The organism is Serratia sp. UGAL515B_01 (genome assembly GCF_033095805.1).
Classification (GTDB): Bacteria; Pseudomonadota; Gammaproteobacteria; order Enterobacterales; family Enterobacteriaceae; genus Chania.
In genome coordinates this window covers 1,091,858-1,207,200 of the sequence record NZ_CP109901.1, presented here as the reverse complement: position 1 = coordinate 1,207,200, position 115,343 = coordinate 1,091,858, and the positions used below count along the sequence as shown (strand labels likewise).

Here is a 115,343-nt window from a genome sequence, read left to right as displayed (position 1 = left end):
TGCATCCAGTATCCCCCACAAAAAACCGTTCCTTTACCAGTAAATAAAATGTTTATATTGTTATATGAAAAAATATAAATCAACACCTAAAATTAACAATAAAATTCATCGCGAATAAAAAATCAAACAAAAAATTAACAATAATATAAAATATTATTATAAGATAATAATTAGGAATAAAAAATAATTTTATAGCGAGATTACGGTTTTTTATTCTTTCAATCGTTACATTTTTAACAGCAGAGGTTGTAGCGTATAAATCGATAAAATAACCAATAAATTTAATCCACTTAACAGCAGTAAATCATTTATTCAATTAATCAACAGTTATCCTTGAAGGTAATTAACATAATAAAAAAGTCAGAGACATCCCTCATTAGCAACACCTAATTTTGTCATTACCGTCATGACCATTATTCCGACGAAAAGTTTTAATCTTCAGCTTTGTCTTTAAATTAACGTGTTCACCTCGGAGATATTTTATGGACACTACACATACAGGCACCATTGCCTCAGAGGAATCAGGTTCAAGCACTACCTGGCGGAAATCAGATACTATGTGGATGCTGGGTCTTTACGGTACCGCAATCGGCGCAGGCGTCCTCTTCTTACCAATCAACGCAGGTATCGGTGGTTTGATCCCATTGATCATCATGGCCATTATCGCCTTTCCGATGACCTATTTTGCCCACCGCGGCCTGTGCCGCTTCGTTTTGTCTGGTAAAAACCCAGGGGAAGATATCACTGTGGTGGTAGAGGAACATTTTGGCAATGGTGCAGGTAAGTTGATTACCCTCCTATATTTCTTCGCCATCTACCCTATCCTACTGGTCTATAGCGTCGCTATCACTAATACCGTAGACAGTTTTATTACCCACCAGCTTGGTTTTGCTTCGCCCCCACGGGCCATTTTGGCTTTGATTCTGATAGTTTGCCTAATGTGTATCGTGCGTTTCGGTGAACAAGCCATTGTGAAAAAAATGAGTATTCTGGTTTTTCCGTTTGTTGCAGTACTGATGTTATTAGCACTGTACCTGATCCCTAACTGGACCGGTGCCATTTTCGAAAACGTCTCTCTCGCGAGTTCTGGCAATGGTGTGGGCCACGGTCTGATAGTCACCCTATGGCTAGCTATTCCCGTCATGGTGTTCTCTTTCAACCATTCACCGATCATTTCAGCTTTTGCGGTGGCAAAACGTGAAGAATATGGTGATGATGCTGAAAGCAAGTGTTCACGTATTCTGGCCTATGCACACACTATGATGGTAGTAACCGTCATGTTCTTTGTCTTTAGTTGCGTGCTAAGCCTGTCTCCAGTGGATCTGGCCGAAGCCAAAGCACAGAACATCTCAATTCTGTCTTACCTAGCCAACCATTTTAATAATCCGATGATCGAGTATATTGCCCCGTTCATCGCGTTTATCGCCATCACCAAATCATTTCTGGGTCACTATCTGGGCGCACGTGAGGGTTTTAATGGCTTGATTTCAAAAACGATGAAAAGTCATGGTAAAACCATCAGTACCAACAAATTGAACCGTATCACCGCGATCTTCATGTTAATAACAACCTGGATTGTTGCAACCTTGAACCCAAGCATTTTGGGTATGATCGAGAGTCTAGGTGGGCCAATCATCGCGGTACTGCTATTCCTGATGCCGATGTACGCCATCCATAAAGTTCCAGCAATGCGCAAATACAGCGGTCGCATCAGCAACATCTTCGTTGTCGTGATGGGGTTGATTGCCATTTCTGCCATTCTGTACACTTTGTTCGGTTAATCACTTTAGGCCGGTGCTTAACTTAAGTGCCGGCTTATCCTCTTGCACCGTTTTAAAGCCAGAGCGCGGGAGCGAACCTAGGCTGTATCCCTCAATTACACGCGAGTACCGCTCTTGCGGTCATTTGCGCGCAAAGCAAGACCGGGGTCGTTCATGTTTGGTAATGACAAACAAAGTAGCCAAGAAAAAGTAGATAAATAGCAACTACGGTAAACTACTCGGAGAAATCTAGGTATAAAGGTCATGTCACGTCATTGATACTCTTAAAGGGCCACTCGCGGCCCCTTAGAAAAGTGTCACTGCGAGCACATTAGCCACCAAACCACTGGCTCAGTTTCATCATGATAAAATCCCATATACGGCTGAAGATGTTCCCCTTTTTAACCTCTTGCATCACCACTAATGGATGCTGCTCAATGAGTTTGCCATCAAGCTGAAACTCGATGGTACCCACCGCCTGACCTTTTGCCAGTGGTGCTTCCAGAGTAGGCTGATTAAGTTTATAGGACGCTTTCAGGTTTTTCATCTGCCCTTTGGGAATAGTCACCGCCGCATCTTCTGCAACACCCAACGGAACTTCACCAACGTCACCAAACCACACTTTTTGGGTAACAAACGCTTTGTCGGCTTTGATCGGCGTTACTGTTTCGTAGAAACGAAACCCCCAGTTCAACAGCTTCTCACTCTCACTGAAACGGATCCGGTCGCTCGGAGCACCCAGCACTACCGAAATCAGACGCATCGGTCCTTCGGTAGCCGAAGCGACAAGATTATGTCCCGCACCACTGGTATAACCGGTTTTAATACCATCCACGTTCAAGTTGCTATTCCAGAGCAACCGATTACGGTTTATCTGGTGGATCTTGTTGAAAGTATATTCTTTCTCTTTATGAATAGCATATTCGTCTGGCACGTCGCGGATCAGTGCCTTGCTCAGTAACGCCATATCACGAGCAGTACTGTATTGACCTTGCGCATCCAGGCCATGTACGGTCAGGAAATGCGTATTTTGCAAATCAAGTGCTTTTGCATAATTATTCATCAAACCAACAAAAGAGTCTTGGCTACCCGCCACAAAATCTGCCAGAGCGATGCTGGCATCATTACCTGATTGAATAACAATGCCTTTATTCAGTTCCGATACCGGCACTCTATCGCCTGGTTTGATAAACATCAGCGAAGAACCGCGCAAAGTCGGGTTACCGGTTGCCCAAGCATCTTTACCAACAGTGACCAGATCGTCAGGTTTAATTTTACCCGCTTTTATAGCTTGGCCAATCACATAGCTTGACATGATTTTAGTCAAGCTTGCAGGGTCTAGGCGAGTATCCGCATTACCTTCTGCCAGAATTTTGCCGCTGTTGTAATCCATCAGCACATAGGCTTTAGCATCAACCTGAGGCACAGTAGGGGCATCGGCTGCACGCAAGCTAGGAACAATCAATAACATGACGCTTACGCTGAGGGCCAGTTTACAAAGGGGGGTAGAAAAGTTTTTTTTCATCATTACGTCGCCAGAATGTCCATTTAAACCATTGAAATAGCGTTAACTTTCAAACATGTTCACGTTTTAAGCCAACTAGCGAGAGTGGCTAGAAAGGATGCAGCCAACAGCAAAACATAACGTGTTATCCATTGTGGCCAGCACAACCTGAAACAGCCTTAGCTAAGAGCTTATTAAATTACACCTATTTTTACAGGGATTAGCCTGATCTTTCTCCATTTTTACATAACTCTACGTTTTCATCGGAGAAGAGTGTCAGGCAAACCTTCAACACCATGACTGATATACAGGGTAAAGTCACCCACCTTACGCCATCAACAACCAAAGCGGAAAATGTGAGTCCCGATCGCTGTTATGAGTCCAGTGGTGACAAAAGTCATTTTGTAGAGTAGGAATATGACTACTTTACTCTAACGCGCGAAGAAACTGTTTATGCTGACTATTTGGGGCCGTGAAAACTCGAACAATGTAAAAAAAGTACTCTGGTGTGCCGCAGAGTTAAGGCTAAATTTTACTCATATTAACGCGGGGGGCACTTACGGCAAAACTGATGAAGAGACTTTTCGCTCACTCAATCCCAACGGATTAGTGCCTCTGTTGCAAGATAATGATCTTGCACTGTGGGAATCCAATACCATTGTACGCTACCTAGCGGCAAAGTTCGGTCAGCATCCCTTTTATGCAAATGATCCTCTAGTGCGAGCCCAAGCAGAAAAATGGATGGATTGGCAGATTTCAACCATTGTTGTCCCCTTTCGCACCGTCTTCGTAGGAATAGTACGCACCCAACCAGAACAGCGCGATATGGGCAAAATTGAAGCAGCTATCACCGAACTAGAGCAACATTTCACTATTTTAGAACAAACGTTGGCAGGTCAACCCTATCTCTCTGGGGATGTATTCGGTATTGGGGATATTCCACTCGGCAGCTTTATTTATGCCTGGTTTGAAATGCCGATCAAACGTCAGCCACGTCCGCACATGGAACGTTGGTACCAAAGACTTTGCGCACGTCCCGCTTACCAGAGCACGGTAATGACCCCACTGACCTAATTAGCACGAGTCTCTTGCCTGCAACGGCTTTCGTTGCAGGGTTCCGTCGCCGCCTCCCTTTTTTATCCCATAATTCCATCCTGAATTCATCGAAGCCACCAAGTTAGAGACATTGGTAATCAACCTTGCTTTAATTGAAATTTCAATATGTTGCATTTTACTTAAACTGTGCTTAAGTTAATTAACTGGACGAGGGAGGACGATATGAATATCACAGTAACAGACACCTTGCAGATAGAGGATGCCGAAGAAATTCGCAACCATTTGAAAGCTTATAACAGCAGATTTGTTGGCGAAATTCTTAATAAAAACGTTGGAGTATTCTTCCTAGATGATAACGGCCACAAGTTGGCCGGGTTGACCGGTAGTACACTAGGTCAGTGGTTGAATATCGATCTCTTATGGGTTTCTGAGACACTACGTGGCAGAGGTGTGGGGAGTAAGCTAATAAAAGCGGCAGAGCAACATGCATATGCCAATGGCTGTCGTTTCTCTCGGGTAGATACCTTCAGCTTCCAAGCTCGGCCATTCTACGAAAAACTCGGATATCAATTACAGATGATATTGCATAATTGCCCAGTCGAGCATGAACGCTACTTCTTCACCAAAAATCTCACCGATCACAGGTAGTGCTATGGAAGCCCAAACAATGGTCGTCAATTGTGTTGCCTACAAAGCAGGCAAACGGCTGAACGACGTCACGATTGATGAAATCAGTGAAGTGGTCAAAGAACCGGGTACCTTTATCTGGCTCGGCTTGTGGCAGCCTGAAGACACGTTTATGCGTAAGATCCAGCAAGAGTTTGGCCTTCACGATCTCGCCATTGAAGATGCACTTTGCGCCCACCAGCGTCCGAAAATCGAAACCTATGGTGACTCACTGTTTATCGTAGTTAAAACAGCGCAGTGGGTGAATAATGAGGTAGAATACGGTGAAACTCACTTTTTCGTTGGTAAAAACTTCCTGATTACCGTGCGTCACGGTGCTTCCTCCAGCTATGTTCCTATCCGCGCCAAAGTGGAGGAAAACCCAAAGCAATTATGCCACGGACCAGGATTTGCAATGTACTCAGTGCTGGATTTCATCGTCGATAATTACCGTCACATCGTCGGCAAATTCGAAGGGATGATCGAAAGCATTGAATCCAGTATGTTCAGATCAGAGTTTGACGCATCCGCTATCGAAAACGTCTACAACCTGCGCCGTCATCTGCTAGGGCTGCGTAATGCCGCGCTACCTATGGATGAGATCTGTAATCAGCTTATCCATTTGCATGAAGACGTGATCCATAAAGAGTTGCGAGCCTATGTGCGCGATGTGCAAGATCATGCCAGGCAGGTAGCCACAACGTTAGACGATATGCGGGAAATGTTGACCAACGCTATGCACGTGAATCTGGCACTGGTCACAGTCAAACAAAACGAGGTGGTAAAGCGCTTGGCTGGATGGGGGGCGATCCTAGCCATACCTACGGTTATCTTCAGCCTGTACGGGATGAACTTCGCCGATATGCCGGAGCTAAAGTTCCCTTGGGCCTATCACGCCACGTTAGGCGTTACGGTTGCCGGCTGTATTTTTCTATACAAAAAACTCAAACGTTCCAGCTGGTTGTAGCAACAACTTCTGTCCGCAAAATGCGGCCTGTATCCCTGGTCGCTTAAGCTCCTCATGCTTTCATAAAGAATATAAACGCTAAATAATTCGAGTTGCATGACAAACACGCGGCTGCTTGTCGCAGCCCCCGTGCAGCTTAAAGTGTGACGAGTACATACCCTTTTATTTATGCCTGTGCACATTAACGGTGTAATTTCGCGTTGCTCAAGTGTAAAATCCGTCCGTTTCTTCTTTGGATTGAGCTATGTCACAGAATATGTCCCCTAAAGCCCCCCGTATAGGCTTTGTTTCACTCGGTTGTCCAAAAAACCTTGTTGATTCTGAACGGATCCTGACTGAATTGCGTAATGAAGGTTATCAGGTGGTACCACGTTATGATGATGCCGAACTGGTGATCGTCAACACATGCGGTTTCATCGATAGTGCCGTACAAGAATCGCTAGAAGCGATCGGTGAAGCATTGACCGAGAACGGTAAGGTGATTGTGACCGGTTGTCTGGGCGCCAAAGAAAACCAGATCCGTGAAGTGCACCCCAAGGTATTGGAAATTACCGGGCCGCACAGCTATGAACAGGTTTTATCCCATGTTCACCAATATGTTCCGAAACCGGAGCATAACCCTTTTACCAGCCTGGTACCGGCGCAGGGTGTGAAGCTGACACCAAAGCACTACGCCTACCTGAAGATTTCTGAAGGCTGTAACCACCGCTGTACGTTCTGCATCATCCCTTCAATGCGCGGTGATTTAGACAGTCGCCCAATTGGCTCCGTGTTGGATGAAGCCAAACGTCTGGTCGACGCTGGAGTAAAAGAACTCTTGGTGATTTCGCAAGATACTTCAGCCTATGGGGTAGATATTAAGCATCGTACCGGTTTTTGGAATGGTCAGCCGGTAAAAACCAGCATGGTAAGCCTATGTGAGCAGCTTTCCAGCTTGGGTGTCTGGGTCCGCCTACACTACGTTTATCCTTACCCACACGTAGATGAAGTGATCCCATTAATGGCCGCAGGCAAAATTCTGCCTTATCTGGATATCCCACTGCAGCATGCCAGCCCGAAAATCCTCAAGCTCATGAAGCGCCCTGGTTCTGTGGAGCGTACGTTGGAACGCATCAAACGCTGGCGTGAAATCTGCCCGGAGTTGACGCTACGCTCTACTTTCATCGTTGGTTTCCCTGGTGAAACTGAAGAAGATTTCCAGATGCTGCTGGATTTCCTCAAAGAAGCAAAACTGGATCGCGTTGGCTGTTTCAAGTACAGCCCGGTAGAGGGCGCTGCCGCTAACGAACTGGCGTATCAAGTCCCGGAAGAGATAAAGGAAAAACGCTATCACCGCTTTATGCAGTTGCAGCAACAAATCTCTGCTCAGCGTCTGCAGGATAAGATTGGCCACGAAGTGTTGGTGTTGATCGACGAAGTCGATCAAGAAGGCGCAATTGGCCGGAGCATGGCTGATGCACCAGAAATTGATGGGGCAGTCTATCTGAACGGTGAAACGGCTGTGAAGGTTGGCGATATTGTCAAAGTAAAAATCGAAAATGCCGACGAGTACGATCTTTGGGGTTCTCGGGTCTAACCTGTCACAGGGCCGCTATCGCAGCCCTGTGATCGGCATCAGCTTACCGGCATACGTGCTGGGTCTGGATGTTGATATTCAAATCCCAGCTCTCTGCAAATGCGGCTACCATCCACCAGCCGCCCTTCTTCTTCACCACCTTCAGCAAACTGCGGCGGTTGCAAATGCAACAGCTCAGCCAGCCCCGGGTAAAACTCACGTTTGGTCGGATGGCGTGGAGCACAAAGATTATAGATGTGGCCCCCTTTTGGCAGTTTCAGCAACAGTTGGATGGCCGCAATCACGTCATCCTGATGCACTAGGTTAACCCCTTGCCCTCCCCCTTTTACATCCACTTTACCCGCCAGAAAACGCCCAGGATGGCGATCCGCCCCCACCAACCCGGCAAGTCGCAAAATATCGACCGAAGTATTGGGTAATTTATGTAGCCACATTTCCAGTTCAGCCAACACTCGCCCTGAAGGCGTTACCGGATTGAGCGGTGAATCTTCGCGTACCGTACCTGTTGTTTCACCATAAACCGACGTCGAGCTGGTAAAAATAATATGCGGAACACCAAAAGCTATCGCACTATCTACCAGCATGCGTACCGCATGAAAGTAACCCTCGCTACCTTCAACAGTTCGCCGAGCAGGTAGGGTAACTACTAACACATCTGCGTACAGTAGTCGTTCCAGGTCCCCTGCATCGCAAATCAATTCTGGCGTCAGCTCAAGCTGATAGCATTCAATACCACTCATGCGCGCTGCTTCTACGCCGTCTGGTGTCGTTTTACTGCCAACCACTTCAAACCCGCGGTTCATTAACGATAAAGCCAACGGCATCCCCAACCACCCCAGGCCAATAATGGCAACTTTTTTCATTGGTTTCCTCTCATGAAGACCGCAACGCTCAGCAGCTTAAGGCTACGCCACTGCGCAAGGTGATACAATCAGTTCACATTAAGGTTAGGTAAAAACGAGACTGTGTTCCTGAATTTCACGTTAACGCCGCTGTCAATTAAGTAATACAGCCTACATCCAGTTAATAATTTAAATTTTTCAATGCGTTAAAATTAAATCTTCAAAAAAGAGTTGCAAGTGATACCAAGGATAGTTTAGCTTAATCACCAACTCAGCATTGGCTGGCTTAATTTAAAGAGAAACATCATGATTCGCGTCCAGTTCAACCACCATCATCACCATCACCCTGACTAGTCTTTCGGGCGATGTGTGCTGGAAGACAGTTATTGAATCTTCCAGTGGCGCGTAGAACGTAAAAACGCAAGAGAGAAAGCCCTCGGAAGATATCTTCCGAGGGCTTTTTTTTGGGGTTCCAGACAGGCAAAGAGTTAGTTTTTTATAATAAATTCATAAAATTACAGATTAAACCGAGGTTACCATGTTGGATAAAACACGTTTACGGATAGCAATGCAGAAATCAGGACGCTTGAGTGAAAACTCTCAAGAACTGCTGGCCCGCTGCGGTATTAAAATCAACCTGCAACAGCAACGTCTGATCGCCTTCGCAGAGAATATGCCGATCGATATCCTGCGCGTACGCGACGACGATATCCCAGGCCTAGTGATGGATGGCGTGGTCGATCTCGGCATCATTGGCGAGAACGTGCTGGAAGAAGAACTCCTCAATCGCCGCGCCCAAGGTGAAGATCCACGCTACTACATGTTACGCCGTCTGGACTTTGGTGGTTGTCGTCTTTCACTGGCCGCCCCGCTGGACAGTGAATATTCCGGTCCACAGAGCCTACAAAACGCACGTATTGCAACCTCTTACCCGCACCTGCTCAAGCAGTACCTTGATAAGCAAGGTGTTCGTTTTAAATCCTGCTTGCTGAACGGTTCAGTGGAAGTGGCACCTCGTGCGGGTTTGGCTGATGCCATCTGCGATCTGGTCTCTACCGGCGCAACCTTGGAAGCCAACGGCCTGCGGGAAGTCGAAGTGATTTACCGCTCCAAAGCCTGCCTGATCCAACGCGACGGTGAAATGCCGGAAGCTAAGCAGCAACTGATAGACCGCTTGATGACCCGTATCCAAGGGGTGATCCAGGCCCGTGAGTCCAAGTACATCATGCTGCACGCACCCAGCGAACGTCTGGACGAGATTATCGGGCTACTGCCAGGAGCGGAACGCCCAACTATTCTGCCACTGGCTGGTTCGCAGAATCGCGTCGCCATGCACATGGTCAGTAGTGAAACCCTGTTCTGGGAAACCATGGAAAAACTGAAGGCTCTGGGTGCCAGTTCTATCCTGGTTCTGCCAATCGAGAAGATGATGGAGTAACGCCATGCCTAGCTTCAATACCGTCGTCAATTGGGCCAGTTGCAGCGCCGAACAGCGTGCTGAACTGCTCATGCGTCCGGCAATCTCCGCTTCGGACAATATTACCCGCACGGTGCGCGAGATCCTCGACAACGTGAAAACCCAGGGTGACAGTGCCCTGCGTGAATACAGCGCCAAATTTGACAAGGCCGAGGTTGCCGCATTGCGCGTCACGGCCGAACAGATTGAACAGGCCTGCGCACGTTTAGGCGAAGAGATTAAGCAAGCCATGGCCGTTGCCGTTGCCAACGTGGAAACCTTCCACAATGCGCAAAAGTTACCACCCGTGGATGTGGAGACAATGCCAGGTGTGCGCTGCCAACAAGTCACGCGCCCGATTGATTCGGTTGGCCTGTATATCCCGGGTGGATCTGCGCCACTGTTCTCAACCGTATTGATGTTGGCTACGCCTGCACGCATTGCCGGTTGTCGCCGTGTGGTGCTGTGCTCTCCGCCACCCATCGCCGATGAAATTCTTTATGCCGCCAAGCTCTGTGGCGTAGAAGAAGTCTTTCAGGTTGGCGGCGCACAGGCGATTGCCGCCATGGCATTCGGTACAGACTCGGTGCCAAGAGTGGACAAAATTTTCGGGCCAGGCAACGCATTCGTTACCGAAGCCAAACGCCAAATCAGCCAACGACTTGATGGTGCAGCGATCGACATGCCCGCCGGCCCTTCCGAAGTATTGGTCATTGCCGATAGTGGTGCAAACCCGGCGTTTGTGGCGTCCGATCTGCTCTCTCAGGCCGAACATGGCCCAGACTCGCAGGTCATTCTGTTAACACCCGATGCCGTCATGGCAGAAGCAGTAGCGGTAGCGGTCGAACGGCAGTTGGCACAGTTACCTCGTGCAGAAACCGCTCGCCAAGCTCTGGCAAGCAGCCGATTGATCGTCGCGCAAGATTTGGCAGAGTGTGTAGCCATCAGCAACCAGTATGGTCCGGAACACCTGATCATCCAGACCCGCAATGCACGCCAACTGGTCGAGAGCGTCACCAGTGCTGGTTCAGTGTTCCTTGGCGACTGGTCACCTGAATCTGCCGGAGATTATGCCTCAGGCACCAACCACGTGCTTCCGACCTATGGCTATACTGCCACCTGTTCCAGCCTGGGTTTGGCGGATTTCCAAAAGCGTATGACAGTGCAGGAACTGACTCCACAAGGGTTTATGACTCTGGCACCCACCATTGAAATTCTGGCGGCCGCCGAACAGCTGATCGCCCACAAGAACGCCGTAACCTTACGTGTTGCCGCGCTGAAGGAGCAAGCATGAGCATTGAAGAATTAGCACGTAAAAACGTGCGCGAGCTGACGCCGTATCAGTCGGCACGGCGTTTAGGTGGCAAGGGTGACGTATGGTTGAATGCCAACGAATACCCGGTTGCCCCGGCGTTCCAACTGACCTCCCAGACTTTCAACCGCTATCCGGAGTGTCAGCCTGCACTGGTGATTGAGCGCTACGCCGCTTACGCCGGTGTCAATAAGGAGCAGGTACTCGTCAGCCGTGGTGCAGATGAGGGCATCGAATTACTGATCCGTGCCTTCTGTGAACCCGGCAAGGACGCCATTCTGTTCTGCCCGCCGACCTATGGCATGTACGCCGTCAGCGCCGAAACGTTCGGTGTGGAGCGCCGTACCGTTGCCGCCAAGCAGGATTGGCAGCTCGATTTACCGGCCATTGCCGCCAGCCTGGACAATGTAAAACTGATCTACGCCTGCAGCCCGAATAACCCAACGGGTAATCTGCTGGATCCTAATGACCTGCGTGCGCTGTTGGACATGGCCAAGGGTAAAGCGATCGTTGCCATTGACGAAGCCTATATCGAATTCTGCCCGCAAGCGTCGGTGGCTGGCTGGTTGAAAGATTATCCGCATCTGGTGGTATTGCGCACATTGTCGAAAGCCTTTGCGCTGGCGGGTCTGCGTTGCGGCTTTACGCTGGCTAATGAGGAAGTGATCACCCTGCTGCTGAAAGTGATCGCTCCTTATCCACTCTCTACCCCGGTTGCCGATATCGCCGCCCAAGCATTGAGCGATGAGGGGATCCGCGTTATGCGCCAGCGAGTAGCAGAGATCGCGGCAAATCGCAGTTGGCTGCAGCAGGCGTTACAGGGGTGTGCCTGTGTGGAAAAGGTCTTCAGCAGCGAAAGCAACTACCTGCTGGTACGCTTTTTCGCCTCGAGTACGGTATTTAAAACCCTATGGGACCAGGGAATTATCCTGAGAGACCAAAATAAACAGCCTAGCCTTTCCGGTTGCCTGCGTATCACCATAGGCACCCGTAATGAATGCCAGCGCGTCGTCGATGCCCTCAATACTTTACCCGGTGCATAGGAGCCCATGTGAGCCAGAAATTTCTTTTTATTGACCGTGACGGCACACTGATTGCTGAACCACCAGAAGATTTTCAAGTAGATCGCCTGGACAAACTGGCACTGGAGCCGGATGTGATCCCTGCCCTGCTGGCTTTACAGCAGGCGGGTTTCACTCTGGTGATGATCACCAATCAGGATGGCCTCGGCACCGCCAGCTTCCCGCAGGAAACTTTCGATCCTCCGCACAATCTGATGATGCAGATCCTCAGTTCGCAAGGGGTCAAATTCGAAGATATTCTGATCTGCCCGCACAAGCCGGAAGATAACTGCGAATGCCGTAAGCCGAAAATCGCGATGGTCAAAGGTTACTTGGCACCGGGCGTAATGGATGTTGCCAATTGCTATGTGATTGGCGATCGCCAGACCGATATTCAGCTAGCCAACAATATGGGCATCCAGGGTTTGCTCTATCAGCGCCAAACGCTAGGTTGGAAAACAATTACCGATCAGTTGACCAAACGCGATCGTCACGCGCACGTAAACCGCGTCACCAAAGAGACACAGATTGACGTGAATGTCTGGCTAGATCGCGAAGGCGGCAGCAAGATCAAAACCGGCGTCGGTTTCTTCGATCATATGCTGGATCAGATCGCCACTCATGGCGGCTTTCGCATGGATATTCAGGTGAATGGGGATTTGTACATCGACGATCACCACACGGTGGAAGACACCGGGCTAGCACTGGGTGAAGCACTCAGCAAAGCGTTGGGTGACAAACGCGGTATTGCACGCTTCGGCTTCGTATTACCGATGGATGAATGCCTGGCGCGTTGTGCTCTGGACATCTCTGGACGCCCACACTTGGAATACAAGGCGGAATTCAACTATCAGCGCGTGGGCGACCTCAGCACTGAAATGGTCGAGCACTTCTTCCGCTCGCTCTCTTACTCAATGGCCTGCACCCTGCACCTGAAAACCAAAGGCAGAAACGATCATCACCGCGTCGAAAGCCTGTTCAAGGTGTTTGGTCGCACATTGCGCCAAGCCATCCGGGTCGAAGGCAACACACTGCCAAGCTCGAAAGGAGTGTTGTAATGAATGTGGTGATCCTGGATACCGGATGTGCCAACCTCGCTTCCGTTACCTATGCGGTTCAACGCTTAGGCTACCGGCCAGAAGTGAGCCGTGCCCCGGAGATCGTGCTGCGTGCCGATAAACTGTTTTTGCCCGGTGTCGGCACCGCGCAGGCGGCTATGGCGCAGTTGGAGCAGCGTGAACTGATCGACTTGATTAAAGCCTGTACCCAACCCGTGTTGGGCATTTGCCTAGGTATGCAATTACTGGCTGAAAGCAGCGAAGAAAGTGGCGGGATCAAAACGCTGGGGATGATTAATACGCCGGTAAAACAGATGACCAATTTGGGCCTGCCTTTGCCACACATGGGTTGGAACCAGATAACGTCTCATGCGGGTAACCACCTGTTCCGTGGCATCGAGGACGGTGCTTACTTCTACTTCGTTCATAGCTATGCAATGCCGATATGCACAAGCACCATCGCCCAGGCAGACTACGGCGAACCCTTCACCGCCGCCGTGCAAAAAGACAACTTCTTTGGCGTGCAGTTTCATCCCGAGCGTTCTGGCAGGGCTGGAGCTCAACTGTTGAAAAACTTTCTGGAGATGTAGGCAGCATGATTATTCCCGCTTTGGACTTGATTGACGGTAACGTTGTGCGCCTGCATCAGGGCGACTACGAACAAAAACGCGACTACGGTAACGATCCATTGCCGCGTTTGCAGGATTACCAGCAACAAGGCGCACAAGTCTTGCATCTAGTCGATCTTACCGGTGCCAAGGATCCGGCCGCACGACAGATCCCCTTGCTGCGCAAGTTATTGGCAGGCGTGAACGTCCCTGTTCAGGTTGGCGGCGGCATCCGCAATGAACAAGACGTTTCTGCTCTGTTGGAAGCCGGAGCAACCCGCGTGGTGATTGGTTCCACCGCCGTGAAACAGCCGGAAATAGTGCAAGAATGGTTTAAGCGCTACGGTGCCGATGCCATGGTGTTGGCACTGGATGTTCGTATAGATGCGGCTGGCAACAAGCACGTTGCCATCAGCGGCTGGCAAGAAAACTCGAATACCACGCTAGAACAGGTGGTTGAACAGCATCTACCTTTCGGCCTGAAACATGTCCTGTGCACCGATATTTCGCGTGATGGCACATTGTCTGGCTCCAACGTGGCATTGTATCGGGAAGTATGCCAGCGTTACCCACAGATCGCCTTCCAGGCGTCTGGCGGTATCGGTAATCTGGACGACATTGCCCAACTTCGCGGCAGTGGCGTTAACGGTGTGATCGTGGGACGTGCCCTGCTGGAGAATAAGTTCAGCGTCGAGGAGGCTATTGCATGCTGGCAAAACGGATAATTCCCTGTCTGGACGTAAAAGACGGGCAAGTGGTTAAAGGCGTGCAATTCCGCAACCATGAAATTATTGGCGATATCGTGCCATTGGCCCAGCGCTATGCACAGGAAGGTGCCGACGAGCTAGTGTTTTATGATATCACCGCATCTAGCGATGGCCGCGTGGTGGATAAAAGCTGGGTATCACGTGTAGCGGAGGTTATTGATATTCCGTTTTGTGTTGCTGGAGGGATTAAAAGTGCCGAAGACGCCAGCCAGATTCTCTCTTTCGGCGCAGACAAAATCTCTATCAATTCCCCGGCGCTGGCTGACCCGACGCTGATCAGCCGTTTGGCAGATCGTTTTGGTGTGCAGTGTATCGTGGTCGGGATTGACACCTGGTATGAAGAGGCAACGGGCAAATATCATGTCAACCAGTACACCGGGGATGAGAGCCGTACTCGGGTAACAGAATGGCAAACTCTCGATTGGGTACAGGAAGTGCAGAAGCGTGGTGCCGGTGAAATCGTGCTTAATATGATGAACCAAGACGGCGTACGCAATGGCTATGACTTGGAACAGCTCAAGCTGGTACGTGAAGTGTGCCAAGTGCCACTGATCGCCTCCGGCGGTGCTGGCACCATGGAGCACTTCCTGGACGCCTTCCGCGAAGCCAACGTAGACGGTGCACTGGCGGCTTCGGTATTCCATAAGCAAGTCATTAATATTGGTGAACTGAAAAGGTTCCTGACGGAGTTAGGTGTGGAGATTCGCGTGTGTTAACAGAAGAACAGAAAAACAAGCTGGACTGGGAAAAAACCGGCAATCTGCTGCCGGTAATCGTTCAACACGCCGTCTCTGGTGAAGTACTCATGCTGGGTTATATGGATCGCGAAGCCCTAGCCGTGACAGAACAGAGCGGCAAGGTGACGTTTTTCTCACGTACTAAGCAACGCCTGTGGACCAAAGGTGAAAGCTCGGGCAATGTCCTTAACGTGGTCAGCATTACGCCAGACTGTGATAACGATACCCTGCTGATCCTGGCCAAACCTGTCGGCCCTACCTGCCATTTGGGCAATAACAGTTGCTTCCACCCGGCAGCCAGCGATTGGGGCTTCCTGTATCAGCTAGAGCAATTACTGGCCGAGCGTAAAACCGCCAGCCCGGATAGCTCTTACACCGCCAAGCTGTATGCCAGCGGCACCAAGCGTATTGCGCAGAAGGTGGGTGAAGAAGGGGTTGAAACCGCCTTGGCCGCCACGGTAAACGACCGTGAAGAGTTGACCAACGAGGCTTCGGACCTGATTTACCACCTGTTGGTACTGCTACAGGATCAGGATCTAGACTTGAGCAAGGTGATTAGTCGCCTGCGCGAAAGGCATCAGAAGTAACTCTGCTTTTCAGGCAATAAAAAACCGCCGGGCGTTAACCTCGGCGGTTTTTTTATACCCTAGTGCTTATTCCATCCATTCAGTATGGAACACGCCTTCTTTATCGGTACGCTTGTAAGTGTGCGCACCGAAGTAGTCACGCTGAGCCTGGATCAGGTTGGCTGGCAGCACTGCCGAGCGGTAGCTGTCGTAGTAGGCAATCGCCGCAGAGAAGGTTGGCGTTGGAATACCGTTCTGCACCGCATAAGACACTACATCACGCAGGGCTTGCTGGTATTCATCGGCAATCTGCTTGAAGTAAGGTGCCAGCAGCAGGTTAGCAATATCGGCATTCTCAGCATAAGCATCGGTGATCTTCTGCAAGAACTGGGCACGGATAATACAACCAGCACGGAAAATCTTGGCAATTTCACCATAGTTCAGATCCCAGTTGTTCTCCTTAGAAGCAGCTTTTAACTGAGAGAACCCCTGCGCATAAGAAACGATTTTGCCCAGATACAGTGCGCGGCGCACTTTTTCCACAAACTCGGCTTTGTCACCGCTGAACGCAGCAACTTTAGGCCCGGTCAAAACTTTAGAAGCGGCAACACGCTGCTGTTTCAGAGAAGACAGATAACGCGCGAACACCGATTCGGTGATCAGCGAAAGGGGTTCACCCAGATCTAACGAACTCTGGCTGGTCCATTTGCCGGTGCCTTTATTAGCGGCTTCGTCCAGGATCACATCAACCAGATATTTACCCTCTTCGTCTTTCTTGGTGAAGATGTCTTTAGTGATGTCGATCAGGTAGCTATTCAGCTCACCCTTGTTCCATTCGGCAAAGGTTTCCGCCAACTGCTCGTTGCTGAGATTCAGCGCTTGCTTCAGCAAGGAGTAAGCTTCTGCGATCAGCTGCATGTCGCCGTATTCAATACCGTTGTGCACCATCTTCACATAGTGGCCAGCACCATCAGCACCGATATAGGCTACGCAAGGCTCACCTTCTGCCACTGCCGCAATTTTTTTCAGGATTGGGGCTACCAGCTCGTACGCTTCTTTCTGGCCGCCGGGCATGATAGAAGGCCCTTTCAGTGCCCCTTCTTCGCCACCGGAAACGCCGGTACCAATAAAGTTGAAGCCCTGAGCAGACAGTTCGCGGTTACGGCGAATGGTGTCCTGATAGTAAGTATTTCCCCCGTCGATCAGGATGTCGCCTTTTTCCAGATGCGGAGTCAAAGAGGCTATCGTCTTGTCTGTGGCTTCACCTGCTTTCACCATCAGCAAGATACGGCGCGGCTTTTCCAGTGATTCGACAAACTCTTCGACGGTATAATACGGAACCAGGTTTTTACCCGGATTTTCAGCAATAACCTCGTCAGTTTTGTCACCTGAACGGTTAAAGATGGAAACAGTATAACCACGACTTTCGATGTTCAATGCCAGATTGCGGCCCATCACCGCCATGCCGACAACGCCGATCTGTTGTTTGGACATTAGGAACTCCTGTCTGAGGATAACACCTGTATCACGGCTCACGGCCTACAGGTTTTTTTGATGTGGTGCACATGTTAACTCAGGATAGAGGCCACTGGATAGTGATTGGTGCGATAGAACAGGTTATGTCAAAATTTCATACACAACTGAGAAATCTTGTTCACACATAGTTAGACCATGGGCTGATAAACCTATTTCAGAATCCCCAGGAGCTTACTCAAGTAAGTGACTGGGGGGGAACGAGGGAAGCCAATACACATGCAACTTGAAGAATGAAGGGCATATAAAAATAAACACCTAGGATATTTATTAAGATACAGCCTAAAACAACAGTATTCGTAAAATACCTGAATGATTTTCAGTGGTTAACTCTGTTTATGAGGCTTTTTTAAAATATAGGGCATCTTTCCCAGCTCGCTTCTGTATTGAAGTAGCTCGCCTGCCTAAAGATGCCAGAATTGAGATTGAAGCTTCCTGGACACCGAACAGTACCAATGCTTCTGTGCGGCTATCTCATAATACCTCTTTTACCCTGGCTTAAAGGAAAAATGGTTCCAACCTCCTAACCATCAAGGCAGAGAGTCATGAATATGGCATGCCTATGTTCAAAATTTCTACCTTGATAACGGTTTCTGGGGACGTTGGAAGCATAACGGTTCATTAAGCAACATGACCTGTGCATCAGTTATCGGCTATATCCTCGTGGATTATTTTTCTGCCAATTCCAAGTATCACGCATCATCACGTCTAGATCGCGTTTTGCACGCCAGCCTAACTTTTCTGCAGCCAATGCAGGGTTTGACCAGTACTCAGCAATATCACCAGCGCGACGGGGAACTATCTGATAAGCAACTTGGCACCCAGATACTTTCTCGAATGCGTGCAAAATATCCAACACCGAGTATCCCTTCCCTGTTCCAAGGTTATAAACCACAAAGCCTTTTTGGTCGTTAATGTGATCAATGGCTTTCAAGTGCCCTTCGGCCAGATCCATCACGTGGATATAGTCTCGAATACCGGTGCCATCGGGAGTTGGGTAGTCATTACCAAAAACCGATAACTTATCTAACTTACCAATCGCAACTTGCGAGATGTATGGTACTAGGTTGTTTGGAATACCATTGGGGTCTTCGCCAATCCGGCCGGACTCATGTGCCCCTACCGGATTAAAATAGCGTAGTGCGGTGATAGAAAATGCAGGTTCGGCCTTGGCGAAATCTTGCAGTATCTGTTCAACCATTAATTTGGAAGTACCGTAAGGGCTTGTCGTTCCACCAAGACGAGAAGTTTCAACCAGAGGGATCTGTTCTGGCGTGCCGTATACCGTTGCGGAAGAACTGAAGATAAACTGATGTACCCCAGCTCGGCGCATTTCCTCCAACAGTACCAACGTGCCGGTAACATTATTCTGGTAATACTCAAGCGGTTTACGGGTTGACTCCCCTACAGCTTTCAATCCGGCAAAGTGGATCACTGCGGTGATCTTGTGGCCTTGAAAAATACGGTTCAAGCATTCAGCATCTTGGACATCTCCTTGGTAGAAGATGGAAGTCTTATTCGTCAGCTGTTCCACTCGGTGCAGTGACTCCTCAGAAGAGTTCGAGAGGTTATCTAACACCACCACATCATCTCCCCGTTCGAGCAGGGCCAAAACCGTATGAGAACCAATATAACCGGCGCCACCGGTGACTAAAATTGCCATTATTACTCCTCAAAATGTCCTTGAACGTCGAAACTAATAAAACAGCAGTGACCTACACTATACCCAAAATAATTCGAGTTGCTTGTAGGCGGCAAGACCGCGAGTCGCCAAGAGCATAGCCCACTATGTGACGGGTGCGAACGGACGTCGCCAACACCCAAGCAACTTGAAGTATGACGGGTATATCTTTAAATTTTTTGCTGAGTAGCTTGTTTTGTCAGATAAAAGTCAGGTATTCAAGGGAAGTTATTTTGCTCTCGACAAAAATAGTGTTGATTTGCGCAAAACCCAAAACAGCGTTGAGTGCTATGTTCATGCTCTTCAGTTTCTGACCTGTCATTGTACCTCTACAAATGTAACCCCTCTGCCCACTCACGAAATACTTTTCCCTGGGTTGGGTGCCGCAAAGCATAGGTCACAAAGGCTCGTAAGTAGCCCAACTTTTCGCCGCAGTTAAACGATTCGCCAACCAACTCCATCGCCTCTACCGATGTCTGTTTTAGCAGTTCGGCAATCGCATCAGTTAATTGAATCCGTCCCCACGCGCCTGGTTCAGTTTTTTCCAGAATTGGCCAAATATCTCTAGAAAGCACATAACGACCAACCGCAGAATAATTTGATTTAAGTTGCACTTCTCTGCTCGGCTTCTCAATTATTGATGTCATACGCGAACTTTCCCCTGGTTGCAGGGTATTAGTTTCACACTCTACCACCGAGTAGTCATATAACACCTTATCATCAGCAGGTTGCACCAATACCTGGCTTACACCGTTTTCTTCAAAACGGGCTATCATATGTGCCAGGTTATCCTTCTTAAGATCCGCTTTGGCATCATCCAGCAACACATCCGGCAACACCACCACAAAAGGTGATTCCCCCACCAAAGGTTTGGCACAGAGTACTGCATGCCCTAATCCTTTAGGTTGCCCCTGGCGAATGTGCATCAGGGTGACACCTTTAGGCGTAATGGTCTGCACTTCATCTAGTAGCTGGCGTTTAACGCGTGCTTCGAGCATCGCCTCAAGCTCATAGGAAGTGTCAAAATGGTTTTCGATTGCATTCTTGGAAGAATGGGTAACGAGAATAATTTCTTTAATCCCAGCAGCGACACACTCATTTACAATGTATTGGATCAGCGGCTTATCGACGATCGGCAGCATTTCTTTTGGGATCGCCTTAGTGGCTGGCAGCATACGCATACCCAAACCTGCAACGGGGATAACCGCCTTCAACGTCTTCATCATGATAATCCTCTTAAATATTGTGCTCGTATCTGGGGCTTTATCTCCAGAAAGGGACTGGATAGCGCCGAGAGTACATGACATCTCGCCGTAACTGTAGAGAAAGAGTCTCTTCCCCTGTGGGTTTCCATGCCAGTATAAGAATTTGATTTATAATATATTCCAAAGCTACTTTCAGCGAGCCTGAAGGATGAACCCCATCGATAATGAGGGTGATACATCAATTTTAACGGCACCTAAGTGCCAAAATATGAGCATGCAAACCCAAAAATAAAGGGCGTATAAATGAAAGTATCTACTCTTATTATCAACTTGGCAAAAAACACCGCTTGCTTGATGGCGTTGATCGTAACCGCAATCGTGCCTTGAACCTATGCCTGCCACCATGAAGCTGCAGCGAATATATGTTATCCCACTTGCTCATGCTAATTTGGAGTTGAATTCCCCTCTATCAGACTCCATCATTCTCACTGCGGCATAAGCCGCAAAACTTAAAGGTGAAATTGGGCATATGGAATGGATCGCAGATCCGACAATTTGGGCCGGCTTGGCCACCCTGGTTGTACTGGAAATAGTTCTGGGGATAGACAATCTTATTTTTATCGCCATTCTAGCGGAAAAATTACCAAAAAAACAAAGAGATAAAGCAAGAATTATTGGTCTACTGCTGGCACTGTTGATGCGCTTGGCATTACTAGCATCAATATCTTGGCTTGCTACGCTAACCACACCATTATTTACCGCTGTTGGTCGCTCTTTTAGTGTTCGTGATCTGATCATGTTAGTCGGCGGTACCTTCCTGCTGCTTAAAGCAACCATGGAGTTGAATGAACGGCTGGAAGGCAAAGATGAAGAGCTGCATGGCTCACGCAAAGGCGCTCGCTTCTGGCCCGTTGTTGCGCAAATCGTGGTGTTGGATGCCGTGTTCTCACTGGATTCAGTGATCACTGCGGTAGGTATGGTTGATCATCTTGCGGTGATGATGATTGCGGTCTGTATTGCTATCGGCCTGATGCTACTTGCCAGCAAACCACTCACACGCTTTGTCAATGCCCACCCGACTATTGTCATCCTTTGTCTAAGTTTCTTGCTGATGATAGGTTTCAGCCTTGTGGCAGAAGGTTTTGGTTACTCTATTCCGAAGGGCTATCTCTATGCAGCAATTGGTTTCTCGGTAATGATCGAGTCCTTAAACCAACTTGCGCAATTCAATCGCCGCCGTTTCCTTTCAAAAATGCGACCACTGCGTGAGCGTACGGCAGAAGCCGTATTACGTATGTTAAGTGGCAAACATGAAGAGGCGGAAATAGACAGCCATTCTGCGCAACAGCTGGTCGATAGCCACAATGAGAATGGCGAAATATTTAACCAGCAGGAACGCCACATGATTGAGCGTGTTCTGGGGATGGCACAGCGAACTGTCAGCAGTATCATGACCTCACGCCATGACGTTGAGTACCTTGAGCTTAACGATCCGCAAGAAAAACTGACCCAGTTATTAGAGAAAAACCAGCATACACGCATTGTCGTCACGGAAGATGACGCCAGTAACGAACCACTAGGAGTGATCCACACGATTGATGTTCTGAAACAACAGCTGCAGCAATCGCAGCTGGATTTACGTGCTCTGGTGCGTCAACCGCTGATCTTCCCAGAACAGTTGACGCTGCTATCAGCACTGGAACAGTTCCGCCAGGCGAAGACTCATTTTGCTTTCGTGGTTGATGAATTCGGTTCAGTAGAAGGCGTAGTGACTTTAACTGACGTGATGGAAACTATCGCTGGCAACCTGCCAGAGGCTGAAGAAGAGATCGATGCTCGCCACGATATTCAACAAACCACAGACGGTTGCTGGATCGCCAACGGCCACATGCCGCTAGAAGATCTGGTGCTGTATGTACCGATGCAGATTGAGGAAAAACGTGAGTATCATACGCTGGCAGGCTTGTTAATGGAGCACTGCCAACGTATTCCACGTGAAGGTGAGCAACTGAAGATTGGTGACTACCTATTCGAACCATTGGAAATCAGCAGCCACCGAATAGTGAAAGTGAAAATCACACTGTTAGTGGTGCCGGACGAAGACGAAGAGGTTTAAGTTAGCATCGGGCATCCAAGAAGGATGCCCGATGTTGTTCATCGATGTATTGGCACTAGCAATTCGGTGGCAACGATCACCACAATCAAACCAACAAGAACCGGCACAGATGTGCGTTTCACCACTTCGAATGGAGAGATTTTCGCCATACCGGAAACCGCCACCACTACGCCAGAAACAGGAGAAAGCGTTCGGCCCAGGTTAGAAGCTTGCAGCATTGGAATAGCCAGGTAAGCGGGGTTAATCCCCATCTGTGCCGCAAGTTTCGGGATCAGTTCAACAAACGCATAAAACGGTGCGTTACCTGAGCCGGTTGTCATCGCTGCCAGCATAGTGATCACTACCAGCACCAGCATCATCACAATACCGCCAGTACCAAAGGACTGCGCCAAGCCGATCAGGCCGCTTATAAAGCCAACGGTACTCAGCCCTTGGGCAAAAACACCCGCAGCAACCAACAGCATGACTACGCTGGCAAAGGCATCAGCCATACCACGGTAAGCCACTTCCAGGCCACTAAACACCGTTTTCGCATTGAAACTGCGGATAAACTCTATAACCGCAGTGAAGAACATGCAAATCACCAGCACGGTAATAATGTGCAACTCAGGGCCCCATTTGCCATCAAATACCAACACCCCCAGAATGGGGGTAAAAGGCAGGATCGCGTAGAAACCGGGAGCATGGGTGGTGATTTCGCTGACATCCATAATATGATGCTGTTCGTTGTTTTTTCTGTCGAGATAGCGTTGCCAGAAGAAGTGTGCGATCGCCATGCAGATAATGGCAGCGATTGAAATAGGTAACGATGTTTTGAAAGCAAAATCAACCAACGGCATTTCAGACGCCTTCGCCGCCAACACCACATCGCCCGAAGTTGGCGAAAGGATGACTGCCGCCGGTGAAGCACAGATAGCTGCGGCGGCTCCACGGCTGATACCCACATTGACCATCAGCGGGAATAGGGTCGCCATCAGTAACACACCCAGTCCCGTTGCAGAAGACACGGCCAATGACATCAGGCAGGCGACGAAATAGGCCGCTATCATCAGTAAATAAGGGGAGTTGATCATTTGCAACGGGCGGGAAGCCAACTTCACCACCACATCATTGGCACCGATGTGCGTCATATAAGCAGCAAAACCGCACAGCATCATAATCATCATGCCAAGATCGCCGCCGCGGCTCATCAGCAGAATTTTGACATACTCGACGATATCAGTCGCTCGCCACCCGGTCGAAGTCGCGCTGGCAGGCAACACATTTTTGCCCATTAATGCGCTGATTGCCAACAGGAGAAGGCCACCAACCATCAGTACTCCTATCGCGGAGTAACCTTTAATAATATAGCGGCCTACACCAACAGCCACTACAGCACCAATCAGGAGTTCTAGCATAATACCTCGGCTTAGAGCCTACCACATCAGGGTTATTTCACCTGCCATTTTGGTCTAGAACAACAGCGTATGTGCTGAAGTGTCCAAACTGGCCATAAGGGAAGGCTAGTAATTATATTATTTCTGCACAGCGCTTGTAGCCACTGAATAACGCCACACTCTGCCGAAAATCATTATAGGATAGTATGACATTCATCAAGAATGCGGGAGGAAAACATCAAGAAATACACCAGTGGAACAGACTTGCTGGTTTTGTATACTTTATCTTTTATGAAGTATATCGCAAAGGTTGATGTTACCTGTTTCTTAATTGTACGCTCACACCACTTATGGCCATGTGAGCGCAGAGAAAAAACGTGAATCACACGACTTGGCATGCCCAACAGTGACGAACGAGGCGGTAAAACACTCAACATTTGCCCTAAGAGTCGAGCCCAAAAACAGCTACCTCGCCAAGCTTGAGCAAAGGGCACTTCCCGCAAGTGCTGTCCACCTTAGAGCATAAGACGTTGACTTAACAATACTATCAAACAAGGATTACAACCTGTCGAGAAATTTCTTCAAACCCCGCTCTTCACTGGAGGATTTATTTTTCTCAACCCAATTATTCAACGCCGCTTTGGCCCTATCTTCCAGTGCTTTACGCAATAGCTGTTCGACTTGCAGCTGATAATTGAGTTGTTTCCAAGGCCCATAAACACGTAGTGGGATCGGCATTTTACTCAACTGTGCAATCAGCTCATTGTTACCCTGCCAGCCACCGGTAACTAATACATTCAGTGTCACGTCACACTGTCTGCCTAATAAATCCACTGTACCGCCACCGGCCAAGCTCAAAAATGGCGATTCAGCAGCCAAGTCGCTAAGGGTGAGCGTTCCATTATGCAACCTGGCTTTGGCACTCATCTTTTTCACTTCGGTATAGCGCTGGTAGTTATCCTGGCCACTCACGCCACTGGTCGTTCGAGCCACTGCACGCTGAATGAGCTGCTGAATATTCAAACCATGAAGTTGAGCATTTTGCATGGTCAACTGTGCCATACCATGCCAATTTTTTTCAAAAGAAGACGCGGTAAACTGTTCCCCAATAAGGTCTCCCTGCATGCTGAAGGTACCGGTCATCGCCGTTGGGATATTGAAAGCTTTGAGCACATCCCCCAGTTCAATCTGCTGCAATACGGGTTGTAGCTTGATCACAGGTTTGTCAGCTCGTGTGTCCAACGAGCCTGGCAGAGCAAAATCACCACCAGCCAACTTTCCTGCTAGCGTGTTCACTGCCAATAATCCTTGCTGGTTTTTCGCTTTTAGCCGTAGTTGGCTAATGTTCATTGCCCGGTATGTAACCTGATCCGCCTTTAGGTTTATCTGCGCATCAAACTCACGCAATGCCTTAAGACTCTTCTGACTGTCTCCGTCCTGGTTAGCGATGACTGGCGCGGCTGCAACAGGCGATGATTGTGTTTTTTCATCTGAAGTGTCGGTATGCCAACCAGAGAGCAAATCCAGATTGAGTTGGGTAGCGGTCAAATCCAGCGTATAGAAAGGAATAGAACCAAATTGTGCATCGATGCTTCCTGTAAATTGGCTGCCATTGGCGCTGAACATCAGTGGGTTAAAAACGATTTTATTCGGCGACTGTTGATAAACAACCTGCATACTCCCCTCACCTTTGATCCCCCCTGCGATGATATCCGCCCCTTCCAATTGGTAGTCGAACTGGGTCACTTTTGCGTTGATTTGACGCGGATACTGCAGCAAATCAAGATCGGCTGCCAGAGTGATCGTTAGGTCGCGCTGATCGCGATTAACTCGGCTCGAAAACTCCATCTTCGCCTGGTGGTTGCCGTTACTCTGCAAGGTAAAGTTGATATCACGAACGTTAATCTGCTCGTTGTTCGCCCGCTGCCAAATCAGCAAGCTGTCCGCTACTTGCAGATTATCAATATCAAACTTCCATAGTGATTCCGAATTATCATCAACCTGGTGACCACCAGGGGCAATAGGGGCCTCTGGTTGACTTTGTTGTTCGCTATCGGCGGTCAGGCGGATCACGGCATTTTTCAGCATGACCTGCTTCACAAAGAGTTGATGAGAGAGTAGTGGTAACAATTTGACATCAAGGCGCATATTATCAGCACTGATCACCGGGGCCTTTGCCCCTGGCGCAGTCAGTGTCACCCGCCCAGCCAAAACGCTAAGCTGCGGCCAGACATGCCAACGAAGGTCGTCTTCCAGCGTCAGTTGATAACCGCTACGCTGCTCAACCTTCTTGACCATGTAAGCGCGGAAATCGTTCGGATTGACCAACAGCACCAACGCAGCCATACCCGCCACCAGTACCACCAGCAAAATTGCCAAAGTCGTCAGTAGTCTTCTCATGCCATCCTCTTATCAGCACCCGTGGGTTTACTTCCTTCTTGCCTGATACGCTTTTGCCTGTGTGGTCGCCACCTAGCAAAGTCAGTAGCTGCGGCCGAACTGCATGTTGAAGCAATTCGGGTAGCAATCCGGTGCTGTTAATCCTTATCTATACGGCTGGCCACTGCCCCTTGCTGATCTTTATACTTTGCGTCCTGACGGCTGTTGTAAGGCCGTGCAGCTGGCCCTGAAAGGGGTTCAAAACTCAAGGCACCAATCAGCATACCCGGGCGCAACGCCAATGGCAGTTTACCTGAATTATAAAACTCCAACACAATTCTGCCTTTCCAACCGGGATCAATACGATGCGCAGTAACATGCACCATCAGCCCTAAACGCGCCAAAGAAGAACGGCCATCAAGCCAACCGACCAGATCGTTTGGCAGTGTTACCGACTCTAGCGTCACTGCCAACGCCAACTCTCCCGGATGCAGGAAAAAAGCTTCGCCTTCTGGTAACACAATCTCATCACTCATCACACGGTCAAGAGCCGCCCCTACTTCATCTTTTGGGCCACTCAAGTCGATATAAGCAGCCGTGTGGCCACGAAAAACTCGAAACTGGTTGCCTAAACGAACATCTACTGTGGCCCCGCTTATGCGTTCAATAGGCGGACGAGGCGAAATTACCAGTTTTTCGTTGTCCAACCAGGCTTCAATATCACGATCACACAGTCTCATTAGGTTATCTCCATTACTTCAAAACGCATATACCTGTCGCCTTTTAAGTTGCAGCGTGTTAGCTACGTTACTCAGCTTAGTCACTTGATTTACCAAGTCTTGTGGCATCGCTCAATCGCTGCCTACCTGCAACTAGGTGTCACCCGGATATACAGTCATACGAAAATTGCACACAATAGGCAAAAGATCCATATCAGGACGAAAATCGTTCGCCAAAGCTAAAAAAATCACAGTATCCAACACTTTGGTTTTTTTATTCAAAGAATTGACTGATCTTCGCTTTCAAAATATCAATCGCAATACGGTTTTTGCCACCGCGTGGAACGATAATATCGGCATACTGTTTGGAAGGCTCAATAAACTGAAGGAACATGGGACGAACGGTTTTCTGGTACTGCGCCATCACCGAGTCCATTGAACGGCCGCGCTCATTTACATCGCGTTTCATACGGCGCATCAGACAAATATCAAGCGGTGTATCGACAAAGATCGAGAAATTCATCTCCTGACGCAAGTGGATATCGGTCAATAACAAGATCCCTTCCAAAATAATGACCTTCTTGGGTTCCAGATGAATGGTCTCTTTTTTGCGCGTGTGTTCAGTGTAACTGTATTGTGGCAGTTCAATCGAATCGCCTGCTTTCAACATTTTCAGGTGCTGGATCAGCAGATCGTGATCCATGGCGCTCGGGTGGTCATAATTAGTTTTGACCCGTTCTTCCATAGTCAGATGAGTCTGGTCTTTGTAGTAACAGTCTTCCGGGATCACTCCAATATGTTGATCACCAACCTGATCTCGAAGTTCGCGGTATAAAGTACTGGCAATAAGGCTTTTTCCGGAGGCTGATGCGCCAGCTATACCAATGATGACGCACTGATGCGACTTGTCAGTCATAAAATTAAAGACCTGGTTTCAAAATGGGGAAAGGGGGAACTGTACCCGATGAGTTTCTTGCTGTTCCAGAGGCCAATGCATTAACTCCCCAGGAACTGACTTAGGTAATGAATCGGACCCTACTTGTAGGTAACAACATTACAGCTTGAAAAACGAAGGGTACACAACGTGATAATTATAGGGATTTACCCCCCCGGACGCCAGTTTTTAAGCGGGTGACAGGGCGATAATACGCTTAAAAACAACCGATTTTGCCAACAACGTCTGCCAGGCAGAGTTTTCAAAATTGTTATATTATTTCAAATTTGTCACAGCAACAGTATATTCCCTTCATTCTTCAAGTTTCATGGGTGGTGGCTTCGTCCGCTCGCACCCGTCACATAGTGAGCTATGCTCTTGGTGACTTTCAGACTTGCCGCCTACATGCGACTCGAATTATTTTGGGTATAAGCATTCACCCATTCGGTTTATAACCAGCTAGGGCGTAAACAAAACCGTTTTCCTCTCCCACAAGGGAGAGGAGTCTACTTCAGACATTGAAGGACAATTACAGCGCTCGGAAAGCGATCTCAGTTGGGATTGACTCACCTTGCCAATACATCTGTGCAGCGACACGGCCAGCTAATTGCCGGTAAATCTCTGCAAACTCACTATCTGGTCGGCTAACCACGGTCGGTTGCCCGCGATCCAGATCTTCACGCAGCGTAATATGTAATGGCATCTGTCCCAGCAAGCGGCTGTTATACTTATTCACCAGTTTTTCTGCACCGCCGGTGCCAAAAATAGGTTCATGATGTCCACAATTACTGCAAATATGCACACTCATGTTCTCAACGATGCCTAGAACCGGCACATGTACTTTTTCGAACATGACGATACCTTTCGCCGCATCCAGCAGAGCAATATCTTGTGGTGTTGTCACCACCAAGGCCCCCGTTACTGGAATGTTTTGCGACAACGTTAATTGAATGTCACCCGTTCCCGGTGGCATATCCAACACCAGATAATCCAGGTCCGGCCACAACGTGTCCTGAAGCAATTGCAATAATGCCTTGCTGGCCATCGGGCCACGCCAAACCATCGCGTTGTCATCGGTGACCAAATAACCGATAGAGTTTGAGGCCAAACCATGGGTTATTATGGGCGCCATGTGCTTGCCATCCGGTGAGGTTGGGCGTTGATTCTCGGTACCAAGCATATTAGGAATCGACGGACCGTAGATGTCAGCATCGAGTATCCCAACTTTGGCACCCTCAGCAATCAGTGCCAGTGCCAAATTGACAGCAGTACTGGACTTCCCCACTCCGCCTTTACCGGAACTGACAGCGATGATGTTTCGCACTCCTTTTACACCAGGCTGGTCATTGGCACGTTTCATCGTGTTGATGTCGTGTTTCAGCTTCCAATCGATAGCCTGCGCGCCAGTTAGACGCAGCAATTCGCTGCTCACGGTCTCTTTGAGTACCTTAAAACCGCTTTTCCATGGGAAAGGCATATTCAGTTCAATATGTAATACATTGTCTAAAAGCGCACAATGGTGGATAGCTTTCAGCGTCGTCAGGTTACTTTTTAATGTCGGGTGTTCAAAGGTGGCCAATACACCGGTCACCAGGGCACGCAGTACTTCAGGGTTGGTCTGCTCAGGGGATTTGGCGTTCATCCCGGCTCCTTGATTTTTGTATGAGTTGCATCCCCTTAAGCATATCAGAACTGCGCGGTGACTCACTCATCTAACCCGAAAGAAACCGCCCTAGCGGCAAAGAGCGCGATCGGTTAACATCAATGCTCCTTTTATTCATAACAGAAATCAAATTCTCACTATGGCTCAAGTCGCGAAAAAATTATTGGTGACGTGCGCGCTACCGTACGCAAATGGTTCCATCCATCTCGGCCACATGCTTGAGCACATCCAGGCAGACATATGGGTTCGTTACCAACGAATGCGCGGCAACGAAGTCCATTTTATCTGTGCAGATGACGCACACGGCACGCCTATCATGCTGAAAGCACAACAGATGGGCATAGAGCCAGAAGAGATGATTGCGGAAATGAGCCGCGAGCACCAACAGGACTTCGCCGGTTTTGGCATCAGCTATGATAACTATCACTCGACACATAGCGAGGAAAACCGTGAACTATCGAGTCTGATTTATAGCCGTCTAAAAGAGAACGGTTATATCAAGAAACGCACCATTTCCCAGCTTTACGATCCCGAAAAAGGGATGTTTCTGCCAGACCGTTTTGTTAAAGGTACCTGTCCAAAGTGTAAAGCACCTGACCAGTACGGCGATAACTGCGAAGTCTGTGGTGCCACCTACAGCCCGACAGAGCTTATTGAACCGAAATCTGTCGTTTCTGGTGCTACACCTGAAATGCGCGACTCAGAGCACTATTTCTTCGATCTGCCAGCATTCAGCGACATGCTGCAAGCATGGACCCGCTCTGGTGCACTGCAAGAGCAAGTGGCCAACAAAATGCAGGAGTGGTTTGAATCTGGTCTGCAGCAGTGGGATATCTCCCGCGATGCGCCTTATTTCGGTTTTGAAATCCCGGATGCCACTGGCAAATATTTCTACGTCTGGCTGGATGCGCCAATCGGTTATATGGGATCGTTCAAAAACCTGTGTAACAAACGCAATGACCTGGATTTCGACGAGTTCTGGCGCAAAGATTCCACCACCGAGCTGTATCATTTTATTGGCAAAGACATCGTCTACTTCCATAGCCTATTCTGGCCAGCCATGTTGGAAGGCAGCAACTTCCGTAAGCCGACCAACCTGTTTGTACATGGTTATGTCACGGTGAATGGTGCGAAGATGTCCAAATCGCGCGGCACTTTTATCAAGGCAAGTACTTATCTACAACACCTTGACGCAGATTGCCTAAGGTATTACTACGCCGCCAAACTTTCTTCACGTATAGACGACATCGATCTGAATTTGGAAGACTTTGTACAGCGTGTTAATGCCGACATCGTCAACAAAGTAGTGAACCTGGCTTCCCGCAACGCGGGCTTTATCAACAAACGCTTTGCCGGGAAACTGGCCGATCGCCTGGCTGACCCTGCGTTGTACCAGACATTTACCGATGCTGCTGTCAGTATTACCGAGGCCTATGCCAACCGTGAAACCAGCCGTGCAATCCGTGAAATCATGACGCTGGCGGACCTGGCCAACCGTTACGTGGATGAGCAAGCTCCATGGGTGGTAGCAAAAGAAGAAGGCCGTGATGCAGATCTGCAGGCAATTTGTTCCATGGGTATTAACCTGTTCCGCGTGTTGATGACTTATCTGAAACCTGTGTTGCCTTCGTTGACTGAACGTGCCGAAGCATTCCTAAACTGTGAGTTGAACTGGGATGGTATCCAGCAACCATTGTTGGGCCATCAGGTTAGCGCCTTCAAAGCGCTATTCAACCGTATCGATCTCGATAAGGTGAATGATATGGTTAACGCATCAAAAGAGGATATGACGGCCAGCAAAGCAGTCAGTGGCCCGCTGGCAGACACACCGATACAGGAAACCATTGCCTACGATGATTTTGCCAAGGTAGACATGCGTATTGCGTTGATCAAAAGTGCTGAATTCGTGGAAGGTTCAGATAAGCTGCTGAAACTTCAGTTGGATCTGGGTGGCGAAACACGACAGATCTTCTCAGGTATCCGCTCTGCCTATCCGGAGCCTTCACTGCTGGAAGGTCGCTTGACGATCATGGTGGCCAATCTGGCACCACGCAAAATGCGCTTTGGCGTTTCTGAAGGAATGGTGATGGCTGCTGGTCCGGGAGGAAAGGAGATCTTCTTACTGAGCCCAGACAGCGGTGCACAGCCAGGGATGCAGGTCAAATAAACGCTTCAGTTAGCACCTGCCTACAACTTGAATGAACTTGGGTATATATCTCACTAGTAACGGGCCTCGCAATGAGGCCTATTTCCTTTATGGCAACCCGTTAAGCGCAGAATAACAACGTTTTTGCCTACACAAAATGTAAAATAATAAGCAACAAAATCCACTCTTTCAAAACATGCCTATAATGGATGTACTTTAAGCCAGTCTGTTTTCTTACAGAGATGTTTATCATTTTATACTCCAAATCATTCGAGTTGCATGACAAAAGCGCAATACATTTTTGAACAGCACCTATGTTGGCTGCGAAGGAATGAAACCCAAACGTGGGCAGCGTCACGCAGTAAACTCCAGAGTCACCAGGAACATAACTATGTGACTGAGCTTGCTGAGTGCAGCCAATACGCTGGCAACTTGAAGTATGGGGAGTATATCCACATAAGGTAAAAGCTATGGCATATTTCTATAAAACTCTGGGTTCGCTGTTATTTTCCTTTTTCTTGTTGTTTTCTATATCGCCATCTAAGGCAGAAGAAACAACACCGACAGAAGTCGTCTCAGGTGTAAAATTCGAATTGATAGATCGTTGGGATCAAGCAAAACTCAACCAGATCCTGCAAAAAGAGATCCCACAGTTTGCTGGCGTCTCGGTAGAATATTCGCCAGCGACCAATGGAGTTCGGCTTTATCGGATAACCTATCCCTCGGTAATACCTGAACGCGGTAATAAACCCACCATTGCTACAGGTTTGCTGGCAATCCCCGATGTCGACGAAAAAACCTTTCCCATGGTCTCCTACCAACATGGTACGGTCTATGGCAAACAGCAAGTTCCCTCTTTCCCTGAACAATCACCAGAAACAGCGTTGATGATTGCCCAATTTGCCGGACAGGGTTATATCGTTATCGGGGCAGACTATTTCGGCATGGGGGAGTCAACCGAACCTGAAGGCTATATGGTAAAAGGCAGTCATCAACAGGCCAGCTACGATATGCTGGTAGCCAGTAAGGCTGTGCTTAGCCATATGCAAATTACCGCGCCAAAATTATTTCTGGCGGGATGGTCGCAAGGAGGATTTGTCACTATGGCTTTTCTAGAAAAACTGGAAAAGAGTCATGTCACGGTAGATGCGGCAGTGACGGCCAGTGCACCAGCCGATGTTTTCATGGCGTTAAACGGTTTCCTCAACTTCCCACGCGCCAATGATGCAGACTGGGTTCCAACGCTATTTATCCTCTCCGCGTTTTCTTTCGAGCACTATTACGGCATTCCTGGTTTGGCACGTTCGGTAATTAACGATGAGTATTACGATGTTTCGCGCAAGGCCTATGAAAAACAGCCTTTCAACATAGCGGATATTCCTACCGACCTCCATAAGCTGGTACGAAAAGATTATTTTGATCCTCAGTTTTTTGCCGCTTCCGCCTACGGTAGATTGATTGCCGACACACAGGCTTATCGCTGGGTGATCAAAAGCCCTGTGGTCAATTACTACGGTGAAGACGATGAAGCGATCAGTGTAGGCTTGGGCAAATTACCGATGACCTATCAACAGGCAATGGGTAATGGCAACACAGAGGTAAAGGCGGTGTCTACGGGCAAGACCACGCATCGTGGCACGTTTGCCACTGCCGTACCACAGTGGAAGAGACTGTTTGACGCCGACAGCAAATAACGCTTTCGACGCGAGATTGCCAGCTTGCAGGCAAAACGGATAAATAATTCTGTTTTACTCAGAGGCTATAGCCATAGCCTCTGACTGCTGACAAAGTCTTTTTCAACTTTCGGTGTATCAATCACCAGCAAGATAGCGGCATTATCTGAAACCACAATGGATGGCATTGGCAGGGCTCAAGGCAGAGCCCTACATCCTCACCTACGCTTAAACATACCCTGTCCGCAGCGTAGATACCCGCGCGGCATCAACGTTGTTGGGCGTTCCGGCTACGACAGACTTCCCTGTTAGTCTAGCTTCAACCAACCTTTCTTGGTCGGTTACTCCTAGCAACGCTGTCGTGCTCGACAGCCCATGACGCGCTAAACGTCAACACCATCGGTGAGCGACGGTGTTGACACAATTGAAGCCACCAAACGCAGACACAATGCATAGGCAAAAAAACATGGTTGGCATGCCCCTAATTCATGATGCGTTTTGTGGCATAGATCACAATTTAATTGTATGATGAATGTGTCAAGCTGAACAGGAAATGATCATGGGTAAGCTATTTACAGTGTGCTGGAAATATATCAGAGCGATTGCGCTGATCTACCTCAGTCTGTTTATTGGCAATACTGTTGCAGCACTGCTGCCGATTGCTATCCCTGGCAGTATTATCGGCATGATAGTGCTGTTTGCACTGCTCTCTTCACAACTCCTGCCCGCCAAATGGGTCAAACCCGGATGCCAATTGTTTATCCGCTACATGGTTTTGCTGTTTGTGCCGATTGGCGTAGGTGTGATGAAGTATTACGATCAGATTGTTGATGACCTGGCACCGTTAGTCGTGTCTTGCCTGATCAGTACGTTGATGGTGTTTGTAGTCGTTGGTTACTCCTCACATTATTTTCACCGTGAGCGTCCTGTTGTCGACAAAACCAACAGTCCGGAGGAAAAATAATGATCCAGACTATCTGGTGGTCACTCCCACTAACATTGTTGGTTTTCTTCGCAGCACAAAAGCTGGCTCAACGGTTGAATACGCCATTACTAAACCCTTTATTAGTTTCAATGGCGGTGATTATCCCTCTCCTATTACTGACCGGTACACCTTACGAGAACTACTTTCAGGGCAGCAAAATCCTGAACCAGCTACTACAACCCGCGGTTGTCGCCCTCGCTTTTCCGCTTTATGAGCAGATGCATCAGATACGTGCACGCTGGAAGTCTATCATTACCGTCTGTTTTATTGGCAGCATGACCGCCATGATCAGTGGGGGAGCTTTGGCACTGTTAATGGGAGCAAAACCTGATATTGCAGCATCAATTATGCCTAAATCTGTGACAACACCGATCGCGATGGCGGTAGCAGAATCGATCGGAGGCATTCCGGCAATTAGCGCAGTTTGCGTCATTTTTGTCGGTATTCTGGGCGCAGCTTTCGGCCATTCGCTACTCAACCTACTGAAGGTCAATACCAAATCTTCACGAGGTTTGGCAATAGGAACTGCATCCCACGCGCTCGGAACCGCAAGAAGTGCAGAGATAGATTATCAGGAGGGAGCGTTTAGCTCACTGGCTCTGGTTATCTGCGGGATCATGACATCGCTGATCGCTCCCTTCCTGTTCCCAATATTGCTGCTATTGTTTGGCTGATAACATTCGGTTCAAATCTGTCTTACTTCGCTAAACGTTAATTTTTATTGCATGTATTTCATCAATAAATAGATATAAATCACACTTTATTATCAGCAGGCTGCCTAGAATGCTGAGCTGTGTCCCGCCGTTGCCCATACTGCCATCGCAGACACACAGGACTGGGACGATTCAGAAGCACAGCCTAACCTGTTAACTTGTGGAGAGACTTTTTATGCACCCGCGCTTTCACGCTGCCTATAGCGAATTGCCAGCAACCTTGCAATCTGTCCTGAAACCTTATCTGGATGCACCTGATTTCCAGGCTGTGCTTGAGGCCAAGCAGGTGGAAACGATCAAACAATGCTGTGGGTTGGATAACGATACTCTGGCCTTTTCCCTGTTACCTTTGGCGGCAGCCTGCTCATCAACACCTATTTCTCATTTCCATGTCGGTGCCATTGCCCATGGTATCAGCGGCAATCTCTATTTTGGCGCCAATATGGAATTCAGCGGCGCGCCACTGCAGCAAACGGTGCATGCTGAACAGTGTGCAGTTACCCATGCCTGGTTGCGCGGCGAGGCTAAATTAGTTTCTGTCACCGTCAACTACACACCCTGTGGCCACTGCCGCCAGTTTATGAACGAACTTAACAGTGGTACAGAACTGCTGATCAACATGCCGACAAGAACACAAGCCAAGCTTGGGGATTACCTCCCCTACTCCTTCGGACCGAAAGATCTAAAAATCAACCAACTGCTGATGGATCCGGTCGATCATGGTTTCGAAATGATACTGGAAGATGAATTAGCCAAAGCAGCCCTAGAGGCTGCAAACCACTGCCATGCTCCCTATAGCAATGCCCATAGCGGCGTGGCATTGGAAGGCGAAGATGGAAAGGTTTACGCTGGTCGCTATGCAGAGAACGCCGCGTTCAACCCGAGCCTTCCCCCACTGCAGGCTGCACTGGTTCTGATGAATATCTCTGGTGGTGATTGTCAAAAAATCCGCCGTGCTGTGCTGGTTGAAGCTCAGGATGCTATTCTGACCCAGTGGGATGCCACGCAGGCTACGCTTAACGCCTTGGGCTGTAAGAATATTCAACGGATCACGTTCTGACCCTTAAAGCGGAGCCGCAGTGCTCCTCTATCTCGATACTTACTCGCAAATACTTTCCTGTGTGCCAGACCTCCTAACTTTCATCTCATGATTGGCAAACAATTGCTGTATATATTCTCTTAATGTTTTAGGATCTGCCGTTCTGCCTGTCTTTATAAAAATTAGCCGATAAGTTTAAGAGTAAAATTGATGGAACTTGAATACGAAAGCAAACGCCCGCTGTACATTCCTTATGCAGGCCCGATTCTGCTGGAATTCCCGCTTTTGAACAAAGGCAGCGCCTTCACAGAAGAAGAACGCAGCCAATTCAACCTGCACGGACTGCTGCCTGAGGCCGTGGAAACGATTGAAGAACAGGTAGAACGCGCATACCGCCAATATCAGGATTTCAAGAACGACAATGACAAGCACATCTACCTGCGTAATATTCAGGACACCAACGAAACCCTGTTCTATCGCATGCTGGAGTCACACCTGAGTGAGATGATGCCCATCATCTACACACCAACTGTTGGCGAAGCCTGCGAGCATTTTTCTGATATTTATCGCCGGGCACGCGGATTATTCATCTCCTACCCGAACCGCGATCACATCGACGATATGCTGCAGAATGCGACAAAGCAGAACGTTAAGGTGATTGTAGTAACAGACGGCGAACGTATTCTTGGCCTGGGTGACCAAGGTATCGGTGGTATGGGGATCCCTATTGGCAAGCTCTCACTTTATACCGCTTGTGGCGGCATCAGCCCAGCCTACACATTGCCGGTGGTTCTGGATGTTGGAACCAACAACCCACAACGCCTGAACGATCCGCTCTACATGGGCTGGCGTCATGCACGTATTTCAGGCGATGAATACCACGCCTTTGTGGATGAATTTATTCAGGCTGTAAAACGCCGCTGGCCAAATGTTTTGCTGCAATTCGAAGATTTTGCTCAAAGCAATGCCACCCCATTGCTGAATCGCTATCGTGATGAACTGTGCTGTTTCAACGATGACATTCAAGGCACTGCAGCCGTTACGCTCGGGAGTCTGATTGCAGCCAGTCGCGCTGCAGGCAGTCAACTGCGTGAGCAGACTGTCACATTCCTGGGCGCAGGTTCAGCCGGTTGCGGTATCGCTGAGCAAATCATTGCACAGATGAAATCTGAAGGCCTGAGCGAAGAAGAAGCACGTGCCAGAGTCTTTATGGTCGATCGCTTTGGTCTGCTGACGGACAAACTACCAAACCTGCTTGATTTCCAGAGCAAGCTCGTACAAAAAAGTGACAACCTCGAGGGATGGCAGGTTGAAAGTGATGCAATCTCACTTTTAGAAGTGGTGCGCAACGCCAAACCGACCATTTTGATCGGGGTATCAGGTCAACCGGGTCTGTTTACTGAAGAACTAATCAGTGAAATGCACAAGCATTGCCCGCGTCCCATCGTAATGCCACTCTCCAACCCGACCTCACGCGTGGAAGCACGTCCAGAAGATATCATCAACTGGACAGGCGGTAACGCACTGGTAGCAACCGGCAGCCCATTCCCACCGGTAACCTATAAAGACCAACTGTTCCCAATTGCCCAGTGCAATAACTCCTATATTTTCCCTGGAATTGGGCTGGGCGTTCTAGCTTCAGGCGCAACGCGTATCACCGATTCCATGTTGATGGCTGCCAGCCGAGCCTTGGCAGACTGCTCGCCTTTAGCTACCGATGGTCATGGCGCACTGTTACCAAACATTGACGATATTCAGAGCGTGTCCAAATGTATCGCTTTGGAAGTCGGTAAAGCTGCTCAACTGCAGGGCGTTGCAATGGTCACTGCTGAAGAGGCGCTATCAAAAGCCATCGAACACAACTTCTGGCGTCCTCAATATCGCTGTTACAAACGCACCTCTTTTTAAACTCGATATCGGGGTCTGTATCCAGACCCCGATGTTTTACCCCCTCCGCACACTAAATAAATGCGTTCAGTGCCCGATTAACCTGCATCAATTCCGCTTTTAGCACTATTATGCCCAGCTTTTTAGCTGTAAATTTTCCTATATACCCTAGGCTGTTGCCATTAAGTAGACGCAAGCGCCAGTCAGACTTGAAAGAGACTCACCCTCTGCCTTGGTAACGTCCTTTGGGGTCTGCGACAGCACCACGGGCAATTGAGGGACACAGAGCCAATCGAAGTATCACGAGTATAAGGCTCACCGCTTGCGTCTTCCTAGCAGGTAACGTAGCCTTGGATCTCACTTTTGCAACTGTACGCATAAGGCAATGACATGTGGAAACGCTTGATAATTAGCCTGATCATTATCGTTTTGGTGCTGTTGGGCTCGGCTATTGCGCTCGACCGCTGGATAAGCTGGAAAACGGCCCCTTACGTCTATGATGAACTGCGAGAGTTGCCCCAACGCCAAGTAGGAGTGGTACTCGGTACAGCCAAGTACTATCGCACTGGTGTTATCAATCAATACTATCGCTACCGTATTCAAGGGGCGCTCAACGCTTATAACAGCGGAAAGGTAAAGTACCTGCTGCTGAGCGGTGACAATTCACAGCAAAGTTACAATGAGCCAATGACCATGCGCCGCGACTTGATCGCCGCAGGCGTGGCACCAAGTGATATTGTGCTCGACTATGCCGGTTTCCGCACCCTCGACTCCATTGTACGCACGCGCAAGGTGTTCGACGCCAATGACTTTATTATCATTACTCAACGTTTCCATTGTGAACGTGCGCTGTTTATTGCATTACATATGGGTATCCAAGCACAGTGCTATGCCGTACCTTCACCAAAGGACATGATGAACATTCGGGCACGTGAGATTTTTGCCCGCCTGGGAGCATTGACCGATTTATATATCTTAAAGCGTGAACCACGTTTTCTGGGCCCGTTGATCCCTATTTCTGCCATTCACGACGTACCGGAAGATGCGCAAGGCTATCCGGCAGTATCACCAGAACAATTGATAGAGTTAGAGCACAAATTGGCAACAGAAAAACTGAAGGCTCAACAGAAAAAGATCTGAAGAGTCAGCTGGCATTACCACGTTTAATTGAATTCGGCATTGCTTAGTCTTGCTGTTGGCTAAGAACAAAGAACAGGTCAGCTCTAGGGTAAGTCATGGATAGGAGTTTAAATTAAACCTGCACTATCAGTAAGTTATGTTAATTAACCGGTACAGGTCAAAGATGGATACATACATACTTATAATCTGGGAAAGTACTTAAGTAGTGATTTGAGGGAAGTCCAAAATGACAATACGGGTTACAGCTCAAGCTCAACTCATTGTAGGTGAAGCGCAAGTGATAGAAAGCCTGACTCCGGAAGGTCCATTTGCTGCGGTGTTTGAAGATAATGGTGAAACTGGATATTTCTATGCTCTTGATGGAGATATTGATGGTAATGCCATCCAGGATGCACTGCATATTTATAATGCAGCAGATGTTTCAGACAGGCATATGCCATCTGACGTAAAGGTTGGCTGGTCAGAAGACGGTAAGAAATGCGTTCTTTTGATTAATGGTTATCCCCACGGTGTGTTTGACTTCGAAACTAAAAATGGATACTGCCGAAGTGCTTTTCCTCCCCCAATAAGTCGGGAGTGGTCTATCTCGGGACATGACTGGAATGATTCCGTTGATGACTTATTCGGATAAATTATCAATAGGTTATTGCTTAAATCTCGATTAATTAGCGAGCAGCTTTAGCTGCTTTGTTTGATACGCCGCTATTGGCAACTATCCAGCATAACCTTACGTTTCTCGCTCAACGGGCTGAAGAGAACATTTTGATGAAAAGTCCTGAGGGACTTTTCATACATAAACCTCTGTAAAACGTTAATTACCACATCAAATCATCGGGAACTTTAAAATCAGCGTACGGATCGTCTTCATCCTGCTCTTCCTGACTAAGCGCACTATTCAATACAATGCTGTTTGCATCTCGCTGCGCAATTTTATCGGCCACACTCGCTGGAATAATAGCGTACTCACTCTCACCACTCTTATCCACAACCAAACGAGCAATGGCGAGACGACCACTAATCAGCTGAGCTTGAGTAAGCTTATCAACAACTATTTTTTTTATTAACTTATTGTCTGTAAAGTTAAAAGCAATATCACCTTTTGAAATTTCTATTCTGTTCATCTCAATGAGCTGCTTCACCTGGGCTTTATATTCTTTAGATAAAGCAGCTTGTTTTTGTTGTTCGCTTAGCTGTTTATCTCGCTCAAGTTGTGCTTTTTTATTTTCTTCCACGGCTTCTCTTGCCTCACGCGCCTGAACTCGTGATTTTTTGGCCGTTCTTTGAACTTTGGCCATTTTTTTGCTGGTCACTAATCCAGCTTTTAGCATCTGTTCTTGTAAAGTGAGTTTTGTCATCTTCGCTTTTAAACCCGTAGAAAAATTTGTCAGATTATACCCGTAATTTTTGAGGTAGTTCCAGATGGTAGGAGCTTATCGTTACGTTGCTTGAGCTTCAAGGAGCGATCAGAGGCTAATAGGGTCTACTCTCAGGATTAGACATCTCTGTTAATAATGTCCACGTTTGGCACATAGCCTTAGCCTAATCAAGCTCCAGGGGACTCTCTCAGTTGACGCTTAACGGCAATGTTAAGTCACTTAGGTAAAGCGTTATTTTTTCTTGGCATACTTCAGTGAGTCGAGTGCCACAGCAAAGATAATAATGCTGCCTTTGATAATATATTGCCAATAAGGGTTAACGCCAATGTAGGTCAAACCGTAGTTAATGACGGTAAAAATAATGACACCGGTCACTACCCCCAGCACTGTCCCTACTCCACCAGCAAACGATACTCCCCCTACCACGCAGGCAGCGATAGCATCCAGCTCATACATAAAGCCGAGATTATTGGTAGCGCTACCAATACGGCCTGCCTCTAACAAACCGCCAAAAGCATAAAACACGCCAGAAAGCGCATAGATCATGATCAGGTTTAAGGGTACATTTACGCCAGAAACTTTCGCGGCTTCTGGATTACCGCCAATCGCGAAAATATTCTTGCCGAACCGCGTTTTATTCCACAGAACCCAGACAAAGATAATCGCAATAATGGCATAAAAGGTAATATAAGAGAGCTTAAAGTCACCAAACCGCAAGAAACCTTGGGCAAAACTTGAAAATTTAGGGTCGAAGCCCGCTACGGGGGAAGCACCGACAAAATCGTAGTATAGAGAGTTGACACCATAGACGATAATCATCGTGCCCAACGTAGTGATAAACGGTGTAACGTTGAGATAAGCGATAATCAGGCCGTTGACCAACCCAATCACCGCGCCTACCGCACAAACCAGCAGGATGACCATTGGGATCGACCAGGTTTCCATATGTGGAAACACTTTGTTGACGTTTTCCATCGATTGCAGCAGCGTTGCAGCGATTACTGCCGCCAGCCCCACCTGCCTTCCAGCTGAAAGATCTGTACCTTGCGTTACGATCAGCCCGGCAACCCCCAGTGCGATAATAATACGCACTGAAGATTGAGTCAGGATATTACTCAGATTTATCAGGCTTAAAAAGGTAGGATCCTGAATAATAATAATTGCCAACAGCACCAGTAAGACCACATAAATTCCACCCTCTTTAAAATAGGTGAAAAAATTTTTTTTATTCAGCGCGCTCATAATTAAAATCCTTAAAGATGCAAGGAGGCTAATCGCAATATTTCATTTTGCGAAGTTTGTTTGGTATTCACAATGTCCGCAACCTGACCATTACTCATCACCAGTATCCTGTCGGTAATTCCCAAAAGCTCCGGCATTTCAGAAGAGATAATAATGATCCCCTTGCCTTTCTTCGCCAATTCAGTCATTAACTGATAAATTTCAAATTTGGCCCCTACGTCAATACCCCGTGTCGGCTCATCCATCATCAAAATTTCTGGCTGTGTCAGCAACCAACGGCCAATAATCACTTTTTGCTGATTACCGCCAGAAAGCGAACCGATATGTGTTCGATGCCCAGGTGTTTTTACCCGCATGGCATCAATCACCCATTGGGTATCGCTTTTCATCCGCGTATTATCCAGCAGCCCGAGCTTATTTTTATAATGCCGAATATTAGAAATCAGTGAGTTAAAACCAATATCCAAATAGGCATAAATTCCCGTTGAGCGTCGCTCTTCGGTCACTAGTGCAAAACCGTGGTTAATGGCTTCGTTGGCGCTGTTATTGTTGATGCTCTTACCGTGTAATTTAATCGTGCCAGACACCTTTTCACGAATGCCGAACAGGGTTTCCACTATATCGGTACGCTTGGCACCTACCAACCCGGCAATGCCCAGTATTTCCCCTTTATGCAAGTCAAAGGAGATATCGCGGATTGAGGGTTGGCGTAAAGAGGTGAGGTTTTTCACTTCTAAAATCACTTCTTCCGGTGTGTTCTGGCGATCGGGGAAACGCTGGCTCAGCGAACGTCCTACCATCATCGAAATAATCTTGTCCATATCCAGCTCTGCCAGCGGTTGGGTAACAATCCACTGTCCATCGCGCAGAATGGTGATTTCATCACATAATTTGAAAATCTCTTCCATCTTATGCGAGATATAAACAATGCCACAGCCACGATCTTTCAGCTTGCGGATAATCGTGAACAGATGATTAACCTCTTTCTCAGTCAGTGAAGACGTTGGCTCATCCATAATCACAATCTTGGCATTATAAGAAAACGCTTTGGCAATTTCGATCATCTGCATTTGTGATACCGACAGCGTACCTACTTTGGCATGGGGATCGATATCAATATCCAGCTCGTCGAATATTTCCTTGGTGTCGTGATACATTTTTTTTTGATCGACAAACAGGCCTTTTGTGGGATAACGCCCAAGCCACATATTGTCCATCACGGTGCGCTGCAGAACCAGGTTCAATTCCTGATGCACCATTGAAACACCTTTTTCCAGCGCCTCTTTGGAACTTTTGAAATCAATTTCCTGTCCTTGAAAAATAATACTTCCTGAGTCCTTTTTATAAATACCAAACAGACATTTTAATAATGTCGACTTTCCAGCACCGTTTTCCCCCATCAACGCGTGAATGGAAGATGGACGGACGCGCAAATTCACATTATCTAATGCCTTTACGCCAGGAAACGACTTACTTATATTGGTCATTTCCAGCAGCCACTCTCGAGAGCTTTCGGCCATAACTAGTCCTGGCTAAATTAGAAACCCGTTCCCCCTCTTCCTTTCGCCGAATGCGAGAAAGGATGTTCGGATAAAACGGATTTTATTATTATTTGCCCCCGCAGGTTCACTTTTTAACCCTTAACCGCGGGGGAAGTTCAATTTATACCCTAAATAACTCGAATTGCATAAACGCTGGTAGCAGCGACCCTGGACAGTCCGAAAGCAAAGCCAACCAACATTTAACGTGAAGTACGACAGGTATAACTCAGTACTTACTTAATAAACTGAGACAGGTTGTCTTGATCAACCCCAACGTAAGGCACACGAACGATTTTGTTGACAATCTTGTAAGGGGTACCCTCAGCCGCAGGCTTGCCAACTGCCAAATTTTTTGCAAGGTCAAAAGTTGCTTTAGCCTGATTATCAGCGTCATTGAGCACCGTTCCCGCTATCGCACCGGATTTCACTAACGCCAGCGCTTCTGGCAGAGCATCGACACCAAAAACAGGAATGCTGGCTTTGTTGTGCGCTTTTAAGGCTTCTACTGCCCCCATTGCCATCGCGTCGTTATTGGCGATAACAACCTCAATCTTGTCGGAATTTGGGCCAGATAACCAGGCATCCATCTTATCTTTTGCCTGAGCGGTATCCCACATTGCGGTATCCATCTGCAATTGTTGCGTTTTATACCCATTATCGTTCAGCGTTTTAATCACGTAAGAGGTACGCGCTTCAGCATCAGGATGGCCTGGTTCACCTTTTAGTAAGACGTATTGAATCTGGCCGTCTTTGTTCATATCCCAGTTTGGATTGGCTTTCCAGTGCTTAGCAATCAACTCGCCCTGGATCACTCCAGACTCTTTAGAGTCAGTTCCGACGTAATAAGCTTTGTCGTAACTATCCAGGGCCTGTCGGGAAGGTTCTTTGTTATAAAATACCACAGGAATATCGTTGCCACGCGCCTTGTCAATCACCACAGGGGCAGCGGCAGGGTCTACCAGGTTAATCGCCAGCGCTTTCACCCCCTTGGCAATCAACACGTCAATCTGGTCATTCTGTTTGGACTGATCATTCTGCGAGTCATTCATAAGCAGGGTGACATCTGGAGAGGCTTTAGCATCTTTCTCGATCGCTTTGCGCACCACTGACATAAAGTTATCGTCATATTTATAGATTGTGACGCCAATACGGGTCTCTGCATGAGCGACACTACCGAACATCATGCTTGCGGCCAATGCAGCCAGGGTGAAAACCTTCTTATTCATTGTCTGTCTCCGGTTTTATGTAGGGTCGTACTCGGTAACAAGCCATGCTGTATAACCTATCGTTGCATAGGCTACTCACGTAGCACACCAAGCTTCTGCGAGTTAATCTCATATTGCGCGCAACGCCAGTGCCGTTCAAATCGCTTCCTGAGCGATTTGTTGTTCAGTTGCCGTCTGCCCATAGTAAATAGCTTGGGTAGCAATACAGTGTCCCGTAAACAATGAGACTTATCATGCCTAGAGGAATAAGCAACTATAGTGATCGGGGCCAGTTGGCCTCATCAACAAACACGCAACTTCAAGTATGAGAAGTATAGCCGCAGCAAAAAAATGTCAGGCTCATACCCACAATGAAAGCACCGCTTGGATCCGGCGGTTTCAAATGAATGCTTGTTATCAGTAGAACTCACTATTTTTTCGTGCTTGGTGGGAGCAGATTTATAACCTGAACCCGCTTTTTATCACACCAGCAAGCGATTCAAGCATAAAGGGCGCAATGTTAATATTCTGTGAAATTTCTCACAAATTGAAAACGGTTACACGGCAATAAATACCACAAAGTGACATGAGCCTCACTTTGCAATTGAGGGACACAGCCTAGCCCCCAGGGAGGAGTTTACGGCATGTCGGCGTTCCTCATTATTTCCGCGTGATGTGTCGCGGTATTAAGAACACCGATTCAAGGTAGCCGTGAAAATGGTAGGGTAACGAACTACCGTCAACTTCGGACGTTTGGTCGTTTTGATTAATGACGTTATTCTACTCTGAAATTCATCTTCATCAGCGTAGTGTTACCTCACAGGAAAGAAAACGGTTACATATCATTTTCAACCTGTTGCGTAAGATTTCACTTTGTCATCTTAGACGCTTTCTCACCAACCGCTAACAGGGTCAACCTACGCCATAGCCACTCTGCGGGGCCTTGCGCAAAGTAGTGAAGCCACAGGTTGGAAAATAATAGGTTAGCCAACCAAACCAGAGGAACAATGGCCAGCAGTTGCAAACGATCAAATTGTTGATAAAGACCTAAGTGATAAAAAAGCGTGGTACAAATGAGCGTTTGCAGTAGGTAATTACTGAGGGCCATTCGCCCAACCTGAGTTAACCAATAGCTGATACGCAAACGTGAAAGAAACGGCCAAAGGCCATAAACCAACGCCAGATAACCTATTGTTTGCAACGGTGCCCCCAATTCACGCGGCACCTGCAACAGAAAACCGCTCCAGCGATATTCCCAATTCAGTTGCCATTGTAAGAGGACACCAGGTAACTGAATCAGCAATGAAAGCGGAATTAACCAAGCGGCTAACTGTAAATAGTAACGGGATGAATACCCGTTTTGTAGCCAACCGCTACGCATCAAACCGGCACCAAACAACATCAGTCCGGCTAATTGCCAACCATACTGCGCACCAATCGCTAACAGGTTGGAAGAAAGCAATTCAAGACGATTACGCCAAGCTTCTTCTCCCCCTTGCAACTTCCAGAATTTTTCATAGTGCAGTTCAGTCATACTCGGTTGCCAAAAATTACTTGGCTCGCTTTGAGAGATAAAACCCAGTAATAACAGTATCGTGACACCGATCAAATACAATACCACGCCTGTTTTCAGTAGTGAGTAAGTATTAGACGCATCGTGGATCATCCGCCAGCACACCAGGCCAATCAAACCGTAAGCTAACAGAATATCGCCATCCCACATGAAGATCCCATGCATAGCGCCAAATAGCACCAACCACGATAACCGGGCACGGATCCATCCTTTACCGCGCCTTAACAGGAGTTGTAACCCCGCACCGAACAACAAAGCGAACATGACTAAAAATTTGGCCTGTGCGAACACGTCCAGTACCGCCCAGGTCAGGGCATCGCGCACAGAAGACATCCCCAAATACGCGGGGTTAAGATAGGCCGCTTTGGGCAAGCCAAACGCGCTGATATTCAGCAGCAGGATACCGAGAATGGCGATGCCTCGCGCACAATCAAGCGTAGTAATTCGTGACATGGGTGGGGTTTCATTAGCGTTCATTTTATGTTGTTGTATTTAAATCAGCAAAAAGGCGCCTACTGGCGCCTGGTTTTCTTCGTTAGCAAAGTATCGTCTTTTACCCTTGATGATGACGCACTGCGCGCAGGAATTCCTGACGTGTACTTTGATTGGATTTGAACAACCCACCCAGCGAAGTGGTGGTGGTTGCACTGGTTGCATCACGAATACCACGAGCCTTTACACAATAATGGACTGCATCAATCGATACCGCCACGTTACTAGTACCCAACAGGGTTTGCAATGCAATCAAGATCTGCTGAGTCAGTCGTTCTTGCACTTGAGGTCGTCGGGCAAAAAATTGCACAATGCGGTTGATTTTTGACAACCCAATCACCGAGTCCTTAGGGATATAGGCCACGGTAGCTTTACCATCAATGGTGACAAAATGATGCTCGCAGGTGCTGGTCAGGGTGATATCCCGCACCGTCACCATTTCATCGACCTTCATCTTGTTCTCGATAACGGTTATTTTCGGGAAGTTGGCGTAATCTAGGCCGGAGAAAATCTCATCGACATACATTTTCGCAATGCGGCGCGGCGTTTCTACCAGGCTGTCGTCCGATAAATCGAGATTCAACAGCTGCATAATTTCCTTCATATGCTCTTCAATACGGCATTTACGCGTTTCGCTATCTAACACTTCCCCACACAGTGGGGTCTCAAGACCACGCGCTTCAAGCGCCGCGTGAACCAGTGCAGCTTCAGTACTTAACGATGTCATGGTTATTTGTCTCCAGCAGGCGGTCCGTCAATACCTGCTAAGTCGATGACTAGCAGATTGACGGTCTCTCAATTCTTTTATACCCGTGATCTATCAGGCACCCCGCTTAGCGGTTGCTTGAAACCCACAGGCTATACTCGCGGGTCCTGTAATTAATAACGTGAACCCGATCAATATTTTCATTCACTCTAGATGAGAGTGAGACGTTAATCCAGTGATTGTGTTTCATCCTTGCATGAATTAACTGCATCTGGGCTAACTTCAGTTATCCCCTGTTATTCGTATGGTTTTCATTCAGAGTGAAGATAATCTGCGCGCCGGGGTATTGAACACTAATAAACCGGCTATCACCAAACCGACAGCCGCCACATACAATGCAGGTTCAAGACGATGAGTCACTGCCGTTGATAGAGCTGAAAGCATCGGCCCCACCAATTGACCAACAGCATACCCCGTGGTCAACAGCCCCGCCATATAGCGAGCATGATTTGGTGCCAGTTCCCGCCCATGCTGTATAGCGAGTTGCACAACACTGAGGAACCCTCCGCCAGTAAACAACGCACCCAATATCAAACCAGTGATCCCAGGAACCACTTCGGCGCAAAGCACACCCAATGCCTGCACCCAAAGCGTGAGCGCTAAGCGGGTTGGCGTAGTGAGTTGATGCCGGGTCAGGATACCAATAACAATACCCAGCACTGCCGCACCACCAAAAACCGGCCAAACGAATTGGGCAAACAGACTTTCAGGAAAACGCGCAGCTGCCATCTGTGAAAGAAAGGTCGCAGGCAGAATATAGCCAAAGCCTGCCAGACTGTAGCTCCACAGCAAGCGTTTCAATGCCGGCGTCAACACCAACGGTTCTGGCGGCACCTCAGGACGATGCAACTCCCCTACCTGTGGTAGATGAATACTGATAGCGGCTATCAATATCAATGCCAACAGCCCATATACAAGCCAAGCCTGAGAGGCACTCAATGCCAGATTATTGATCGCGACCGCCAGCATACCGCTAATAAAAATCCCAGCACCTGGCCCGGCGAATACTGCAGCGCTTAATGCCGGGCGACCATAATGCATCAAACGTTCGTTGGTCCAGGCTGCTACTAGGACCATCGCCCAACCGCTGGCCCAACCAATAGCGAAGCGTAACGCCCCTTGCCACACAATGCCTTCCACCATTGCAGACAACAGCGTCAATGCAACTCCGCCCCAGACGCCAAGCCACAAACGGCGTTCTACGTGACGGTTGGCACGCATCGCATCATAAGCACCACACAAATATCCCAAATAGTTGAGTGCGGCCACTAATCCCGCTCCGGTCAGAGTGAACTGATGCTCAGCAAGCATCAATGGCACCTGTGGAGTAAATGCAAAGCGACCGATTCCCATCGCTACAATTAAAGCGATAAAGCCACTTAAGGCGATTTTTAACGCCATTAAACATATCCAACTTGTTATAAAAAAGTTGCACTCATCATGCCTTAGCATTTCACTCACGAAAACTGAATATTAATCACAGCCACATGTTTCACCTTCACGGACTACCGAAACGTGCTGGGAAAGAACCTCGAGTCGGTGCTCATTATCATTCCTACCAACCAGAAGCCTGATGTATAGCGGTATTAAGAACATCTATTTGGGTGGATGAATCCACTGCAATATGATGAACTCACACATCCCATCGTTTTCTTTGAATGTATGGTGATAATCCCTTGCTCAAACTATAGAGCTATTGAAAATACGCTTGATGCTAAATGTTCGCCTTACGTGCCAGTTGCTCTTATTGCCCACAGCTGGGATCATGGTTCAAGAATGGTAGTAAGCCACTAGGCTGTGTCCCTCAATTGCACGCGAGCGCCGCTGACGGTCATTTGCATGCAGAGCAAAGCGTGAGCCAAGTTGTAACCCATCAACCCGTTTGAGAAACAGGGTATACCACTGAGGAATAAATAATGAACATGATCAAAACCCGTGCAGCCGTAGCCTGGGGACCTAACCAACCACTGAGGATCGAAGAAGTCGACCTAATGCCTCCACAGAAAGGCGAAGTGCTGGTACGGATTGTCGCCACCGGCGTTTGCCATACCGATGCCTACACCCTGTCAGGACAGGACCCGGAAGGCGTATTCCCGGCAATTCTCGGCCACGAAGGCGGCGGTATTGTAGAAGCCATTGGTGAAGGAGTGACCAGCGTTGCCGTCGGCGACCATGTGATCCCACTGTACACCCCTGAATGCGGCGAGTGTAAGTTCTGTAAATCAGGGAAAACCAATCTGTGTCAGGCTATACGCGCCACGCAAGGTAAAGGCCTGATGCCAGACGGTACGACCCGTTTCTTTAAAGACGGCAAGCCGATTTTCCATTATATGGGCACCTCAACTTTTGCTGAACGTACCGTGGTACCGGAAATTTCCCTGGCAAAAATCAGTAAAGAAGCCCCGCTGGAAGAAGTCTGCCTGCTCGGCTGTGGCGTCACTACCGGTATGGGGGCTGTCATCAATACTGCCAAAGTCAAAGTAGGCGATACCGTGGCCATTTTCGGCCTGGGTGGGATCGGACTTTCGGCGATTATCGGCGCTCAAATGGCGGGTGCTGGTCGCATCATTGGTATTGATATCAACACCAGCAAGTTCGAACTGGCACGCAAACTGGGTGCTACCGATCTGATTAATCCGAAAGATTACGCCAAACCGATTCAAGACGTGATTGTTGAACTGACCGACGGCGGGGTCGATTTCTCCTTTGAATGCATCGGCAACGTTAATGTGATGCGTTCTGCGTTGGAATGCTGCCATAAGGGTTGGGGTGAGTCGGTGATTATTGGTGTTGCCGGTGCGGGTGAAGAGATCTCAACCCGTCCTTTCCAGTTGGTAACCGGTCGTGTCTGGCGTGGTTCAGCCTTTGGTGGTGTGAAAGGCCGTAGCCAGTTGCCGGGTATCGTGCAACGTTATCTGGATGGTGAATTCGCATTGAATGACTTCATCACCCACACCATGGGATTGGAGCAGATTAACGACGCGTTTGATCTGATGCACCAGGGCAAGTCAATCCGTTCCGTGATCCACTTTGACCGATAAAGCCAGGAGGCAGAAGATGAATAAGTCATTAGAACTTCTCGAAGAGCACCGCATGTTCGGCGGTTGGCAACAACGTTACCGGCATGAGGCGCAAAGCCTGAATTGCAGTATGACCTTCAGCATCTATCTGCCGCCAACGCGTGATGATAACCCGCCACCGGTGCTGTACTGGCTGTCAGGGTTGACCTGCAACGATGAAAACTTCACATTGAAGGCGGGTGCGCAACGTACCGCTGCCGAACTGGGTCTGGTACTGGTGATGCCGGATACCAGTCCACGTGGTGAAGATGTCCCCAACGACGAAGGCTACGACCTGGGGCAAGGGGCGGGATTCTATCTCAATGCCACACAGGCCCCTTGGGATAGGCATTTTCGTATGTATGATTACATCTGCGATGAATTGCCCGCACTGATTAAGCAACATTTCAGCGTCAGCGAGCGCCAGTCCATTTCAGGGCATTCGATGGGAGGCCACGGGGCATTGATCCTGGCTTTGCGCAATCCACAACGTTTCAGTTCGGTATCCGCTTTTGCCCCCATCGTTGACCCTTGCCAGGTTCCCTGGGGCCGTAAGGCCTTTGCGGCCTATCTAGGTAGTGACGAAACACAGTGGTTGCAGTACGACAGCTGTCACCTGCTGGCCAATAGTGAGCAACAAATCGCGGTAATGATCGATCAGGGAGATAAGGACCAGTTTCTAGCCGATCAACTACAACCAGCAAAACTGGAAGAATTGGCGAAACAGCGCGGTTGGCCTTTCACGCTACGTACCCAACCTGGATACGACCATAGCTATTTCACCATCGCTACTTTTATCGAAGATCACCTGCGTTTTCATGCAGCGCATCTGTTCAAGTGATGTAGAGGTTACGCTGAGTTAAGTGCAGAATCACTCACCTAAGAGAGCGGGCCCTTGAAAAGGCCCGCGTACTTTTTAGCGATAAACCGAGTATTTCGGCATGGTATTATTTTCAACTAGGCTCTAAACGGGGTCTGAAGCACAATGGAACGAAAATATACGCTATTTAATTAACTATTTGATATATATGAATATAATTGACATGGGGGGAATATCATCGAAATAGTATCGTTTTAATCCCAAAATGGCATTTAACGGACCTCTTTTTTATCTAATAATCGATTGTTCAAACGATTATTTTTCTCTTACCGCACATTTTCGTACGGTTGGCGCTCCCCTCTTAAACGATAAGGAAATTCTCATGTCTTCAGCAGAAAGAATATCTAAACAGATTATTGCGTCCTTAAAAAAGGATGAGAAATTGCCAGTATATTGGAGGTATACAATACACAACGATTATAGGTAAAACAGTAATTGACTTTACAAAGAATACAGGTTGTTCGGTTTATGAATATTTAGATACAGCTAAGGTACTTAAAATCGACAGAAATGCATGACAAGATCATTGATACGTTTATCGAGCGTGAACATCATGTATTGTAATGCCATTCACCATATTGAATACACGACCCGTGGGTACGAAATAGCTCTCACAAGCTGCGCCATTTTTATGCTGTATGACTTCGCCATTCATATTCATAGGTAATATGGCATTACCCTTTCAGTTTGGGATCAAGCGCATCACGCAGTCCATCCCCCAGCAGATTGAAAGCCAGCACGGTAAGGAAAATCGCCAGGCTGGGAAAGAACGCCACATGGGGAGCAATCACCATGTCTGCACGCGCCTCGTTCAACATGGCGCCCCATTCCGGCGTTGGGGGTTGTGCCCCTAAACCAAGAAATGACAGGCTGGCGGCAGTGATAATCGAAGTCCCGATGCGCATGGTGAAATAGACCACAATTGAAGAGAGCGTTCCCGGCAAAATATGCCGCAGAATAATGGTCAAGTTTGAAGCACCGATGCTACGCGCAGATTCAATATACGTCAGATGTTTCAACATCAAAGTATTACCACGGACCAAACGTGCAAACGCCGGAATACTGAAGATTGCGACTGCGACGATCACATTGGACATCCCGCTGCCCATGATCGCCACCACCCCCATCGCCAGTAAAATACCCGGAAAGGCAAACAACACGTCACTAATACGCATCACGGCACGATCCCACCAGCCTTCGTAATATCCGGCCAGCAACCCGAAAAACGTACCGATAGCACCGCCGACCAATACTGATAAGACCCCTGCGGCCAGCGATATACGTGCTCCCATCAGTATACGGCTGAAAATATCACGCCCAAGCGAATCGACACCGAGCCAATGTACCAGTGAAGGACCCTCGTTCAACCGGTCATAGTCAAAGAAGTTTTCCGCATCATAAGGAACAATATAAGGAGCCAATAACGCTGCGGCTACCATCAGTAACACAAACAAACCGGCGATCATAGCAACACGTTGGCGACGAAAGCGCCGCCAGAATTCGTGCCAAGGAGTACGAACCTTATTGGGGTCAATAAACGGTATTGCTTTGAATGCAGCATTACGCCGCCAGTACTTTATCATGCGGCCTGCCTATTGATAGCGAATCGAAGGGTTGATGGCTGCATACAGCATATCGACCAACAGATTAATAAGAATAAACTCCAACGAGAACAGCAGGACTTCCGCCTGAATCACCGGGTAATCGCGCATTTCAACCGAATCCACTAGCAAGCGCCCCAGTCCTGGCCAGTTGAATACCTTTTCAACTACAATCGAGCCACCGAGCAAAAAGCCGAATTGCAGCCCCATCATAGTGAGCACCGGGATCATCGCATTACGTAACCCATGTTTGACGACCACCACTGACTCGCGCACACCTTTAGCTCGTGCGGTACGTATGTAATCTTCCTGCATCACCTCTACAAACGAGGCTCGGGTAAATCGGGCCATGACTGCTGCCACCGCAGCCCCCAGTGTCAGGGAAGGCAAAATGTAATGCTGCCAAGAGTCAGCCCCTACCGTCGGTAACCAGCCAAGATTGACCGAGAAAACCTGCATCAGCAGCATTCCCAGCGCAAAAGCCGGAAAGGAGATACCTGATACGGCTAACGTCATGCCTAAACGGTCTGGCCAGCGATTACGCCACACAGCAGATATCATACCAATCGCCATCCCGATTATCACCGCCCACACCATACTGGTGATGGTCAGCCAAAAGGTTGGCATAAAGCGTGTGGCAATCTCTTCGCTCACTGGACGTTTCGACACTATTGAGATCCCGAAATCTCCACGCAGTATATTGATAAAAAAATGCACAAACTGCTGCGGTAGCGGTTTATCCAGCCCTAAATCCTGACGAACCAGTTCGATAACTGCATCATCCGCTTCCGGCCCAGCCACTAAGCGAGCGGGATCGCCGGGCAACATGTGCACGAACAAAAATACCAGCACAGCCACAATGAGCAACGTCGGGATCAAGCCCAGCAGGCGTTTCAGGAAATAATTAAGCATTGCGCATAAATCCCCTCACGCCATCCTCTTCCTAACTGAGGGGGATGGCGATCTGTATCTTAGTGCAGATCCGCGTTATCAAAATTAAACGAGGTATCTGGCATCACGTAAAAACCGCTTAGTTGTTTATTACTGGCAGAGAGTAGACGTTCAGTCGCCAAGAAAATCCAAGGAGCATCCGCCCAAATGCGATCCTGAGCATCTTTATATAATGCCTGTTTTTTCTCACGGTCGGTGGTTGCCAGTGCATCCGTTAAATCCTTATCCACCTGTGAGTTGCTGTAAAATGCCGTGTTGAACTGTTTTGGCGGTGCTGCCTGGGTAGAGAATAACGGTGAAAGTGCCCAATCGGCTTCACCGGTCGAAGCCGACCAACCGGTGTAAAACAAACGTACACCGGTATCTTTCACTCCTACACTTTCTACCTGCGCCGCACGCTGACCAGCATCCATAGCCGTCACCGTCACTTTTACTCCAACCTGCGCCAGCTGCTGCTGGGCGAACTGCAGAACTTTCTGCGCAGTGCTGTGGTTATGGGAAGACCACAACGTAGTCGTAAAGCCGTTCGGGTAACCCGCTTCTTTGAGTAATTCACGGGCCTTGGCAGGATCGTATGGCCATGGGTGATAACGAGTAGCAAAGTCAATTGCCGGAGGTACCGGGCCCTCCGCCGGCACAGCGAAACCAGAGAATGCCACCTTGATCAGTGCATCTTTGTTAATCGCATAGTTCAGCGCCTGCCGTACTTTTGGGTCATCAAACGGTTTCTGCGTTACGTTTATACTGATATATCGCTGCAGGATCGACGGTGCAGCCACGAGGTCCAGCTTGCTATTTTTTCCTAATACGCTGGCCTGCTCATAGGGGATCGGAAAAGCAAAAGTCGCCTCGCCCGTTTGTAGCATTGCAGCACGCGTGTTGTTATCCACCACTGGGCGCCAAGTAATGCTATCCAACTTCGGTAAGCCCGCTTTCCAGTAACCGTCAAACTTCTTCACCTTAACAAAGTCAGTCTGCTTCCAGATTTCAAACTGATAAGGGCCAGTGCCCACCGGATGAAAACCGATCTCTTTACCATATTGTTTAAGTGCTGCCGGGGATATCATCACCGCAGCAGGGTGCGCAAGATTGTTGATAAATGCTGAAAACGGCGCTTTTAATACAACTTTTACCGTTCTCGGATCAACAACTTCAGTTTTATCGATCATTCTGAACAGATTATACCGCTTGAGGTGATTGTCCGGATTACTGGCACGATCAAGATTAACTTTCACCGCTTTGGCATCGAACGCAGTACCGTCGTGGAACCTCACTCCCGGATGAAGTTCGATAGTATAAGTCAGCCCATCCTGACTCACTTTGTACCCATCCGCCAACACGTTAATCAGCTTCATATCTTTATCAAAACCAAACAATCCTTGATAGAAGGATTTTGCCACTGCCTGCGATAGAGTGTCGTTAGCATCATAAGGGTCTAACGTGGTGAAATTGGAGGCAACGGCGATCACCGCATCTTTGGCTGCCCAAGTGGGGCCAGCGGTAGCTATCAACAAAACAGCAGCCAAAACATTACGCTTTAATGTGTGCTTGGTCATATTGTTTTTCTCTCCTGAGACAAGGCTAAAAGGCACCGGCGATCGAGTGGTAGGCCACAAAATGTCCCGGTCCAACCTGTACTAAAGGTGCGATAAAAGGTTCGTCACCCAGCATGCGTATCGGGCTGGGAATTTCATCAGCCAGCAGTGGCTGACGCTTGTAAACATGGATAGGATTGACCACAGGTACTGCCGCCATCAGCTTACGGGTATAGGGATGCTGTGGTCTTTCGAACACCGCACGGCGTGGACCAATCTCAACGATCTGACCAAGATACATCACTGCCACACGGTGGCTGATTCGCTCTACCACTGCCATGTCATGAGAAATAAATAGAAAGGCGATACCCAACTCACGCTGTAAATCAAGCAGCAGGTTAACTATTTGCGCCTGTATAGAGACATCCAGTGCCGAAACGGCTTCATCAGCAATCACCACTTTGGGATTGAGTGCCAGCGCACGGGCAATACAGATACGCTGGCGCTGACCACCTGAAAATTCGTGCGGATAACGCCGCGCATGTTCCGGCTTCAACCCGACTCGTTCCAAGAGCCAAGCGACTCGTTTTTCAGCTTGCTCACCCCGGGCAATATTGTGCACCAGCAGCGGCTCCATAATGGAAAAGCCAACGGTCAGACGAGGGTCAAGAGAAGCATAGGGGTCTTGAAAGATGAATTGAATATCACGCCGTATACGCTGTAAGGCTGAACCTTCTAACGTATTGATTTGCTCACCATCGAAAGTGATAGTACCGCGTTGGCTATCTACCAGCTTTAATAATGATCGGCCTGTGGTGGATTTACCGCAGCCTGACTCCCCTACCAAACCAAGCGTTTCACCAGGATAGAGTTCAAAGCTGACATTTTCTACCGCATGAACGCGGCGTGTGACACGATTAAAGATACCGCTTCGCAGGTCAAAACGAGTCACCAGACCTTCTACCTGCAAAATTGGGGCAGCTCTGGCAGGGATTGTATCTTGTGGATATTCCTGATCATTGCCCCCAGACAAAGGGAATTTAGCAGGGAAGTCTTTTTCAGCCATTGCCCCCAACTGCGGTACCGCAGCCAATAGAGCCTTCGTATAAGCCTGCTGTGGTGCAGCGAATAGCGAGCGTACGCTCCCCTGCTCGACCTTTTTACCTTGGTGCATAACCAGCACCCGATCGGCAATCTCTGAGACAACCCCCATATCGTGGGTAATGAAAATCACCGCCATCTGCATTTCTTGCTGTAATACGCGGATCAACTGCAAGATTTGTGCCTGAATAGTCACATCAAGCGCTGTTGTAGGCTCATCAGCAATCAATAGCGCTGGCTTGCATGACAGTGCCATAGCGATCATTACCCTCTGGCGCATCCCCCCAGAAAGCTGGTGTGGATAACGTTGCAGCACCTCCTTTGCTTCAGGAATTCGAACCAGATCAAGCATATTCAACGCTTCGCGTTTGGCGTGCCGATGATCCATCCCCTGGTGCAACCGTAACGATTCGGCGATTTGCTCACCCACGGGAAAAACCGGGTTCAGCGAAGTCATCGGTTCCTGAAAGATCATCGCCATATCGGCACCACGTAAAGTACGCAGAGTATTCTGTTTGGCCTTAGCCAGATCAAGGATCTGACCATTGCGACGGCGAAAAAGCATTGTGCCGTTGGTTAGTTCACCGCCACCTTGCTCCACCAAACGCATCAGGGCCAGAGAGGTCACCGATTTTCCTGAGCCAGACTCCCCAACAATCGCCAAAGTTTCACCACGATCAACCTCAAAGGTCAACTGACGAACCGCTTCAACAATGTCTCCTTCCTGACGGAATTGTACACTCAAGTTTCTCACCGCCAATACACGCTGTGGCGGTAACAACAATTCGCTCCGTGCCTGTGACAACATGACGGTATCGGTCATAACAGCTCCAGTTAAACATTTAGCGATAGATACCGATGGAAGGGAATACCGGAGTGACCAATAAAGGGGCACGGTGCATCCCTGCATAGCGATGGCTGATTGCCAAAATGATTTCGACTATATTTAGCCCAGCAGTTGATGTAAAGCATAAACTAACCGACTTACTGGCATTAAGCATAACCTACTTAGAATATTTTATGCCTTGTAAAGGCTTAAGTTATATCTTAATGCCATGCAAACACCACTGGCAGTGACTTCAATATCATGTAAGGCATGAGGTCAAAGGTTCGAAGCACGCTCACAGAGCACTAGCCAGCCTAAAGGGTAAAAAAGCATTGCACATTCTCCCCTCTGGCGTTATCTGCCATAATAGCCGCACTTTGCCGAACAATTCGCGCACGCTGATTACGGAGTTTTCCCTATGGACCATTGCCATACTTCTGACCTTATCTCCCTTGAGCAGGCACTAGAGAAAATGATTTCGCAGATATCGCCCTTGCAGCAGAGCGAATCCATAGCGCTGTCCCTTGCTGCCGGACGTATTACCGCCGAACCTGTCATTTCCCCCATCAATGTACCTCCCTTTGCTAACTCAGCAATGGATGGCTATGCGGTTCGCATTGCCGAATTGAATGCCAATGTGCCCATGCCCGTGGCGGGGAAAGCCTTTGCCGGAGCCCCATTTACCGATATTTGGCCACCCCATAGCTGCATACGCATTATGACCGGTGCCCCCATTCCGTTTGGTGCCGACGCGGTGATTATGCAAGAACAGGCAGAAGTAGGCGAAGCCGGTGTGCGGTTTAATAGCCCCGTGCACTCTGGGCAAAATATCCGTTTACCCGGTGAAGACATTCTCAAAGGAAGCAACGTGCTCACAGCCGGCGTAAAACTCGGTGCAGCACAGCTCCCTTTGCTGGCATCACTGGGCGTTGCTGATGTTCAAGTGATACGTAAACTGAAAGTTGCGCTGTTTTCTACCGGAGATGAACTTCAACCGATCGGGAAACCATTGCAAGATGGGCAGATTTACGACACCAACCGCTTTGCGGTGCGACTGATGTTGGAACAATTGGGTTGTAACATCATCGATCTGGGCATTATCCCCGACGATCAAGCCGCCTTGCGCGCTGCCTTTCTCAAAGCGGACAGCGAAGCTGACGTGGTTATCAGCAGCGGCGGCGTCTCTGTAGGCGAAGCAGACTATACCAAGCAGATGCTCGATGAACTTGGTAACGTTAGCTTCTGGAAGCTGGCAATCAAACCCGGTAAACCCTTTGCTTTCGGTAAACTTCAACATGCCTGGTTCTGTGGTCTGCCCGGTAACCCAGTTTCTGCAGCACTGACTTTTTACCAATTGGTGCAGCCACTGCTCGCCAAGCTCGCAGGGCATTCAGAGTGGCATCTGCCAGCACGTCTTAAAGCTCGTGCACTGACACCATTGAAAAAATCACCAGGCCGCCTCGATTTCCAACGCGGCATCTTCAGCCGAAACGCTGAAGGCGAGCTGGTGGTGAGTACTACCGGTCATCAAGGTTCACACGTGTTCAGTTCTTATAGCCAGGGCAATTGTTTTATTGTGCTGGAACGGGAACGTGCCTCGGTGACTACGGGGGAGATGGTAGAGATCGAACCTTTCAATTCGCTGCTGAGGAGCTGAATATGCTGCCGGAATTAACCGATGCGGAGATGCTGCGTTATAACCGCCAGATCGTGTTGCGCGGCTTTGATTTTGAGGGTCAGGAAAAGCTCAAAGCGTCGCACGTGCTGATTGTCGGGCTTGGTGGCTTAGGTTGCGCTGCAGCCCCTTACTTGGCGACGGCTGGCGTCGGCCATCTGACATTGGTTGATTTCGACACGGTTTCACTCTCCAATCTGCAACGGCAGATCCTACACCGGGATGCACGTCTTGGTATGTCGAAAGTGGAATCATCACGCATTGAGCTTAACGCGATCAATCCGCATATCCAAATCGATACCGTTGATGGTCAATTGGATGATGAGCAACTGGCAGCACAGATTGCAACCTGTGACGTCATATTGGACTGCACCGATAATGTTATTACACGCGAGAGGCTAAACCGCCTCTGCCATGCACAACCTAAACCACTGGTTTCAGGGGCCGCTATTCGCATGGAAGGCCAATTAAGTGTGTTTACCTATCAGCCAGAGGAACCCTGTTATCGATGTTTGAGCAGGCTGTTCGGTGAGAATACGCTTACCTGTGTCGAAGCTGGCGTAATGGCACCGTTGGTCGGTACTATTGGCAGTCTGCAGGCAATCGAAGCCATTAAATTACTGACCGATTATGGCCAACCGCTGGTGGGTAAACTGCTGATGTTTGATGCCATGAGCATGCAGTTTCGCGAAATGAAACTGCCGAAAGATGCACACTGTGAAGTGTGTAGCAAACCTGCCCTCTCTCACCAAGGCCCATTCCCGAAGGACATTGATACGCTAACGCGATGAGATACCGGCCCTCCCCACATGGGAGAGGGCCTGAGGATCATTGAATACCCTGGCTACGCAGGTAGTCTTCGTAGTTGCCAGTAAAGTCGATCACTTTGTTCGGGGTGATCTCCAAAATGCGAGTCGCCAATGAACTGACAAATTCACGGTCATGAGAAACAAAGATCAGCGTCCCTTCGTACATTTCCAATGCCATGTTCAACGACTCGATGGATTCCATATCCATGTGGTTGGTTGGCTCATCCATAATCAGAATATTTGGACGCTGCATCATCAGTTTACCGAACAGCATACGGCCTTTCTCACCACCAGAGAGCACTTTAACGCGTTTTTTAATATCGTCTTGGCTGAATAACAAACGCCCTAAGACGCTGCGAACTGCCTGCTCATCGTCTTTTTCCTGCTTCCACTGGCTCATCCAGTCGAAAACGGTCAGCGTATCATCGAACTCATATTCGTGATCTTGTGCGTAATAGCCGATCTTGGCGTTTTCAGACCATTTGACGCTGCCGTTATCTGGCTCCAGGTCACCCACCAATGTTTTCAGTAACGTTGATTTACCGATACCGTTGGCACCCAAAATAGCGATTTTTTCGCCAACTTCAACCATCAGGTTGAGCTTGCTGAACAGTGGACCACTATCGAAACCTTTGGTAAGCGCTTCAACTTCAAGAGCGTTGCGGAACAGTTTCTTGTCCTGTTCAAAACGGATGAACGGGTTCTGACGGCTAGAGGCTTTCACCTCTTCCAATTGGATCTTGTCGATCTGACGGGCGCGTGAAGTCGCCTGCTTGGATTTAGACGCGTTGGCGCTAAAACGGCTGACGAAGGACTGGAGTTCGTTGATCTGAGCTTTCTTCTTGGCGTTATCAGCCATCAGACGCTCACGCGCCTGGGTTGCAGCCGTCATATACTCGTCATAGTTACCCGGATACACTCGCAGTTCGCCGTAGTCCAGATCCGCCATATGAGTACAGACCATATTGAGGAAGTGACGGTCGTGCGAAATGATAATCATAGTACTGTTACGTTCGTTCAGTACCTGTTCCAACCAGCGGATGGTATCGATGTCCAGGTTGTTAGTCGGTTCGTCGAGCAGCAGAATTTCAGGATCGGAGAACAGCGCCTGTGCCAACAGAACACGCAGTTTGAAGCCGGGTGCGATCTCGCTCATCGGGCCATAGTGCTGTTCTACCGGGATGCCAACACCAAGCAGCAGTTCACCGGCACGAGCTTCTGCGGTATAACCGTCCATCTCGCCATAAGCAACCTCAAGATCGGCCACTTTATAGCCGTCCTCTTCGCTCATCTCTGCCAAAGCATAGATGCGATCGCGCTCTTCCTTCACCGCCCATAGCTCGGTATGGCCCATGATCACCGTGTCGAGCACGCTGAACTGTTCAAAGGCAAACTGATCCTGACGCAATTTACCCAAACGCTCGTTAGGATCCAGGAAGACGTTACCGGCACTCGGTACCAGATCGCCACCCAGAATTTTCATAAAGGTAGATTTACCGCAGCCGTTAGCGCCGATCAAACCATAGCGGTTACCGCCACCAAACTTGACTGAGATGTTTTCAAACAGCGGCTTACTGCCGAACTGCATAGTAATGTTGTTAGTGCTTAACACAGCGCTCGCTCTTAATTTCGTTAGGAATGTGATTTGGCGCGCATTATGCCATAACGGCAGTAAGAGATCGCAGAGATTTTTGGTTGTTTTTTAAACAATCGTAAAATACCTAATTGGTGCCAACTCGACAGCCACACTCTGATCTTCCCCGGTCAGCATAAAAGCACTAAAGTTACGTTTTTACTCTGTCTATTTAAGACCTCAGCTAACCAAGTTAACGCTTGCGTAACCTGCCATACAAGCCTATTATCAAAGAACATTCTTGGATTATTATCACTCCATTTATTGTAAACTGAATGACGCAACTGCCGGAGAATTCAAACAATGGATCGCACCAATATCATTCATGACTTGCTGGACTGGATCGAGATACACCTTGAGCAGCCGTTGCTGCTGGATAATGTGGCGGCGAAGTCAGGTTACTCCAAATGGCACCTACAACGTATGTTTCGCAGCACGACCGGCTATGCTCTTGGCAGCTACATTCGTGAACGCCGCCTGTCGAAAGCAGCACACGCGCTACGTGCTTCCCAACGTTCCATTCTAGACATAGCTCTGCAGTTCCGCTTTGATTCCCAGCCTTCATTTTCACGGGCATTTAAAAAGCAGTTTGGTAAAACACCCGCTGTCTATCGCCGCAGTGCGCGGCAAGATGCAACTAGCCAAAAAACACCAAGCATTATTCCCTTGCTCGGTTATCGCCATGGTTCACCAGGCTTACACTTACTCTACAACCGCAAGTGTTTGGACGAAAACTGTGCAGTTTGGACCGGCCAGGGGCAATAAGCTGAAGAATCCAAGCTACTGACCCTCATTACCCCATACTAGAAAACTGACTTAATTGTACTCGAGGGTGAAGGTCGCAATAGACTTTAGCTTCCCGCCTTTTATTTTCGATCTGGTTTGGTAATAGCGAGCCTTGATTGGAAAAGTGAGGGTATTAGTCTGGTTGGCGATAGTATATACCCCGCGTAAATTGAGGCGCCGCTTTTAATTGGCATTAAATCATTACCGTTCAGTAACCTCAGGCATCCCCTCATGTTTCAATTTTAACATTTGATTTTAGAATGCACTCGGGACGTTAATCTGGGAGCCCGTCAGTCTGACCTTTCATCCTTTGCTGATTCTGTCTTCGGTGCCAATATGCACCTGAAACGCCTTCGGTCTCTTAGCAAGGCAGCTACCGGCGTTATCGAAAGTGGTTCACTCGCCATTCATGCCATCGGCTCCGGCCTTGCTCTGGCAAACCTGCCAGCAGGCAGAACTGAAGGGGCTAGCACCAGGCCAAATAACGAATACAGTCAACACCCAGAAACGTGAAATATAACAAGTATAGATAATGACAAAATCAAAGGGCGGGGGAACACCCCCTGCCCTTTTCACACCGTATTTTGTCCCACATGCCCTACTCTCTGATTATTTGTACAATTCTGCTGTGCCATAAACCTGGTTATTAACAGTAACCGAAGTAATACGGTAAGCAGTGGCTCCATGACGTTGAGCATCTGCCACAATCATGCGTTCAAAATCATCCAATGTTGTTGCTTGAGATGAGACTGCCCCGATTTTTTGTAGCCCTTGAGCCGCCGCAGCTGTCACTGGCGTTGCGGCAAAAGCTGCATTTGTGGCGCAAGTAAGCACTAAGAATAACATGATATTTTTCATGATAACCTCTCTTATTAGGCTCTATCCCTTAATTGAGCCTGAGGTGGCACAACGGGCAATTGAGGAACACAGCCTAGTTTTGATAATCACAAAAAGTGATTACTATTGGTGATAACGCCTGATTATTGACTCATGCTATCTTTAGCCATCGAGTCTTTCTTCATGCCGTCATGTTTCATCGCATCCTTACCCATGTGCTCTTTATCCATACCGTCATGTTTCATCGCATCCTTACCCATGTGCTCTTTATCCATACCGTCATGCTTCATTGCATCCTTGCCCATGTGCTTTTTATCCATACCGTCATGCTTCATTGCATCCTTGCCCATGTGATCTTTTTTCATGCCATCTTTGGCCATCCCCTCATGGGACATTTGCCCCATATCGTCTTTTTTCATCGCGTCTTGGCTCATGCTGTCTGCCGCATGGGCTCCTGTAACACCCAACATCAGAGCACTACACATCATCATTGCAAATAACTTTTTCATGGTTTTTCCTTCTCTTATTGAAAGGCACTAAGCGTGCCGTAAGCTCTGTCCCTTAATTCGCCATCACGATTCTATTAAGGGACACAGCCTGATATTGTTCAACAGCAGTTAACTGCCGCCGAACCAGTTATAACCTTGGTCTTCCCAGTAACCGCCGGAGAAATGATTAGTCACCTCGATGGCTTGAATATGTTTCGGATTCTTGTAGCCAAGCTTGGTCGGCATACGCAGCTTCATTGGGTAACCATACTTACGCGGTAGAATTTGTCCGTCGTAAGTCAGTGCCATAATGGTTTGCGGATGCAGTGCAGTGGCCATATCAATACTAGTGTAATAATCATCAGCACACCTGAAACTGATATAACGGGCATTCAGATCTGCACCAATAGCTCGCAGGAAAGCAGCAAACGGTACGCCCCCCCATTTACCGATTGCACTCCAGCCCTCAACGCAGATATGGCGTGTAACCTGACTGATCTGGGTCATTTGGTGTAATTGTGCTAGCGTCCAGGGCTGCTTATGCAACACTAACCCTGCCACCTCCAACCTATAATCATCACCATTGATATCGGGTGCCTCCTCCTCACTATAAAATGCGTTGAACGGGAAAGGCCGAGTGATCATTGATTCCGGGTATACGGGCGCCAAATGATCGGCATTGAATAGCCAGCCTTGTACCCGATCGTTAAAGCGTGAAATACGGTTCAATGCCTGCTCCACATGGGTGTTGTCACTCAGATCACAACCGGTGAGCATGGTGATCCCGCCTAATGTCAAGCCATTGCGTAAAAAGCGGCGGCGTGATGAGGATGCCAGTTGGCTAGCAAGCAAACGCTGTGCTTCCTTCACGATATCCTGGCTTTCGCTCAGACTTATGGGTTGCTTTTCCGATTTCATCAACGTCTCCTCATCGACCACGCAACATGGCAAGCAAAGTCCTCGGCACCAAGGCCACCATGATTAAATGTATCGCCACAAATCCAACCAAAGCCGTCATGGCAAAAAAGTGGATATAACGCGCAGTTTCATAGCCCCCCAGCAGAGTACGCAGCAGCGGAAATTGCACTGACTTCCACATCACCAGGCCGGAAACAACCATCATGATGCTGGCGACAATGACGAACAGATACATACCCCGTTGCACCATGTTGTAATGACGTAAATCAGCATGTTGTAATTTGCCACGCAACGCCGCCCACATATCGGCAAAAAACTGTCGCGGGCTAAGGGGCCAAAATTTGCGTTTAAAGCGGCCACTGCACAGATTGACCAACAGATAGAGCAGGCCATTGATACCAAACAACCACATCCCCGCAAAGTGCCATTGCAATGCGCCACCCAACCATCCACCGAGCGTGAGTTCGTTCATAAATCTAAAGTTAAACAGGGGTGAAGCGTTATAAATACGCCAACCACTGGTCACCATGATCAACATGGCCAGGGCATTTAACCAGTGTGTGATCCTGAGCCAAAGCGGATGAATCACTACCGATTTTTCTGGCGTCATGGACATGCTCATCACTTCTCTCCTTGACCATAATAATTTGCACCCTTCAAGTATTAGTGCAATCAGTTCCCGAAGGCCTCACGCAAAGTTAAATAAAATGTGATAACTCGGCAGGTAGGGGTTGTGTAGACTTAAGCAAGGCCAGTCAATCGCGGTGGGAATAATGAACATGGCAAAACGAATCTTGATCGTTGAGGACGACAGTAATATCGCTGAACTCTTGCAGCTACATCTTCGCGATGAAGGATACGACATCAGTCACGCTGCCGATGGGGAGCTTGGCATGGCAATGCTGGAACAGGGTGGATGGGATGCGTTGATACTCGATCTGATGTTACCGGGCATTGATGGCCTTGAGATATGCCGCCGCGCCCGCAGCATGGCACGTTATACGCCGATCATCATCACCAGTGCCCGATCCAGCGAAATTCATCGGGTATTGGGCCTTGAATTAGGTGCTGACGATTATCTTGCCAAACCTTTCTCTATGCTTGAGCTGGTCGCACGGGTCAAAGCGCTGTTCAGACGCCAAGAAGCGATGACGCGTAACCTGCGTATGGACGCAGGAACATTAAATTTTGATGGGCTGACCATCGATCCTATCGCGCGTGAAGTTTTTCTAAACCAACACCCCGTAGAACTCACACCACGAGAGTTTGATCTACTCTACTTTTTTGCACGTCACCCTGGTAAGGTTTTTTCCCGCTTAAGCTTATTAAATCAGGTCTGGGGTTATCAGCACGAGGGGTATGAACATACCGTTAATACCCATATCAACCGCCTGCGGATCAAAATTGAACGCAACCCTGCGGAGCCTGAGCACATACTCACCGTGTGGGGTTTGGGGTATAAATTCGCCGCTTCGCCGCAAGAGTGAATCATGAAAAATCTCACACTAACACAACGTCTGACTTTAGTTTTTGTTCTACTCCTGCTGATGTGTTGCACCATCTCCGGCGTGCTGCAGGTGCGCAGCAGCACACAATATAGCCAAGCGGTGATCCAGCGGCTTTCCGCAAATCTGGCAAAACACATCGCCATCAGCAACCCGTTACTGAGTCAGAAAGGCTGGAATAATGAGTCTGTTAATACTCTCTTCAGCCAATTAATGGCGGTAAATCCGAGCGTAGAAGTTTACCTGCTGGACAAGCAAGGCAATATTGTCGGTAATGCGGCACCACCCGGGCGTCTGAAACGCCAGAAGGTCGATCTGTCACCGATACACGCCTTACTCACAGGGGAGAAAATGCCAATCTATGGTGACGACCCCCGCGACAAAAATACCGGGAAAGTATTCAGCGTTGCCCCGCTAAAAGTAAATGATGAAATCGAAGGTTATGTTTATGTTGTTTTACTGGGGGAAAACTACGCGGTATTAGCCAATAGCGCACAGGCCAACTCTGCGATCTACTCGGCACTGTGGTCAATGGGATTAGTGGTGCTATTTGGTTTGGTGGCGGGCATTTTTGCTTTTCGCTGGGTTACTCGCCCGATACGCCGGCTGACTCAACAGGTCGTGGCGCTGGACAGTAATGGTATCGTCGCCCTGCAAGCCTATGCTAATGCCCCACTAGACAGTAATCGTCGCGATGAAGTAAGCCTATTGCAACAAGCATTCCGTAGCATGGCACAACGTATTGCCGAGCAGTGGCAGACGCTTTCACAGCAGGATCAACAGCGCCGTGAGTTTATCGCCAATATTTCTCATGATTTGCGCACCCCACTAACCTCGCTGCACGGTTATCTGGAAACGCTCTCGGTGAAATCATCCAGCATGACAGAAACCGACCGCCAGCGTTATCTGGAGATCGCCCTGGCACAAAGCCTTAAGGTGGGCCGATTGGCTCAGGAATTATTCGAACTGGCACGGCTGGAATACGGCGTGGTAAAACCCCAGAAGGAAGCTTTCTCGCTTAGTGAACTCGTGCAGGATGTGTTCCAAAAATTCGAATTAGCTACCGTTGCGCGCCAGCAGCGGCTGCATGCCGATATACAATCTGGGCTGCCGTTGGTGAATGCCGATCTCAGTATGATAGAGCGGGTACTCACCAATCTGCTGGATAACGCTATCCGCCACACGCCACAAGGTGGCGAGATCGAAGTTCATCTTTGGCCACAAGAAAATAAAGTAATGGTACAGGTAAATGATACCGGGCCTGGCATTCCGCAGGAATTGCGTTCAGGTCTGTTTATACGCCCATCAATTCTGAACAATGCGCGTCGCCATGCAGGAGGATTAGGTCTGATGATTGTGAAACGTATTCTGCAGTTGCACGGCAGCGATATCACGCTGGTGGAGCAAGCGCAGGCCGGAGCCTGTTTCCGTTTTTCGGTTCCCGTCTATTAAGCTGTGTTCTTTAATTGCAGTAGTCGCGGCGCAGAGCTAAAAACCAGCCATCAAGCCCGGTATCCGTTCATCCGAGCTTTTGGAATACGGCTCACGAGGCTGGGGGAATTTAAATGGACACCACCTACCATCCAAGGTCTATTTTATAGAAAAAGACTTATATCAACGCAGTGAGTAACGAGATGTTTGCCTGCATAATCGTCTCTCTAGCCGTTTCCGGCAGGTTTTCATCCGTAATAATCACATCAAATACCGAGATTGGCAGCGCCAGATAAGTCGCTACCTTGCCGTATTTAGAAGTATCACTTAGCAAAATACAACGGCGGCTGGCTTCAACAATGGCTTTTTTAACCCCCACCTTATCCTCGTTGGGGGTTGATAACCCTCGCATGCTCCAGGAAGAAGCGGAGATAAATGCCAGATCGATAAACAAATTACGCAACGCATGAGCCGCAGCCGCACCGACACAGGAGCGGTTTTCACGGCATACTGTTCCCCCGGTGTGGATCAACTTGCACTGGCTGCGTTCAAGCAAATATGCCGCGATCACAAAGTCGTTGGTTACGACAGTGATATCGGAACGCTCAGCAATGTGTCGAGCCAGTGCCAGCGTCGTCGTCCCTGCATCCAGATAGATGCAGCTATGAGCAGGGACCTGTTGCGCAGCCAGACGCCCAATAGCCTCTTTCTGCTGGCTGAACATCCCCTCTTTGTCCTGATGCGATGGCTCAATAGCGATACGTTCGGCTGACTGCACACCGCCAGAGACGGTCAGTACCGCCCCCTGCTCTTCCAGCTTTTGCAGATCGCGCCGAATGGTCATATGGGATACCCCTAACCTTTCTGTCAATTCAGCAATACTGATCACACCGCGTTCAGACACCAGTGCCAAAATTTGTTGGTGACGCTCAACAGGTATCACAGGCCCCTCTCTATAACATAATGATAATAACTGTGATTTTACGTCAATTTTCGTGCAATGAAAGAGTCGTTCTTAAATTACACAATTATAAATATACATAAAAAACAAATAATTAATAGATTACAGGCAGTTTACTTAAAACCTTAATTGTTAAAATATGTGAAGACGATCACCAAATAAATGGCTGTAAACGCTTATATTTAACACAACAAAACAAATAATCACTAAAATTAACAGGCGGACATCATGACACAATCAGAAAACTATTCAGTTTGTATCGTCGGTTTAGGCTCGATGGGCATGGGTGCTGCAAAATCCTGTATCAAAGCAGGGTTGACTACTTACGGTATCGATCTCAATCCACAAGCGTTAGCCACGCTTAAACAAGCAGGCGCTAAACAGGCTGCTACCAGCGCTGATAGCTTTGCCGGCGAGCTGGATGCCGTGGTGCTGTTAGTGGTCAATGCAGCACAGGTGAAAACCATTCTCTTCGGGGATAACGGCTTGGCTGCACGGTTAAAAACCAATACCCCTGTTATGGTCTCTTCCACCATCTCCGCTGCCGACGCCAAAGAGATCGAACTAAAACTGAAGGCATATAACCTGCCCATGTTGGATGCCCCCGTTTCAGGTGGTGCCGCCAAGGCCGCAGAGGGTGAAATGACAGTGATGGCTTCAGGAAGTGAGAGCACCTTCGCACAGTTGCAGCCGGTCTTGGATGCCGTAGCCGGTAAAGTTTACCGCATTGGCGAAGAGATAGGTTTGGGAGCAACGGTCAAAATCATTCACCAATTGCTGGCTGGCGTTCACATTGCTGCAGGCGCAGAAGCGATGGCACTGGCCGCACGCGCCGGTATCCCATTAGACGTCATGTACGACGTTGTTACCCACGCAGCAGGTAATTCTTGGATGTTTGAAAACCGTATGCGTCATGTGGTCGACGGGGATTACACACCAAAATCTGCCGTCGATATCTTCGTCAAGGATCTTGGGTTAGTTGCCGATACGGCCAAAGCGCTGCACTTCCCTCTGCCGCTAGCCTCTACTGCATTCAATATGTTTACCTCGGCCAGTAACGCAGGTTATGGCAAAGAAGATGATAGTGCCGTCATCAAGATTTTCGCTGGTATCGACCTGCCTAAAAGTAAGGAGAACGCATAATGCTGCTCGGCGTAATTGCAGACGATTTTACCGGTGCCACCGATATCGCCAGTTTCCTGGTGGAAAACGGTTTACCGACGGTGCAACTCAATGGCGTACCGCAAGACGACGCTCTAGTGGATGCGCAGGCAGTCGTAATCAGCCTGAAATCACGCTCCTGCCCTGTCGAGCAAGCAGTAGAGCAATCATTACAGGCTCTTGCATGGCTACAGCGTCAGGGGTGCCGCCAGTTCTACTTTAAATATTGCTCCACCTTCGACAGCACCGCCAAAGGCAATATCGGCCCCGTCACTGATGCCCTGCTCAACGCTCTAGGCGAACATCAAACGGTGATCTCGCCCGCACTGCCGGTTAATGGACGCACGGTATATCAAGGCTATCTGTTCGTCATGGATCAGTTACTGTCAGAATCGGGTATGCGTAATCACCCGGTCACGCCAATGAAAGACAGCAATCTGTTACGGTTGATGGAGGCACAAGCATCTGGGCGTTGCGGGCTGGTTAATGCTGCGGAGATGGATCGCGGTGCTGGCGCAGTGCAGGAAAAACTTCAGCAATTAGCACAGCAGGGTGTGCGATACGTAGTATTGGATACCCTCAATGAACAGCACCTGCTCACTCAGGGCGAAGCATTAAAAACCATGAAACTGGTCACCGGGGGTTCCGGATTGGCGATAGGTATTGCGCGTCAATGGGCGCAAGCGGGGGGAAAGAAAGCGCAGGCTGCCGGAGCACCACAAGGTGACAAAGCCGTGGTGCTATCCGGTTCCTGCTCACTCATGACCAACAAGCAGGTTGCACGTTATCGCCAGCAGGCGTCAGCGCAAAGCATCGATGTGGCACGCTGCATCAATGCAAACGAACGCAGCGCCTACGCCGCCGAGCTGAGTGCCTGGGTAGCACAACATTCGGGTGAATTGTTAGCTCCCCTGCTGTATGCCACTGCCGATCTACAAAACCTGCAACAAACTCAGCAGCAATATGGCACTGAAGCCGCCAGCATGGCGGTGGAGTCTCTGTTTGCAGAAGTTGCCGAACGTTTGCAACAGTTGGGTTTCAGCCGCTTTATTGTTGCTGGCGGTGAAACATCGGGCGTGGTAACGCAGGCACTAGGGATCCGTGGTTTCCACATTGGACCATGCATTTCTCCTGGTGTCCCTTGGGTACGAGCCCTCGAGCAACCTGTATCACTGGCCTTGAAATCGGGTAATTTCGGCGATGAGAACTTCTTTGCCAGAGCACAAACGGAGTTCCCTGTATGACAATGACCGCTGAACAACACCAAATTGCCGAATGGCAGGCTAGAGAAGAGATGGTAAGTTTGGGTGCCTCTTTTTTTCAACGCGGCTACGCGACCGGTTCAGCAGGCAACCTTTCGCTGTTGCTCCCGGATGGCACGCTGTTAGCCACCCCGACCGGTTCCTGCCTTGGCGAATTACAGGCAGATAGGCTGTCGAAGGTGACGCTGAGCGGCGAATGGATCTCTGGTGATAAACCTTCGAAAGAGGTCAGTTTTCACCGTGCGCTTTACCAACACAACCCGGCTTGCAAAGCGGTAGTCCACCTGCATTGTACTTATCTCACCGCACTCTCCTGCCTACAGGGGCTGGATACGGAAAATGCCATCAAGCCGTTCACTCCTTATGTGGTGATGCGCGTCGGACAGATACCTGTGGTGCCTTACTATCGCCCAGGCGATCCTCGGCTGGCGGAGGATCTGGCTAAACTCGCCCCTGCTTATAAAGCCTTTCTGCTCGCTAATCACGGGCCGGTTGTCACTGGCGAGAGTTTGCGCGAAGCCGCGAACAACACTGAAGAAATGGAAGATGCGGCCAAGCTGATTTTTACCCTCGGTGACCGCCCTATTCGCTATTTAACCGAAGATGAAATTGCCGAGTTACGGAGCTGAACAATGCCTAAATTTGCTGCCAATTTATCAATGATGTTCACCGAACTGCCGTTTTTGGAGCGTTTTTCGGCCGCTGCTGCGGCTGGATTTAGTGCGGTAGAATTTTTATTTCCCTATGACTATTCCGCGGATCTGTTAGCTGAAAAGCTTCGGCAAAACAATTTGCAGCAGGTGCTATTCAATACCGCACCCGGCAACGTCAGCGATGGCGAGTGGGGGTTGGCGGCAATACCGGGCCGCGAACAGGAAGCGCGTGCAGATATTGACCGTGCCTTGGAATATGCCATTGCTCTGCAATGCCCCAATGTTCACGTGATGGCTGGCGTTGTGCCACCCGGTGAAGATATTGCCCGTTACCGGGAAACCTTCATCACCAATCTTCGATACGCTGCTGATACCTTTGCCCACCACGGTATCAAGGTGATGATCGAAGCACTCAGCCCGCAGGTGAAGCCCAACTATCTGTTTTCAAGCCAGCATCAGGCGGCAGAACTGGTTACGGCCATCGAACGTTCAAATGTGTTCATCCAGTTCGATTTTTTCCACGCCCAGTTGGTGGATGGCAACATCAGTCATTTACTCAAGTCACTCGCCGGGCGCTACGCCCATATCCAGATAGCCTCGGTGCCCGATCGCAGCGAACCTGACGACGGCGAACTGAATTACCCGTGGCTCTTCGCTCTGCTGGACAAAATAGGTTATCAGGGATGGATAGGCTGTGAATATAAACCCCGTGGCGAAACGTCTGCGGGACTGGGTTGGGTGAAACCCTACCTGTAATAACGCTGCACCAACACCAGTAAAAATATCAAAACTAAACGCACCCGTATCGCCTTTGGGCGATCGCGGTGCCAAACGCTTAACTGAATAAAGGCTATACCATGTCTACTTCTATGCTTCTTATCATTGCCCTGTTAGGGGTGGTGTTGCTTCTGCTGATGGTGATCAAGGCGAAAGTTCAGCCCTTCGTTGCTCTACTGGTCGTCAGCCTGTTGGTAGCGCTAGCGAGCGGCATCCCGACAGGAGAGGTCATGAAAGTTATGACCGCCGGGATGGGCGGCGTACTTGGCTCTGTGACTATTATCATCGGCCTTGGCGCTATGTTGGGGAGAATGATCGAACATTCAGGCGGTGCAGAGTCTTTAGCACAGCGTTTCAGTGTTGCGCTAGGGCCCAAGCGTACTATTGCCGCACTGACGAGCGCCGCATTTATCCTTGGTATTCCGGTATTCTTTGACGTCGGCTTTATCATCCTAGCACCGATCATCTATGGCTTTGCCAAAGTGGCAAAAGTGTCCCCATTGAAATTTGGCCTTCCTATGGCAGGTGTGATGCTGACCGTGCACGTTGCCCTGCCACCACATCCTGGCCCGGTAGCTGCCGCAGGACTACTGAGTGCAGATATTGGTTGGCTGACCATCATCGGTCTGGCTATTTGTTTACCCGTAGGGGTTATCGGTTACTTCGCAGCAAAATACCTCAACCGCAAGACTTACCCTCTCTCCATTGAGGTATTGGAACAGTTGCAGCTGGCATCACCAGAACCGGCCTCCGAAGGTAAAGCCCACCTGAGCGATCGGATTAACCCACCGAGTGCAGGGTTGATCGCTGCACTGATTGTTATTCCTATCGCGATTATTATGCTCGGCACCGTTTCAGCGACCTTGTTGGAGCCTGGTTCAGTGCTACGCGATACCTTGGCGCTCATCGGTTCTCCCGCTGTCGCTCTGATGATTGCTTTGTTACTGGCCTTCTATTTTCTGGCGATCCGCCGTGGCTGGAGTCTGCAACACACCAGCGATGTGATGGGAGCTGCATTGCCTACAGCAGCCGTAGTGATCCTGGTAACCGGCGCAGGCGGGGTATTTGGTAAAGTACTGGTGGAGTCGGGCGTGGGTAAAGCGCTGGCGGATGTGCTAACGACGATTGGTCTACCGCTCATTCCCGCGGCATTTTTTATCTCACTGGCACTCCGTGCATCACAAGGGTCCGCCACCGTGGCAATCCTGACAACTGGCGGGTTACTTTCCGAAGCGGTCACTGGCCTTAATCAAATGCAATTGGTATTGGTAACGCTCGCTACCTGTTTTGGTGGATTAGGTTTATCTCACGTTAATGATTCTGGTTTCTGGATAGTGACCAAATACCTTGGCCTTTCTGTCGCTGACGGCCTGAAAACTTGGACTGTGTTGACCACTGTACTCGGCCTGAGTGGTTTTCTGTTCACCTGGTTGTTATGGCTGGCTGTCTGACTTTTAGTGTAACGTAGACATATGGATGTACGATACAAGTCCCCAAGGAAGGGGGCACGGCTGTCGGCGTTCCTCGTCATTCTCACCAGCCAAAAGCGTGATGTGTAGCGGTATTAAGAACACCTATTTAGTGAGAGTCACTCACTCTTTTTTCAGACGAAAAAAATCCGCCAAGATAAGGCGGATTTTAAGTTTGACGACAAAGTGATTTTTTAGGCTTAACGTACCGAGGGTACACTCTCCTTGATATCTGGCTTTGTCAGCAGTCTAATTTTCGAGTATGGCAGTCAAAAACAACGGCACAGTACTGAATATTAGAAGCGGTAACCTACGCCAACGTTCCAAGTGCCAACATCAACACTGCGGATACGGCTCTGCTCGTAGCCTACATCAAATGCAACCTGCTGCATCGGATTAAACTGCAGGCCAGCACCATAGCTGAAACCATAATCGTCGTTGCTGCTGTTATTCAAGACACCTTGATTGCTCGTCGTAAATTTGCCGTAGCCGAGGCCGATCACACCGTAGATGCTTGCCCAGTCGTTGATGCGGTAAGCAGGACCAGCGGTAATTCCGCTGTATTGTGCTTTGCTGTAGAACCCGTTATCAGAACCGTTCTTTGTCAGATAGGTGAAAGAACCAATCACACCCAACGGGTTGTTGTCGAATTCGTAGCGGTATTTCAGGTTGAAACCTTCGGCTTTGTTGACAACACCTTGGAAATCACCCATCGCATAGCCACCGGATACTGTGCTCTCACCAGCAAATGCGCTACCTGCGGTAACAGCTAATACACAAGCTGCAACTGCGGAAAGACGTACAAATTTTTTCATAACCACCTCAAACGCGATTTATTATAAAAGTACATCAACTTTTTGATGCGCCGACAACATAACAAAACCAGCCTCAATAACTGCTTTTCCGGTAAGAAAATAAATTTTCACATCGTGCAATTTTAAATTACCAGAACAATTAATCGAACCAATTTTATTATATTCTCGTCCTCAGCCTACTCTTTTTTGTGACAAAAATCACTTTTACTGTATGCAGATAAGTCTCAAAAAGCAGAATCTTTGTCTATTAGAGCAATCTTTGTGCAAAAATTTAACAAACTCAACGTTAGATGTGTTTTTGGTCAAAACCTTGCCATCAATTCATTTACACTTTGAGCCTATCCTAAATAGGCGTTATTGGTGCAGGCAGCTTGCTAGATAAGGACAGCGCTCAGAAACCATCGCGTACAGGTAGTATCGCTTCGTTCTCTCTTCAAGCGTTCAAAAGCTAAAGCCTTTGACATAATGCAACCCAAGACCCAAATAACCGTTGAAATAGCCTAAGATAGGTACTAACTAGGCTGTATACATCAATTGTACGCGAGCGCCGCTGGCGGTCATTTGCGCGCAGAGCAAGGCGTGAGCCGCGAGGTTGGGTGGCCCAATAAGCGGCGAACAACGCAGTAATGCACGCCAATGTCCCCAGCCCGTAGGATCACGGCCCAAAAGCCTATTCTCTGTGTTGTCGGGCTTGAACAGAGAGCTGCCCTTCCCCCTCCGCCTTGATAATGGGCTTTTGGGGCGGCGATGGAACCACCGGCGATTGAGGGACACAGCCTAATGTCTCTTTTCATTAATATTCCCCGCTGCGGGGATCGATAAGGCCTGAATGGATGTCTTTGTCTTTAAAAACTAAAACCTCTGCTACGCTAGTGCCCGTGTGTTTACTGATCGTGGCGATGATCTCAATCCAGAGTGGTGCTTCTCTGGCCAAAAGCCTGTTTCCGCTCATCGGCGCAGAAGGGATCACGACCCTGCGTTTGGGGATCGGTACTTTGATATTGTTTATTATTTTTCGTCCTTGGCGAATGCATTTTGCCGCTGGCAACCGTCTGCCATTATTGATTTATGGCCTGTCACTCGGAGCGATGAACTACCTCTTTTATCTCTCATTACGTACACTGCCGCTTGGTATCGCTGTTGCTCTTGAATTCACCGGCCCACTGGCTGTGGCAATGTTTTCTTCACGCCGTCCTGTAGATTTCCTTTGGGTAGCTCTGGCAATAATGGGTTTATTTTTTCTTCTACCTCTTGGCGAAGGGATCGGTAGTATCGACTCATTAGGGGCTGTCTATGCATTGGGCGCTGGCGCATGCTGGGCGATTTATATTATTTTCGGCCAGAGGGCGGGTGGGGATCATGGGCCGGGAACAGTAGCAGTAGGGTCATTAATCGCTGCGATTGTATTTTGCCCAATTGGCGCCTGGCAAACTGGTAGTGCGCTGCTGAATGCAGATATCTTACCATTGGCATTAGGTGTCGCTATTCTCTCTACCGCACTGCCATATTCACTGGAAATTATTGCATTGCCGAAAATTCCAGCACGAACCTTTGGCACGCTGATGAGCCTGGAACCCGCTCTGGCTGCACTTTCCGGCATGATTTTCCTCAATGAACATCTCAGCGGCATACAGTGGATGGCTTTGTCGGCTATTATCATGGCCTCAATCGGCGCGACCTTGACCATTAAACCCAAACCCAAAATAGAGAGTCTTCCGCAAGCTTGAACCCCATACCTGAGAGCTACATCCCAAAACTCGCATTCTGTGTTATCTATAATTCGTCGCCATTCAAGCTGCAGCAGCGTTTAACACTATTAGAAATCGCATCCTTGTGATTTCACCTTTGGGGTGCAGCTTGGTGGTATTAGAATCGGTTCCCAGCAGATTTGACGTGCTGTTGCTGTTTGCATGTAACAACTAGGCTGTATTACCCCCCATAAGCCTAACTGCACCATATGAAAAATCCGTCTATGCTTGAGTATCGTTGATAAGAGTAATCGTGAGCCTATATGACTGTTCCACAGCCTAATGAGAGTAATATCACTCAAAAGTCACCCTCTTCTTGGAATAAATATCATTCCAAGCAAGTAAGTTTTTTGCCAATACTCCTATTTATTGTTGGGGTGATGTTTTCTGGCTACGGTGCTTGGCGGTTACATAGCGAAATTGAACTAAGAGCCAAGGCTGAGTTTCAGCGTAACGTTGAAAGGATTTCCGATGAGATTATCAGGCGCTTTTCTCAACCCGTATACGGTTTGGATGGTGCGAAAGGTGCTTATGCCACAAATAACCATTTAAATCGTGAGCAATTTCGTGCTTATGTCGCATCTCATGACTTACAGGCCAAGTTTCCTGGAGTGCGCGGTTTTGGCTTTATCCAACATGTTCAGCGCAATAATCTGGATGCGTTTCTTGCCGAAGTGAGAGCTGATGGTGCGCCAGAATTTACTATCCAACAGTTTAATAATAAGGTTCATGACGATCTCTATATTATTAGATATCTTGAGCCTAGTGAAAATAATCAGGGTACGGAAGGGCTTGATATCGGTTCTGAAGCGGCCCGCCGCACTTCAGCTTTATTGGCGATTAATACCGGCCAAGCCACTCTGTCAGACACGATAAGTTTGGTACAGGATAATCGCGCAACGCCCGGTGTTTTACTTTATTTGCCTGTCTACGCACATGGCACCAATCCTACCACCCCCACTGAACGGCAAACATCATTAGTGGGGTTGCTCTATTCACCCATCGTGATTGCCGACTTATTACGTGATATTCCAGAGTTTACTAATGGCCGAGTGAATATCGAACTTTTTGACAATACGCAAAATTTGTCTTTACAACATTTGATTTTCGATGCTGAGAACAGTAAAAATGCGAATGTTAAGCCACAGGAAGGCAAAACGCTAGGCTCGCGAATATTTCAAAGTACCAGCATATTACCCTTGCCAGGGCGTGAAATGACCCTACGCGTGAGTAGCACTCCAGATTTCGAAACATTAACAAATCGCTATATTTCATGGATACTGTTTGCTTTTGGTTTTGTGCTCAGTGCAGCATTGGCATTATTACTGCGTCAACAAATAAATGGACGATATCGCGCAGAAGTGTTGGCACATAATATGACAGCGGACCTTGAACGTCTGGCATTAGTGGCTAAAAAAACTTCAAATGCCGTTATTATAACAGATGCAAAGCGTCATATCGTCTGGGTTAATGAAGGCTTTGAGCGTATTACGGGCTACGGTAAAGATGAAGTGCTTGGTAAGTCACCTGGGCAATTACTGCAATGTGCCAATACTGAAATAAACACCATAGACACGATGCGGAATGCACTAGATGCTGGTGAGTCATTTTCTGGTGAGATATTGAACCTTTCTAAATCAGGTCGTGAATATTGGATTGAACTGGAAATTCAACCACGTTACAACGATAAAAAAGAACTCATCGGATTCATGGCAATTGAGTCAGACATTAGCGAGCGCAAATCTACCTATCAACGGCTCGAAACAGCTTTGCGCGAAAATAACGCTTTGCTTAGCACACTTAATCTACACGCTATTATTTGTACTGCAGACAGTAACGGCCGAATAACAGAAGTTAATGATAAATTCTGTTATATTAGTGGCTATACGCGAGAAGAGTTGATAGGCCAAAGCTATCGGTTGTTAGAGTCTCAGGCTCACTCTGCTGATTTCTGGCAGTCTATGTGGAATGATATCTCCAACGGAATTTCTTGGCGCGGTGAGGTCTGTAATAAAGCGAAAAATGGCCTTCTTTACTGGGTGGACACCACAGTTGCACCTTTTAAAAACAGCGCTGGAGAAATAGAACGGTATATCTCTATTCAAATTGATATTACGGCCAGCAAAAATCAGCAAGCCAGCTTGCTCATCGCCCGCAACCAGTTAGTCCGTGCAGCAGATGTTGCAGAACTTGGGATCTGGTCCTGGAATCTTCCTGACGGTACGCTCTCTTTCGACGAGCGAATGAATGACATCTATGCCCTACCGGCAGAGTTAAGAAACGTTCCTCTCCCTCAGAGCTATTGGTATGATTTACTGCATCCCGAAGACCGCCATGAAGTGGAACAAGTTTTAAACACAGCGTTGGAAAAGGGAGATGTTTACCGTCAAATATTTAGGGTCATCATCAACAATAAAGTTCGTTTTATTCAATCTGCCGGAATGGTTGAACGGGATGAGAATGACAAACCTGTTTTGATGATGGGGATCAATCGTGACATTACCCAACAACGCGAAGACGAAAATACATTGCGTGCGGCCAGGCTAGCGGCAGAAGAGGCTAATAATGCCAAATCTGCATTTCTGGCTACGATGAGCCACGAGTTACGCACTCCAATGAACGCTGTTCTGGGTATGATGACATTATTAAGAAAAACAGGTCTTAATAATAAACAAGGCGATTACGCAATCAAAATTGAGGCGGCTGCCCGAACATTATTACGCCTTCTTAATGACATATTAGATTTTTCTAAAATAGAATCAGGTAAAATGGTATTGGAATGTATTCCATTTGATATTCATGTCATGCTACGCGATCTGTCGGTTATCTTATCCAGTAACCTCAGAGTTAAAAACGTTGAGGTCTTATTTGATATCGACCCGCAATTACCCTCATTTGTTGAGGGTGACAGTATGCGATTGCAACAAATATTAATTAACCTTGGGGGTAATGCACTGAAATTTACCGAACAGGGTGAGGTCATACTGTTTATTAAGGTGATTAAACAAGACAAACAGCACGTAACCTTAAAATTCGGTGTGCGCGATACAGGTATCGGGATCGCACCTGAACATCAGGAGCGTATTTTCAGTGGGTTTACGCAAGCGGAAGCTTCTATTAGCCGCCGCTTCGGTGGTTCAGGGTTAGGTTTGGTTATCAGTCAGCGTTTTGTGAGTTTGATGGGAGGCACTCTAGAGTTAGAAAGCCAGGTTGGTCATGGTAGCCTTTTTCATTTCACTATTACTCTGGCCGTTCCTGCAAACTCCCCTATTGAAAATGAGGTTGTCGAGTCTCCGGCTGTCAGGACAACTCAAGCATTAAATGATCTACGCGTATTAGTGGTTGATGATAATCCAACAGCTTGCGATTTGATCAAGCGTATGGGGGAATCCCTAAATTGGACCGTTGATGCAGCCACCAGTGGTAATGAAGCACTGCAGTTGATAAAACAGCAGCGCGAACAGGGAATTATTTACGGAGCGCTATTTATTGATTGGCAAATGCCAGGCTTGGACGGTTGGCAAACCAGTAAATCAGTACGTGAACTCATGCCGGAAGGTATGGTACCGATGATTGTTATGATTACCGCCCACGATCGCGAAATGTTGTTACAGCGCAGCGAAGAAGATCAGGCATTGCTTGATGGTTATCTGGTAAAGCCTATTACAGCTTCCATGTTACTGGACTCAGTCACCGACGCCTTAAGCGAAGGTAAACAAACCGAAAATCCTCAGCCCAAACGGGATAGTGCTTCGCACCAATTGTCGGGTATCAGACTATTGGTTGCCGAAGATAACGTGAATAATCAACAAATTGCCCGTGAGTTATTGGAAGATGAAGGCGCGATTGTTCAAATCGCCAACCATGGTCAAGAAGCGATTGACATTCTACAGGCCACCCCTAAGTCGTTTGACGTGGTACTGATGGACTTACAGATGCCTGTCATGGATGGTTTAAGCGCTACGCAGTATATTCGTAACTCGCTAAAATTAGTTGATTTACCGATTATCGCCATGACCGCTAATGCGATGGCCTCCGATCGCGAGGACTGCCTGGCTGCCGGGATGAATGATCATGTGGGTAAGCCTTTCGAACTAAAAAACCTGATCCGCGTCATTCGGAAATACAGCAACCAATCCGATATTGTCATCGCCACTAACCAGGTCCATTCCTCAGGGTTACCAGAGGAATGGAAAAAAACGGCAGCCGCCGCCGGTATTGAGTTGGAATCAGCTCTTAACCGATTAGAGGGTGATATTGCGCTATATCAGAAAATGGCGTCGCTGTTTGTGGCAGAACTGGGTGATTTCCCTGAGCAAATAGACGCATTTGTTGAACAATCTGATTGGTTAGCGGCATCACGTATGCTGCATACCATAAGGGGGCTTTCGGCACAGTTTGGTGCGATTCATTTATCGCAAATTGCCGCTGAAGGTGAGAAATTATTAAACAGTGCACCACTCCCCATGCCAGAAGTCATAGACAGTTTACTGAGTAAGATAAAAGATCAAGTACAGTCAGTACGCGCAGGGATGATAACATTGAGCCAAAATATGCAAGGCAACGCTATCAGTACCCAATCCGTAAAGGCCAAGGATACACAATCTATTGCTTCTGCTCTGAATGCATTGATATTGCTGTTACAAAACTCAGATATGACGGCATTGGAAGTTATAGATCAATTGCAGATGACATTAGGCCACCAATTTAGTAAGGAATTAACCCCGTTGAGTCATGCGATCAATCGATTAGACTTCGCTTCAGCGATCCAGATCGCCCAAGCGTTGCAGGGAAGCACCTCAATCCAAAGAGATAAAAATGATGACGAACAATAATTCTCTCGATCAGGACCCTACTGAGCTTTTACCAAGTTTAAAGAAACCCAAACTGCTTCTTGTTGATGACCAACCTATTAATATTCAGATGCTATACCAAGCATTTTCTGCCGATCATCATGTTTGTATGGCAACGAATGGGGCGCAAGCTCTGGACGTCTGTCTCAAGCAGAAGCCGGATCTGATTTTGCTTGACATTGAAATGCCTGATATCAGTGGGTATGAAGTATGTGCACAACTCAAAGTGCTTTCCGAAACCAAGGATATTCCTGTTATCTTCGTCACGGCACATGTTGATGAAGAGACTGAGACTCGCTGTTTTAACGAGGGTGCTGTCGATTTTATCAGCAAACCTATCAACAGGAATACCGTCAGAGCACGAGTCCGCACACATCTGCTGCTGAAGGCTCAATCGGATTTGCTACGCCAATTAGTCTATTTGGATGGATTAACCGAGGTACATAATCGGCGCTATTTTGATGTCCGACTAAACCAAGAATGGCAACGTGCAAACCGTGATAACACTCCCCTTAGCCTGATCATCATTGATGTCGATTCTTTCAAAAAATATAATGACTTATACGGCCACCTCGCAGGAGACGACTGTTTACGGCTGGTTGCAAAAACTATCAATAATGCGCTCAAACGCCCAACAGATTTAGTTGCACGCTATGGTGGCGAGGAATTTGCCTGTTTACTTCCCAATACTGAATTGAACGGTGCAATGGCGGTTGCTGAATCAATAAGATTACAGGTCATAAAACAGGCGATCGCGCATGCGGACTCCTCAGCATCACCCTTTGTCAGTATTAGCCTGGGAGTTTGTTGCCGGGGGACTGAAAGCCCTGGAGAACTTGCCGATTTCCTGTTAGAGGCAGACTCACAGCTTTATAAGGCAAAAGCGAATGGCAAAAATCAAACCTACGGTACCTGGTTAGAAAAATATTAGGCTTTATATTTTTCATTGCTACTGTGTCAGAGTCATTTCAGCCCTTTCGGGCTACAGCCATATTGATGCGTTAAAACCGTTATTTTCCTAGATTTTTTCTCCAAGTAGTGCAAATAGACTTGCACCAGGTGCCGCTTGATTAAAGATAAAAGGTTAGGATTAGGTATCAATGCAAATAAAAATACGTTAATTTTCGGTTGTTACTAACGTATTTTTTAGTTAAAAATAATGCATTGCACCATAATGACTCAATTACACCACTTTGGGGCCTTATTATGGTGCATAGTAACGATTACTGGACTTCTGGCTACCAGACCATATCGTAATCCTCTGTTTTAATAATGGTTGTGAAATTGGCATGATTTTTTCATGGCCAAAATGCAACATAAAAAATGGGCAATCAGCAACCTATAAAGGAATTCCTCTTATGAAGTCTATTTTAAAAGCCTCACTTGCCGCACTTTCTCTGGCCTTTGCAGTGAGTTCCCAGGCAGCAGATAAACTGGTTGTCGCCACAGACACCGCTTTTGTTCCGTTTGAATTTAAGCAGGGTAATCAATATGTTGGTTTTGATATCGATCTGTGGGCAGCTATCGCTAAAGAATTGAAACTGGATTACACCCTGAAACCAATGGATTTCAGCGGTATCATTCCGGCACTGCAAACCAAAAACGTCGATCTGGCGCTTGCCGGTATTACTATCACCGAAGAACGTAAGAAAGCGATTGAGTTCTCTGACGGTTATTACAAAAGCGGCCTGCTAGTGATGGTGAATGCTGATAATGACAGCGTAAAAAGCATCGCTGACCTTGATGGCAAAGTTGTCGCAGTGAAGAGCGGTACCGGCTCCGTTGATTACGCCAAGCAGCACATAAAAACTAAAGATCTGCGCCAGTTCCCAAACATCGATAACGCTTACATGGAGTTAGCTACCAAGCGTGCTGATGCGGTGTTGCACGATACGCCAAACATCCTCTACTTCATCAAAACGGCAGGCGCTGGCAAGTTTAAAACCGTTGGCGAATCACAAGAAGCCCAGCAATACGGTATAGCCTTCCCAAAAGGCAGCGACGAATTGCGTGAGAAAGTGAATGCCGCACTGAAGACCTTGCGTGACAACGGCACCTATAATGAAATCTACAAAAAGTGGTTTGGCACAGAGCCTAAGTAATTCATCAAATGAGTCAATATTAAGCGGTGCCCCTTAATTGCACACGAGCACAGCTAACGGACATTTGAGCACGGGGAAACGTCCCTCTGTGTTTCGCACTTTATGATCCTCTTGTTTGAGATCGCCGGGAGAAAACACCATGCAGTTCGACTGGAGCGCCATTTGGCCCGCCATCCCTATTCTGTTAGAAGGTGCCAAAATGACTCTGTGGATTTCGATCCTCGGTCTGATTGGCGGCCTGATCATCGGCCTTATCGCCGGTTTCGCCCGCATTTACGGCGGTTGGATCGCTAACCACGTAGCACTGGTATTCATTGAAGTGATCCGCGGCACTCCCATTGTTGTGCAGGTGATGTTTATCTACTTTGCCCTGCCAATGGCATTTAGCAATTTGCGTATCGACCCTTTCAGCGCTGCGGTTGTCACCATTATGATCAACTCCGGTGCCTATATTGCGGAAATTACGCGCGGCGCTGTGCTATCTATTCACAGCGGCTTCCGTGAAGCAGGCCTGGCGCTGGGATTGTCCCGTCGCGAAACCATTCGTTACGTGATAATGCCGCTGGCGCTTCGCCGTATGCTTCCACCACTGGGTAACCAGTGGATCATCAGCATCAAAGATACCTCGCTGTTTATCGTTATCGGCGTTGCTGAGCTGACCCGACAAGGTCAGGAAATTATTGCGGGTAACTTCCGTGCGCTGGAAATCTGGAGCGCGGTGGCGGTTATTTATCTGATTATTACCCTGGTGCTGAGCTTCGTTCTGCGTCGTCTGGAAAGAAGGATGAAAATCCTGTGATTGAATTTAAAAACGTATCCAAACACTTTGGCCCGACCCAGGTGCTACACAATATTGACCTGAAAATTACCCAGGGCGAGGTCGTGGTGATCATCGGTCCTTCTGGCTCGGGTAAATCTACGCTGTTACGTTGCATCAACAAGCTGGAAGAAATCACCAGCGGTGAATTGGTAGTGGATGGCTTAAAGGTTAATGACCCCAAAGTAGACGATCGCTTGATCCGCCAAGAGGCCGGTATGGTCTTCCAACAGTTCTACCTGTTCCCACAGTTGACCGCGCTGGAAAACGTAGCTTTTGGTCCAATCCGCGTCCGTGGCATGAAAAAAGATGCAGCACAGAAACAGGCTCGAGAACTGTTAGCCAAGGTCGGCCTGGCAGAGCGAGCACACCACTACCCTTCCGAACTTTCTGGTGGACAGCAACAGCGCGTCGCCATCGCTCGTGCTCTGGCAGTGAAACCGAAGATGATGTTGTTCGACGAGCCGACATCTGCCCTGGACCCTGAACTGCGCCACGAAGTATTAAAGGTAATGCAGGATCTGGCAGAAGAAGGAATGACAATGGTGATCGTCACCCACGAAGTCGGCTTTGCCGAGAAAGTGGCATCACGCCTAATCTTTATCGATAAAGGAAGGATTGCAGAGGACGGTAATCCGCATGAGCTGATCAGCAACCCACCGAGTCCACGCCTGCGCGAATTTTTGCAACACGTGTCCTGATTATTTGGCTCCAGCTTCCCCCTCGACCCGTACTGGGTTGTGGGGTTTTTGTTCTATTGCACCAACGTTCAGCTTATTGCCAGCGTTCTTCCGCCCAAGCGGCTTGTTGTTCGGCATTATGAAATGTCCAGGCAACAAAACGGCTGATTTTTTGGCCTTGAGCCATTTCAATAGTGCGTACCTCAACGGCACAGGCCTGTTTTAAAGCCCAATAGATAGCGGGCAATGTAGTATGTTTAGAGATTAACGAGGTAAACCATAGGCAGTTTTGCGCTTTTCCCACGCTCTCTTCAATCATTTTACGTACAAAGGCCTCTTCGCCACCTTCACACCAGAGTTCGTTATGCTTCCCGCCAAAATTTTGTATCGGTTTATCTGCTACTTCCCCCTTACCGAGCTTATGCAGTTTGCGCCGGGTGCTGGCTTGCGCTTCCTGTTCAGAACCATGAAATGGTGGATTGCAAAGCGTCGCATCAAAACGTTCAGCCACACCAATGATACCGTTGAAAATATCCGAAGGGTGTTTCTGCTGCCGCAGGCGTACGGTATTTTTCAATGTCGGGTTCATGGCAACAATCATTTTGGCGGCACCAAGAGAGACAGGATCGGTTTCTGAACCGGTAAAACGCCAACCGTATTCACGCTGACCAATAATAGGGTAAATACAGTTTGCCCCTATGCCTATGTCCAGAATAGCGACGGCTTTGCCACGAGGTATTTCACCACCATGACTGCTTGCCAGCAGATCGGCGAGATGATGTACATAGTCCGAGCGCCCTGGAATTGGCGGACAAAGATAATCAGCGGGAATATCCCAGTGCTCAATACCGTAATAGTGCTGTAATAAAGCTCGATTAAGCATTTTTACTGCGGCAGGATCGGCGAAATCGACGGATATATCACCCCAGGCATTAGGCTTCACGAACGGTTCCAGCGCTGGGCAACTGGCAATCAGCGCGGGAAAATCATAGCGTGAGCGATGGCGATTACGTGGATGCAATCCGCTTTTTTGCTGCGGGAAACTTTTCTTTTTTTCCACTGGGACAGGCTCTCTGAAAGGATTTTCTGTCGCGTAAGATAGCACAAAGGCCATTAAAAAAGACGGTAGATGCTTACAATCGGCTTGAAATGCGCCAAAATAGAAGCTCGTCCTTTGCTGACTGGAGCACTTGTGAACAGTGAATCACGTTATTACTATGAGCCAGCGGCCGGTCACGGTCTACCGCACGATCCACTGAACGCGATTATTGGCCCACGCCCAATTGGTTGGATTTCATCTCTCAGTGCCAGCGGGCAACGCAATCTGGCCCCTTACAGTTTCTTTAATTGCTTCAACTACCACCCTCCTATTATTGGTTTTGCCAGCACAGGTTGGAAAGATAGCGTGGCCAACATCGTAGAAACAGGCGAGTTTGTCTGGAATCTGGTAACGCGCCCCTTGGCAGAAGCCATGAACAAAAGTTCTGCTTCACTACCACGAGGTGAAGATGAGTTTACCTTTGCCGGATTAACGCCTATTACAGGCGTACGGATAAAAGCTGAACGAGTGGCAGAAAGCCCAGTCAATTTCGAATGTCGGCTAACACAGTGTATTCAATTACAAAACGCCACAGGAGGAAAAGTGAATACCTGGTTGGTATTAGGGGAAGTGGTTGCCGTGCATATTGCCCCCACCTTACTGGATGAAAATGGCATCTATCAAACAGCCGCTGCACAACCCGTGTTACGTGCCGGTGGCCCCAGCGCTTATTACGGTATTTCTGACCTGTGCCGTTTTGATTTGTTACGCCCGGATATACGCCAATAAAGTTGCAGTAAGAATCGCGCTAAGCAGAGAGGCATATGCACTCTCTGCATTATTAGGCTATGTCAGCGCAGGAAAAGGTTCCTTTGAGACCAATAGGCCAAAAGATGCAAACTGGCAGAATAATAATCTTCATCAGGATCAAGACGGTTAACGAGTGGTCCGCTATCCCCAACAACCAAATCTCTGACCGCCCTCATTCCTTGACTTTGATTATATTCAGACCGCTGGCCACTGAGAACATCGATCCAGGCCGGTGCAGAACGGCGATCAAAACCACGCCAAAAACTGACGTATGGCGAAAGCGTCGGATTACTCATCTGATACCAGTGGATATAGAGTGGGATACGCACGGCATCAAAGCCAAACCGTGCTGGCCAGCCGTTTGCTGGAGTCACTTGCCCATCAGCCTGTAACGAAACCCAATCTGTGGCGAGCTGTTGTTTGCCGAACATCATTTTTTTAAGCAATGCCAGGCTATCGTCACTGAGGTTCTTCCATACCAGTAGATTAGTATCTTGGTAGAATGCTTCCCAAGCAGGGAAGACAAAATAAGAAGGGTTAACGATCACAAAGTCGTTTTGTTTAAAACCGTTCACGCCAGGGAGCATCACTTGATAACCGGCATAGCTCACCAAAGTGTGTCTAAGCAGAGATTTCTGAATTTCCGCCGAAGCATCACGATAAGCTGTTACGTCCCACTGCTTTCCCCCTTCCAGCAAGGCCCAGGCAATAAAAATATCACCATCGGTAGCATTGTTCTTATCCGCTATAGGGTCTGGCTGCCCTGGCTGATAGCGCCAGGAAAACAAGCCAATATCTTCACGATAAAGATTGGCTTTTGTCCATTGCCAAATACTGTCAAAAGCAGCCTGATCGTTATTATAGACCGCTAGCAACATGGCAAATCCCTGCCCCTCGCTATGGCTGATATGATTATTACCAGTGTCAACAATACGCCCGTCCGACAACAAAAAGCGCTGTTTATATTGCAACCAACCAACATCTTGAGCAAGCGTACCAAAAGATAACCAGACGCCTATCATAACAATAAGTATTTTGATTCTGCCGAGCGTATGTTTAGCCACCATAACCTACCTTCGTTGCTCATTTTTGTAGCGAAATATCAGCGTATTTTCCTCAGCTGGACCGCACCAGCGAAGAGAAACATGGGGCTCTCCACCTTGGGCCAACAGCCAAGCTTCATAGGCACCTTCCAGCACCGTAGCAAAAGACACTGCCCAGATGGACTCATTATCAGGATCGTCACTGCGAGGATAAGCATAATGCGTCAAAAGCAGTTGCTCTGGCGTTGGATCAATCTGCACCCTTCCCCAATCAAAATGGCGCAACAGGCCATTAAGACCATCTTCCAGCTCGCCCACTGTCTCCGCAGCGGGTAATGGCAATTTGCTCGCCAGATTGGCACCCATCAAACGCAGAAAATCACGTCCATCCGCATCATCGGCAGACGCTAAAATGCCAGAAAACACCACTTGAATGAGGTCCTGCCAACCCGTTTTAAATTGACGTTGGCGATAATAATCAAGCTCACACGACGAATTGATAATATCTTGCATGGTTATTTCCCATCTAACAGATATTTAAAATAGAGCGAAGCCCTGCTCTCGGAATAGCTGCCGAAAGTATCGTAACCTAATTGCCCTCCGACCAGCGTGCTAGGCGTCACCTTGTAGGTTCCCCCCGCTTTCAAACTGTAGCCAATGCCTTTCTTGTCTTCGCTGGCATACTTCGCCTGAATACCGTACCCACGGCTGACCAGATCTTCCAACTGGGCTTGAAGATCAGGATCGTTAGGAAAGTAGGCACTTTCCTGATTGTTATAAGCCTGGTACCCCACACTTCCCCCTAAGACGTAGGTAAAGTTATCCTGCTTTTTAGTAAACTCGATGGGCAATGAAATACTCAGATAATCCTGCGGGCTAAAGTATCCCCCTTGGCCATAACTGAAGTAACTCAGGTTCTTGTCAAAGCTCATATAATTGACGTTTACACCAGCTTTCAACTCATTTTCGTCATCTTTATAGGGCCGAATATAAGCACCCAGCGTCCCGGTGATACTCTTATTGCTGGCAACGTTGTCACCTATATAGCTGTAGTACCCCGCACCGCCATAGGCACCCACAACACCATCATCGAACCCAAGATTAACGCTGCCACCGTTTTTAGTTACAGCGCCCCATTTTTTACCGGTGATAATGTCTTCACTACCAACATAAGAGAGCAGGCTATCCGTAACGGCCCTGCGTTCAACCGTCAAATCAAGCGTAGAGTGCTGGCTTAACTTGGGCGACCATTTAGCGCCACCAACAATAGAGCTAATTCCACTTCCTAATGGAGTACTGCCAACATCTACCTTATAGCTATCGCCGCTTAAGGCGAGCGCCAGTTCAACCCCTGTATCTTGTTGTTGTCCCGGTGATTCAGCATAAAAATCATTAGGATTGTAGGTCTGCGGTTGTGTTCTCTGTGCGTCAAGAGTCTGTTTTTCGACATAGGCTTGATCCTCCGCCACCGTCGCAGCGGTACACTCAGCAGAAGTGGGATTAATTGAACACAAACTGTCACGCGTAGCATGGAGTTGCTCATAGCGCAGGTTTGCCGCCTGTGCTGCGGCAATCGAGTTTTGTGAGGCAATAAGGGAAGCCTGAGTTGCAGCCTCTACCGCTTTAGCCAGCTGCAAAGCACCCGTACCAAAACGTACATTGGCACTGTTAGACGGTGTACCGGATTGCAACATCACTGGCGTCACGTCAAAACTGACCCGACCATTATCAAACGGCATGCCGGATAGCGTGATTGGGCTTCTCATCTCGGTGATGTTACTCAGACCATTTTCGCCACTGCTGTTATCGCGCAGAGAAATATTACCTTGCACCCAAGTGGCTACCTTGCTCTGTATTTCATCCATCAATTGTTCAATGTTCTGCAAGGTCGAGTTTTTAGCCACCGTCTCGGGCGTGTGCTGCTGAGCCTTTGTGTATCCGCCCGCCAGACCCGGCGCAGCTACCTGCCAAGGCAAAACTTCACCATAAGCCGAAGAGGAAGCCGTATTCAGCGTTGGTGACGAAACGCTCTGCGTGGCAAAAGGATTATCCGCCAGCCTCAATCCGCCAATCATTGCAGTATCCCCTCCGGCTACTGAGCCAAGGCCATTCATACGATTCTTTGCCTCGCGTAACAACGCTAAGGCTTGCGGATAGCTGCCATCAGCCTCGGCGACACGGGCAGCCAATAACAGTTGGTCTGGCGTTTTGGTCGCTGGCAGTCCACGCACCAATTGCTTAGCACGTTCAATATCCCCTTCTGACAATGCCACGCCAACGGCACCTTCTCTCGCCCCCTGATTAAGGCCATCGCGGCTAAGCAAATAATTGTAGACTTGCCCTGCTTCTTTGTTCATGTTGCCAGATTGATAGAGGCGCCCCATGGCCAACATGATGCCTGCGTTTTGTGGGTCACTCTGTAAAGCACCAATCAACTTGTCATAGGCGGCACCGTATTGCCCTTGCAAACGCAGTTTATCTGCCTCGTTAATGACACTGCCCATACGCAGTTGGCTGATATCTTTTGATGAGCTGCGAGCCCTTAGTGCTGGGTTATTGAGCCAGGCATCCGCCTCCTGGCCTAAGCCCGCCTGATTGAGCACGTCGATCTGGCTTGCATAATCACCCGCATTTCCTTTCACACCCTGGCGCATGTTGTCGCGAACCAACTGTACAGCCGTGGAAACATCCCCCACTTCCATCAGGTCTTTAGCTAACTCCCCAAGTGCGGCAGGTTCTGAAGGGGGTTTTTGAGCCAACTTCTGCAAAATTGTCATCGCACCGGCGGTGTTACCCTGCTTGAGATAGTTTTCTGCACTGGTACGCTGTTGATTTGCTGATGCAGTTGCCGCTAATCCCCGCATAGCGATACTTTGCCTTGCCACCGGAATACGTGCCATCAGGGTAGAGACGTTCAACCAGTCATTACGCTCAGAGGCAAACAAGGCCGCCGCGTAAAGACTGTCTGCCGAAGCACCAACCTGCATAAGCGGAGAAATCAAGGTTTGAGCTTGAAGTTCTTGTCCCTGTTTATTCAGAATACGTGCCATATCCAAGCGAACCCACACATTCGAAGGTTGTTTTTCCAACGCCTGCTGCAGGAGCGCCATCGCTCGTTGGGGCTCATTATTCTCCATTGCAGCTGCAGCCTGCTTGCGCAATGGGTCGACATTCACTCCAGCCACTACCTGCGGGATTTTGGGCCGAAGATTTTCAGGGATGGTTTGTAGTACCTTCTCTGCGTCTTTACCCTTATCACGCTGTTGCAGTAACAGATAGTAAAGACCCAGTTTGGCATCATTATTCTGTGGATTCTGTGTCAACAAGCCGCGGTACATTTGCTCTGCATTGGCAAAGTCACCCTTCTTACGGGCTACATCCGCGCGGAACATAGTCACCGCGTTGCCTTTCTCCCCCGTGGCACTGATCAGTGGCGCGCTGAGGCTCAATGCTTCATCTAACCGGCCTGCATTGGCAGCCTGCTTAGCTTTCGCCAGGCTGCCATAAAAAGCAGCGTCTTTGGCCAATGCCCCCCATTGTGCACTTTGTGGTCCCCCCTGCTTCGCAGCTTGTGTGAGGTAACTCTCTGCCTGGCTGAAATCGCCACTGCGCATGGCAGCAAACCCCATGCCCGCCAAGGCATCGCCATCATTGGGATTGCTCGCCAAAATAGCGGTAAACTGACTTTTGGCTTTGCTCAGATCCCCTTTATTCAGTTCAGAAAACCCCTGACTTTTCGCCGATCCAGCAATATTTTTTTGGTAATGAGCGGCAACCGTTTTATCCTCTGGATGCTTTTGCTGATAGGCATCATACAGCGGTTTATCCGTTGGTTGAGGTGCCAGCCAGAGCAGTGCCTGCTTCAAGGCCTGATCTGCTTCACTGTTATCTGGCGGCATCGACGCCAACATGCTTATTCCTTCCCGACGCGTCGATTCTTGGTAAGTCAACACTTTGCCTAGAACTACTCGGGTTTGAGTATCATTAGGCTGCAAAGCCAAACGCTGTTTAAGGCCGTCAATCGCCTGAGGTATAGTGGCCGGTGTGCCAGCCAGAGTGAGATAATACTCATTGGCCAAGCTATCAATGGGGGGTTTACCATTGAAAATAGACTGATAAACGGCAATAGCCTGTGTAAAGTCACCTTTGGCGGCAGACTGTCGAGCCTGAGTCAGTAAGCTCTTAGGGACAGACTGCGCTGCGCTGTTACTGATTAAAGCCTGTAAGCGGGGATCATTGGGCGAAACAGCGCTCAGTTTCTTCTGCCATAATTCCGCATTCGTCTTATCTCCAGCCTGCTGGGCATAAAGGGATAATAGATACATTGCCTCAGCATTATTCTCATCGATCAGCAGGATTTTCTGCAAAGCGCCCTGCGCCAGCTCATCGTGAGATTTCTCATGCCAGTATGCTGCTTGCTGGAACAGCGCTTTCAACGCCGGATTAGCATCCGCCGCCAGCACAGGGGCAGAGAATACCGTCAGCCCAGCCCAAGAGAGCCAGAAAATTTTCTTTTTCAACAATATGTTCAATTGGTTATATTCCATGAACAACTCCTGTCTGACATCTGGCCGAGAGTTATTTTAGTTTTCATCTTCCGCATCCCTCCCCAGACGTTTAGTGGCATGTTTACGCAGCAGGGTATAAAGACTTAGACCCAACACGATGGAAATCCCTAAGCCGGTAAGCGATAACAGCACAAAATGCTTACTGGCATACCAGATAAAGATCAGATACCAAGGAAGCTCCCCACTTGGAAACTGCTGGCCAACCTGAAAACTGCGCACACCGTTTTGATCGGTGATCACTGCCAAATCGCCACGTATCCCAGCATTGACCTTTGACAACCTCAGGTCAGAATAGATTTTATTCAGTTTATCGTCTGAAGAAGCGCTAGCTACCACGACTACCCGCTGTGGATCCCAGACAGAACGGAAACTGAAAAATCCCCGCCACTCATTCACTGAAGATAAATAACGATCGGCATCGATCCCCTGAGTACGCCAATTCCCCGCAAGATAAGAACGCAGTTTGTCCAATGCGGATTGATCTTTCACCGCCAGTGCTCCACTTTCCTTTTGGATAAAAGGCACGCCTTGCAATAAACGCTGATAAAGATCCTTTTGCTCCAATGAAGCGACCACCAGCACATCTTGTCCCTTGAACGCTGCATTCTCACTTTCATTGCCTTGTAAGCCAAAACGAATATCAACATGACTGATGGCACTCCCTGTTGCCGCCCCAGATTGAGCGGCTAAATTCAGCAACGTCCGAATTTCATTTGCCGTCGGTTTTGCAGCCAGTAGCAGGATTGTCTGCGAAAAATCCGCCAATTTGGAGAATGGGAAAGAGGCACCTACAAAATAGGACAGATTAGGCAACTCGGTAAAATGATAGGTCTGGCTTAAATCAATATAAGAATCAGGCCCGATATGGCTCTTGATGGTGTCGCTGGCTGTTGGGTTACAGGCAGCACTGTCTTTCGGTACGATGGTAAAATAGAGCTCAAGCATGTTATCGCCATAAATCAGATAAGGCGGCAAAGGTATGCTGGCACTTTCCTGACGAATATCACCACCAAATTGATGCCACAATAGCTCCAACAAACCACGTTGGTTAACCGGCAAGCTACGCAAGAATGCCCCGTTCAAAGTAACGCTGAGCTGCGATTTAGTCTCATCGATCCAACTTTCTGTCGGGAAACGGTAATCAATTTGCAAAGGGACGTTTCTGCCATCCCACATAAACAGATCCGGTGCGGCACGGAAAGGAACACGTACTGCATCATGGAACACACCAGTAACGGTAAGATCATCCGCATTCGCGACCAGATTGCTAAAACTGACGGGCTTGCTGGTATCAATCCAACGGGGGGCGTCGTAAGGTAAACGTACAGGAATATCGACAGGTTTTACCGCTAACGTTGCCGCTTTTTCAGGTAATGGTTGGCTTACCAAACGGTGTGCAGCCTGACGCATCTCGTTACTATTTCGCCCCATCACCAACAGCAGTTTGAACACTGGGTTTATTGGGTTATCGATGATCTGGAGCGTCGGCCCCTCGGCCTGTGGCAACGTTAATTCACCAATCTTTTCCCCTGGACGCGCAAAGATAATGCCATTTTGTTCAGGTAACGCATCCTGCAAAACTTGGAAATCAAGGTTGTTATAACGCGTCACCTTGCCGAGATACGAACTGACTATGGCAGCAGCCACAACGTCCTCAGGCCGTTTCGCCTGGCTGAAAACCACATCTACGGTGGAAGATTGCATTGCTTGCGGATCAAAAAATGGACGTGGAAAGTAACCCATATTCTGGCCAATATTCAGTACCTGACTCTCCAACTGCAAACGGCTGGTTGGTAATACCTTGACCCAATATTTGTTGGCAACCCCTCTCTCACACTCCATCGGCGCATTAGTGCCATTCTCTATGCTGAAGCTCAGGTTGTTACGCGAGACAATCATCGCTGCCGGAATGGGGACACGATAGGTCAACTTGGCTTCATGGAGTTGGTTTAACCTATATGTATTGAGCGGTTGACCATTCAGCATAAGATGCAATTCTGTATTGCTCTCCATCAACGCTGGCGATACTTCAATATCCAGTATCAGGTTCCCATCAGTCACAACCCAATCTATGGGCAAGGTAAAAGTCACCCCCGACTGCCGTTGCCAGTTACTCAGCATCAGCCCCGCCGATTGCCCCATCTCTGTCACAGTAAGCGAAGAGACAACCGACTGATTAAGCGCCACTGCTGGGGGATCAGCACGGTTACTGGCAACATTCTTTTCGGTACCAACGGATAAAGTTTCCTCAGGTAGAGCATCCGCAGGCCTGGGTAAGAAGGGAAAACTCTGAATATTGCTGTTGCCATCAGCCGATTGAGGAAGAGACTGAGGATTTGCTAATGAAGGAAGAGGCTGGGGATCTGCCGCAATCGATGAATCAGCCAAGCTAAACCACAGCACCAAACTGCTTAACATGGCGATAAACCCAGTGCGTTTTCTTGGCGGCGCTATTTCCAACAGGCTCATACCGTTTGTTCCTTTTCCTGAACCTGTTCTACACTCGGCTGTTTCTTCTGCTCTTTTTTCTGCTGTTTTCTCTCCCGACGATCCTGCCAAGAGAAATAGAACAATTCGAAAATACAACGAATGATACCCAACAATGAACGCAATGGCCGATCGCGTGGGTAAGGCTCTGTACGGATCCAGGCATCAGCTCGCGCTAATACCACTCGCACCAGCTCACGTCTTTTTTCGATAGACAGTTCTTTGAACATCAAACGGACAACCGATTTATCGGCATCTATCAATTCCACCGGGAAACTCACACTGCCCGACTGTAATGCCAATTCCACTTCTTCGATCGGCTCTTTCAGGAAACGCTCATCCTGGGTTTTCAACTTTACACCACCCATAGAGAGATCGACGGTTTCCGTACGCATAGCTGCACCGCTGGCAAAATAAATTACGGCGGGCAGTGAGGCCTCAACACGTATAGTTTTTCTAACCTGGCGCGTTTCTCTTGCCACTGCAATCGAAGCCAGCAGGATAATCATGCTGAAACTAGCCCAAGCAATATTGAGCATAATAACTTGGGGATTGGCACCAAAGTGATCCGGCATTGCCATACGAATGATGCCCCAAGCACTACCTAACAATAGTAATATCACTGCAATAATATGCGGCCGCACAATATGGAAATCAAAGTAGTTGACGTCCAGCAACGCTCCTTTATCCGTCACGTTAAACTTGCCATGTTTGGGCGATATAAGAGTCAGCAGAGTTGGAATAACCAGATGGAAACACATCACCGTTTCATATATTTCACCCCAGAATGAGTGGCGATAACGCCCGTTAGCTCTGGAGTTGATATAAATCGACATCACCAGGTGCGGTAAAACATAGGCAAAAATCAGCCCAGCCGATGAGGCAATGATGTTCAAGTTGAACAGTAGGTAAAACAAGGGGGCCACACAGAATATAACCCTAGGCAACCCGTACTGAAAATGCAGCATTGCGTTCAGATAACACAAGCGTTGCTGCCAGTTCAACCCTCTGCCCAGTAATGGGTTATCGACCCTGAAAATCTGCGTCATCCCCCGAGCCCAACGGGTGCGTTGGATCACGTGTAGCCCCAACCGTTCAGTTGCCAAACCTGCCGCCAGGGGAAGCGACAGAAATGCGGTATTCCAGCCTCGACGCTGCATTTTCAACGCCGTATGGGCATCTTCGGTAACAGTTTCAACCGCAAACCCCCCCACCTCTTCAAGCGCAGAACGGCGAATAACAGCGCATGAGCCGCAGAAGAAAGTCGCATTCCAGTTGTCATTCCCTTGCTGAACCGGCCCATAGAATAATGCCCCTTCATTGGGAACCTTTCTGGCCTCGGTCAGGTTGCGTTCAAACGGATCGGGAGAATAGAAATAGTGTGGGGTCTGAATCAATGCCAGGCGCTCATCAACCAGGAAACTGCCAACCGTTGCCTGTAAAAAAGCACGTGTGGCGACATGATCGCAGTCAAACACAGTGATTAATTCGCCCTGAGTCACTGTCATGGCATTATTCAGGTTTCCGGCTTTAGCATGGTTGTTATTCGTACGGGTGATATATCCCACTCCAGCATCGGCACAGAAAACAGCAAACTCACTGCGCTTGCCGTCATCAAGCACATAGATTTTCATCTTGTCCTTGGGGTAGTCAATACATTGAGCTGCCAGCACGGTATCACGAACAACATCCATGCTTTCATTATATGTCGGGATATAAACATCTACCGTGGGCCACAACGATGTATCTTCAGGCAGCGGTTCAATGGTTCTTTTTAATGACCAGGTTGTCTGGATATAGCCAAACAGCAAAATGACCAACGCATATAGTTCGGTCAAAAATAGGGCAATCCCAAGCACAGCCTCCAATGTGCTGTTGAAATGCAGGGTTTCTGTAGAGCGCCAGTATATATAGCGTAACGACATCAATGTGGACATGACGATCATTATCAGGGTGGCTTTTTTACTTTTACTGAACCCTAAAACAAACACGATGGCAATACAGATAAAGCCAAACATGTACTGATTATCACTGTTCATTGGCGCAATGATAACCAGCAAAATAAAAGGTAAAGCCAACAGTAGTAAGAAATAAAAGAGTATTTTATTCATAGCTAACCAGACTATCCCTACTAAGAGCTGTAAATAGACGTAGTATGATGATATGACCCATCTCCCACACTAAGCCCTAAAATAACTGCTACCTTTTTACTAATATGATCGAGATCAAATGCTGCGGCCGAAACGGGACTGATGTCCATTATTGCCCGCTGTGATGCATTAGCTTCAGGGACACATTCATCACGATGGATAGTGCCCAACAACCTGTTTTGCAGACGTTGCTCCAGGAAATGCGTCACGTCCCTGCTCAAGGTTCGCCTCATATCACTCTGATTAACGATGTAATATTCACCAACGCCATTATCGCCAGACTGACTCATATATTTATGCTGTTCTATACCGGGTAATAGACTAAGAGATGCTGCATCAGCCAACAAAACCATAATGCGCATATCAGCGGCAACTTGCATAGCTTGTATAGCGGCATTACGCCCCGGAGGCATATCAGCAATAACCACCATTCCCGGGATTTTCAACACTGCACTCAGGCCCCGTTGAATAAACATCGGTTCGTTTAATAAATTATCATCAAACCGCAGTCTCTCTTCTTCGGTGACTTCACCGTAAGGCAAGACAAACAGGTTGGGCCCAACCTTCAGGATAAACTGACTCCAGTCAGATAATGTTTCTGACTGGGCAACAAAACCCCGGTTATCGGAGATAGGGACACCAAAATGGAGGCGAAGCGCATTCTGCGGGTCAAAGTCAACAACTAACACTTTACTACCACTGCGGGCTAATGCATAAGCCAGATTAGCAGTAACCGTGGTTTTCCCTACACCACCTTTCGGAGAACAGACACAGACTAACGGCATGAGGCAATAGACTCTAATAATGGTTTAAGTAATGTATTACGATCGGCTTCTCTATCACCGGCAGGTGATGTTTTCTTACTAAACATATTTTTAAAACGTTTAACGTCAGACTGCGGAACAGCGGCCTGTCCGGCATAAGAGGAATTAAAATGATGGCTCTGAACAGAAGAAACTGGCGGTGTTTCCTGTCGGGGAGGATGATTAACTTTAGCAGTAATCGGGACGGTACGTTCAACATGACCAGGAACCGCTTTATTTTCTTTTACGTTGGTAACTGGCTGAGATTGTGGCTGCAAACCCGAAGAAAACTCTGTCGCATTTGTGAGGGTGGGTTGCAAGATGGAAGAAACGGTTCCACCATTTCCTGCAACTTGTTCAACAATAGCCCAACGTTTGATTAGCGCTGTAGCATCCTCCTTTGGAAACTCTTTATAATCAATATCTTTCATATTGATTTTATCTTTAAACCGCTGCACATCATCATATTTGCTCATAATCTACACCTGTAAGATTATCCTTCGCACCCGATCAATGCATACCAACCCGTCGTCCTTCAAGTTGCAGCGGTGTTGGCTGCATTACTCGAGGCATCATCAGCAACATTCAAATCTGCTCTGGGCAAATTTGTCGCTCAATCGCCATCGACATGCAACTTGAAGTTACTTAGATATAATCACTTATGTTCAAAAACGTGATTCATCCCCCTAAATACATCCAGATATACTCTAAATAATTCGAGTTGCTTGTACACGGCAAGGTCTGACGTTCCTCGGAGCATAGCCTACCGTGAGAATTGGGACGGCAGAGCGTAGTCAACACCTGGGCAACTTAAAGTATGACGGGTATAAGCGTTCGAATATCTCAAGAACTCTCCTCTGGCAGTTTAGATAGCGTAGCTTACAAGTCTCGTTTTACAACAAAGCAGTAGAAAAATAGAGAAGATGTTCTTCAACAATCTGTTGTCTTACCAAGTTTACTTTTTGGCTATATTGATGCTCGTAGTGGACGTTTCGAGTGTAATCTACCCCTTTAAAGCGATACACATGATTTTTCACAGTATTGTATTTCGGCATTGTTTTTGTGATATGTCCTTAACTGTCGGTAATGACCTCGCCGCCTCGAAAACGCGTTATCAAGGGGATAGACAGGAACTCTGTTCAAACATAACACCCGACCCGCTGGGCTGAGGAACCATTTGAGCGTGTATATTGCAGCGTCGCTGAAGAACACCGCCTAATTAACGTAGCCTTTCCAACGCCAGCGCCAAAGTCTCCACTTGGCCACTAACCACTAAGCAGCAGGCGACTTGTCGCGCAATAGAATCAGGGATCGCCACGTCTCCCGCTAGGCAACGCTCTATCCAACGTGCGGTGGTTTCAGCGTCTTTAGCCGTGGGTAACTCAAGCGTAACGTCCAACTGTTGCCGTTCCAGTAGGATCCGTTGTTGCCCCTCAGCAATAGCGTGGATCTGTGGACAACGCACAGGGTTAGCATACGCCTCCCCTTCGGTACCATGCATCAATAAACCGCGGGCCCCAATCTGGCAAAAAAACGAAGCAACGCGCCCCACATATTCTGGGTGGGAAACGCTGGCGATGCGTAATACATCACTATCACCAAACGGCGTAGCCAGCTTGGCAAGGGTATGAGCGCTGTTACGTACCCCCATTTTCCAGCGCAGATCGAGTTGAGCTTCCAAAGCAGATGAAAGTACAGACACGGGGATAAATACCGGCTGCCCATCCTCTAACCGCTGCTGAGCATGACAAGGATCCTCCGACCAGGGAATACCGAGCTCGCGGAAAATTTCTGCACTGGTCACCCGGGTAATGTCGTTTACTATGCCATGAACTACCACAGGTAACCCCACCCGAGCCAGCAACAGCGCCAGTAAAGGCGTCAGATTAGCCTGTTTGCGCGCGCCGTTGTAACTCGGCAACACTACCGGCATCGCTCGGCCCTGCGGCTTTTGCAGACGCATCACCTGCTGCTGCATTGCCTGGTAAAAACCCAGCATTTCGCTCTCGGCTTCTCCTTTGATACGTAGAGCAATCAAAATGCCCCCCAGTTCCAATGCAGGAACCTCATTGGCCAACATCGCCTGATAAAGCTGGAAAGCCGTTTGCTGATCCAGATTGCGAGCGTGTTGCTTACCACGACCTATTTCTTTAATAATTTTGCTGTAATCCATCGTTCGCTCCGCTGATTTTATTTACACCAAGCGTGTTTTATCCCCGACGCTGTTCAACTTCATCAGCTAACTTTTGTTGCTCGCTATCCCCTTGCCGCAGCCCGGCAATCACACCATCTACATCTTCGGTATTGCGGTTCTGGCTCATTTTCCATTTTCCCTCACACCGAGTCACCACAATTTCAATCCCGACAATTCCTTTCATCTGGGCAGCCATATAGCTTGCTGGGGCATCATCAATACACCATGGATCTGGCTGTTTGCTTTCCTGCAAAGCGGTCAGCCCAGACAACTGGCATCGCAGCCAAGATAGCTCTTGTATTATCTTCGGCATCCCCCACATCTGCACCACAGCATAATTCCATGTAGGTACCGCCTTACCATTTAAGCGCTTGGTTGCATACCAACTGGGCGAGATATAACCTTCGCTGCCTTGAAACACGACCAGACACTCCTGAACCGTTTGCAGCACTTGCCAATGTGGATTCGCTCGCGCTACATGGGCTCTAAGTGTGACCAAACCGTGCTCGTCGGTATCAATCAGAAAAGGAACAGGATCGGCGAGTAGGCCATGCTGCCCATAGCTGATGAGCATCCCCAATGGATTGGCCCGTACCAATGCCAATTGAGCATTCAGATCGTTTTCACGAAATGAGATAGGTTGATACATAGCGGTCAATATCCTTATCATAGAGGGGAATACAATATATACCCTTCATTCTTCAAGTTGTATGGGGGGTTGGCTTCGTCCATTCGCACCCGTCACATAGTGAGCTATGCTCCTGCCGACTTTCAGACTTGCCGCCTACATGCTACGGTAAATACCAAAACGTTATTCCTATATGGGCATAACACCGCCGTTCCGTTTTTCATTACCCTAAAAAACGGTAAGCCAGATCTATTCAAAACGGCAAATGAGACCTTTTTGGGTGAAGAAGACAAAGAATTAGTCGGTAAACTGGTGGTGAGTAATGACACCAAAGGTGTCGCTATTGCGCTATTCGATGGCTCAGGGAAAGAAGTGAATTTAAACCAGCCTACCGCCGCCACCGTTCTGGTTAAAGGAAACAATAAACTGGAATTCAGTGCTTATCTTCAAGGGCGCTCCTCCGCAATAAAAGAGCGGAAAATAGTCGAAGGGGAATTCGATGCAACGGTGAGCTTCCAAGTCAATTATCGCTAAAACATTTACCAGCCCACTATGGCTAACGGACGCGGTGGCGAGCAAAAGGATTTTTGCCTTTTTTCTCTTTCTTGGTGGCCGCAGCAGCAGATTTTAACGCTGCTTTATGGGCTTTATCCGCTTCAGGAACACTCCTACGTTCGATTGGGAATACCGGCAATGCGGCCAACAGCCGTGAGCCATAGCTTTTAGTCAACAAGCGCCTATCGTAAATCACAATCTCACCGTGGCACTCGTTACTGCGGATCAGACGGCCAACCTGTTGGATCAGATTAAACGAAGCACTCGGTAGGCTCTGCACTTCAAACGGGTGGCGTTTAAGCGACTTCAGCCATTCGCCTTCAGTGAGGATCACCGGGCTATCAATGGGCGGGAAAGCGATTTTGTGAATATGTACCTGAGTCAATAGTTCTCCTTTCAGATCCAGCCCTTCAGCAAACGACTGTAACCCTACCAAAACGCTGGCTGTTCCTTTCGCCACACGTTTACGGTGCTCCTCCACCAAGCGATAACGTGGCTGATCGCCCTGCACCAAAAGCATCAGGCGTAGATCGGTCACATAGCTGAGAAAAGTCTGCATCGCGCGGTGGCTACTGAATAGGATCAACATCCCTTTATGCTTACCACTAGCGTGTTCGCCACGGAAAAAACGTGCCATTTCCTCCAGATGCTCAGCCTCATTGGTTATCGCTGGCTCAAAACACATGTTAGGAATAACGATTTTCCCTTGCTCAACATGATTAAACGGCGAGGTCAGCGTTTCAAAACGATCGCCTGCCTTTTCACTCAGACCACTCATTTCCTGCAAACGCGAAAAACTGTTCAGCGAACGCAGTGTGGCAGAAGTGATCACCACGTGCGGCACTTTTTTCCACAGCATTTTTTCCAGCTGATCGCTAACGCGGATGCCTACACAGTGCAAATACAGGTGAGTAACATTATCGCGCAATTCACGCGCTACCCACTTGGAGATCGGCGCATTGGATGATTTATCCATCGCCGCCAACCGCCATAACTTGCTCATTGCCTCCAAATATCCCTGTGTGCGGTTCATCTGAATAATGCTGCGGTGCAGCCGCACAATATCGTGTTTGCCGGTTTGTTCAGTGAGATCGTTAAGGATGAATTCGGCCAGGCCGCGCAAGGCATCCGTCAGTTTGAACAGGCGCGCGCAAACCTCTACCATTTCCGTTGGCAGTTCACCCATTTCGAAGCGATATTCAGCATTGCTGCTATCCGGCGGCAGGTAGGCACTGGCCTGCTGCTCAAAAGCCTGGCTCAGTTCACGTAATTCTTCACAGTGGTTTTTCAACCGTTCGCTGTTCGCCAGGCCCGGCGGGCTCTTTGGCCGATACTGGGTCATGCAGTGCTCCACCTGACGCGCGATCATATCGAGCTGCAGGCTGGTCCACAACGCGGTGATCTCACCGTCAATTTCCAACGCGTCCCGCGCCACTTCCGGTAGATGGTGGCCCTCATCCAGAACCAGCAACAGGTCTTTCGGGTTTGGCAAAACCGATTCGCTCTCTAACGCCGCCATCACTAACGCATGATTAGCCACCACCACGTCAGCAGTTTCAATTTCTTTACGTGCGATATAAAACGGACATTCACGAATATAATAGCAATTTCGCCCCAGGCAGTTAGCCTTGTCGGTACTCAGCTTGGCCCAGAGAGGATCGTCGATCGATTGCTGATAGTGATCGCGTAAGCCATCCCATTCGTAACGACTGAGCGCTTTCGAAAGTTTTTGGCATAACGCCTGCTCCTCACCGCTAGAAGGAGCAAGCTCTTCTTCATCCAGATACAGCATCAAGTCGCCCTGCTCAGCCACATCGGTACTCATTGCCGCCAGATTACGCGGGCAAACATAACGCCCACGGCCAAACGCACCAGTGAATTTCAGGTCGGGGGTAATCTTTTGCAGCAACGGTAAATCTTTACTGTAGATCTGATCTTGGAGTGCTACGTTGGCGGTACTGACAACCAGTGGTTTGCTCTCTGCTCGCCCCACAGCAATCCCAGGGATAAGATAGGAGAGGGTTTTGCCCACGCCAGTGGGTGCCTCGATTGCCAAATGACGCGGGTAATCTCCGGCGAGCGTTTTAGCTACCTCAGCAATCATCTGCCGCTGGGGAGCTCGGGAAATAAAATCCGGTATTTGCTGTTGCAGGGCTTTGTACCACTGGCCAATTTGATCTTTAACTGCGGAGGAGAGCGCCATTCAACTCTTATCTAAACGAAATGATGGCGCTATTGTCCCACAGACTGCCAACGACGTCAGCTTGAGTTACCCTTGACTTATCTATCATGCGACCACTCCCGCACTGCATTTGTGTTCTTACAGCTGTCTTCCCCCCTCTTTTCGCGAGAATTTTCATCATTTGCTACAAAAACCAATATTCCGTCATAAATGCATCACGCAACTAAGGTAAAAAAATCGCGTTGCTATACCTTAGTGAACTTGGGTTGCAGGTAGGCGGCAATTGAGCTGCTGAAACGGCAAATCGGTCGGGAACCGATTTGAATGTCGTAAAGCTACTTACCCAGTGGGCGGGTTCACCGACAGGCCGAATAACGCAGCCATACTAATGATGATCAGTGTCTTTCAATCGTATAAAACAGGGAAAATCATGAAACGTAATCTTCTTGCCGTTATTATTCCGGCGCTTTTAATGACCCAGGCTGGGCAGGCAGCAGAAATCTACAATAAAGACGGTAATAAGCTTGATTTTTATGGTCGCTTAAAAGCACTACATTATTTTTCTGATAATGATGGTAACGATGGCGATAAAACTTATGCACGTATCGGTTTCAAAGGGGCAACCCAGATCAGTGATACACTCACTGGCTATGGCCAGTGGGAATATCAAATCGCCGCAAACCATACAGAATCGGACGGCACTAGAGACACCAGAACCCGTCTTGGTTTTGCTGGTTTAAAAATGAAAGATTTAGGTTCATTCGATTACGGACGCAACTACGGTATCATTTATGATGTCGGTGCATGGACAGATATGTTGCCAGAATTTGGTGATGACACCTTCATCAAAACCGACAATTTCATGACAGGCCGTGCGACCGGTGTAGCGACCTACCGTAACAACGATTTCTTCGGTATGGTTGATGGCCTGAAGTTCGCCTTACAGTACCAGGGTAAAAATGAATACGAGGGCCGCTCAGTCAGCAGAGCCAACGGTGATGGTTTTGGTCTGTCTTCCAGCTACCAACTCATCGATGGAGTCAGTGTTACGGCAGCTTATGCGTCTTCTAACCGCACCAAAGCACAGAAAGAAAGTACTTTTGGCCAAGGTGACAAAGCTGAAGTATGGGCAACGGGTATCAAATACGATGCCAACAATGTCTATCTTGCCACCACGTTTGCAGAAACTCGCAACCTGACAGCAATTTCAGGTAAAGCCGCTATTAATAATGTCCCTACTTCCGTAAGCGGTTTCGCTAATAAAACCCAAAACGTGGAAGTAGTTGCTCAATATCTGTTCGATTTTGGCCTAACACCTTCATTAGCTTACGTTCAGTCTAAAGCCAAAGATATTGAAAACGTTGGTGATGCAGACCTGGTTAAATACTTTGATATCGGTGCTTATTACTTATTCAACAAGAATATGTCAGCCTATGTCGATTATAAGATCAATCGTCTGGGCGACGACAACAAACTAGGTCTAAATAACGATAACGTTGTTGCCGTCGCCTTGACCTATCAGTTCTGATTTAAGATGTGACACATACCACTACAATATATTATAGCTTCGGCTATTCCTTAGCCTTTTTGCTGGGCTGCCAAGCCCAGCTTTTTCACTCTCATTTCTACCCAGACAGATTAGGCCTGTATTACAATACGACGCGCATCAGGATAAACATCAACATGCTTAGCACGACGACCGCCAGCATATTGCGCAGGAAAAAAGCCAGGACGATGGCAAATAGCGCTCCAAATAGGTAAGGGTTTTCGGCAACAGGGCGCCACTCATCGGCACTAAATGCAATAATTGGCCCACAGATAGCGGTCAATACCGCCGGCACTGAGAAACTCAGCAGAGTTCTAATCCGTGGTGACAAACGCACTGGCAGCTTGGGTGCCAGAAAACAGTAGCGGTTGAAAAAGACGATCGCTCCCATTAGCACAATGGTCAACCAGATCATTCTTTTCTCCTACTGCAGAGCAATCCAACCAGCATCGCCACCATTGTAGTGACAATCAACGCGCCAGGTACCTGATAATGATGTAGGCCAATAGACAGTACCAGTGCAGTCAACACGCAGGCCAGAACGGGCAGATTACGAACCAGAGGCACTACGATCGCAATAAAGGTGGCTGCAATGGAAAAATCGAGCCCATAACTATCGAGATCGCTGACGCTGCTGGCAGCCAATATGCCAAGCAAGGTAGCCAGGAACCAGCACAGATAAAATGCCAGCCCAGCGCCTAACGCATACCAGCGGTTGAAACGCGCTGGGCTGTGATCTCCCGTCAGAGCAAACAGTTCGTCAGTCAGCAGAAATGCCAGCAAAATACGCCACCTCAAAGGTAGCGGCGCAATACATTCCCGCAAGCGCAAGCCGTAAAGGAAGTGTTGAGCAGTAACAAAAAAAGTCGATACCAGAATTGCCAGTAAGCCTGCACCCGACTTGATCATGCCCATGGCGACCAATTGTGACGCACCAGCAAAAACAATCGCCGACATCCCCAAACCTTCAGCCGCCGTCAGGCCACTATCAATTGCCATTGACCCCGCTAGAATGCCCCAAGGTAATACTGCCAGGCACAGTGGCAAGATCGCCATCGCACCTTGCAAGGCTGGGCGCAAGCGCAGCATTGACGCTTCCTCAAGTGTTGATTGGTAAGTCAAAAAAGTTCACTCCCTTGATCTATAAACTGATTCTATGCCTTGCGCAGAATGTCTATACGATGATGTTCACGCCAAAGAAATTATCAATGTGTGGAATAATCATTAATAGCATATTGTTTAAATCCATTGAAGCGTTAGGCAATGGCACCCTCACCCTCTTATTATCAGGGCCACAACAGCCTAGCACTGCGTTAATACTCGATTATCCCAACTCTCTGGCCGCTATCGCCCTACTGTTCAGCAAGGGGAAACGGCAAGCACCAAGAATAACCTGTAGGCTACGCTTGATTCACTCTCAGCTATCATCGCCAGTGATGTTTATCGTCTTGTATTCAGAGAAATGATATTGAGTTGAGTGTTATATTACGTTAATTTTCACAAGTGATATCTTGGAATAAAATAAGGCTGAGGTAGTGCAATATGTCAAAAATTAACGTGGAAAATGGAGAGTACGCAGCACGCTCGGTGAGTGAACGGCTGCTGACGCTATTAAAAACCCACGGTCCTCAGCAAGCCTCTGAAGCCGGAAAAATCCTTGGCACCACAGGGGAGGCGGCCCGTCAGCAATTCGTTAAACTGGCAAAGGAAGGCTTAGTGGAAGCCAAAGCCGAGACGCGTGGTGTGGGTCGCCCGGTACAACTTTGGCAATTGACCCCTGCCGGTCACGCTCACTTTCCAGATGCACATGCCGAATTAACAACGCAGCTGCTACGTACGGTACGCGACAAGCTGGGTGAGCAAGCGATAGATGTGCTGATTGACTGCCGCGAACAAGAAACTCTCATCAACTATAAGCAAGCGATGATAGGTGCAGCCGATCTGCGTGAGCGCGTCTCTCGTCTGGCGGCCATTCGTTGCAGTGAAGGGTATATGGCAGAATGGAGTGAGCTGAAAAATGGCGAATTTCTCCTGGTAGAGAACCACTGCCCAATCTGTTCCGCTGCGACCGTCTGCCAAGGATTTTGCCGCTCTGAACTGCGCGTATTTACTGAAGTGTTACAAGCGCGGGTAGAGCGTCTTGAACATGCTTTAGCGGGTTCCCGCCGCTGTACATTCCGTATTTTAATGGCGTAACTCCTTTTTCTAAAGTTGTACAAGAAAAAATTCTTGTACAACTTACTATTCACCGACTAAGGTTAACTCACTAGGTGGTCCAGGCAGGATTTGAGGAATGTCGTTATACACTATTGGTGAAGTTGCAGAGCTTTGTACAATTAGTCCCGCCACATTACGCGCATGGCAACGCCGTTATGGCTTGCTGAAACCACAACGCAGTGAGGGCGGACACCGCCAGTTCAATGAACAGGATGTCGCCCGTATTAATACCATTCTTCATTGGATAGAGCGCGGTGTACCCGTTAGCCAGATCAAACCCTTGCTGGATGATACTCCGTCAGTTGAGCACGACGTCAACTGGGCAACACTGCAACAGCAGTTGCTGGCTCTGCTACACATCCCAGCGCCGGCTAAATTACGCAGTCGTCTGTTTGAAAAAGGCCGTGAATATCCGCCACAGATATTTATCAACCATATTTTGCGTCCGTTACGTATGCAGCTATCGGGTCCGCATGAAATGCTTTTGGCGCTGCGCACTCTGCTGGACGGCATCATCATCGAATACGCCACATTTTGCATGAACAGCGCACGTAAAAAAACCGGAAAGACCGCGCTACTCATGGGGTGGGGGAAAACCGAGCCCATTGAACTTTGGATGGCTGCCATCGTAACGGCAAAAGCAGGACTGCACCTCGATATTCTGCCACAACCGCTTGAGCATCCACCGCTGAACCTGTTCAAGGCCGATCGTTACTTTATTGCTACCGAAGGACCGCTTAATACTTACCGACGCAAACAACTGGCAGCATGGCGTCTGGCTGGCATGGATATCACCCTGATTGGCAGTACTGCTTTATTGGTAGAAAATGGGGGGCACATTGATGGAAACGTCTGAAACGTTGATGGCGCGTTTTTCACAGCTTTATAACTCTCTTGATAACGCCATACTGGATTCATTGCATGAGGTTTATCACTGCCAAGTTCAGTTTATTGACCCAGTAGGAGAACATCGAGGCTTAAAAGCCCTAGATGGTTATTTTCGCCAGTTACTCACCAACGTCGATTACTGCCATTTTTTCATAACCGATTGTCAATATGATGCAAATCAGGCGGTGGTTTGTTGGCAAATGAAGTATGCCCACCCGCGCCTGCAACGAGGACGTGAACTCATGCTTGAAGGTATCAGCCGGTTACGTTTTGCCGACCAGAGGATTATCTATCAACGCGACTATTACGACCTTGGTGCCATGCTTTACGAGCACATCCCGTTACTTCAACAAATAATCTTGGGCATAAAGCGGAGGATGCGATAATGCAGCGTGTACTGATCACCGGCGCCAGCTCAGGCATTGGGCAGCAGTTGGCCTTAGATTATGCCGCACAAGGTTGGCAGGTTATTGCCTGCGGCCGCAATGAAACTCGACTGGCCGCCCTGCGCGATCAAAACTCAGCAATCACCCCCCTCAGCTTCGATGTTACCGATCTAGCCACCACACGGGCAGCGTTAGCACCCTACACGGCGGAACTGGTGATCCTCTGCGCGGGAACCTGTGAATATCTTAACGATGGCGTCGTAGATGCAGAATTAGTCGCACGCGTGTTGAGTACCAATTTTATAGGGCCTATTAATTGCCTTGATGCCCTGTTACCACAACTGAAGGCCGGGGCACGAGTTGCATTGGTTGGTTCAACCGCCAGCCTGGTTCCCCTACCACGGGCTGAAGCCTACGGAGCCTCAAAAGCCGCTTTGGCCTATTTTGCTCGCAGTCTAGCGGTGGATTTGGCAAAGCGTGAGATCGGCATTTCCCTGGTATTACCCGGCTTCGTTGCTACTCCGCTGACGGACCGTAACGACTTCGCTATGCCGATGATCATCACCACTGAACAAGCATCAACTTATATCCGCCAAGGCCTGGCTAAAGGCCGTGCCGAGATCGCTTTTCCACCGGTGTTCGCGGCTTTGTTACGGATGACAGCAATATTGCCACAAGCGCTACAACGCTGGTTGGCAAAACGTATGGTGAGGTAAAACAATGAATATTGCCATTATTGGCAGTGGGATCTCAGGCCTGACTTGCGCCTGGAAACTGGCGCCAACACATCAGGTTACACTATTTGAAGCCAATGATTATCCCGGTGGCCATACTGCAACCGTCGATGTGACGCTGGAAGGACAGCACTACGCGATCGACACCGGTTTTATCGTCTATAACGAACGGACTTACCCTAACTTTATCGCCTTACTGGATGAACTGGGTATCAGCGGCCAACCAACAGAAATGAGCTTCTCCGTTACCCATCCCAGCAGCGGATTAGAGTACAACGGCCATACGCTCAATACTTTGTTTGCTCAACGTCGAAACTTGCTCAACCCACGTTTCTATCGTTTTTTGCTGGAAATTTTACGCTTCAATCGCCAATGTAAAAAGCGCCTCAGCGAAGGGAGTATTGGCACAGAAACATTGAATGATTTCCTGCACCAGAACGCTTTTTCGAACTATTTTGCCCAGCACTATCTACTGCCTATGGGCGCGGCGATCTGGTCCTCTTCGATGGCGGATATGCGCCAGTTTCCTTTGGTGTTATTCCTGCGCTTTTTTGACCATCATGGCCTGCTTGATATCACCAACCGTCCACAATGGTTTGTCGTGCCCGGTGGTTCTCGCGAATATATACGCCGCATGCTGGCAGTATTAGCAGGCAAATTTACATTGCATCTGAATACCCCTGTCCTACGCGTTGAGCGCCACACAGACCATAGCGTGGTTCACAGTTCCTTGGGTGAACAGCGTTTCGATCAAATCATCTTTGCCTGTCACGCCGACCAGGCTTTGCATTTATTATCTGATGCAAGTCCGCTGGAGCAGCAAATTTTGAGCCAACTGCCTTACCAGGCCAACGAAGTGGTACTGCATACCGATACGCAGTTATTACCACGCCAACGCCGCGCCTGGGCCAGTTGGAACTATCTGTTACCTACCAATGATGGACTCGCAGAGACTCTGCGCGCCAGCGTAACCTACAATATGAACATTCTGCAGGGATTGCAGGCACCACATACCTTCTGCGTTACCCTCAACCCGCAGCAACCAGTTAATCCGACGCAGATCCTGCGCCAGTTCACCTATCATCATCCGGTATTCAATCAGGCCAGTGCGCAAGCTCAGCAACAGCGTTCACTGATCAATGGCCAACAGAATACCTGGTTCTGTGGCGCTTATTGGTACCATGGTTTTCACGAGGATGGCGTTCGAAGTGCGCTTGATGTTACCCAGGCTCTGTTACAGGCACAACCCGTATGAACAGTGCATTGTATGTAGGCAACGTCCGTCACCGACGCTTTACCCCAGTATTGCACAGTTTCGATTACCGCATTTTCATGCCGCTGATCGATCTCGATGAGCTGGATAAACTCCCTGCACAGGGTATTGCGCTTGAACGCTTTGCCTCAGCATCCTTTTACCGCCGTGATTATCTTGGCGGCGGTGATATAAAAACCAAGGCCCAGGAACGCATTGCCGAACTGACCGGTGAAAAGCTGAATGGCCGGGTGATGTTGCTATGCCAGTTACGCTACCTGGGTTGTTACTTTAATCCGGTCAATTTTTACTATCTGTATAACGATAACGATGAACTACGCTGGTTGCTGGCTGAGGTGCGTAATACGCCGTGGAATGAGCGCCATACCTATGCGGTAAAACCCGATGGAACACTCCCCGTAGATAAACAATTCCACGTTTCGCCGTTCAACCCGATGGATATGACCTATCACTGGCGGCTTTCAGCCCCGGCACGTCGCCTACGGGTTCATATAGAGAACCATCGTAATGCACGCGAATTCGACGCAACATTACTGCTCTACCGGCAGCCTCTGACACGGGGCACACTGCGCAACCAGTTGTGGCGTTTGCCATTAATGACGCTCAAAACAGCCGTCGCCATCTACTGGCAAGCGCTTAAACTATGGCTAAAACGTACACCTATCTACCCTCACCCCGCCACCGGCGGCAAGGATAAACTATGAGTTCCCCGGAATATTCCCTGTGCAACAGCGCAACCATTTCCGGCCGTAACAAGAGCGCGCGCCACATTATCTTCACCCTTTTGCAGCAGTTACAAGGCGGGGGGTTAATCTTGCGCGAGCCAGGTATCGGCGAAACACGCTTTGGTGATGCCGAGGCCCCTTTACAAGCAGAAGTGGATATTTTTGATTTTCGCACTTATCGCCGAGTGCTGCTGGGTGGCAGTATCGCCGCTGGAGAAAGTTACATTGACGGTGACTGGAGCAGCCCGGACCTGACCGGTGTGTTACAACTGCTCGCTAACAATATGCAGTTAGTTGATAAGCTGGAAGCACGTCTCAGTTGGATCACTGCCCCCTGGCATGGGTTGGTCCATCTATGGCGTAGTAACAGTCAGCGTCAGGCACGGCGTAACATTGCGGCACACTACGATCTGGGTAACGGTTTTTACCAACAGTTTCTCGATCGCGATATGCTTTACTCCAGTGCATTATTTAGTGAAACAGGCCTGACGCTGGAACAGGCGCAACAGGCCAAAATGCGCCGTCTGTGCGATCAGTTGGAACTGAAACCTAGCGATCATCTGCTGGAGATTGGTACTGGCTGGGGAGCACTGGCAGAGTTTGCTGCTCGCGAATACGGTTGCCGAGTCACCACAACCACCATCTCCCAGGCACAATTCGATTACGCTAACCAACGTATCAAACAGGCCGGGTTAACCGATCGCGTGACACTGTTGCTTGAAGATTATCGCCAGCTCACAGGCCAATACGACAAGCTGATATCAGTCGAAATGATTGAGGCCGTTGGCAAACGCTTTTTGCCGGTGTTTATCAAACGCTGTGAACAGTTGCTTAAACCCAAAGGAAAAATGGTGTTGCAAGCCATTACCATAAGCGATCAGCGTTACCAGCAATATAGCCGCAATGTGGATTTTATTCAGCGCTATGTATTCCCAGGTGGTTTCTTACCTTCCATCACAGCCCTATGCAATACGTTGACCCGTCATAGCGATATGGTGATGTGCGATCTGTTCGATATAGGCCGCGACTATGCACGTACATTGCAGGAATGGCGGCAACGTTTTGAACATCATTGGCCTACCTTACACAGCCAGGGATTTGATGAACGCTTCCAACGTTTGTGGCGCTTTTACCTTTGTTACTGCGAAGCCGGATTCTTAGCACGCTCGATCAGCACCGTTCAGTTAAGTGCTGAACGTCGATAACCGATATAGAGGCTCCCGATGAAAATACTGTTAACACTTTTGCTTTGCTTGAGCAGCCTGAACGCGCTAGCAGATAATTGGGTAAGTTGGCCAACGGTAGGCAGCGCCACTCTGCGCTGGGGGCCTTTCGACGTCTATTTTTCTGTGTTACGTACCCCTGCAGGACGTTATGAGGCTAATCAATGGCCACAGGCCTTAACCATTAACTATCAGCGTGATATTGCCGCAACAGATCTGGTGAAAGCAACGCAAGAGCAGTGGCAAGCGATGAAATTAGCCGTTCCTGCGGAGCAACAGCAGCGTTGGCTAGCACAATTGTCTGCCCTTTGGCCCTCCGTAACCAAGGGTAGCCAACTTACCTTTGTCGGCGATAACAAGGGGGGGCTCTTCTATTACCGGTCACAACCAGGTCAACCTGTCCGACCGATTGGCGAACGTTTTGACAGTGATTTTCGCGATGCTTTTCTCGCCATATGGCTGTCACCTGCGACGCAATATCCTGCCTTACGGCAACAATTGACTGGAGGCTCTTTATGAATATCAAACGTCTGCTTATGGTCTTGCTATTCTTGCTGGCAGGCTGTAGTGCAGATATTAATGACTATCGGGCTGAAAAACCCACATTTGATCTTTTCGGCTATTTCAGCGGCGAAACTCGCGCCTGGGGTATGGTGCAGGATTACCAGAATAAACAAATTCGACGTTTTGAGGTCGTTATTCAAGGAGATGTCGTCGGCGATACCCTGACGCTACATGAAAAATTTGTTTATAACGATGGTGAGCGGCAAACTCGCACCTGGCGTATCACCAGAAACCCTGATGGCAGCTATCAAGGTACTGCGGGGGATATTATTGGCGTAGCCCATGGAAACACAGAGGGGAACGCATTCAACTGGCGCTATGATATGGAAGTAAAAACAGATAATGGTGCGGTAAAATTGCACTTTGATGATTGGTTGTATCGCCAAGACGAAACTCATCTGTTCAACCAAACCTCGTTACGCAAGTTTGGTTTGGAAGTGGCCAAGGTTACGCTATTTTTTGCCAAGACGCCCCAAACACCGTAACGCTGGCAAGTAATTTCGGTCTGGCATTGCTAGGCTGTGTCCCTTAACTGTACGCGAGCGCCGCTGGCGGTAATTTACGCGCAGAGCAAGGCGTGAGCCGCGAGGTTGGATGGGCCAAATAAGCGGCGAACAACGCAGCAATGCACGCCAATAGCGCCAGCCCGTAGGGTCGTGCCCCAAAAGCCCATTCTCTGCGTTGTCCGGCTTCAAGTTAAAGCAGCCTATCCAGCTGTTGAACAGGCTGCAACACAAAAGACAAAAACAAGTGAGATACAGAATCATTATAAAAGAATGGGTTTAGACACGCTATTTTTGACTCGTCAGGACTACATTAATGACATGCTGTATAACCAAATACGCCTTAAATTAAGAGCTGTGCTGGATAGCTGAGAGCAACGTCATCATATAGTGACACACCAGGCAATACCACGAATGTCGTCGCATAGATACTCAAGGGTAACAGAGCGACGACACATAATTTTTGGTCGTTTTAGCCTCTGTGTCACATTTCAGAGAATGACAGAGAACGGAAACAGCACCCCAGAGCCGGTAGATGCCTTCCGAGAAGTACAGAGAACGGAAAGGACGATCCCACTACAGGAAGAACAGGATCGCCACTCGGACAACCTCACGTTTAAGACACACCCTATTCCCGCAATATCCCCAGCAGCACAAAACGGTATCCTCCTTCAGACCGCGACTGTCCAAGTACAAAATTAAATTCATTCTAAAAAGACGATATCACTTAAATGATGGTGAAATTAGGAGTATGTGATCACCGCCATCGCAAACAGCAGTATTTAGAATAGGGTATACTCGACAGAGTTAAGAGGCCTATCGTTAATAGCACAAGTCGGCAATTAACTTTATTTTAGGAGCAACAAATTTTGTGCGCGTACAGAGTAAATATCTACCTTGGAGAAAATGATGCAATCTGACACAATTATTCGCAATTATGTACCTTATCCAAACCATCCTGGAGACAAAGGACAATACTTTATCGATATAAACTCAATAACAAAAGACATGAATGACCATATAACGCTTATATCAAAACGCGTCGGCATAGACTATACGGGATATACCTTAATTCAAATCGACTGTCACGCTAAAAGGTACAAAGAGTTGGGGTATAGTGAGATAGATGAGGAGTCGGTAACGTTACACAAAGATGAACCATCCCAAGAATGGGTCGACCTTGTTGTTGGTTCGAGTAAACATAACTTGGTTGAGTTTGTATGTGATAACTACGCATAGACAGTCGTCAATATTGGCCTTTTCGACTTTAAAAAAGAACGAAGAGGCCAGATTTTGACTGGCTGGCAACAAGTGATCGTATCTTAGTCTGATATAACACCATTCAGTCTTCACTCAGTAGTTCCTGGCCAGGGAGAATACCTTCCGAGAATCACAGAGAACGGAAACCCGTTACTAGCCACACAGACACTTGCCGAGAAAGACGCCAAGCGGAAAGGGCATGTTACTTGACGATGCCTTACTTAATGCGACACAACCCGATAAGATCATCGGCGGGTATCTGACTATTCATCACTATCAATAAATCTGCGTCACGACCGAAAAACGGATAGATTAAAAGAACGCCGAATATCACAGTGATGAGCAAAAAAAACACACAACGATAAAAACGTCCAACAAACCCTCGTTTGTTGGACGTTGCTCAAGAGGCACTTATCAGAAAGTGCATGAGATTAAAGCAGCTTGAACTTTTCTAGCGTCGCTTTTACTTCCTTTCTTAATCCAGCCTCGTCTAGCTCATAACTGGCACGATCGGAGTCAGGATTATAAATTTCGGCCACCATAAATAACTCCTCACCGCAATTCAAAGTATTTTTATCCTGATCTTTAACTCCGTATAACTCCCTTCTTACAGCGCATATATCTTCAGAAAACTGAAGGGCCGTTACTTTTGAATTCAAAAAAGCTTTAGCTAATTCAATTATTGCCATCTTGTTCATAGATCACCTGTCTCCAAATAAATTCTACCATTATCTGCGTCAGGATTTATTTTCCATCCTGATAAGAATTGCTCATCAGCCTTAAGAATCACAACATTCATTGTCTTCGGATTAAAATACACTTTAGAACCTTTTTCCCGTCGGTATGTGCCTCTCTCAACGGTTCCCGTATCTGCCAAATGAGCTTCAATGGCATCACGATACTTAGTCAGAG

97 protein-coding genes, 1 pseudogene and 1 other annotated feature (1 of these 99 cut by a window edge) are annotated in these 115,343 nt (G+C 48.4%); of the genes and pseudogenes, 55 read left to right on the top strand and 43 right to left on the bottom strand.

What is annotated here, in order from left to right:
• The first annotated feature begins 482 nt into the window (after nucleotides 1-482).
• The gene (locus OK023_RS05615; RefSeq protein WP_317695728.1) at nucleotides 483-1,781 is read left to right on the top strand and encodes an HAAAP family serine/threonine permease; all 1,299 of its coding nucleotides are present in this window, start codon (nucleotides 483-485) and stop codon (nucleotides 1,779-1,781) included.
• 310 nt (nucleotides 1,782-2,091) lie between these two features.
• On the opposite strand, the gene OK023_RS05610 is transcribed toward OK023_RS05615, so the two are convergent.
• On the bottom strand, nucleotides 2,092-3,288 hold the full coding sequence (locus OK023_RS05610) for a serine hydrolase (protein ID WP_317695726.1): 1,197 nt from the start codon (nucleotides 3,286-3,288) through the stop codon (nucleotides 2,092-2,094).
• 429 nt (nucleotides 3,289-3,717) lie between these two features.
• Between OK023_RS05610 and OK023_RS05605 the strand changes: the two genes are divergently transcribed.
• From OK023_RS05605 to rimO, 4 genes are all read left to right on the top strand, one after another.
• A complete protein-coding gene (locus tag OK023_RS05605) occupies nucleotides 3,718-4,338 on the top strand; it encodes a glutathione S-transferase (protein WP_317695724.1) in 621 nt (206 codons plus the stop codon).
• Nucleotides 4,339-4,542: 204 nt separating this feature from the next.
• Complete coding sequence (locus tag OK023_RS05600) at nucleotides 4,543-4,968, top strand: GNAT family N-acetyltransferase (RefSeq protein WP_317695722.1); 426 nt, start codon at nucleotides 4,543-4,545, stop codon at nucleotides 4,966-4,968.
• Nucleotides 4,969-4,972: 4 nt separating this feature from the next.
• Nucleotides 4,973-5,953, top strand: a complete 981-nt coding sequence (locus OK023_RS05595; RefSeq protein WP_317695720.1) for a magnesium and cobalt transport protein CorA — start codon at nucleotides 4,973-4,975, stop codon at nucleotides 5,951-5,953.
• A gap of 244 nt (nucleotides 5,954-6,197) precedes the next feature.
• A complete protein-coding gene (gene rimO, locus OK023_RS05590; RefSeq protein WP_317695718.1) occupies nucleotides 6,198-7,529 on the top strand; it encodes a 30S ribosomal protein S12 methylthiotransferase RimO in 1,332 nt (443 codons plus the stop codon).
• A 38-nt stretch (nucleotides 7,530-7,567) separates the two neighbouring features.
• Here rimO and OK023_RS05585 read toward each other — a convergent pair whose 3' ends face one another.
• On the bottom strand, nucleotides 7,568-8,392 hold the full coding sequence (locus OK023_RS05585) for an SDR family oxidoreductase (RefSeq protein WP_317695715.1): 825 nt from the start codon (nucleotides 8,390-8,392) through the stop codon (nucleotides 7,568-7,570).
• A 285-nt stretch (nucleotides 8,393-8,677) separates the two neighbouring features.
• Here OK023_RS05585 and hisL point away from each other — a divergent pair, with 285 nt between their 5' ends.
• The 9 genes from hisL to hisIE all read left to right on the top strand — a co-directional run bounded on the left by hisL (nucleotide 8,678) and on the right by hisIE (nucleotide 15,957).
• On the top strand, nucleotides 8,678-8,725 hold the full coding sequence (gene hisL / locus OK023_RS05580) for a his operon leader peptide (RefSeq protein WP_187495778.1): 48 nt from the start codon (nucleotides 8,678-8,680) through the stop codon (nucleotides 8,723-8,725).
• Nucleotides 8,701-8,837: a sequence feature (His leader region), on the top strand. Its footprint overlaps the gene before it by 25 nt.
• Before the next feature lie 72 nt (nucleotides 8,838-8,909).
• Complete coding sequence (gene hisG / locus OK023_RS05575) at nucleotides 8,910-9,809, top strand: ATP phosphoribosyltransferase (protein ID WP_317695713.1); 900 nt, start codon at nucleotides 8,910-8,912, stop codon at nucleotides 9,807-9,809.
• 4 nt (nucleotides 9,810-9,813) lie between these two features.
• On the top strand, nucleotides 9,814-11,121 hold the full coding sequence (gene hisD / locus OK023_RS05570) for a histidinol dehydrogenase (RefSeq protein WP_317695711.1): 1,308 nt from the start codon (nucleotides 9,814-9,816) through the stop codon (nucleotides 11,119-11,121).
• Nucleotides 11,118-12,182 (top strand): histidinol-phosphate transaminase, encoded by a 1,065-nt coding sequence (gene hisC / locus OK023_RS05565; RefSeq protein WP_317695709.1) that lies wholly within the window; start codon nucleotides 11,118-11,120, stop codon nucleotides 12,180-12,182. The genes hisD and hisC overlap by 4 nt, the downstream gene beginning before the upstream one ends.
• Before the next feature lie 8 nt (nucleotides 12,183-12,190).
• Complete coding sequence (hisB, locus tag OK023_RS05560; protein ID WP_317695707.1) at nucleotides 12,191-13,258, top strand: bifunctional histidinol-phosphatase/imidazoleglycerol-phosphate dehydratase HisB; 1,068 nt, start codon at nucleotides 12,191-12,193, stop codon at nucleotides 13,256-13,258.
• Nucleotides 13,258-13,848: an imidazole glycerol phosphate synthase subunit HisH gene (gene hisH, locus OK023_RS05555; protein ID WP_317695705.1), complete on the top strand. Its 591-nt coding sequence runs from the start codon at nucleotides 13,258-13,260 to the stop codon at nucleotides 13,846-13,848. Before hisB ends, hisH begins: the two co-directional genes overlap by 1 nt.
• A gap of 5 nt (nucleotides 13,849-13,853) precedes the next feature.
• A complete protein-coding gene (gene hisA, locus OK023_RS05550) occupies nucleotides 13,854-14,591 on the top strand; it encodes a 1-(5-phosphoribosyl)-5-[(5-phosphoribosylamino)methylideneamino]imidazole-4-carboxamide isomerase (RefSeq protein WP_317695703.1) in 738 nt (245 codons plus the stop codon).
• A complete protein-coding gene (hisF, locus tag OK023_RS05545) occupies nucleotides 14,573-15,349 on the top strand; it encodes an imidazole glycerol phosphate synthase subunit HisF (RefSeq protein ID WP_317695700.1) in 777 nt (258 codons plus the stop codon). Before hisA ends, hisF begins: the two co-directional genes overlap by 19 nt.
• Nucleotides 15,343-15,957, top strand: coding sequence for a bifunctional phosphoribosyl-AMP cyclohydrolase/phosphoribosyl-ATP diphosphatase HisIE (gene hisIE, locus OK023_RS05540; RefSeq protein ID WP_317695697.1), 615 nt, complete (start codon nucleotides 15,343-15,345; stop codon nucleotides 15,955-15,957). Before hisF ends, hisIE begins: the two co-directional genes overlap by 7 nt.
• A gap of 66 nt (nucleotides 15,958-16,023) precedes the next feature.
• Here the strand turns inward: hisIE and gndA are convergent, their stop codons facing one another.
• A complete protein-coding gene (gene gndA / locus OK023_RS05535) occupies nucleotides 16,024-17,430 on the bottom strand; it encodes an NADP-dependent phosphogluconate dehydrogenase (protein ID WP_317695694.1) in 1,407 nt (468 codons plus the stop codon).
• 323 nt (nucleotides 17,431-17,753) lie between these two features.
• On the opposite strand from gndA, the pseudogene OK023_RS05530 reads away from it, so the two are divergent.
• A pseudogene (locus OK023_RS05530) lies at nucleotides 17,754-17,971 on the top strand (Rid family hydrolase); the annotation flags it as partial.
• Nucleotides 17,972-18,115: 144 nt separating this feature from the next.
• On the opposite strand, the gene galE reads toward OK023_RS05530, so the two are convergent.
• Both galE and OK023_RS05520 read right to left on the bottom strand, forming a co-directional pair.
• Nucleotides 18,116-19,132: a UDP-glucose 4-epimerase GalE gene (galE, locus tag OK023_RS05525; protein ID WP_317695692.1), complete on the bottom strand. Its 1,017-nt coding sequence runs from the start codon at nucleotides 19,130-19,132 to the stop codon at nucleotides 18,116-18,118.
• 347 nt (nucleotides 19,133-19,479) lie between these two features.
• Nucleotides 19,480-20,373, bottom strand: a complete 894-nt coding sequence (locus OK023_RS05520; RefSeq protein WP_317697506.1) for a sugar phosphate nucleotidyltransferase — start codon at nucleotides 20,371-20,373, stop codon at nucleotides 19,480-19,482.
• 511 nt (nucleotides 20,374-20,884) lie between these two features.
• Between OK023_RS05520 and OK023_RS05515 the strand changes: the two genes are divergently transcribed.
• Nucleotides 20,885-22,471: a TerC family protein gene (locus OK023_RS05515; protein ID WP_317695689.1), complete on the top strand. Its 1,587-nt coding sequence runs from the start codon at nucleotides 20,885-20,887 to the stop codon at nucleotides 22,469-22,471.
• Nucleotides 22,472-22,509: 38 nt separating this feature from the next.
• On the opposite strand, the gene dcuC is transcribed toward OK023_RS05515, so the two are convergent.
• From dcuC to apbC, 5 genes are all read right to left on the bottom strand, one after another.
• Entirely contained in the window at nucleotides 22,510-23,868 is a 1,359-nt protein-coding gene (gene dcuC, locus OK023_RS05510; protein WP_317695687.1) for an anaerobic C4-dicarboxylate transporter DcuC, read from the bottom strand.
• 537 nt (nucleotides 23,869-24,405) lie between these two features.
• The gene (gene asmA, locus OK023_RS05505) at nucleotides 24,406-26,247 is read right to left on the bottom strand and encodes an outer membrane assembly protein AsmA (RefSeq protein WP_317695684.1); all 1,842 of its coding nucleotides are present in this window, start codon (nucleotides 26,245-26,247) and stop codon (nucleotides 24,406-24,408) included.
• A 137-nt stretch (nucleotides 26,248-26,384) separates the two neighbouring features.
• Nucleotides 26,385-26,966, bottom strand: a complete 582-nt coding sequence (dcd, locus tag OK023_RS05500; RefSeq protein ID WP_317695682.1) for a dCTP deaminase — start codon at nucleotides 26,964-26,966, stop codon at nucleotides 26,385-26,387.
• Between the two features lie 253 nt (nucleotides 26,967-27,219).
• A complete protein-coding gene (gene udk / locus OK023_RS05495) occupies nucleotides 27,220-27,861 on the bottom strand; it encodes a uridine kinase (protein WP_317695679.1) in 642 nt (213 codons plus the stop codon).
• 547 nt (nucleotides 27,862-28,408) lie between these two features.
• Nucleotides 28,409-29,521: an iron-sulfur cluster carrier protein ApbC gene (gene apbC, locus OK023_RS05490; protein ID WP_317695677.1), complete on the bottom strand. Its 1,113-nt coding sequence runs from the start codon at nucleotides 29,519-29,521 to the stop codon at nucleotides 28,409-28,411.
• A gap of 160 nt (nucleotides 29,522-29,681) precedes the next feature.
• On the opposite strand from apbC, the gene metG reads away from it, so the two are divergent.
• The 8 genes from metG (at nucleotide 29,682) to OK023_RS05450 (ending at nucleotide 39,756) form a co-directional block, all read left to right on the top strand.
• Nucleotides 29,682-31,709 carry a methionine--tRNA ligase gene (gene metG / locus OK023_RS05485; protein WP_317695675.1) on the top strand — a complete coding sequence of 676 codons (2,028 nt, stop codon included), beginning with the start codon at nucleotides 29,682-29,684 and terminating at the stop codon, nucleotides 31,707-31,709.
• Nucleotides 31,710-32,158: 449 nt separating this feature from the next.
• Nucleotides 32,159-33,382, top strand: a complete 1,224-nt coding sequence (locus tag OK023_RS05480; RefSeq protein WP_317695672.1) for an alpha/beta hydrolase family protein — start codon at nucleotides 32,159-32,161, stop codon at nucleotides 33,380-33,382.
• A gap of 538 nt (nucleotides 33,383-33,920) precedes the next feature.
• A complete protein-coding gene (locus OK023_RS05475; protein ID WP_317695670.1) occupies nucleotides 33,921-34,325 on the top strand; it encodes a CidA/LrgA family protein in 405 nt (134 codons plus the stop codon).
• Nucleotides 34,325-35,020, top strand: a complete 696-nt coding sequence (locus OK023_RS05470) for a CidB/LrgB family autolysis modulator (RefSeq protein ID WP_317695668.1) — start codon at nucleotides 34,325-34,327, stop codon at nucleotides 35,018-35,020. The genes OK023_RS05475 and OK023_RS05470 overlap by 1 nt, the downstream gene beginning before the upstream one ends.
• Nucleotides 35,021-35,234: 214 nt before the next feature.
• A complete protein-coding gene (gene cdd / locus OK023_RS05465; protein ID WP_317695666.1) occupies nucleotides 35,235-36,119 on the top strand; it encodes a cytidine deaminase in 885 nt (294 codons plus the stop codon).
• Nucleotides 36,120-36,308: 189 nt separating this feature from the next.
• On the top strand, nucleotides 36,309-38,006 hold the full coding sequence (locus OK023_RS05460) for an NAD-dependent malic enzyme (RefSeq protein WP_317695664.1): 1,698 nt from the start codon (nucleotides 36,309-36,311) through the stop codon (nucleotides 38,004-38,006).
• Nucleotides 38,007-38,375: 369 nt separating this feature from the next.
• The gene (gene sanA / locus OK023_RS05455; RefSeq protein WP_317695662.1) at nucleotides 38,376-39,125 is read left to right on the top strand and encodes an outer membrane permeability protein SanA; all 750 of its coding nucleotides are present in this window, start codon (nucleotides 38,376-38,378) and stop codon (nucleotides 39,123-39,125) included.
• A gap of 226 nt (nucleotides 39,126-39,351) precedes the next feature.
• Nucleotides 39,352-39,756: a DUF2251 domain-containing protein gene (locus tag OK023_RS05450; RefSeq protein WP_317695660.1), complete on the top strand. Its 405-nt coding sequence runs from the start codon at nucleotides 39,352-39,354 to the stop codon at nucleotides 39,754-39,756.
• A 184-nt stretch (nucleotides 39,757-39,940) separates the two neighbouring features.
• Here the strand turns inward: OK023_RS05450 and OK023_RS05445 are convergent, their stop codons facing one another.
• The 7 genes from OK023_RS05445 to OK023_RS05415 form a co-directional block, all read right to left on the bottom strand.
• Nucleotides 39,941-40,480 (bottom strand): DUF2058 domain-containing protein, encoded by a 540-nt coding sequence (locus tag OK023_RS05445; RefSeq protein ID WP_317695657.1) that lies wholly within the window; start codon nucleotides 40,478-40,480, stop codon nucleotides 39,941-39,943.
• Nucleotides 40,481-40,732: 252 nt separating this feature from the next.
• On the bottom strand, nucleotides 40,733-41,743 hold the full coding sequence (gene mglC, locus OK023_RS05440) for a galactose/methyl galactoside ABC transporter permease MglC (RefSeq protein ID WP_317695655.1): 1,011 nt from the start codon (nucleotides 41,741-41,743) through the stop codon (nucleotides 40,733-40,735).
• A gap of 11 nt (nucleotides 41,744-41,754) precedes the next feature.
• Complete coding sequence (mglA, locus tag OK023_RS05435) at nucleotides 41,755-43,263, bottom strand: galactose/methyl galactoside ABC transporter ATP-binding protein MglA (RefSeq protein ID WP_317695652.1); 1,509 nt, start codon at nucleotides 43,261-43,263, stop codon at nucleotides 41,755-41,757.
• A 254-nt stretch (nucleotides 43,264-43,517) separates the two neighbouring features.
• Complete coding sequence (gene mglB, locus OK023_RS05430; protein ID WP_317695650.1) at nucleotides 43,518-44,510, bottom strand: galactose/glucose ABC transporter substrate-binding protein MglB; 993 nt, start codon at nucleotides 44,508-44,510, stop codon at nucleotides 43,518-43,520.
• A gap of 847 nt (nucleotides 44,511-45,357) precedes the next feature.
• Nucleotides 45,358-46,515, bottom strand: coding sequence for a DUF418 domain-containing protein YeiB (gene yeiB / locus OK023_RS05425; protein ID WP_411569392.1), 1,158 nt, complete (start codon nucleotides 46,513-46,515; stop codon nucleotides 45,358-45,360).
• 100 nt (nucleotides 46,516-46,615) lie between these two features.
• Complete coding sequence (folE, locus tag OK023_RS05420) at nucleotides 46,616-47,281, bottom strand: GTP cyclohydrolase I FolE (RefSeq protein WP_317695644.1); 666 nt, start codon at nucleotides 47,279-47,281, stop codon at nucleotides 46,616-46,618.
• Between the two features lie 294 nt (nucleotides 47,282-47,575).
• Complete coding sequence (locus OK023_RS05415; protein ID WP_317695642.1) at nucleotides 47,576-48,721, bottom strand: YbfB/YjiJ family MFS transporter; 1,146 nt, start codon at nucleotides 48,719-48,721, stop codon at nucleotides 47,576-47,578.
• A 515-nt stretch (nucleotides 48,722-49,236) separates the two neighbouring features.
• On the opposite strand from OK023_RS05415, the gene OK023_RS05410 reads away from it, so the two are divergent.
• Both OK023_RS05410 and fghA read left to right on the top strand, forming a co-directional pair.
• The gene (locus tag OK023_RS05410; RefSeq protein ID WP_317695640.1) at nucleotides 49,237-50,361 is read left to right on the top strand and encodes an S-(hydroxymethyl)glutathione dehydrogenase/class III alcohol dehydrogenase; all 1,125 of its coding nucleotides are present in this window, start codon (nucleotides 49,237-49,239) and stop codon (nucleotides 50,359-50,361) included.
• Nucleotides 50,362-50,377: 16 nt separating this feature from the next.
• Nucleotides 50,378-51,220, top strand: a complete 843-nt coding sequence (gene fghA, locus OK023_RS05405; protein WP_317695638.1) for an S-formylglutathione hydrolase — start codon at nucleotides 50,378-50,380, stop codon at nucleotides 51,218-51,220.
• Between the two features lie 713 nt (nucleotides 51,221-51,933).
• Here fghA and gsiD read toward each other — a convergent pair.
• The 4 genes from gsiD to OK023_RS05385 are packed head-to-tail and all read right to left on the bottom strand — an operon-like array spanning nucleotide 51,934 to nucleotide 57,270.
• Complete coding sequence (gsiD, locus tag OK023_RS05400; RefSeq protein ID WP_317695636.1) at nucleotides 51,934-52,842, bottom strand: glutathione ABC transporter permease GsiD; 909 nt, start codon at nucleotides 52,840-52,842, stop codon at nucleotides 51,934-51,936.
• Between the two features lie 9 nt (nucleotides 52,843-52,851).
• On the bottom strand, nucleotides 52,852-53,772 hold the full coding sequence (gene gsiC, locus OK023_RS05395; protein WP_317695633.1) for a glutathione ABC transporter permease GsiC: 921 nt from the start codon (nucleotides 53,770-53,772) through the stop codon (nucleotides 52,852-52,854).
• 59 nt (nucleotides 53,773-53,831) lie between these two features.
• Nucleotides 53,832-55,367, bottom strand: a complete 1,536-nt coding sequence (gsiB, locus tag OK023_RS05390) for a glutathione ABC transporter substrate-binding protein GsiB (protein WP_317695631.1) — start codon at nucleotides 55,365-55,367, stop codon at nucleotides 53,832-53,834.
• 25 nt (nucleotides 55,368-55,392) lie between these two features.
• On the bottom strand, nucleotides 55,393-57,270 hold the full coding sequence (locus OK023_RS05385) for a dipeptide ABC transporter ATP-binding protein (RefSeq protein WP_317695629.1): 1,878 nt from the start codon (nucleotides 57,268-57,270) through the stop codon (nucleotides 55,393-55,395).
• Nucleotides 57,271-57,691: 421 nt separating this feature from the next.
• Between OK023_RS05385 and moeA the strand changes: the two genes are divergently transcribed.
• Nucleotides 57,692-58,930 (top strand): molybdopterin molybdotransferase MoeA, encoded by a 1,239-nt coding sequence (gene moeA / locus OK023_RS05380; protein ID WP_317695626.1) that lies wholly within the window; start codon nucleotides 57,692-57,694, stop codon nucleotides 58,928-58,930.
• Nucleotides 58,931-58,932: 2 nt separating this feature from the next.
• A complete protein-coding gene (moeB, locus tag OK023_RS05375) occupies nucleotides 58,933-59,739 on the top strand; it encodes a molybdopterin-synthase adenylyltransferase MoeB (protein WP_317695624.1) in 807 nt (268 codons plus the stop codon).
• 37 nt (nucleotides 59,740-59,776) lie between these two features.
• Here the strand turns inward: moeB and OK023_RS05370 are convergent, their stop codons facing one another.
• Nucleotides 59,777-61,369, bottom strand: a complete 1,593-nt coding sequence (locus OK023_RS05370; RefSeq protein WP_317695622.1) for an ABC-F family ATPase — start codon at nucleotides 61,367-61,369, stop codon at nucleotides 59,777-59,779.
• Between the two features lie 324 nt (nucleotides 61,370-61,693).
• On the opposite strand from OK023_RS05370, the gene OK023_RS05365 reads away from it, so the two are divergent.
• Nucleotides 61,694-62,155 (top strand): helix-turn-helix domain-containing protein, encoded by a 462-nt coding sequence (locus OK023_RS05365; protein WP_317695620.1) that lies wholly within the window; start codon nucleotides 61,694-61,696, stop codon nucleotides 62,153-62,155.
• A 357-nt stretch (nucleotides 62,156-62,512) separates the two neighbouring features.
• Nucleotides 62,513-62,689, top strand: a complete 177-nt coding sequence (locus tag OK023_RS05360) for a hypothetical protein (protein WP_317697851.1) — start codon at nucleotides 62,513-62,515, stop codon at nucleotides 62,687-62,689.
• A gap of 96 nt (nucleotides 62,690-62,785) precedes the next feature.
• On the opposite strand, the gene OK023_RS05355 is transcribed toward OK023_RS05360, so the two are convergent.
• The 4 genes from OK023_RS05355 to OK023_RS05340 form a co-directional block, all read right to left on the bottom strand.
• Entirely contained in the window at nucleotides 62,786-63,034 is a 249-nt protein-coding gene (locus OK023_RS05355; RefSeq protein ID WP_317695618.1) for a DUF1471 domain-containing protein, read from the bottom strand.
• 122 nt (nucleotides 63,035-63,156) lie between these two features.
• The gene (locus OK023_RS05350) at nucleotides 63,157-63,522 is read right to left on the bottom strand and encodes a pentapeptide MXKDX repeat protein (RefSeq protein WP_317695615.1); all 366 of its coding nucleotides are present in this window, start codon (nucleotides 63,520-63,522) and stop codon (nucleotides 63,157-63,159) included.
• A gap of 108 nt (nucleotides 63,523-63,630) precedes the next feature.
• Complete coding sequence (locus tag OK023_RS05345; protein ID WP_317695612.1) at nucleotides 63,631-64,419, bottom strand: molybdopterin-dependent oxidoreductase; 789 nt, start codon at nucleotides 64,417-64,419, stop codon at nucleotides 63,631-63,633.
• A 10-nt stretch (nucleotides 64,420-64,429) separates the two neighbouring features.
• Entirely contained in the window at nucleotides 64,430-65,041 is a 612-nt protein-coding gene (locus OK023_RS05340) for a cytochrome b/b6 domain-containing protein (RefSeq protein ID WP_317695610.1), read from the bottom strand.
• A gap of 151 nt (nucleotides 65,042-65,192) precedes the next feature.
• On the opposite strand from OK023_RS05340, the gene OK023_RS05335 reads away from it, so the two are divergent.
• Entirely contained in the window at nucleotides 65,193-65,906 is a 714-nt protein-coding gene (locus tag OK023_RS05335) for a response regulator transcription factor (RefSeq protein WP_317695608.1), read from the top strand.
• A 3-nt stretch (nucleotides 65,907-65,909) separates the two neighbouring features.
• A complete protein-coding gene (locus OK023_RS05330; RefSeq protein ID WP_317695606.1) occupies nucleotides 65,910-67,376 on the top strand; it encodes a HAMP domain-containing sensor histidine kinase in 1,467 nt (488 codons plus the stop codon).
• 157 nt (nucleotides 67,377-67,533) lie between these two features.
• Here OK023_RS05330 and ygbI read toward each other — a convergent pair whose 3' ends face one another.
• Nucleotides 67,534-68,298, bottom strand: a complete 765-nt coding sequence (gene ygbI / locus OK023_RS05325; protein ID WP_317695604.1) for a DNA-binding transcriptional repressor YgbI — start codon at nucleotides 68,296-68,298, stop codon at nucleotides 67,534-67,536.
• A 246-nt stretch (nucleotides 68,299-68,544) separates the two neighbouring features.
• Between ygbI and ltnD the strand changes: the two genes are divergently transcribed.
• The 5 genes from ltnD (at nucleotide 68,545) to OK023_RS05300 (ending at nucleotide 73,620) form a co-directional block, all read left to right on the top strand.
• Nucleotides 68,545-69,459: an L-threonate dehydrogenase gene (gene ltnD, locus OK023_RS05320; protein WP_317695601.1), complete on the top strand. Its 915-nt coding sequence runs from the start codon at nucleotides 68,545-68,547 to the stop codon at nucleotides 69,457-69,459.
• Nucleotides 69,459-70,721 (top strand): 3-oxo-tetronate kinase, encoded by a 1,263-nt coding sequence (otnK, locus tag OK023_RS05315; RefSeq protein ID WP_317695597.1) that lies wholly within the window; start codon nucleotides 69,459-69,461, stop codon nucleotides 70,719-70,721. The genes ltnD and otnK overlap by 1 nt, the downstream gene beginning before the upstream one ends.
• 23 nt (nucleotides 70,722-70,744) lie before the next feature.
• Entirely contained in the window at nucleotides 70,745-71,368 is a 624-nt protein-coding gene (locus tag OK023_RS05310; RefSeq protein ID WP_317697504.1) for an aldolase, read from the top strand.
• 3 nt (nucleotides 71,369-71,371) lie between these two features.
• Nucleotides 71,372-72,148 (top strand): HPr family phosphocarrier protein, encoded by a 777-nt coding sequence (locus OK023_RS05305; RefSeq protein WP_317695595.1) that lies wholly within the window; start codon nucleotides 71,372-71,374, stop codon nucleotides 72,146-72,148.
• Between the two features lie 101 nt (nucleotides 72,149-72,249).
• Nucleotides 72,250-73,620: a GntP family transporter gene (locus OK023_RS05300; protein ID WP_317695593.1), complete on the top strand. Its 1,371-nt coding sequence runs from the start codon at nucleotides 72,250-72,252 to the stop codon at nucleotides 73,618-73,620.
• Nucleotides 73,621-73,934: 314 nt separating this feature from the next.
• Here OK023_RS05300 and ompX read toward each other — a convergent pair whose 3' ends face one another.
• A complete protein-coding gene (gene ompX / locus OK023_RS05295; RefSeq protein WP_317695591.1) occupies nucleotides 73,935-74,453 on the bottom strand; it encodes an outer membrane protein OmpX in 519 nt (172 codons plus the stop codon).
• Between the two features lie 833 nt (nucleotides 74,454-75,286).
• Here ompX and rhtA point away from each other — a divergent pair.
• The 6 genes from rhtA to glnQ all read left to right on the top strand — a co-directional run bounded on the left by rhtA (nucleotide 75,287) and on the right by glnQ (nucleotide 84,674).
• Complete coding sequence (gene rhtA, locus OK023_RS05290) at nucleotides 75,287-76,180, top strand: threonine/homoserine exporter RhtA (RefSeq protein WP_317695589.1); 894 nt, start codon at nucleotides 75,287-75,289, stop codon at nucleotides 76,178-76,180.
• Nucleotides 76,181-76,551: 371 nt separating this feature from the next.
• On the top strand, nucleotides 76,552-81,036 hold the full coding sequence (locus OK023_RS05285; protein WP_317695587.1) for a CHASE domain-containing protein: 4,485 nt from the start codon (nucleotides 76,552-76,554) through the stop codon (nucleotides 81,034-81,036).
• The gene (locus OK023_RS05280; RefSeq protein WP_317695585.1) at nucleotides 81,020-81,985 is read left to right on the top strand and encodes a diguanylate cyclase; all 966 of its coding nucleotides are present in this window, start codon (nucleotides 81,020-81,022) and stop codon (nucleotides 81,983-81,985) included. Before OK023_RS05285 ends, OK023_RS05280 begins: the two co-directional genes overlap by 17 nt.
• 427 nt (nucleotides 81,986-82,412) lie before the next feature.
• Nucleotides 82,413-83,156: a glutamine ABC transporter substrate-binding protein GlnH gene (glnH, locus tag OK023_RS05275; protein WP_317695582.1), complete on the top strand. Its 744-nt coding sequence runs from the start codon at nucleotides 82,413-82,415 to the stop codon at nucleotides 83,154-83,156.
• A 139-nt stretch (nucleotides 83,157-83,295) separates the two neighbouring features.
• Entirely contained in the window at nucleotides 83,296-83,955 is a 660-nt protein-coding gene (gene glnP, locus OK023_RS05270; RefSeq protein WP_317695580.1) for a glutamine ABC transporter permease GlnP, read from the top strand.
• A complete protein-coding gene (gene glnQ, locus OK023_RS05265; RefSeq protein ID WP_317695577.1) occupies nucleotides 83,952-84,674 on the top strand; it encodes a glutamine ABC transporter ATP-binding protein GlnQ in 723 nt (240 codons plus the stop codon). The genes glnP and glnQ overlap by 4 nt, the downstream gene beginning before the upstream one ends.
• Before the next feature lie 73 nt (nucleotides 84,675-84,747).
• Here glnQ and rlmF read toward each other — a convergent pair whose 3' ends face one another.
• Nucleotides 84,748-85,713 (bottom strand): 23S rRNA (adenine(1618)-N(6))-methyltransferase RlmF, encoded by a 966-nt coding sequence (gene rlmF, locus OK023_RS05260; RefSeq protein WP_317695575.1) that lies wholly within the window; start codon nucleotides 85,711-85,713, stop codon nucleotides 84,748-84,750.
• A gap of 132 nt (nucleotides 85,714-85,845) precedes the next feature.
• On the opposite strand from rlmF, the gene OK023_RS05255 reads away from it, so the two are divergent.
• On the top strand, nucleotides 85,846-86,481 hold the full coding sequence (locus OK023_RS05255) for a flavin reductase family protein (RefSeq protein ID WP_317695573.1): 636 nt from the start codon (nucleotides 85,846-85,848) through the stop codon (nucleotides 86,479-86,481).
• A 62-nt stretch (nucleotides 86,482-86,543) separates the two neighbouring features.
• Here OK023_RS05255 and OK023_RS05250 read toward each other — a convergent pair whose 3' ends face one another.
• The 9 genes from OK023_RS05250 to OK023_RS05210 form a co-directional block, all read right to left on the bottom strand.
• Complete coding sequence (locus OK023_RS05250; RefSeq protein WP_317695570.1) at nucleotides 86,544-87,569, bottom strand: glycosyl hydrolase family 8; 1,026 nt, start codon at nucleotides 87,567-87,569, stop codon at nucleotides 86,544-86,546.
• Nucleotides 87,570-87,572: 3 nt separating this feature from the next.
• Nucleotides 87,573-88,058 (bottom strand): cellulose biosynthesis protein BcsD, encoded by a 486-nt coding sequence (bcsD, locus tag OK023_RS05245; protein WP_317695567.1) that lies wholly within the window; start codon nucleotides 88,056-88,058, stop codon nucleotides 87,573-87,575.
• A gap of 2 nt (nucleotides 88,059-88,060) precedes the next feature.
• A complete protein-coding gene (locus OK023_RS05240) occupies nucleotides 88,061-92,092 on the bottom strand; it encodes a cellulose biosynthesis protein BcsC (RefSeq protein WP_317695565.1) in 4,032 nt (1,343 codons plus the stop codon).
• A gap of 36 nt (nucleotides 92,093-92,128) precedes the next feature.
• Nucleotides 92,129-94,582 carry a cellulose biosynthesis cyclic di-GMP-binding regulatory protein BcsB gene (gene bcsB / locus OK023_RS05235; RefSeq protein WP_317695562.1) on the bottom strand — a complete coding sequence of 818 codons (2,454 nt, stop codon included), beginning with the start codon at nucleotides 94,580-94,582 and terminating at the stop codon, nucleotides 92,129-92,131.
• Nucleotides 94,579-96,711: a UDP-forming cellulose synthase catalytic subunit gene (gene bcsA / locus OK023_RS05230; protein ID WP_317695560.1), complete on the bottom strand. Its 2,133-nt coding sequence runs from the start codon at nucleotides 96,709-96,711 to the stop codon at nucleotides 94,579-94,581. The genes bcsB and bcsA overlap by 4 nt, the downstream gene beginning before the upstream one ends.
• A 20-nt stretch (nucleotides 96,712-96,731) precedes the next feature.
• Nucleotides 96,732-97,535 carry a cellulose biosynthesis protein BcsQ gene (gene bcsQ / locus OK023_RS05225; protein ID WP_317695558.1) on the bottom strand — a complete coding sequence of 268 codons (804 nt, stop codon included), beginning with the start codon at nucleotides 97,533-97,535 and terminating at the stop codon, nucleotides 96,732-96,734.
• Nucleotides 97,526-98,029, bottom strand: coding sequence for a cellulose biosynthesis protein BcsO (locus OK023_RS05220; RefSeq protein ID WP_317695555.1), 504 nt, complete (start codon nucleotides 98,027-98,029; stop codon nucleotides 97,526-97,528). The genes bcsQ and OK023_RS05220 overlap by 10 nt, the downstream gene beginning before the upstream one ends.
• A gap of 743 nt (nucleotides 98,030-98,772) precedes the next feature.
• Complete coding sequence (gene ybiB, locus OK023_RS05215; protein WP_317695551.1) at nucleotides 98,773-99,726, bottom strand: DNA-binding protein YbiB; 954 nt, start codon at nucleotides 99,724-99,726, stop codon at nucleotides 98,773-98,775.
• A 37-nt stretch (nucleotides 99,727-99,763) separates the two neighbouring features.
• Nucleotides 99,764-100,396 (bottom strand): FMN-binding negative transcriptional regulator, encoded by a 633-nt coding sequence (locus OK023_RS05210; protein ID WP_317695549.1) that lies wholly within the window; start codon nucleotides 100,394-100,396, stop codon nucleotides 99,764-99,766.
• 99 nt (nucleotides 100,397-100,495) lie between these two features.
• On the opposite strand from OK023_RS05210, the gene OK023_RS19155 reads away from it, so the two are divergent.
• Complete coding sequence (locus OK023_RS19155; RefSeq protein WP_411569408.1) at nucleotides 100,496-100,909, top strand: fimbrial protein; 414 nt, start codon at nucleotides 100,496-100,498, stop codon at nucleotides 100,907-100,909.
• Between the two features lie 22 nt (nucleotides 100,910-100,931).
• Here OK023_RS19155 and dinG read toward each other — a convergent pair whose 3' ends face one another.
• Nucleotides 100,932-103,133 carry an ATP-dependent DNA helicase DinG gene (gene dinG, locus OK023_RS05200; protein WP_317695544.1) on the bottom strand — a complete coding sequence of 734 codons (2,202 nt, stop codon included), beginning with the start codon at nucleotides 103,131-103,133 and terminating at the stop codon, nucleotides 100,932-100,934.
• 409 nt (nucleotides 103,134-103,542) lie between these two features.
• Between dinG and ompC the strand changes: the two genes are divergently transcribed.
• Entirely contained in the window at nucleotides 103,543-104,640 is a 1,098-nt protein-coding gene (gene ompC, locus OK023_RS05195) for a porin OmpC (RefSeq protein ID WP_317695541.1), read from the top strand.
• Between the two features lie 121 nt (nucleotides 104,641-104,761).
• Here the strand turns inward: ompC and OK023_RS05190 are convergent, their stop codons facing one another.
• On the bottom strand, nucleotides 104,762-105,073 hold the full coding sequence (locus tag OK023_RS05190; RefSeq protein ID WP_317695539.1) for an AzlD domain-containing protein: 312 nt from the start codon (nucleotides 105,071-105,073) through the stop codon (nucleotides 104,762-104,764).
• A complete protein-coding gene (locus tag OK023_RS05185) occupies nucleotides 105,070-105,780 on the bottom strand; it encodes an AzlC family ABC transporter permease (protein WP_317695536.1) in 711 nt (236 codons plus the stop codon). Before OK023_RS05185 ends, OK023_RS05190 begins: the two co-directional genes overlap by 4 nt.
• A 420-nt stretch (nucleotides 105,781-106,200) precedes the next feature.
• Here OK023_RS05185 and OK023_RS05180 point away from each other — a divergent pair, with 420 nt between their 5' ends.
• The 9 genes from OK023_RS05180 (at nucleotide 106,201) to OK023_RS05140 (ending at nucleotide 113,153) form a co-directional block, all read left to right on the top strand.
• Nucleotides 106,201-106,854 (top strand): metalloregulator ArsR/SmtB family transcription factor, encoded by a 654-nt coding sequence (locus OK023_RS05180; RefSeq protein WP_317695534.1) that lies wholly within the window; start codon nucleotides 106,201-106,203, stop codon nucleotides 106,852-106,854.
• A 97-nt stretch (nucleotides 106,855-106,951) separates the two neighbouring features.
• Nucleotides 106,952-107,731: a MerR family transcriptional regulator gene (locus OK023_RS05175; protein WP_317695532.1), complete on the top strand. Its 780-nt coding sequence runs from the start codon at nucleotides 106,952-106,954 to the stop codon at nucleotides 107,729-107,731.
• Complete coding sequence (locus OK023_RS05170; protein ID WP_317695530.1) at nucleotides 107,718-108,149, top strand: nuclear transport factor 2 family protein; 432 nt, start codon at nucleotides 107,718-107,720, stop codon at nucleotides 108,147-108,149. The genes OK023_RS05175 and OK023_RS05170 overlap by 14 nt, the downstream gene beginning before the upstream one ends.
• On the top strand, nucleotides 108,149-108,865 hold the full coding sequence (locus OK023_RS05165) for an SDR family NAD(P)-dependent oxidoreductase (RefSeq protein ID WP_317695527.1): 717 nt from the start codon (nucleotides 108,149-108,151) through the stop codon (nucleotides 108,863-108,865). The genes OK023_RS05170 and OK023_RS05165 overlap by 1 nt, the downstream gene beginning before the upstream one ends.
• 4 nt (nucleotides 108,866-108,869) lie before the next feature.
• Entirely contained in the window at nucleotides 108,870-110,138 is a 1,269-nt protein-coding gene (locus OK023_RS05160) for an NAD(P)/FAD-dependent oxidoreductase (protein ID WP_317695525.1), read from the top strand.
• Entirely contained in the window at nucleotides 110,135-110,860 is a 726-nt protein-coding gene (locus OK023_RS05155) for a DUF1365 domain-containing protein (RefSeq protein ID WP_317695523.1), read from the top strand. The genes OK023_RS05160 and OK023_RS05155 overlap by 4 nt, the downstream gene beginning before the upstream one ends.
• On the top strand, nucleotides 110,857-112,086 hold the full coding sequence (locus tag OK023_RS05150) for a cyclopropane-fatty-acyl-phospholipid synthase family protein (RefSeq protein ID WP_317695521.1): 1,230 nt from the start codon (nucleotides 110,857-110,859) through the stop codon (nucleotides 112,084-112,086). Before OK023_RS05155 ends, OK023_RS05150 begins: the two co-directional genes overlap by 4 nt.
• 18 nt (nucleotides 112,087-112,104) lie before the next feature.
• Complete coding sequence (locus OK023_RS05145) at nucleotides 112,105-112,623, top strand: hypothetical protein (RefSeq protein WP_317695519.1); 519 nt, start codon at nucleotides 112,105-112,107, stop codon at nucleotides 112,621-112,623.
• Nucleotides 112,620-113,153 (top strand): DUF3833 domain-containing protein, encoded by a 534-nt coding sequence (locus OK023_RS05140; protein WP_317695517.1) that lies wholly within the window; start codon nucleotides 112,620-112,622, stop codon nucleotides 113,151-113,153. The genes OK023_RS05145 and OK023_RS05140 overlap by 4 nt, the downstream gene beginning before the upstream one ends.
• 1,709 nt (nucleotides 113,154-114,862) lie before the next feature.
• Here the strand turns inward: OK023_RS05140 and OK023_RS05135 are convergent.
• Both OK023_RS05135 and OK023_RS05130 read right to left on the bottom strand, forming a co-directional pair.
• Entirely contained in the window at nucleotides 114,863-115,129 is a 267-nt protein-coding gene (locus OK023_RS05135; protein ID WP_317695515.1) for a colicin immunity domain-containing protein, read from the bottom strand.
• Nucleotides 115,126-115,343 carry the 3' end of an S-type pyocin domain-containing protein gene (locus OK023_RS05130; protein ID WP_317695513.1) on the bottom strand. Its footprint extends 1,576 nt past the window's final position, so 218 of the gene's 1,794 nt are visible here — the last part of the coding sequence; its start codon lies off the right edge, out of view — the gene reads right to left on this strand; the stop codon is at nucleotides 115,126-115,128. The genes OK023_RS05135 and OK023_RS05130 overlap by 4 nt, the downstream gene beginning before the upstream one ends.

What these genes read in the sequence shown, in the direction of transcription:
- OK023_RS05615 (WP_317695728.1), top strand. Translation starts at nt 483, where the DNA reads ATGGACACTACACATACAGGCACCATTGCCTCAGAGGAATCAGGTTCA.
- OK023_RS05610 (WP_317695726.1), bottom strand. Translation starts at nt 3,288, where the DNA reads ATGATGAAAAAAAACTTTTCTACCCCCCTTTGTAAACTGGCCCTCAGC.
- OK023_RS05605 (WP_317695724.1), top strand. Translation starts at nt 3,718, where the DNA reads ATGCTGACTATTTGGGGCCGTGAAAACTCGAACAATGTAAAAAAAGTA.
- OK023_RS05600 (WP_317695722.1), top strand. Translation starts at nt 4,543, where the DNA reads ATGAATATCACAGTAACAGACACCTTGCAGATAGAGGATGCCGAAGAA.
- OK023_RS05595 (WP_317695720.1), top strand. Translation starts at nt 4,973, where the DNA reads ATGGAAGCCCAAACAATGGTCGTCAATTGTGTTGCCTACAAAGCAGGC.
- rimO (WP_317695718.1), top strand. Translation starts at nt 6,198, where the DNA reads ATGTCACAGAATATGTCCCCTAAAGCCCCCCGTATAGGCTTTGTTTCA.
- OK023_RS05585 (WP_317695715.1), bottom strand. Translation starts at nt 8,392, where the DNA reads ATGAAAAAAGTTGCCATTATTGGCCTGGGGTGGTTGGGGATGCCGTTG.
- hisG (WP_317695713.1), top strand. Translation starts at nt 8,910, where the DNA reads ATGTTGGATAAAACACGTTTACGGATAGCAATGCAGAAATCAGGACGC.
- hisD (WP_317695711.1), top strand. Translation starts at nt 9,814, where the DNA reads ATGCCTAGCTTCAATACCGTCGTCAATTGGGCCAGTTGCAGCGCCGAA.
- hisC (WP_317695709.1), top strand. Translation starts at nt 11,118, where the DNA reads ATGAGCATTGAAGAATTAGCACGTAAAAACGTGCGCGAGCTGACGCCG.
- hisH (WP_317695705.1), top strand. Translation starts at nt 13,258, where the DNA reads ATGAATGTGGTGATCCTGGATACCGGATGTGCCAACCTCGCTTCCGTT.
- hisA (WP_317695703.1), top strand. Translation starts at nt 13,854, where the DNA reads ATGATTATTCCCGCTTTGGACTTGATTGACGGTAACGTTGTGCGCCTG.
- hisF (WP_317695700.1), top strand. Translation starts at nt 14,573, where the DNA reads ATGCTGGCAAAACGGATAATTCCCTGTCTGGACGTAAAAGACGGGCAA.
- gndA (WP_317695694.1), bottom strand. Translation starts at nt 17,430, where the DNA reads ATGTCCAAACAACAGATCGGCGTTGTCGGCATGGCGGTGATGGGCCGC.
- galE (WP_317695692.1), bottom strand. Translation starts at nt 19,132, where the DNA reads ATGGCAATTTTAGTCACCGGTGGCGCCGGTTATATTGGTTCTCATACG.
- OK023_RS05520 (WP_317697506.1), bottom strand. Translation starts at nt 20,373, where the DNA reads ATGAAGACGTTGAAGGCGGTTATCCCCGTTGCAGGTTTGGGTATGCGT.
- OK023_RS05515 (WP_317695689.1), top strand. Translation starts at nt 20,885, where the DNA reads ATGGAATGGATCGCAGATCCGACAATTTGGGCCGGCTTGGCCACCCTG.
- dcuC (WP_317695687.1), bottom strand. Translation starts at nt 23,868, where the DNA reads ATGCTAGAACTCCTGATTGGTGCTGTAGTGGCTGTTGGTGTAGGCCGC.
- asmA (WP_317695684.1), bottom strand. Translation starts at nt 26,247, where the DNA reads ATGAGAAGACTACTGACGACTTTGGCAATTTTGCTGGTGGTACTGGTG.
- dcd (WP_317695682.1), bottom strand. Translation starts at nt 26,966, where the DNA reads ATGAGACTGTGTGATCGTGATATTGAAGCCTGGTTGGACAACGAAAAA.
- udk (WP_317695679.1), bottom strand. Translation starts at nt 27,861, where the DNA reads ATGACTGACAAGTCGCATCAGTGCGTCATCATTGGTATAGCTGGCGCA.
- apbC (WP_317695677.1), bottom strand. Translation starts at nt 29,521, where the DNA reads ATGAACGCCAAATCCCCTGAGCAGACCAACCCTGAAGTACTGCGTGCC.
- metG (WP_317695675.1), top strand. Translation starts at nt 29,682, where the DNA reads ATGGCTCAAGTCGCGAAAAAATTATTGGTGACGTGCGCGCTACCGTAC.
- OK023_RS05480 (WP_317695672.1), top strand. Translation starts at nt 32,159, where the DNA reads ATGGCATATTTCTATAAAACTCTGGGTTCGCTGTTATTTTCCTTTTTC.
- OK023_RS05475 (WP_317695670.1), top strand. Translation starts at nt 33,921, where the DNA reads ATGGGTAAGCTATTTACAGTGTGCTGGAAATATATCAGAGCGATTGCG.
- OK023_RS05470 (WP_317695668.1), top strand. Translation starts at nt 34,325, where the DNA reads ATGATCCAGACTATCTGGTGGTCACTCCCACTAACATTGTTGGTTTTC.
- cdd (WP_317695666.1), top strand. Translation starts at nt 35,235, where the DNA reads ATGCACCCGCGCTTTCACGCTGCCTATAGCGAATTGCCAGCAACCTTG.
- OK023_RS05460 (WP_317695664.1), top strand. Translation starts at nt 36,309, where the DNA reads ATGGAACTTGAATACGAAAGCAAACGCCCGCTGTACATTCCTTATGCA.
- sanA (WP_317695662.1), top strand. Translation starts at nt 38,376, where the DNA reads ATGTGGAAACGCTTGATAATTAGCCTGATCATTATCGTTTTGGTGCTG.
- OK023_RS05450 (WP_317695660.1), top strand. Translation starts at nt 39,352, where the DNA reads ATGACAATACGGGTTACAGCTCAAGCTCAACTCATTGTAGGTGAAGCG.
- OK023_RS05445 (WP_317695657.1), bottom strand. Translation starts at nt 40,480, where the DNA reads ATGACAAAACTCACTTTACAAGAACAGATGCTAAAAGCTGGATTAGTG.
- mglC (WP_317695655.1), bottom strand. Translation starts at nt 41,743, where the DNA reads ATGAGCGCGCTGAATAAAAAAAATTTTTTCACCTATTTTAAAGAGGGT.
- mglA (WP_317695652.1), bottom strand. Translation starts at nt 43,263, where the DNA reads ATGGCCGAAAGCTCTCGAGAGTGGCTGCTGGAAATGACCAATATAAGT.
- mglB (WP_317695650.1), bottom strand. Translation starts at nt 44,510, where the DNA reads ATGAATAAGAAGGTTTTCACCCTGGCTGCATTGGCCGCAAGCATGATG.
- yeiB (WP_411569392.1), bottom strand. Translation starts at nt 46,515, where the DNA reads ATGTCACGAATTACTACGCTTGATTGTGCGCGAGGCATCGCCATTCTC.
- folE (WP_317695644.1), bottom strand. Translation starts at nt 47,281, where the DNA reads ATGACATCGTTAAGTACTGAAGCTGCACTGGTTCACGCGGCGCTTGAA.
- OK023_RS05415 (WP_317695642.1), bottom strand. Translation starts at nt 48,721, where the DNA reads ATGGCGTTAAAAATCGCCTTAAGTGGCTTTATCGCTTTAATTGTAGCG.
- OK023_RS05410 (WP_317695640.1), top strand. Translation starts at nt 49,237, where the DNA reads ATGAACATGATCAAAACCCGTGCAGCCGTAGCCTGGGGACCTAACCAA.
- fghA (WP_317695638.1), top strand. Translation starts at nt 50,378, where the DNA reads ATGAATAAGTCATTAGAACTTCTCGAAGAGCACCGCATGTTCGGCGGT.
- gsiD (WP_317695636.1), bottom strand. Translation starts at nt 52,842, where the DNA reads ATGATAAAGTACTGGCGGCGTAATGCTGCATTCAAAGCAATACCGTTT.
- gsiC (WP_317695633.1), bottom strand. Translation starts at nt 53,772, where the DNA reads ATGCTTAATTATTTCCTGAAACGCCTGCTGGGCTTGATCCCGACGTTG.
- gsiB (WP_317695631.1), bottom strand. Translation starts at nt 55,367, where the DNA reads ATGACCAAGCACACATTAAAGCGTAATGTTTTGGCTGCTGTTTTGTTG.
- OK023_RS05385 (WP_317695629.1), bottom strand. Translation starts at nt 57,270, where the DNA reads ATGACCGATACCGTCATGTTGTCACAGGCACGGAGCGAATTGTTGTTA.
- moeA (WP_317695626.1), top strand. Translation starts at nt 57,692, where the DNA reads ATGGACCATTGCCATACTTCTGACCTTATCTCCCTTGAGCAGGCACTA.
- moeB (WP_317695624.1), top strand. Translation starts at nt 58,933, where the DNA reads ATGCTGCCGGAATTAACCGATGCGGAGATGCTGCGTTATAACCGCCAG.
- OK023_RS05365 (WP_317695620.1), top strand. Translation starts at nt 61,694, where the DNA reads ATGGATCGCACCAATATCATTCATGACTTGCTGGACTGGATCGAGATA.
- OK023_RS05360 (WP_317697851.1), top strand. Translation starts at nt 62,513, where the DNA reads ATGCACCTGAAACGCCTTCGGTCTCTTAGCAAGGCAGCTACCGGCGTT.
- OK023_RS05355 (WP_317695618.1), bottom strand. Translation starts at nt 63,034, where the DNA reads ATGAAAAATATCATGTTATTCTTAGTGCTTACTTGCGCCACAAATGCA.
- OK023_RS05350 (WP_317695615.1), bottom strand. Translation starts at nt 63,522, where the DNA reads ATGAAAAAGTTATTTGCAATGATGATGTGTAGTGCTCTGATGTTGGGT.
- OK023_RS05345 (WP_317695612.1), bottom strand. Translation starts at nt 64,419, where the DNA reads ATGAAATCGGAAAAGCAACCCATAAGTCTGAGCGAAAGCCAGGATATC.
- OK023_RS05340 (WP_317695610.1), bottom strand. Translation starts at nt 65,041, where the DNA reads ATGAGCATGTCCATGACGCCAGAAAAATCGGTAGTGATTCATCCGCTT.
- OK023_RS05335 (WP_317695608.1), top strand. Translation starts at nt 65,193, where the DNA reads ATGAACATGGCAAAACGAATCTTGATCGTTGAGGACGACAGTAATATC.
- OK023_RS05330 (WP_317695606.1), top strand. Translation starts at nt 65,910, where the DNA reads ATGAAAAATCTCACACTAACACAACGTCTGACTTTAGTTTTTGTTCTA.
- ltnD (WP_317695601.1), top strand. Translation starts at nt 68,545, where the DNA reads ATGACACAATCAGAAAACTATTCAGTTTGTATCGTCGGTTTAGGCTCG.
- otnK (WP_317695597.1), top strand. Translation starts at nt 69,459, where the DNA reads ATGCTGCTCGGCGTAATTGCAGACGATTTTACCGGTGCCACCGATATC.
- OK023_RS05305 (WP_317695595.1), top strand. Translation starts at nt 71,372, where the DNA reads ATGCCTAAATTTGCTGCCAATTTATCAATGATGTTCACCGAACTGCCG.
- OK023_RS05300 (WP_317695593.1), top strand. Translation starts at nt 72,250, where the DNA reads ATGTCTACTTCTATGCTTCTTATCATTGCCCTGTTAGGGGTGGTGTTG.
- ompX (WP_317695591.1), bottom strand. Translation starts at nt 74,453, where the DNA reads ATGAAAAAATTTGTACGTCTTTCCGCAGTTGCAGCTTGTGTATTAGCT.
- rhtA (WP_317695589.1), top strand. Translation starts at nt 75,287, where the DNA reads ATGTCTTTGTCTTTAAAAACTAAAACCTCTGCTACGCTAGTGCCCGTG.
- OK023_RS05280 (WP_317695585.1), top strand. Translation starts at nt 81,020, where the DNA reads ATGATGACGAACAATAATTCTCTCGATCAGGACCCTACTGAGCTTTTA.
- glnH (WP_317695582.1), top strand. Translation starts at nt 82,413, where the DNA reads ATGAAGTCTATTTTAAAAGCCTCACTTGCCGCACTTTCTCTGGCCTTT.
- glnP (WP_317695580.1), top strand. Translation starts at nt 83,296, where the DNA reads ATGCAGTTCGACTGGAGCGCCATTTGGCCCGCCATCCCTATTCTGTTA.
- OK023_RS05250 (WP_317695570.1), bottom strand. Translation starts at nt 87,569, where the DNA reads ATGGTGGCTAAACATACGCTCGGCAGAATCAAAATACTTATTGTTATG.
- bcsD (WP_317695567.1), bottom strand. Translation starts at nt 88,058, where the DNA reads ATGCAAGATATTATCAATTCGTCGTGTGAGCTTGATTATTATCGCCAA.
- OK023_RS05240 (WP_317695565.1), bottom strand. Translation starts at nt 92,092, where the DNA reads ATGGAATATAACCAATTGAACATATTGTTGAAAAAGAAAATTTTCTGG.
- bcsB (WP_317695562.1), bottom strand. Translation starts at nt 94,582, where the DNA reads ATGAGCCTGTTGGAAATAGCGCCGCCAAGAAAACGCACTGGGTTTATC.
- bcsA (WP_317695560.1), bottom strand. Translation starts at nt 96,711, where the DNA reads ATGAATAAAATACTCTTTTATTTCTTACTACTGTTGGCTTTACCTTTT.
- bcsQ (WP_317695558.1), bottom strand. Translation starts at nt 97,535, where the DNA reads ATGCCGTTAGTCTGTGTCTGTTCTCCGAAAGGTGGTGTAGGGAAAACC.
- OK023_RS05220 (WP_317695555.1), bottom strand. Translation starts at nt 98,029, where the DNA reads ATGAGCAAATATGATGATGTGCAGCGGTTTAAAGATAAAATCAATATG.
- ybiB (WP_317695551.1), bottom strand. Translation starts at nt 99,726, where the DNA reads ATGGATTACAGCAAAATTATTAAAGAAATAGGTCGTGGTAAGCAACAC.
- OK023_RS05210 (WP_317695549.1), bottom strand. Translation starts at nt 100,396, where the DNA reads ATGTATCAACCTATCTCATTTCGTGAAAACGATCTGAATGCTCAATTG.
- dinG (WP_317695544.1), bottom strand. Translation starts at nt 103,133, where the DNA reads ATGGCGCTCTCCTCCGCAGTTAAAGATCAAATTGGCCAGTGGTACAAA.
- ompC (WP_317695541.1), top strand. Translation starts at nt 103,543, where the DNA reads ATGAAACGTAATCTTCTTGCCGTTATTATTCCGGCGCTTTTAATGACC.
- OK023_RS05190 (WP_317695539.1), bottom strand. Translation starts at nt 105,073, where the DNA reads ATGATCTGGTTGACCATTGTGCTAATGGGAGCGATCGTCTTTTTCAAC.
- OK023_RS05180 (WP_317695534.1), top strand. Translation starts at nt 106,201, where the DNA reads ATGTCAAAAATTAACGTGGAAAATGGAGAGTACGCAGCACGCTCGGTG.
- OK023_RS05175 (WP_317695532.1), top strand. Translation starts at nt 106,952, where the DNA reads ATGTCGTTATACACTATTGGTGAAGTTGCAGAGCTTTGTACAATTAGT.
- OK023_RS05170 (WP_317695530.1), top strand. Translation starts at nt 107,718, where the DNA reads ATGGAAACGTCTGAAACGTTGATGGCGCGTTTTTCACAGCTTTATAAC.
- OK023_RS05165 (WP_317695527.1), top strand. Translation starts at nt 108,149, where the DNA reads ATGCAGCGTGTACTGATCACCGGCGCCAGCTCAGGCATTGGGCAGCAG.
- OK023_RS05160 (WP_317695525.1), top strand. Translation starts at nt 108,870, where the DNA reads ATGAATATTGCCATTATTGGCAGTGGGATCTCAGGCCTGACTTGCGCC.
- OK023_RS05155 (WP_317695523.1), top strand. Translation starts at nt 110,135, where the DNA reads ATGAACAGTGCATTGTATGTAGGCAACGTCCGTCACCGACGCTTTACC.
- OK023_RS05150 (WP_317695521.1), top strand. Translation starts at nt 110,857, where the DNA reads ATGAGTTCCCCGGAATATTCCCTGTGCAACAGCGCAACCATTTCCGGC.
- OK023_RS05145 (WP_317695519.1), top strand. Translation starts at nt 112,105, where the DNA reads ATGAAAATACTGTTAACACTTTTGCTTTGCTTGAGCAGCCTGAACGCG.
- OK023_RS05140 (WP_317695517.1), top strand. Translation starts at nt 112,620, where the DNA reads ATGAATATCAAACGTCTGCTTATGGTCTTGCTATTCTTGCTGGCAGGC.
- OK023_RS05135 (WP_317695515.1), bottom strand. Translation starts at nt 115,129, where the DNA reads ATGAACAAGATGGCAATAATTGAATTAGCTAAAGCTTTTTTGAATTCA.